The 115343-nt window shown below is 54.6% G+C and carries 98 protein-coding genes, 2 tRNA genes and 1 pseudogene (2 of these 101 only partly in view); 45 read left to right on the forward strand and 56 right to left on the reverse strand.

The features are described from left to right. The 7 genes from SHEW_RS16730 to SHEW_RS16765 form a co-directional block, all read right to left on the reverse strand. Nucleotides 1-805, reverse strand: the 5' portion of a protein-coding gene (locus tag SHEW_RS16730; protein WP_011867030.1) for a LamG domain-containing protein. The gene continues 47 nt to the left of window position 1, outside the view; the window shows 805 of its 852 coding nt (coding positions 1-805); it begins with the start codon at nt 803-805; its stop codon lies beyond the left edge, outside the window. Beyond that, complete coding sequence (locus tag SHEW_RS20165) at nt 802-2220, reverse strand: sensor histidine kinase (RefSeq protein ID WP_049766544.1); 1419 nt, start codon at nt 2218-2220, stop codon at nt 802-804. Before SHEW_RS20165 ends, SHEW_RS16730 begins: the two co-directional genes overlap by 4 nt. Before the next feature lie 235 nt (nt 2221-2455). Beyond that, nucleotides 2456-2881, reverse strand: a complete 426-nt coding sequence (locus SHEW_RS16740; RefSeq protein ID WP_011867032.1) for a hypothetical protein — start codon at nt 2879-2881, stop codon at nt 2456-2458. Between the two features lie 53 nt (nt 2882-2934). Continuing rightward, complete coding sequence (locus tag SHEW_RS20170; protein ID WP_011867033.1) at nt 2935-7473, reverse strand: Calx-beta domain-containing protein; 4539 nt, start codon at nt 7471-7473, stop codon at nt 2935-2937. A gap of 182 nt (nt 7474-7655) precedes the next feature. Further along, nucleotides 7656-8306, reverse strand: a complete 651-nt coding sequence (locus SHEW_RS16755; RefSeq protein ID WP_011867034.1) for a hypothetical protein — start codon at nt 8304-8306, stop codon at nt 7656-7658. Nucleotides 8307-8375: 69 nt separating this feature from the next. Then, complete coding sequence (locus tag SHEW_RS20175; protein ID WP_011867035.1) at nt 8376-12983, reverse strand: Calx-beta domain-containing protein; 4608 nt, start codon at nt 12981-12983, stop codon at nt 8376-8378. A gap of 401 nt (nt 12984-13384) precedes the next feature. Beyond that, nucleotides 13385-14008 carry a response regulator transcription factor gene (locus tag SHEW_RS16765; protein ID WP_011867036.1) on the reverse strand — a complete coding sequence of 208 codons (624 nt, stop codon included), beginning with the start codon at nt 14006-14008 and terminating at the stop codon, nt 13385-13387. Between the two features lie 206 nt (nt 14009-14214). Here SHEW_RS16765 and SHEW_RS16775 point away from each other — a divergent pair, with 206 nt between their 5' ends. Further along, on the forward strand, nt 14215-16107 hold the full coding sequence (locus tag SHEW_RS16775; RefSeq protein WP_011867037.1) for a TonB-dependent receptor plug domain-containing protein: 1893 nt from the start codon (nt 14215-14217) through the stop codon (nt 16105-16107). 377 nt (nt 16108-16484) lie between these two features. Next, complete coding sequence (locus tag SHEW_RS16780) at nt 16485-17447, forward strand: LysR family transcriptional regulator (RefSeq protein WP_011867038.1); 963 nt, start codon at nt 16485-16487, stop codon at nt 17445-17447. A gap of 177 nt (nt 17448-17624) precedes the next feature. On the opposite strand, the gene SHEW_RS16785 is transcribed toward SHEW_RS16780, so the two are convergent. Genes SHEW_RS16785 through nrfD form a run of 3 tightly spaced genes read right to left on the reverse strand, consistent with a single transcriptional unit; the run spans nt 17625 to nt 22326 of the window. Further along, complete coding sequence (locus SHEW_RS16785; RefSeq protein ID WP_011867039.1) at nt 17625-20699, reverse strand: molybdopterin dinucleotide binding domain-containing protein; 3075 nt, start codon at nt 20697-20699, stop codon at nt 17625-17627. A 4-nt stretch (nt 20700-20703) separates the two neighbouring features. Next, nucleotides 20704-21420, reverse strand: a complete 717-nt coding sequence (locus SHEW_RS16790; protein ID WP_011867040.1) for a 4Fe-4S dicluster domain-containing protein — start codon at nt 21418-21420, stop codon at nt 20704-20706. Between the two features lie 9 nt (nt 21421-21429). Further along, nucleotides 21430-22326 carry an NrfD/PsrC family molybdoenzyme membrane anchor subunit gene (nrfD, locus tag SHEW_RS16795; protein WP_011867041.1) on the reverse strand — a complete coding sequence of 299 codons (897 nt, stop codon included), beginning with the start codon at nt 22324-22326 and terminating at the stop codon, nt 21430-21432. Between the two features lie 556 nt (nt 22327-22882). Between nrfD and SHEW_RS16800 the strand changes: the two genes are divergently transcribed. Next, on the forward strand, nt 22883-23560 hold the full coding sequence (locus SHEW_RS16800) for a TorF family putative porin (RefSeq protein WP_011867042.1): 678 nt from the start codon (nt 22883-22885) through the stop codon (nt 23558-23560). 237 nt (nt 23561-23797) lie between these two features. On the opposite strand, the gene SHEW_RS16805 is transcribed toward SHEW_RS16800, so the two are convergent. Together SHEW_RS16805 and SHEW_RS16810 are read right to left on the reverse strand one after the other, a co-directional pair. Continuing rightward, nucleotides 23798-23884, reverse strand: a tRNA-Leu gene (locus SHEW_RS16805). 51 nt (nt 23885-23935) lie between these two features. After that, nucleotides 23936-24020 (reverse strand) — tRNA-Leu (locus SHEW_RS16810). 312 nt (nt 24021-24332) lie between these two features. On the opposite strand from SHEW_RS16810, the gene SHEW_RS20450 reads away from it, so the two are divergent. Beyond that, nucleotides 24333-24461 (forward strand): DUF3149 domain-containing protein, encoded by a 129-nt coding sequence (locus SHEW_RS20450; RefSeq protein WP_011867043.1) that lies wholly within the window; start codon nt 24333-24335, stop codon nt 24459-24461. 132 nt (nt 24462-24593) lie between these two features. Here the strand turns inward: SHEW_RS20450 and SHEW_RS16815 are convergent, their stop codons facing one another. Beyond that, nucleotides 24594-25205: a superinfection exclusion B family protein gene (locus SHEW_RS16815; protein WP_011867044.1), complete on the reverse strand. Its 612-nt coding sequence runs from the start codon at nt 25203-25205 to the stop codon at nt 24594-24596. 229 nt (nt 25206-25434) lie between these two features. Here SHEW_RS16815 and SHEW_RS16820 point away from each other — a divergent pair, with 229 nt between their 5' ends. After that, nucleotides 25435-27075: a sensor histidine kinase gene (locus SHEW_RS16820; RefSeq protein ID WP_011867045.1), complete on the forward strand. Its 1641-nt coding sequence runs from the start codon at nt 25435-25437 to the stop codon at nt 27073-27075. 7 nt (nt 27076-27082) lie between these two features. Here the strand turns inward: SHEW_RS16820 and pepT are convergent, their stop codons facing one another. Further along, entirely contained in the window at nt 27083-28312 is a 1230-nt protein-coding gene (pepT, locus tag SHEW_RS16825; RefSeq protein ID WP_011867046.1) for a peptidase T, read from the reverse strand. Nucleotides 28313-28424: 112 nt separating this feature from the next. Continuing rightward, complete coding sequence (tcdA, locus tag SHEW_RS16830; RefSeq protein ID WP_011867047.1) at nt 28425-29237, reverse strand: tRNA cyclic N6-threonylcarbamoyladenosine(37) synthase TcdA; 813 nt, start codon at nt 29235-29237, stop codon at nt 28425-28427. A gap of 367 nt (nt 29238-29604) precedes the next feature. Between tcdA and SHEW_RS16835 the strand changes: the two genes are divergently transcribed. Further along, on the forward strand, nt 29605-30663 hold the full coding sequence (locus SHEW_RS16835; protein ID WP_011867048.1) for a porin: 1059 nt from the start codon (nt 29605-29607) through the stop codon (nt 30661-30663). A gap of 113 nt (nt 30664-30776) precedes the next feature. Here the strand turns inward: SHEW_RS16835 and SHEW_RS16840 are convergent, their stop codons facing one another. The 5 genes from SHEW_RS16840 to SHEW_RS16860 form a co-directional block, all read right to left on the reverse strand. Continuing rightward, nucleotides 30777-31040, reverse strand: a complete 264-nt coding sequence (locus tag SHEW_RS16840) for a DUF5676 family membrane protein (RefSeq protein ID WP_011867049.1) — start codon at nt 31038-31040, stop codon at nt 30777-30779. A gap of 162 nt (nt 31041-31202) precedes the next feature. Continuing rightward, on the reverse strand, nt 31203-31763 hold the full coding sequence (locus tag SHEW_RS16845; RefSeq protein WP_011867050.1) for a c-type cytochrome: 561 nt from the start codon (nt 31761-31763) through the stop codon (nt 31203-31205). Nucleotides 31764-31814: 51 nt separating this feature from the next. Next, nucleotides 31815-32288 (reverse strand): hypothetical protein, encoded by a 474-nt coding sequence (locus SHEW_RS16850; protein ID WP_011867051.1) that lies wholly within the window; start codon nt 32286-32288, stop codon nt 31815-31817. A gap of 32 nt (nt 32289-32320) precedes the next feature. After that, nucleotides 32321-33112: a copper resistance protein B gene (locus SHEW_RS16855; RefSeq protein ID WP_223294736.1), complete on the reverse strand. Its 792-nt coding sequence runs from the start codon at nt 33110-33112 to the stop codon at nt 32321-32323. Between the two features lie 161 nt (nt 33113-33273). Next, complete coding sequence (locus tag SHEW_RS16860; protein WP_041407462.1) at nt 33274-35124, reverse strand: copper resistance system multicopper oxidase; 1851 nt, start codon at nt 35122-35124, stop codon at nt 33274-33276. 185 nt (nt 35125-35309) lie between these two features. Here SHEW_RS16860 and SHEW_RS16865 point away from each other — a divergent pair, with 185 nt between their 5' ends. The 3 genes from SHEW_RS16865 to SHEW_RS16875 all read left to right on the forward strand — a co-directional run bounded on the left by SHEW_RS16865 (nt 35310) and on the right by SHEW_RS16875 (nt 38943). Further along, nucleotides 35310-35987, forward strand: coding sequence for a heavy metal response regulator transcription factor (locus SHEW_RS16865; RefSeq protein ID WP_041406738.1), 678 nt, complete (start codon nt 35310-35312; stop codon nt 35985-35987). 1 nt (nt 35988) lies between these two features. Further along, complete coding sequence (locus SHEW_RS16870; RefSeq protein WP_011867055.1) at nt 35989-37377, forward strand: heavy metal sensor histidine kinase; 1389 nt, start codon at nt 35989-35991, stop codon at nt 37375-37377. A 537-nt stretch (nt 37378-37914) separates the two neighbouring features. Then, on the forward strand, nt 37915-38943 hold the full coding sequence (locus tag SHEW_RS16875) for a porin (RefSeq protein WP_011867056.1): 1029 nt from the start codon (nt 37915-37917) through the stop codon (nt 38941-38943). 108 nt (nt 38944-39051) lie between these two features. On the opposite strand, the gene SHEW_RS16880 is transcribed toward SHEW_RS16875, so the two are convergent. Both SHEW_RS16880 and SHEW_RS16885 read right to left on the reverse strand, forming a co-directional pair. Continuing rightward, nucleotides 39052-39708 (reverse strand): thiopurine S-methyltransferase, encoded by a 657-nt coding sequence (locus tag SHEW_RS16880; RefSeq protein ID WP_011867057.1) that lies wholly within the window; start codon nt 39706-39708, stop codon nt 39052-39054. A 105-nt stretch (nt 39709-39813) separates the two neighbouring features. Next, complete coding sequence (locus SHEW_RS16885) at nt 39814-40158, reverse strand: hypothetical protein (RefSeq protein WP_011867058.1); 345 nt, start codon at nt 40156-40158, stop codon at nt 39814-39816. Between the two features lie 211 nt (nt 40159-40369). Between SHEW_RS16885 and SHEW_RS16890 the strand changes: the two genes are divergently transcribed. Next, on the forward strand, nt 40370-42205 hold the full coding sequence (locus SHEW_RS16890; protein WP_011867059.1) for a protein kinase domain-containing protein: 1836 nt from the start codon (nt 40370-40372) through the stop codon (nt 42203-42205). A gap of 33 nt (nt 42206-42238) precedes the next feature. On the opposite strand, the gene SHEW_RS16895 is transcribed toward SHEW_RS16890, so the two are convergent. Then, complete coding sequence (locus SHEW_RS16895; protein ID WP_011867060.1) at nt 42239-42832, reverse strand: FxsA family protein; 594 nt, start codon at nt 42830-42832, stop codon at nt 42239-42241. 525 nt (nt 42833-43357) lie between these two features. Here SHEW_RS16895 and cutA point away from each other — a divergent pair. From cutA to SHEW_RS16935, 8 genes are all read left to right on the forward strand, one after another. Continuing rightward, on the forward strand, nt 43358-43681 hold the full coding sequence (gene cutA / locus SHEW_RS16900) for a divalent-cation tolerance protein CutA (protein WP_011867061.1): 324 nt from the start codon (nt 43358-43360) through the stop codon (nt 43679-43681). Then, a complete protein-coding gene (locus SHEW_RS16905; protein ID WP_011867062.1) occupies nt 43678-45486 on the forward strand; it encodes a protein-disulfide reductase DsbD in 1809 nt (602 codons plus the stop codon). The genes cutA and SHEW_RS16905 overlap by 4 nt, the downstream gene beginning before the upstream one ends. 152 nt (nt 45487-45638) lie before the next feature. Further along, nucleotides 45639-47267, forward strand: a complete 1629-nt coding sequence (locus tag SHEW_RS16910) for a cation:proton antiporter domain-containing protein (RefSeq protein ID WP_011867063.1) — start codon at nt 45639-45641, stop codon at nt 47265-47267. 93 nt (nt 47268-47360) lie between these two features. Then, on the forward strand, nt 47361-48362 hold the full coding sequence (locus tag SHEW_RS16915; protein ID WP_011867064.1) for a TolB family protein: 1002 nt from the start codon (nt 47361-47363) through the stop codon (nt 48360-48362). Then, nucleotides 48359-51589, forward strand: coding sequence for a glycoside hydrolase family 2 TIM barrel-domain containing protein (locus SHEW_RS16920; protein ID WP_011867065.1), 3231 nt, complete (start codon nt 48359-48361; stop codon nt 51587-51589). Before SHEW_RS16915 ends, SHEW_RS16920 begins: the two co-directional genes overlap by 4 nt. Before the next feature lie 18 nt (nt 51590-51607). Further along, nucleotides 51608-53032 (forward strand): solute:sodium symporter family transporter, encoded by a 1425-nt coding sequence (locus SHEW_RS16925; protein WP_011867066.1) that lies wholly within the window; start codon nt 51608-51610, stop codon nt 53030-53032. 263 nt (nt 53033-53295) lie between these two features. Next, nucleotides 53296-54462, forward strand: a complete 1167-nt coding sequence (gene galK / locus SHEW_RS16930; protein ID WP_011867067.1) for a galactokinase — start codon at nt 53296-53298, stop codon at nt 54460-54462. A gap of 111 nt (nt 54463-54573) precedes the next feature. Continuing rightward, a complete protein-coding gene (locus SHEW_RS16935; protein WP_011867068.1) occupies nt 54574-55614 on the forward strand; it encodes an aldose epimerase family protein in 1041 nt (346 codons plus the stop codon). Nucleotides 55615-55730: 116 nt separating this feature from the next. Here the strand turns inward: SHEW_RS16935 and SHEW_RS16940 are convergent, their stop codons facing one another. Continuing rightward, nucleotides 55731-56165 carry a hypothetical protein gene (locus tag SHEW_RS16940; protein ID WP_011867069.1) on the reverse strand — a complete coding sequence of 145 codons (435 nt, stop codon included), beginning with the start codon at nt 56163-56165 and terminating at the stop codon, nt 55731-55733. A gap of 310 nt (nt 56166-56475) precedes the next feature. Further along, nucleotides 56476-57489 carry an NAD(P)H-quinone oxidoreductase gene (locus SHEW_RS16945; RefSeq protein WP_011867070.1) on the reverse strand — a complete coding sequence of 338 codons (1014 nt, stop codon included), beginning with the start codon at nt 57487-57489 and terminating at the stop codon, nt 56476-56478. A 282-nt stretch (nt 57490-57771) separates the two neighbouring features. Here SHEW_RS16945 and SHEW_RS16950 point away from each other — a divergent pair, with 282 nt between their 5' ends. Continuing rightward, complete coding sequence (locus SHEW_RS16950) at nt 57772-58236, forward strand: chemotaxis protein CheX (RefSeq protein WP_011867071.1); 465 nt, start codon at nt 57772-57774, stop codon at nt 58234-58236. A gap of 26 nt (nt 58237-58262) precedes the next feature. Here SHEW_RS16950 and SHEW_RS16955 read toward each other — a convergent pair whose 3' ends face one another. From SHEW_RS16955 to dnaB, 3 genes are all read right to left on the reverse strand, one after another. Next, nucleotides 58263-59537: a BamA/TamA family outer membrane protein gene (locus SHEW_RS16955; RefSeq protein WP_223294737.1), complete on the reverse strand. Its 1275-nt coding sequence runs from the start codon at nt 59535-59537 to the stop codon at nt 58263-58265. Nucleotides 59538-59556: 19 nt separating this feature from the next. Next, complete coding sequence (gene alr, locus SHEW_RS16960; protein ID WP_011867073.1) at nt 59557-60633, reverse strand: alanine racemase; 1077 nt, start codon at nt 60631-60633, stop codon at nt 59557-59559. Nucleotides 60634-60742: 109 nt separating this feature from the next. Next, nucleotides 60743-62149: a replicative DNA helicase gene (gene dnaB, locus SHEW_RS16965; protein ID WP_011867074.1), complete on the reverse strand. Its 1407-nt coding sequence runs from the start codon at nt 62147-62149 to the stop codon at nt 60743-60745. 116 nt (nt 62150-62265) lie between these two features. Here dnaB and SHEW_RS16970 point away from each other — a divergent pair, with 116 nt between their 5' ends. Together SHEW_RS16970 and SHEW_RS16975 are read left to right on the forward strand one after the other, a co-directional pair. Continuing rightward, the gene (locus SHEW_RS16970; RefSeq protein ID WP_011867075.1) at nt 62266-64470 is read left to right on the forward strand and encodes a S46 family peptidase; all 2205 of its coding nucleotides are present in this window, start codon (nt 62266-62268) and stop codon (nt 64468-64470) included. A 130-nt stretch (nt 64471-64600) separates the two neighbouring features. Beyond that, a complete protein-coding gene (locus tag SHEW_RS16975; RefSeq protein WP_150099982.1) occupies nt 64601-65014 on the forward strand; it encodes a hypothetical protein in 414 nt (137 codons plus the stop codon). Between the two features lie 77 nt (nt 65015-65091). Here the strand turns inward: SHEW_RS16975 and rplI are convergent, their stop codons facing one another. Genes rplI through rpsF form a run of 4 tightly spaced genes read right to left on the reverse strand, consistent with a single transcriptional unit; the run spans nt 65092 to nt 66533 of the window. Next, complete coding sequence (rplI, locus tag SHEW_RS16980) at nt 65092-65544, reverse strand: 50S ribosomal protein L9 (protein ID WP_011867077.1); 453 nt, start codon at nt 65542-65544, stop codon at nt 65092-65094. A 27-nt stretch (nt 65545-65571) separates the two neighbouring features. Continuing rightward, complete coding sequence (rpsR, locus tag SHEW_RS16985; RefSeq protein WP_011867078.1) at nt 65572-65799, reverse strand: 30S ribosomal protein S18; 228 nt, start codon at nt 65797-65799, stop codon at nt 65572-65574. Nucleotides 65800-65811: 12 nt separating this feature from the next. Next, nucleotides 65812-66117, reverse strand: coding sequence for a primosomal replication protein N (gene priB, locus SHEW_RS16990; RefSeq protein WP_041406739.1), 306 nt, complete (start codon nt 66115-66117; stop codon nt 65812-65814). An 8-nt stretch (nt 66118-66125) separates the two neighbouring features. Next, on the reverse strand, nt 66126-66533 hold the full coding sequence (gene rpsF, locus SHEW_RS16995; RefSeq protein ID WP_011867080.1) for a 30S ribosomal protein S6: 408 nt from the start codon (nt 66531-66533) through the stop codon (nt 66126-66128). Nucleotides 66534-66755: 222 nt separating this feature from the next. On the opposite strand from rpsF, the gene SHEW_RS17000 reads away from it, so the two are divergent. After that, the gene (locus SHEW_RS17000) at nt 66756-67499 is read left to right on the forward strand and encodes a DUF481 domain-containing protein (protein ID WP_011867081.1); all 744 of its coding nucleotides are present in this window, start codon (nt 66756-66758) and stop codon (nt 67497-67499) included. 805 nt (nt 67500-68304) lie between these two features. On the opposite strand, the gene SHEW_RS17005 is transcribed toward SHEW_RS17000, so the two are convergent. From SHEW_RS17005 to zapE, 10 genes and pseudogenes are all read right to left on the reverse strand, one after another. After that, a complete protein-coding gene (locus SHEW_RS17005; protein ID WP_011867082.1) occupies nt 68305-68862 on the reverse strand; it encodes a hypothetical protein in 558 nt (185 codons plus the stop codon). Between the two features lie 131 nt (nt 68863-68993). Beyond that, nucleotides 68994-69344 carry a hypothetical protein gene (locus tag SHEW_RS17010; RefSeq protein WP_223294738.1) on the reverse strand — a complete coding sequence of 117 codons (351 nt, stop codon included), beginning with the start codon at nt 69342-69344 and terminating at the stop codon, nt 68994-68996. Nucleotides 69345-70367: 1023 nt separating this feature from the next. Beyond that, nucleotides 70368-71108, reverse strand: coding sequence for a 23S rRNA (guanosine(2251)-2'-O)-methyltransferase RlmB (gene rlmB / locus SHEW_RS17015; RefSeq protein ID WP_011867084.1), 741 nt, complete (start codon nt 71106-71108; stop codon nt 70368-70370). A 14-nt stretch (nt 71109-71122) separates the two neighbouring features. Continuing rightward, a complete protein-coding gene (gene rnr, locus SHEW_RS17020) occupies nt 71123-73597 on the reverse strand; it encodes a ribonuclease R (RefSeq protein ID WP_011867085.1) in 2475 nt (824 codons plus the stop codon). A gap of 57 nt (nt 73598-73654) precedes the next feature. Next, nucleotides 73655-74221: pseudogene (locus SHEW_RS17025) on the reverse strand (tetratricopeptide repeat protein); the annotation flags it as partial. A gap of 380 nt (nt 74222-74601) precedes the next feature. Then, a complete protein-coding gene (locus SHEW_RS17030; RefSeq protein ID WP_011867087.1) occupies nt 74602-75897 on the reverse strand; it encodes an adenylosuccinate synthase in 1296 nt (431 codons plus the stop codon). 66 nt (nt 75898-75963) lie between these two features. Next, complete coding sequence (locus tag SHEW_RS17035; protein WP_011867088.1) at nt 75964-76152, reverse strand: DUF2065 domain-containing protein; 189 nt, start codon at nt 76150-76152, stop codon at nt 75964-75966. Nucleotides 76153-76258: 106 nt separating this feature from the next. Next, a complete protein-coding gene (gene rpsI / locus SHEW_RS17040; protein WP_011867089.1) occupies nt 76259-76651 on the reverse strand; it encodes a 30S ribosomal protein S9 in 393 nt (130 codons plus the stop codon). A gap of 15 nt (nt 76652-76666) precedes the next feature. After that, on the reverse strand, nt 76667-77098 hold the full coding sequence (gene rplM / locus SHEW_RS17045) for a 50S ribosomal protein L13 (RefSeq protein ID WP_011867090.1): 432 nt from the start codon (nt 77096-77098) through the stop codon (nt 76667-76669). A 273-nt stretch (nt 77099-77371) separates the two neighbouring features. Beyond that, the gene (gene zapE / locus SHEW_RS17050) at nt 77372-78478 is read right to left on the reverse strand and encodes a cell division protein ZapE (protein ID WP_011867091.1); all 1107 of its coding nucleotides are present in this window, start codon (nt 78476-78478) and stop codon (nt 77372-77374) included. 310 nt (nt 78479-78788) lie between these two features. On the opposite strand from zapE, the gene degQ reads away from it, so the two are divergent. Both degQ and degS read left to right on the forward strand, forming a co-directional pair. Beyond that, on the forward strand, nt 78789-80141 hold the full coding sequence (degQ, locus tag SHEW_RS17055) for a Do family serine endopeptidase DegQ (protein WP_011867092.1): 1353 nt from the start codon (nt 78789-78791) through the stop codon (nt 80139-80141). Nucleotides 80142-80278: 137 nt separating this feature from the next. Next, nucleotides 80279-81358 carry an outer membrane-stress sensor serine endopeptidase DegS gene (degS, locus tag SHEW_RS17060; protein ID WP_011867093.1) on the forward strand — a complete coding sequence of 360 codons (1080 nt, stop codon included), beginning with the start codon at nt 80279-80281 and terminating at the stop codon, nt 81356-81358. 119 nt (nt 81359-81477) lie between these two features. Here degS and SHEW_RS20860 read toward each other — a convergent pair whose 3' ends face one another. The 8 genes from SHEW_RS20860 to SHEW_RS17095 form a co-directional block, all read right to left on the reverse strand. Beyond that, nucleotides 81478-81636, reverse strand: a complete 159-nt coding sequence (locus SHEW_RS20860; RefSeq protein ID WP_190272399.1) for a hypothetical protein — start codon at nt 81634-81636, stop codon at nt 81478-81480. 151 nt (nt 81637-81787) lie between these two features. Beyond that, the gene (gene murA, locus SHEW_RS17065; protein WP_011867094.1) at nt 81788-83047 is read right to left on the reverse strand and encodes a UDP-N-acetylglucosamine 1-carboxyvinyltransferase; all 1260 of its coding nucleotides are present in this window, start codon (nt 83045-83047) and stop codon (nt 81788-81790) included. A 15-nt stretch (nt 83048-83062) separates the two neighbouring features. Further along, on the reverse strand, nt 83063-83314 hold the full coding sequence (locus tag SHEW_RS17070) for a BolA family protein (protein WP_011867095.1): 252 nt from the start codon (nt 83312-83314) through the stop codon (nt 83063-83065). A gap of 15 nt (nt 83315-83329) precedes the next feature. Further along, nucleotides 83330-83623: an STAS domain-containing protein gene (locus tag SHEW_RS17075; RefSeq protein WP_011867096.1), complete on the reverse strand. Its 294-nt coding sequence runs from the start codon at nt 83621-83623 to the stop codon at nt 83330-83332. Beyond that, a complete protein-coding gene (locus tag SHEW_RS17080; protein ID WP_011867097.1) occupies nt 83623-84276 on the reverse strand; it encodes an MlaC/ttg2D family ABC transporter substrate-binding protein in 654 nt (217 codons plus the stop codon). The genes SHEW_RS17075 and SHEW_RS17080 overlap by 1 nt, the downstream gene beginning before the upstream one ends. An 11-nt stretch (nt 84277-84287) precedes the next feature. Then, nucleotides 84288-84761: an outer membrane lipid asymmetry maintenance protein MlaD gene (mlaD, locus tag SHEW_RS17085; RefSeq protein WP_011867098.1), complete on the reverse strand. Its 474-nt coding sequence runs from the start codon at nt 84759-84761 to the stop codon at nt 84288-84290. A gap of 71 nt (nt 84762-84832) precedes the next feature. Next, nucleotides 84833-85618 (reverse strand): lipid asymmetry maintenance ABC transporter permease subunit MlaE, encoded by a 786-nt coding sequence (mlaE, locus tag SHEW_RS17090; protein ID WP_011867099.1) that lies wholly within the window; start codon nt 85616-85618, stop codon nt 84833-84835. Then, complete coding sequence (locus SHEW_RS17095; RefSeq protein WP_086023639.1) at nt 85605-86414, reverse strand: ATP-binding cassette domain-containing protein; 810 nt, start codon at nt 86412-86414, stop codon at nt 85605-85607. The genes mlaE and SHEW_RS17095 overlap by 14 nt, the downstream gene beginning before the upstream one ends. Before the next feature lie 234 nt (nt 86415-86648). Between SHEW_RS17095 and SHEW_RS17100 the strand changes: the two genes are divergently transcribed. The 15 genes from SHEW_RS17100 to SHEW_RS17170 all read left to right on the forward strand — a co-directional run bounded on the left by SHEW_RS17100 (nt 86649) and on the right by SHEW_RS17170 (nt 98383). Further along, the gene (locus SHEW_RS17100; protein ID WP_011867101.1) at nt 86649-87608 is read left to right on the forward strand and encodes a calcium/sodium antiporter; all 960 of its coding nucleotides are present in this window, start codon (nt 86649-86651) and stop codon (nt 87606-87608) included. A 33-nt stretch (nt 87609-87641) separates the two neighbouring features. Next, nucleotides 87642-88619, forward strand: coding sequence for a KpsF/GutQ family sugar-phosphate isomerase (locus SHEW_RS17105; RefSeq protein WP_011867102.1), 978 nt, complete (start codon nt 87642-87644; stop codon nt 88617-88619). A 1-nt stretch (nt 88620) separates the two neighbouring features. Next, nucleotides 88621-89172: a 3-deoxy-manno-octulosonate-8-phosphatase KdsC gene (gene kdsC / locus SHEW_RS17110; protein ID WP_011867103.1), complete on the forward strand. Its 552-nt coding sequence runs from the start codon at nt 88621-88623 to the stop codon at nt 89170-89172. Continuing rightward, complete coding sequence (gene lptC / locus SHEW_RS17115; protein WP_011867104.1) at nt 89169-89726, forward strand: LPS export ABC transporter periplasmic protein LptC; 558 nt, start codon at nt 89169-89171, stop codon at nt 89724-89726. The genes kdsC and lptC overlap by 4 nt, the downstream gene beginning before the upstream one ends. Next, the gene (gene lptA / locus SHEW_RS17120) at nt 89713-90258 is read left to right on the forward strand and encodes a lipopolysaccharide transport periplasmic protein LptA (protein WP_011867105.1); all 546 of its coding nucleotides are present in this window, start codon (nt 89713-89715) and stop codon (nt 90256-90258) included. Before lptC ends, lptA begins: the two co-directional genes overlap by 14 nt. Beyond that, on the forward strand, nt 90255-90986 hold the full coding sequence (gene lptB, locus SHEW_RS17125; RefSeq protein ID WP_011867106.1) for an LPS export ABC transporter ATP-binding protein: 732 nt from the start codon (nt 90255-90257) through the stop codon (nt 90984-90986). Before lptA ends, lptB begins: the two co-directional genes overlap by 4 nt. 134 nt (nt 90987-91120) lie before the next feature. Further along, nucleotides 91121-92608 carry an RNA polymerase factor sigma-54 gene (locus tag SHEW_RS17130; protein WP_011867107.1) on the forward strand — a complete coding sequence of 496 codons (1488 nt, stop codon included), beginning with the start codon at nt 91121-91123 and terminating at the stop codon, nt 92606-92608. 30 nt (nt 92609-92638) lie between these two features. After that, on the forward strand, nt 92639-92926 hold the full coding sequence (gene hpf, locus SHEW_RS17135) for a ribosome hibernation promoting factor (protein WP_011867108.1): 288 nt from the start codon (nt 92639-92641) through the stop codon (nt 92924-92926). A gap of 2 nt (nt 92927-92928) precedes the next feature. Further along, complete coding sequence (gene ptsN, locus SHEW_RS17140; protein ID WP_011867109.1) at nt 92929-93372, forward strand: PTS IIA-like nitrogen regulatory protein PtsN; 444 nt, start codon at nt 92929-92931, stop codon at nt 93370-93372. Further along, on the forward strand, nt 93369-94217 hold the full coding sequence (gene rapZ / locus SHEW_RS17145; RefSeq protein WP_011867110.1) for an RNase adapter RapZ: 849 nt from the start codon (nt 93369-93371) through the stop codon (nt 94215-94217). The genes ptsN and rapZ overlap by 4 nt, the downstream gene beginning before the upstream one ends. Beyond that, a complete protein-coding gene (locus SHEW_RS17150) occupies nt 94210-94485 on the forward strand; it encodes an HPr family phosphocarrier protein (protein WP_011867111.1) in 276 nt (91 codons plus the stop codon). Before rapZ ends, SHEW_RS17150 begins: the two co-directional genes overlap by 8 nt. A gap of 100 nt (nt 94486-94585) precedes the next feature. Further along, the gene (gene mgtE, locus SHEW_RS17155; protein WP_011867112.1) at nt 94586-95953 is read left to right on the forward strand and encodes a magnesium transporter; all 1368 of its coding nucleotides are present in this window, start codon (nt 94586-94588) and stop codon (nt 95951-95953) included. A 104-nt stretch (nt 95954-96057) separates the two neighbouring features. Continuing rightward, nucleotides 96058-96741: a response regulator transcription factor gene (locus SHEW_RS17160; protein ID WP_011867113.1), complete on the forward strand. Its 684-nt coding sequence runs from the start codon at nt 96058-96060 to the stop codon at nt 96739-96741. Nucleotides 96742-96752: 11 nt separating this feature from the next. Further along, nucleotides 96753-98015 (forward strand): sensor histidine kinase, encoded by a 1263-nt coding sequence (locus SHEW_RS17165; protein ID WP_011867114.1) that lies wholly within the window; start codon nt 96753-96755, stop codon nt 98013-98015. A gap of 119 nt (nt 98016-98134) precedes the next feature. Beyond that, on the forward strand, nt 98135-98383 hold the full coding sequence (locus tag SHEW_RS17170; RefSeq protein WP_011867115.1) for a hypothetical protein: 249 nt from the start codon (nt 98135-98137) through the stop codon (nt 98381-98383). Nucleotides 98384-98464: 81 nt separating this feature from the next. Here the strand turns inward: SHEW_RS17170 and SHEW_RS17175 are convergent, their stop codons facing one another. From SHEW_RS17175 to mnmC2, 3 genes are all read right to left on the reverse strand, one after another. Next, nucleotides 98465-98677: a hypothetical protein gene (locus tag SHEW_RS17175; RefSeq protein WP_041406740.1), complete on the reverse strand. Its 213-nt coding sequence runs from the start codon at nt 98675-98677 to the stop codon at nt 98465-98467. Between the two features lie 246 nt (nt 98678-98923). Then, the gene (locus SHEW_RS17180) at nt 98924-100513 is read right to left on the reverse strand and encodes an FG-GAP repeat domain-containing protein (protein WP_011867116.1); all 1590 of its coding nucleotides are present in this window, start codon (nt 100511-100513) and stop codon (nt 98924-98926) included. 163 nt (nt 100514-100676) lie between these two features. Next, entirely contained in the window at nt 100677-101387 is a 711-nt protein-coding gene (gene mnmC2 / locus SHEW_RS17185) for a tRNA (5-methylaminomethyl-2-thiouridine)(34)-methyltransferase MnmC2 (RefSeq protein ID WP_041406741.1), read from the reverse strand. A 374-nt stretch (nt 101388-101761) separates the two neighbouring features. Between mnmC2 and rarD the strand changes: the two genes are divergently transcribed. Next, nucleotides 101762-102688, forward strand: coding sequence for an EamA family transporter RarD (rarD, locus tag SHEW_RS17190; protein WP_011867118.1), 927 nt, complete (start codon nt 101762-101764; stop codon nt 102686-102688). On the opposite strand, the gene SHEW_RS17195 is transcribed toward rarD, so the two are convergent. Further along, nucleotides 102608-103243 carry an esterase/lipase family protein gene (locus SHEW_RS17195; protein WP_011867119.1) on the reverse strand — a complete coding sequence of 212 codons (636 nt, stop codon included), beginning with the start codon at nt 103241-103243 and terminating at the stop codon, nt 102608-102610. The genes rarD and SHEW_RS17195 overlap by 81 nt on opposite strands. A gap of 105 nt (nt 103244-103348) precedes the next feature. On the opposite strand from SHEW_RS17195, the gene SHEW_RS17200 reads away from it, so the two are divergent. Together SHEW_RS17200 and SHEW_RS17205 are read left to right on the forward strand one after the other, a co-directional pair. Next, entirely contained in the window at nt 103349-104362 is a 1014-nt protein-coding gene (locus SHEW_RS17200; protein WP_041406742.1) for a class I SAM-dependent rRNA methyltransferase, read from the forward strand. Nucleotides 104363-104807: 445 nt separating this feature from the next. Next, the gene (locus SHEW_RS17205; protein WP_011867121.1) at nt 104808-105977 is read left to right on the forward strand and encodes an MFS transporter; all 1170 of its coding nucleotides are present in this window, start codon (nt 104808-104810) and stop codon (nt 105975-105977) included. On the opposite strand, the gene SHEW_RS17210 is transcribed toward SHEW_RS17205, so the two are convergent. Both SHEW_RS17210 and SHEW_RS17215 read right to left on the reverse strand, forming a co-directional pair. Then, entirely contained in the window at nt 105974-107215 is a 1242-nt protein-coding gene (locus tag SHEW_RS17210; RefSeq protein ID WP_011867122.1) for a cation:proton antiporter, read from the reverse strand. The two genes, SHEW_RS17205 and SHEW_RS17210, sit on opposite strands and share 4 nt — an antisense overlap. A 78-nt stretch (nt 107216-107293) precedes the next feature. Then, complete coding sequence (locus SHEW_RS17215; protein ID WP_011867123.1) at nt 107294-108739, reverse strand: MBL fold metallo-hydrolase RNA specificity domain-containing protein; 1446 nt, start codon at nt 108737-108739, stop codon at nt 107294-107296. A gap of 461 nt (nt 108740-109200) precedes the next feature. Here SHEW_RS17215 and SHEW_RS17220 point away from each other — a divergent pair, with 461 nt between their 5' ends. The 3 genes from SHEW_RS17220 to SHEW_RS17230 form a co-directional block, all read left to right on the forward strand. Continuing rightward, nucleotides 109201-111852: a DUF6242 domain-containing protein gene (locus tag SHEW_RS17220; RefSeq protein ID WP_150099984.1), complete on the forward strand. Its 2652-nt coding sequence runs from the start codon at nt 109201-109203 to the stop codon at nt 111850-111852. A 250-nt stretch (nt 111853-112102) separates the two neighbouring features. Further along, nucleotides 112103-114034 carry a bifunctional diguanylate cyclase/phosphodiesterase gene (locus SHEW_RS17225; protein WP_011867125.1) on the forward strand — a complete coding sequence of 644 codons (1932 nt, stop codon included), beginning with the start codon at nt 112103-112105 and terminating at the stop codon, nt 114032-114034. Between the two features lie 176 nt (nt 114035-114210). Continuing rightward, a protein-coding gene (locus tag SHEW_RS17230) for a GGDEF domain-containing protein (protein WP_011867126.1) crosses the window boundary here: on the forward strand, nt 114211-115343 show its 5' portion. It continues 73 nt past the right edge of the window; only the first 1133 of its 1206 coding nucleotides appear in the window; it begins with the start codon at nt 114211-114213; its stop codon lies off the right edge, out of view.

Below are 115343 nucleotides of genomic sequence, written 5' to 3' on the forward strand. Positions count from 1 at the left end.
CCTTGGCGGAGAAGATCCGCTCAGACATCACAAATTCATCGATGATCCCCGGGAAACGCGCCTGGCCGAAGTTGGGATAGCCGCTGGGGATCCCGCCGATAAAGAAGTCATTCATGATAGAACCTACCTTGCGATCCAGGGTATCGCTGGCATCCAGCTCACCGTCGATATAGAGGTTGGCCTGATGACCATCGTGTACCAGGGCGATGTGGTACCAGCGATCGTTACTGAGCACTGTGCGGGAGCGCACCGCCACCTCGGGGGAGAAGCCTGAGGCGTCATAGATCAGCAGCTCAAGATGCCCCTGATTGATCCTTAACTTGTTGCTCTGCACATCGCCATACCAGCCGCCGAGCAGAGGATAGATATCCTGTTCGTTGATAGCTAAAGGTTTAATCCACATCCCCATGCTGATACCGCCAAAGTCGAAGGTGATCTCCCGCCCTCTGGCCCGCTTCATCTCATCGCTCTTACAACAGATGTCGAACGCCACATAAGCCTGCTCATTGGCCTGCTCATTGGCAGAGAAGTCTATCCCCTGCCCCTTGATGCCAGGTACCCGCTTGCCACCCACCAGAGTACCTGTCCACACGGATCTGAAGGTATCGATAACTTCTTGATTTTGTTCCTCGAAAGACATCAAGGATGAGTGGCCATAGATGTTGACCTCCACCACCTTGAGCAGAGGATCGCCCTTACCGGCCCCCGAATCCAGCGGCTCATGCTGCCACAGGGTGATGCCAATGAAGCCGATAAGGATCAGAGACAGGGCGCCGGCGAGTTTGAGCAGAGGCGCATGCTTCATGATACCGGCCCCTGTTCGCTCTGCGGCTTGTTTTCCGATTGTGATTCAGGCTCAGCGACCAACTTCTCCCCCTGGGGCAGCAGCATGGTGAAGTCACAACCGCCAAACTCGTTGATACTAAAGAGCAGTTCGCCGTTGTGGGCATCGATGATGGTCTTACAGATGGCCAGGCCCATGCCCATCCCCTCCTGCTTAGTGGTAAAGAAGGGGGCAAAGATCTCCTTAGCCGCCTCGGCGTCTATGCCGCAGCCTCTATCGCGAATGCGTAAGCTTACCTTATCGCCACACACCTCGACCCAGATCTCGATAATGCTGTCGGGCGGGCTGGCCTCCATGGCGTTGCGCAGCAGGTTAAACAGCACCTGCTGTAGCTGCACCAGATCGCCGATAACCGTGAGCCGCTCGTCGGCGAGCCCTTGCACCAGGCTGACCTTATATTGTGACTCAAGTGTCTCCAGCAGATGGCTGGTGCTGGTCAGCAGCGCCTTGACCCCAATCTCGCTGCGACTGCTGGCCTGCTTGCTGATGAACTGACGTATGGTGCGGATCACCTCGCCGGCCCGCAGCGCCTGTTCGGTGATCTTCTCCAGCGCGTTAATCAGCGCCTCAGGCACACGCTCATCGCCCTTGTTAGTGCGCAGCGCGGCCTGGGCATAGGTGGCGATGGCCGTCAGCGGCTGGTTGATCTCGTGGGCGATGCTGCTGGCGATCTCCTCCATGCTGGTGACCCTGTCCATGTGGGCCAGCTGCTCGCGGCTGCTGCGGCTGTCAAATTCCGCCTCCTCCCTAAGCCTTAGCTCCTGCGCCAGCCTGGTCTGCATCTCGTTGAGCGCCGTCACCACAGTATCTAACTCATCCACCTCACCTCGGCGCGCAGGCATTCTGTCCAGAGTCAGGGCCGGCGCGTGGCCGTTAAGGGTTAAGGTGTGGGCGTACTGGCTGATCTTATTCAGATGGCGGGTCACCAGGTACTGGAACAGCAGCAGGATAAAGGCGGCGATCAGAAAGGTCTTCACCGCGGTGGCGATCAGGATAAACCAGATCTTCTGTTTGAGGCGCTCATAGAGGGGATCTAGCCCTGCCACCAGATGCAGTGTGCCCAGCGGCTCCTTGGCGTCTACACTTTTCGTGGGATAGAGCAGGAACTTGGTATCTATCACCCTATCGGACATCACCTCGCCGGTGCGCTGTAACACGCGATCCCGCGCTATGATGCTGATGCGCTCGATATCCGGCAACTTGACCAGGCCGTCGATCAACAGCTGTAGCTGAGCGGGATTATTCTGCTCCAGGTAGTGGGCGATGCCGTCGAGGTGGGAATTTTGCACCTGCTCGATCTGCTGCTCAATCTGGACCACCTCGTCTTGATATTCCACATAGAGCTGCAGCGCCGACGACAGGATAGTGATCAGCACACTGAATAAAATAATGTATAAGATTAACCGCTTAGCGGTTCTACCGGTAAATGCGCCCAAATTGAATTTGCTTATCATAATCTGTGATCACTTCCCATAGTGTCATATTGGGGCACACTTCTCCAGCATCGCCGCCAGCGCCCATTGCCCATAGGCACAGGGCCTCGCTCTTGCCACAAGGCTTAATCAAACTGCCCTAACTACCTCTTATCAGGCATCCTCTTTTTGCATGAGCTTATTCTTGTCGCGGGTTATCGCACTCGGGCTTAGATTCACCCGGTTTTAGCTTTTCATTCTTTGCCTGAGGTGTACTCTGATTTGTCTGCCCTGTGGGTTCCGCCTGGCAGGGAACGCTTTCTTGTCCTGGCTGGGCTTGTGCTTCTTTTCCGCTCTTGCTCTTATCGGCCTGCTCGTCGAGCTGCTGCTCGAACGGCAGCCTGTGGTTAGGCACGGTGCGATCCCCTTTTGACTTGTCGGCGGGCTTATTGTCATTATTGGCGGGCACCATGTCGCTGACCGCTTGCGAGCTGCTCTGGGCCGCACTCTGCTGCACCTTAGGCTTGTTCTTGGCCTTCTCGGCATCGCTATTGGATTCGCAGGCCATCGCGCCTCCTAGCAGGGGGAGTGTCAGTAAGATGATTGCCAGATTGTGATTACTCATTGTCTGTTACCTCTCTACAGGTAAAAAAGGTGCCCGAAGGCACCTTTTATCGTTTAACGATTCACTCTTCTGCGCCATCCGAAGGCGAGCAAGGCACCCAGCAGTAGCTGTAGACCCGCGCCCCCTTTCGACGAGCTGGTGTTATCGACAATGTTGACGTTGGCAATGCTGTTGTCAGAGACGGCAACTTGCTCATCATCGCTCGACAGGACCAGGCTGAAGGACTCGGTCGCCTCCTCCTTGTCGTCCGCGCTGATGGCAACCACTATCTCCTTGGCCGCAGCGTCTTGGTCGGCCCAGATCAGCGTACCTTCCGCCAGGGTGAAGTCTTCACCGGCAGTGGCTGTACCATCGACGGCGCGGTAGTTAACGCTCACCTCACCATCGACACCACCGAGACGCTCAACCATCAGGGTCACGCTGCCATCGGCCTCGTTCACCTCATAGCTTGTGGCCTTAAAGCCCACGGCGCCCGGCACCTTGGCTTCTACCGTCAGTGACAGCGGAATCGCCTGAGTACCATATGGAGTATCGCTTTGCAGCAGTAGCTGTACCTGATGCACGCCAGGCGCCAGGTCGCTGGTATCGACATCGAAGGTCACCTCTTGCTCACCGGCCACACTCAGCTGACCGCTGGTGTGAGACACGTCAAGCCAGGTCACATCCTTATGGTCGCACACGCCGGTCTCACCAGAGGAGACGGTGAACATCTTGCTGCCTTCGATATCGACCAGACGCAGGTTGCCGTCACAGTCGATATCCAGACCCGTCTGACCATAGTTGCTCATGCCAGGGACATCGAGCGCGCCGATCATGCGGAAGTCGTCATGGCTATCCACAGTGTAGATATCCAGCGCCTGATCCACCTTCTCTGAACCGGGATCTGCAGGACCATTGGTACTGATAAACAGGTGTCCCGTAGCCGAGTTGTAGGCCAGACCCGCAGGCGCAATGCCGACGTCCTTGGTCAGATGCACTTCGCCATCTTCGTTGAAGTAACTAATGCTCATCTTGTTAGAAACACCAGCGATGAAGTCACCCGATACAGGATCATAGGCCAGACCCGAGATGCCACCCACGCCTGGGCAGATTCGCTTACCTGTCACCATCAGCTTATTAGGATCGATCTCATGGATACAGTTGTCGGCAAACAGCGCCGCCTGCCACAACATGCCGGTGCGGCTGTTGAAGGCCAGATCGGTCACCAGAGCGTTTTCTGGTAGCATGGCGCTGAAGTCGATCACTTCACCTATTAGCTTACCCTCGGCGCTATAGCGATACAGCTTATTGTCGCCACCAAACAACTTAACGTTGTTAACCCAGAGGTCTCCGGTGTTACGGTCGATAGTCGCGCTGTAGGGTACCGCCAGTCCCAGGCTAGACTTCTCGATAGACTCGCCAAAGCCAAGCTCTGCTTCCAACACAGGATTTTCCAGCTCGCCCTCGACGGTCGCCGCCAGTTCACCCAGTCGGTAGTTCACTCCTCGGCTACCTACGTTCTTCACCGTCAGGCTCAGCTCGCTCTGCTTACCGCTACGCACGGTTGCTGCAAGCTCTGGCTTGTCCACTTCCAGCATACCCGCCTTAAGGCTAAGGTGCTGTACGGCAATCTTATTGTCGGTAACCGTCAACTGACTGTTGCTCACGCCATAGCCACTCTGGGTTGCCGAGATCACCTGATTACCAGCACTTTCAAACAGTCGATATTGCCCTTCGGTGTTGGTCGCTACCTGAGTATCGCCTAGCCATACCTTGGCCTGTGCGATCGCCTCTTGGGTGTTGGCGTCTGTGATGTTACCCACGGCCAGACCACCCTGCTCCATGGAGCAGCCCAGACCAAACTCGACATCGTCGATCTGCGCCCACCAATCCCAGGCGAATTCGTTGGCATTATGGTAGCGCCAACGCAGACGGAAGTTGCTACCGCCCACCAAGGCTTCGCCGATATCGACGTTAACCACAGTGCCTTGTTCGCTGGCATTGGCCGAGTGCAGGGTCTGCCACTCGCCGCCATCGACGCTGATATCCATGTCCAGGGCCGAGTCGCCGGATGGGCGGAAGCCCTCCTTGAAACGCACCGTGGTGAAGCCGCCCAGCTCGGCGACCGACATGATAGGCGTTAACAGTGATGAGTCGTATGCCTTACGGCCGCCCTTATCACTGTCGATCGAGGCCGCAAGCCCCTCACCCGTGGTGTTGTTAGGACGTTCCCACTGCTCGTTGGTCTTCCAGACAATGCCAGTACCCGCGGCATCGACCACTGTCCAGCCCTGAGGCGGGAAGTCTGGCGATTCAAAGTTCACCAGTGATGCGGTATTGGTATCTATCTTGCGATAACCCAGGGCGCTACAGACCTGCTTGTCTACCGCCAGGTTAAAGGCGAGACCACTCACGCCATCGCTACCAGGCACCAGATCCATGGTCTCTGGCTGATAGCCAGGTGCACGGGCGGTGATCGCCACGGGCCAGCCTTCGTAGCCTACGACGCTGAAGCTGCCATCGATCGCATCGGTAGCAATAGGCATAGTAGGGATCAGCTCACCGTTTTGGCTGATCGCACCGGGTACGCCCCAGCCGTGGCCTGAACCATCGCTGATCTTGCCCGAAATCGTTACCTGAGGCATCTCGGTCAAGACCACGTTGCGCTCAAGATCGGCATCCTTGGCCACAGAGACACTGCCCTGACTCGCCTTGGTATGACCGTAGGCACGGGCCGACACCTGATAATCACCCACAGGCAGTTGCAGCTGATACTTACCTTCCTCATCGGCCACAGTGCTGTAAGGTCCGGCAACCACTTCGGCGTTCGCCAGTGGCAGGCCAGTGACGCTGTCGGTCACCACACCGTGAAGCATACCGGTAGGATCGGCCACACAGTTAGGGAAGCTGAACTTGCCGATACGGGTAGCCCACATAGACTCGAAGTCATGGTCGGCGCCATATTCCTGGGTATACCAGAAGCTACAATCGTCCGTCGGATCGATTGTCATCATGCTGCGCTTACCATAGTGACCATCGAAGGAGTTCACCTGGGCCGCCTCGGCGTCCACCAGCACCTGCTCAGCCAATGAGATCTGACCCAGTGGATCGCCATTCAGGCGACCGGTATAGCGTACAGAAGGCAGCATCTCTTCACCCGAGATGGCAAAACCCATGCCTATGTTGCCCGAGGCATCCATCGCCATACTCGCCAGCCAGCGGTGGTTAACATCAGGGGCATAGCTGCCCTGCTGGAAGATCTCGGCACCTGCACCCAGGTTGCGGATCTCATACCAACGTACGCCGAAGTGTTGCTCGCCCACGTCAACCGTATGGTTAACCACCAGGCTCTGGTGATCGCCAAATTGTCTGAAGGCGGCGCGGTACATCAGCTTATCCTGGTAGGCTTTCAGGGCGTTGTAAGAATCGCCGCCCCAGGAATCCTGCTCGATACAGGTATTGCCACAGGCCTCATTGATATCGAATGGCTCGGTCGCCAGCGCGGCAACCTGGCTGAACTGACTGTTTTGCGGGTTGTTCCAGTCGGCCTTGAAGGCCCACACCTGGATCTCATCCTGGGCGCTGCCATGGACCTTGTCGTCCTGCAGGCTGAGGAAGTAGTTAGGGGTACCGGCGGCAGGGGCGCGCTTACCGTCGAGATCCACCGGCAGCAGGTTAGCTGTCAGCGGCGCATCGAAATAGATAGAACGTGCGGGTACGCCGTAGAGCATCTTGTCACGCTCAAACACCACGGCGGCGGTGCCGGCTTTGCTGTTGTCGCTCTTGTTGTGTTGATTGGCCGACAGATAGTAACCGTCGCTCCATACGCCGAGCTGGGCGCCGTTGTGCCACTTGTCGCCGTTTAATTCAAATTCATACAGATGCCAGTCGCCGGTAGGATCGCTGGTCTTTGAGACGGCGAAACACTGACGGCTCTCTTTACCCGAGACATAGGCGTTTTGGGTCACGACCCAGCGGTCGGCGAGCTGATCGTAAAGCACGATAGGCTCACGCTCAGTGGTCGGGCTCTCCCAGGGTTTAGCGGGAGCCGGGTTGGCATTAGGGTCGCCACAGACACCGCCCAGACGCTTCCAGAACTCTGTCATCGGGGTGCGGTCAACCAGCAGGTTACCCTCTTTGTCCCACACGGCAAACGCCATGTTAACCACCTGAACATAGTGGTCACGGCCGACATCGCCCGCCGCATCAGGCATTGGTGCCTCATCGAAACCGCTACGGGTCAGGCCATCGAAGTTCAGCTCGGGGGCCGGCATGGCGCCCGAGCCTGGCTCGGCTTGCACCGCGGTGTCGCTGTACTGTTCCAGTGCCACGGCCGAGGCCATCTGCTCCTGGTATTGGGCTTCCATCAGCGCCTGGTTCGACGCCGAGATGCTAGGTTTGGCCAGTTTGGTCTGAGCTGTCGGTTGGAATTTTAGTTTATTACTCACCAGCATCTTGTTGGCGAGTTTCACCAAAGGTGTCGACGACGCTTGGTTCAATGACTCCCCGACGACCGGAGAGCTGGCTGCACAAGAAAAGGCGCTGACCGTCGCCAATAATCCCGCTAGCCCCACAGAGCTGCAGCCTTGCCATGTTGACTTTTTGATACCCATCAAAAGTCTCCTTATTATAGGTTTACCTTGGCTCACGTCGTCATTGGGCGCCCTAAGACACACTCTTATCTAAAGTCGCCGCTAAAGTTGACGTGATTTGCCGTTATTCGATGCTTGTGTGTATACCAGTGATACAAACTACCCGTTATTGCGCGCGGCCAACTGACAAAGATCAGTTGGGCTCAAAGATTGTGCGCTAACTGCGCCTTAAGCTTTTTGGCCTTGGCCAGTAACGCCTGTTGCTGGGCCTGATAGGCAGGCACGGCATCTACCAGCGTGTTGCCCACGGTGAAGGCGGCGGCATACTTGGGCTGCTTGATACGCTCTTTCTTATCCAGATACTTGTCGCTGCCATGCTTGAACTGCTCGAGACGCGGTGACAGCGCCGCAATGGCGTCCAGTGACTTATTGGTCGCCTGAATCACCTGGGCCAGCTTGGCCGGGTCTTGCTCGGCTTCGATGGCCACATCCAGCTTGGCGTTGACCTCGCTCGCCTGCGCCAGATAGGCGTTCAGTTGCTCGGCGTAGGGATAGCTGCCCTGACTGAAATCCACCGAACTGAGCGGCGATAGGGTGTTAAGCGCCGGCAGGTAGTTGTCGCGCTGATCCTTGGCGAAATGGGCCGAGATGGCCATAAAATCCAGCATCAGCTGTGATTGATCTTGATTGAGTTGATGATAGGGATCGTTGGCCACCTCGCGGGCATGGGCCAGATCGCGCCAGCCTACCGTTTGGGTTTCGGCTTGGGCGTGTGTTTCGGTTTGAGTTTCGGCCTGAGCGCCGCTCGCCAGCAGGGCGATAGAGATGGTAAAAGCAGAGAGGAAACGTGACATATCGAATTCTCCAATGTGAATGCTAAAGGTAAAAAGCCAGCGCGAGGCTTCGCGCTGGCTTAATCACACTTATGAACGACGCGCTTGGCGACGGTTAAACAGTGAACCGACACCCAGTAGCAGAAGCAGGACTGGGCCTAAGCTACCGCCGCTGGACTTTTTGTCTTCCAGCTCAACCGTGGCAATGGTTGCCGAGTTCAGGGTCGCACCACCCGTAGGTTGTGACAGGGCGACGCTGAAGGACTCCATCGACTCCTCGACATCATCGCTTAGCAGCTTGACGCTGATGGTCTTGTCGGCCATGTCCATGTCGTCCCACTTGATGACGCCCCAGGCGGCTTCGAAGTCTTCACCCGCCTTGGCCGTTGCATCCAGAGTGCGGTACTCCAGGGTCAGGGCGTTGTCGCTACCACCTTGACGTGAAACCGTCAGGGTCACAGTGCCATCGGCCTCGTTAGCCTCATAGTGAGTCACGGCAAAGCCAAGTACGCCAGGGACACGTTCATTCACGGTCAGTTTCACCGGAATAGACTGCATCTTGTATGGGCTGTTGCTGTTGAGCAGCACCTGAACCTCATACTCGCCCGGCGCCATGTTGGCGGCGTCCACATCCAGGGTCACCTGCTGGTTACCCGCGACGCTCAGGTCACCGACGTTAGGCTGTAGCGACAACCAGTTCACATCCTGGAAGTCACACACGCCAGTCTCGCCAGACTCGATCTCGAACAGCTGCTGCGCCTCGATATCCAGTGCCCAAAGATGGCCCTGACAGTCAATCGTCAGACCCGAGCCACCGCCGTCGGCACGACCGTCGATAGCGTAACCGCCGATCACCTGGTAATCGTTAGCCACATCCAGGATGTAGATATCGATATCCATAGGCTTAAAGCTGTTGGTCGCCACAAACAGGTGCTGTGATGTTGGGTTGAAGGCTAAGCCTGCGATAGGCAGACCCACATCGGTCGACTCAAGCAGAGTGCCGTCGCTGCCAAAGCGATGGATCAGGCCGTCGATGAATGAACCCGAGAAGAACTGGTCGTTCACCGCGTCATAGGCCAGGCCGCGCTGCGAGGTAGTCACATCTGGACAAAGACGCTTGCCAGTGGCCTGCTTCTCAACCGGATCCAACTCGTAGATACAACGCTCACCGCCCACCATGATCTGCCACAACTTGCCGGTGCGGCTGTTGTAGGTCATACCGGCGTGGGCACCACGGGTAGTCATCAGCGGATGCAGGTCGATCTTGTCTTCTGTCTTGGTACCATCTTGCTTGAAGCGATAGACCTTATCGTCACCACCAAACACACCCAGGTTGTTGATCCAGAGATCGCCCGTTGACTGGTCGAACACCACGCCGTTAGAGGCAACCAGATCGACTGCCCAGCTCTGTACCACCTGGCTCTCTTCGAGATCCGCCTGTGGCAGAATGTAAGGCACGCGGATCTTACGTGTCGTCAGATCCCACAGGTTCTTAGGTCCAAACTTACGACCACCGATAGCCAGCTTAGGCCCTTCGACAGGTGCGGCTAACGGCGCGTTGATCTCGCCTAGCTTAAAGGTCAGATCGTTGCTGCCCGAGTTTTGGATCTCAAAGGTTTCGCTCAGATTACGACCACTGGTCACCGCCAGCTCGATGGTTTCAGTTTCAGAGCTGAGACGACCCGCCTTGACACTGAAGTCCTTGGCAGTGACGTCATCGGCAGTCACGCTGACATTTTCATTGACGTCGGCGTAGCCTGCCTGATGCAGGTTAATCTGCTGCTCACCCTCGGCCGAGAAGATCACATACTGACCCTGATGATCGCTCACCGCCTTGTTGCCCAGACCGTCGACGATCTCGACGTTAGCCACAGGCAGCTGAGTGTTGAAGTCGGTAATGGTACCGGCCACCAGGCCACCCTCTACCGAGCTACAACCGCGGGCGATTGAGATATCGTCCACCTGAGCCCAGTTATCCCACTGCTTGGTATCGCCATAGATGTGGTGATAGTGCCAACGCAGGCGGAACTCGGTCGCACCGGCCACTTCACCGGCCAGGTCGTAGTCCACCAGACGCTCACGAGTCGTATCTGGATAGCTCAGTAGCGTCTTCCAGGCACCACCATCGACACTGATATCCAGGTCAACCATAGAGCCGCCGAAGATGCCGCCGACGAAGTCCAACTTGAACTGCAGCGCGGTGCTATCTTCCAGGGCACTGACCTGAATGCTTGGCGAGACCAGACTGGTGTCATACTTACCCCAGCCGTAACGGTCGTTATCTACTGCCGCCGACTTGCCGCTACCACCGGTAAAGTTAGGGCGATCCCAAGCGGTATTAGTACGCCACTCGATATCATCACCAGTTGCATCATTAACCACTGTCCAGCCCGCAGGTGGAAAGGTTTCGCCGTCGAAGTCTTCGACGATACCGTAGGCCTTGTAACCCGGGGCACTACAGACGCTGTTGTTTACATCCAGCGCTAAGGTGACACCGTTGGCGATCTGAGTATCGCTCGCCACGAAGTCCAGCGACTTCTCGTTGTAGCCGTTCAGCGCCGTAGAAGCGGTTATCTTATAGCCCCAGCCCTGGTACACCTCGACGCTAAACTCACCGGTTGCCGGGTCGTTCATCAGCTCAAAGTTTGGTGCCAATTCGCCAGCAAGGGCCAGCTTGGCCGCCAATGGCCAGCCGTGACCACTGTTATCCACTACCTTACCGGTTAGGGTAACCAGAGGTAGCGGCGACAGTGAATCGCTCAGCGTCTGCTCACTATCTTCGGCGATCGCCAGATCCGCGTGCTTGGCTTCTTGGTAGCCGTAGGCGCGAACGCTCACGTCATAGCTGCCCACAGGCATGGTCACTTCATAGTGGCCGTTCTCGTCGGTAAAGGCGGTTACTGCGCCGGCTTTCACCATGGCGTTAGCCAGTGGCTTGCCTTCGACGCCGGTCACTGTGCCGACCAGGGTACCCTGAGGACCCGTAGTACAGTTAGGGAACTTGAAGGAGCCGATGCGAGTCATCCAGTCGATGTCGCCGGCGTTCAAGTCGCCATAGTATTCCTGGGTATACCAGAAGGTACAATCATCCACAGGATCCACGCTCATGGTGCTGTAGTCACCCCAGCGACCGTTGGCGCCGCGTTGTGAACTACCACCGGCTACCAGCTCGTTTTCACCCTGTGGCATGGTATTTAGGGGATCCGATGCCAGACGGCCGGTATAACGTACCGACGGATAGGTGTTAGGGCCAGAGACTGTGTAACCCAGGGCGATGTTGCCCACGGCGTCCATGGCGACACTGCCCATCCAGCGGGTATCGCCATCAGGCGCGTAGCTGCTCTGCTGGTGAACCGTCGGCGTGGTGCTTGGGTTGCGGATCTCGTACCAACGTGGGCTCCAGCGGTTGGTATCGGCGTCACCGGTAAACACTGTGTGGTTGAGCACCATGGCCTCGTGATCGCCAAAGTTACGATAGGCGAGACGGAACATGAGACGATAAGGAATACGGTCCAGATAGTCTTCGCTGCTCACGTCAGGCTGAGGAATACAGCCGCCCTTACAGCCACTGAACTCCATGCCGGTCACCGGCAACATGGCGATCTGCTCGAAGGTAGACTGCTCTGGATTTTGCCAATCTGTCTTGAAGGCCCAGATATGCAGCTCATCGGTGGCAGGCCCCTGGCTGTCATCGATAGGTTGCACGAAGTAGTTTGGTGCGCCTTCGGGTGGCGGCGTCAGACCATCGAGGTCGGCCGGTAGCATACCGCCCAGCTCTGGTGCAGGATCGTCGAAGTAGACCATGCGGGCTGGTTCGCCGCGCAGCATCTTCTCACGCTCGAACACCACGGCGCCGGCGCCGCCCCACTGATCTTCACGACCATCGAGGTAGAATTGGTTCACCGACATATAGTAACCGTCTGGCCACACACCGAAGTGCGGGTAGTCGTTCATCTTGATGTCGCTGATCTTAAAGTCATACAGGTGCCATTCACCGGTAGGATCCGGCGTCTTAGACACGGCGACACACTCGTGGTAGTCAGACTGGTTGATGGCGAACTGGCTCATCATCCAGCGATCCGCCAGGGAATCGTAGAGCACGATAGGGTCACCATCGTTGTTCTGGGCACAGATGCCCCCCAGGCTCTTCCAAATCGCATTGGTGGGCGTTGGCGGGATCAGTTGATTGCCCTGCTTGTCCCAGATGGCGAAAGAGACGTTAACCATCTGCACATAGTGATTCGGGCCGACATCGCCTGTGGTATCGGGCGGGGCAACACGGTTGATATTGTCGATGCCGTCGAAGCTCATCAGCGGCGATGGCATGTTGTCGCCGAGGAAGTCACGCTGCACGGGATCGGCTGCGCCCAGGGCTAGGACGCCCATCGTCTTATTGGATTTGCTCAGGCCAGAGGCGCTCTTACCCATGCCACCAACGAAGGGGAGTTCGAAGTTTTGGATGATTTCGCTGGTCTTACGGGTGGTTTCACCGGACGCCGAATCCATCTTACCGCGCACAAGACGTGCCTTGGTATCTTTGCTCAAGTTGAGCGCAATATCGCGCAGCGCAGGGATAGTGACGTTATTAACAGACTTACTAACCACAGGTGCTGACGCAGCAGCCTGGGCGTGATTCACCGCCATCAGGCTGACAAAGCCGAGACACAGGCTGTTGTATAATGTTGACTTTTTGAACATAGTCAAAAGCCTCCTAGTTATTTTATTACTACCAAAATTGCACCTTAAGTCCGTGTTACCCACTTAGCATCGATGCGAATTTTTGTCGTTTGAGTGTGGTTGGTTCGTATACACAAGCTGTTTCACACTACAGGCAGAAATAAATAACCAACTGACAAAGATCAGTTTGGCGAAAAAAAGCGCCGGCTCACTCGGCTCGGCACGCAGGAACGCCGTCGCCAGAGCCGATTGGCTTGAACTCGCGGCTGACCGAGCAGGCAAAAAATTGAGCAAGAAGTTCGAGACAGAAGATTGAGATAGAAGATTAAAATGGAGAATTCGATGTAACGAAAACTATCTTAGCTTAGAAAGCCAAGACGGTTAGCGAATGAATGAGTAGGTGGTGAGGCGGACGCCCTAGGTCAGGCGTCTGAAGACTTGATCAACGTGATGTCGTGTACCAGTTCGGCCAGGGAGTCGCAGGTCATCTTCTCCATCACCCGGGCGCGGTGGATCTCCACGGTGCGTTGACTCAGCTCAAGCTCGATGGCGATAAGCTTGTTGGATTTCCCCATGACGATATTGTCGAGGATCTCCCGCTCACGTCCGGTAAGAGTCGCCAGGCGTTCTTTTATCTGACTCAGCTGCTGATGCACCAGACGCAGCTGCGCCTCCTGCTCCAGCGCCAGATTGATGCGATCCAGCAGCTCCTGATCGCGAAACGGCTTGGGGATGAAGTCGAAGGCGCCTTGGCGCATCGCCTTGACCGCCATGGGCACATCGCCATGACCGCTGATGAAGATGATAGGTAGGGATACCTGACGCTCGTTTAGCTTCTGCTGCAGCTCCATGCCGCTCATCTTGGGCATGCGCACGTCCAGCACCAGACAGCCTCTCATCTGCGGCGAATAGTCGTCGAGAAACTCCTGCGCCGAGCAGTACAGCTTGCAGGGTAGGCCGACGGACTCCATCAGGAAGGCCATCGCCTCGCGGATCGCCTCGTCGTTATCGACAATGTATACGGTTTGCTCTATTTGTTGCGCCATCGGCTCATAGGGTCTCGTTTTGTTATCTATCTAGGGTATTGCATCGAACTGGGTGAATTCAATCTAATTTTCCCGCACATCTGTCGCCCCGCCCCTCAGGCCCATTTACTTGCCTAGGAAAAATAGTTTTGCCCAACTGATCTTTGTCAGTTGGCCGGGCCAGCGCCTTGCTAAGGTATGCCCCTAAGCACACTGGAGTAAGCCGCATGTCTTTATCTTTGAACAGAATCACTTCATCGATACTCACATCGCTCCTCGTGTTGACCTCTTCATCGGGGTTGGCCGCGCAGTCGATTGAACGTATCACCATCAATGGCAACAGGAATGCCACTCAGAGTCCTGTTGCCACGACGGCGAACGTCAATACCCTTAATCCGGACGACAGCGATTCGACCCCGACTAACCTAGCACGTTTGTTGCATTCCGTTCCCGGAATTAGTTTTGTCGGCCAGGGAGGGCTTTTTCAAACCGTCGGACTCAGGGGGATGTCCCGTTGGCGAGTGCCAACCTTTATCGGTGACATTCCGCTCTACACAGAACGCCGGGCCGGAACGACAGCTTCATTCATACCGCCGCAATTTCTCGAATCGGTCAATGTGATCAAGGGGCCCTCCTCCACCTACTATGGCTCAGGAGCCCTGGGTGGTCTGGTGCAGCTCAACCCCAAGCACGCCCACAATGTGGCGGCCAGCCTGACCCTGACCGATGCCAAGTATGATCAGCAGACCCTGGAAGCCGGTAACGAGCAGTGGTCCGTGGCGTTGTCGAGACAACACGCCGGCAATAGCGAAGATGTGCAGGGCAACACCCTATATGATCATTTCGACCAGCAATCTGCGCTGATCGATCACCACTGGGCATTCGACAATGGCCTGGAGAGCGACACCTTTTACCTCTACAGCAATGGCGACGACATAGGTAAGTCCAGCAAGGACTATCCCAACAAGAAGATCGTCTCCTACCCGGACGAGCAGCACCACCTGCTGCAATGGCGCCTGACACGGCCTCACGACTGGAGCCTGAGCCTGTTCGCCCACGACCAGAGCCTGGAGACTGAGACCATACGCCCGGCAAAACGGGTCAACACTGTCAGTAACGAGTCGCTGGATCTTGGTGGTCACTGGGTCAAGGAGTGGCAAGGCGGCGACTTCAATGGCCGCTGGGGCGCCGATTATATCGCACGTCGTGGCGTCAAGGCTTCGGAGTTCGAGCGGTCGCTGAAAAATGACAGCACCAGCCAGCAGCAGAATATCGATGCCAGCCAGGATGAATACGCCCTATTTGCCGACGCCAGCACTCAACTGGATAGCTGGCAACTGGTGGCGGGGATGCGCGCCGCGCGCTATCAACAGTCCGGCGAGGGGGCAGAGGATCACTCAGACACCGCCGTCACCGGATTTATCGGCGCCGTCTATACCCGCGGCGAGCAGCAGGAGTGGAAGATTAACCTGGGCAACGCCTACCGCTTCCCTTCGCTGACCGAACACTACTACAGCGGCAGCACGGGACGTGGCACCATAGTGGCCAATAGCGACCTAGTGCCAGAAAAATCCACCACGGCCGAGCTGACCCTCACCGATGTCTATGGCGACTTCGCCTGGCAGCTGGCGGCCTACTACTCACGCGTCAGCGACTATATCGAGCGCGTCAGCATCGCCGAGGAGACGCTCAGCTATCGCAACGTCGACAGCGGCAGCATCAAGGGGCTGGAATATCGCATCGACTGGCGCCCCAGCGAGCAGTTTACCCTGGGTAGCACGGGCCAGTGGATAGACGCCGTCAGCGACGAGGGCGATCGCCTGGCCGATGCCGGTCGCAACGAGCTTGGCGTCAACATGGAATACAGATGGTCTGACTTTAGTTTCAGCACAGGCTATCGCTACCTGGCACCGGTCAAGGAGCCCGCCTCGGGCGAGCTGACCCGCGATGCCGCCAACCTGGTCGAGGCCGCCATGCGCTATCAGATCACCCCGAACCTGTCGGCAAAGGTGTGGAGCGAGAACCTCACCAACGAGAGCTACTTCTATAGCAGCGACGAGTTAGCGACCCTGGCTCGGGGCAGGCAGTTTGGCATCACCCTGAGCTATCAATTTCAGTAAGCAGAGTTAACCCCTGAGGTCGGCGTCAAGAGACGGGCACCCACCTCTTTTAACCTTAGCTATACTCCCAAAGCATGGATGCTTCTTTTTTTTAAGGCTTGCTAGTCAAGCCCATTAGCTCGCCCTTATCTCCGGCGTTTCCAGCGACTATTTTGGAGACCTTTTTAATTGAATACTCGTCTATTAAATATTCACCTATTAAAAATGTTTATGACTTGGATTTGAGCGCCATTATCGCCTTTAAAAAATAATTGTCCGGGCCATTAGGCTTTAGTCGATAAAAGCCAACCTGACACACAGAATTGCCAGGCCAATTTGTTTGATGCCTAGGTAAAATGGTAAAAATTAACCAATAAAAACCGTTAATTCCTCTCCCCATGAATATTGATAAACTCGATTATCATTCGCTGATCATTTTCGAATCCATCAGTCGTCACTTGAATGCAGGCCTGGTCGCCAATGAGCTGGGGATGAGCATCTCTTCGGTCAGCCGTCACCTTGGCATACTGCGCGATATCTTTAAGGACGTACTCTTCATCCGCCGGGCACAAGGGTTTGTCTTATCAGACAAAGCCATACAACTCCTGCCTTACATCAAGCAGTTGCTCCATGACTATCAGGTGATCAAACACAACCATATTCATTTCAATCCGCTCACCGCCCGGGGCCACTTTAAGATCTACGCCTATAACGAATTCACCTATGTGATCAACAAGGTGATTCATCAATATATATTGCCTCAGGCGCCTAATTTAACCTTCGAGGTGCGCACCCTCTCCAGCGACTGTAGCCGCGCCATAGAACATGGCGAGATTGACTTTGCCGTCGTCTACGAAAGGTTTAAAGATCACAAGATCATCTGTGAGATGTTTTCCCCCACCGAGGAGCTGTTTTTAATCGCCAAGGAGGGACATGCGGTATTTGAAGATGAATTTACCTTGGCCAACTTATGCCAATATGATTATTTCGCCCTGGATAATTATAACGATCTGCCCATGCCGCTACTGGAACAACTGGGTAAGACGGAAGGCAAGGCGGTTAACGTGCTCGGTGCCACAGACAATATCGCCGCCCTGAGCCGTCATATTCTCGATGGACGCGCCATCTCCATGAGCTGTAACGTCTTCACCCGCGAGTTTTATTCGCTGATCAAGGGAATACGAACCGCCACACTACCAAGCGCTCTCACCGAACGCCTACTCAAGCAGATCACCGTTGGTCGCACGGTCGGCAATTACCTCATCTACTCGGAGATCAACCAGTCTCCCACCCACCACTGGCTCAAGCAGCAGCTATTTAACGGCATACGTGATGAGTGGTATCTGGCCATGGGCCGCTAAAAAGAAAAAACTCTATCTATCAAAGCTAAGGATAAATAGAGTATCTAGGTAAAACCTTGGTCGCTAAGACAGGAGATGGGGGCAAGAGTGTCCTATCCGAGTGATTGACGACAAAGGCGGCCTAACAACAGCGTAATAAGATGCGCCGCCTCGAAATGACGCGGCGCTTTCTTTGGGTCAGACCTTACGGATCGCCACAGGCACACCATGTCTGGCGGTCGAACCAAAGGTTCGGTCCCGGTAGAGGCTGGCGCCCTTACGGCTAGGATCCACTATGTTGAAGGGGTTAGGACAGACACCCGTTCCTCTCGATGGAATGCCGGGAATCACCTGGCCATCCACCTCCAGATCGCTGGCGCCGAAGCACCAGTGGCCATAACCCATGCCCACCACTATGGTGTTGCGAGCCACCGTCTTATCGGCCTGCACTATCCCCTCGATATGTTTCCCCTTAGGAGACAGCACCTGCGCCCTATCGCCATCCTTGATGTCGAACTTGGCGGCATCATCCTCGTGCAGATGGATATAGTTGGTCTCACCCAGGGCCGTGATGCGTGGCAGCGCCACAGAATAAGGGCTACGAAGATGCAGCTTGAAGGTCGACAGGTTAAAGGGATACTCATTCACCTTCCACAGCGCACGCACCGCCGAGCCGTCCCAGAAGCGATCCACATCATAGACGGGTTGGCCGTCGTTATACTCGCCACTGTAGGAGTCTTTCACCCGGGCCAGGGACTCGTTGTACACCTGGAACTGAGTGTCCATGCGCATCATGGGGTTGAAAAACTCCCCTTCGTAACGCTCATCCACCCGCTCGTAACGTCCCCCACGGGTCAGCATGTAGGCGGTCGGCCCCACCTCCTCGGGCTTGAGTCTGGCCTTGAACAGCGGCAGCACACGATCCACGCTGGTAAAGGCGATATCTTCCTCCGTGGGCGATGGCAGCACAGATCCTGTGTGAGCGATATTGGCAAACAGCGGCACATAGAAGTCGGCCGGCTCATGAATCGGTAAGTCGCGTCCCTCGATGTCCTTAAACGCCTTGTCACCAAAGCCTGGCAAGCCTATCGCCTTGCTGATATCGATCAAGAACTGCTCCATGTTGACCTCTTGGCCATGGGCTGTCTTGACGTTACGCGAAGCCACCACGGGCACACAGGCCACGTCGCCGACAAACTCGCTGCCCCACATGCGTGAGTTGGCCCACTGCTCATACTGCAATGAGTCAGGCACTATATAGTCGGCGAACACATTGGTCTCGTTGATATAGGGATCCAGGGCGATGATTAGCCCCAGCTGCTTAGGATCTCTGATGGAGTCCTCCACCTGATCCTGCAGGCCTGAGCAGCCATAGATGGGGTTGGTTGCCCAGGTGATCCAGGCCTTGAACTGGAACGGGTTCTTGTTGGCATGGGCCACCAGCAGCTCGCCGCTGTTATCCTGCACAAAGGTGTTGTTCCAGGGCTGCTCCGCCGGGTAAGGGTTTATCCCCTTGGCCAGCTTCTGTTGATACTCATGGCTCAGCTCATAATCGCCGGAGCGCTCGGCGTTATAGCCGGTCAACGAGGTGTGCTCAAAATCCATCAGGTTATAGAGAGGGCCATCGTAGATGTCGTACATGGCGGCGTAGCCCACGCCCCCCATGTGCATCATGCCGCCCTTAGCGTTATGGGCGCCAACCAGAGTGCCCAGCATGATCATGGCGAAGGTAAACTGACCGCCGTCTGAGGCATTACAGCCGGTACAGGTCTCAATAGCCACGCTACGCCCGTGGGAGGTGAACTCCTTAGCCAACTCCTCTATTTTGGCCACAGGGATGCCGCAGCGCTCGGAGAGCAGGCGCATCGGATAGCCGTTCACCCTCTGCTTAAGCAGTGAGAAGGCTGTCTCCACCTGCAGCTCGACGCCATTACCGATCGCCAGTTTGCCCTTATAGAAGAGCTCGGCCGGTTGTTCGCTCTCGCCTGTCACCAGCTGACCCGTAGCCTTGTCGATCACCATCTTGATCTCGGCCTCGCCCACGCCACAAGCTTCGGCGGTCAGGAACTGGTTATACAGGGGATGACCAGGCTCTTTCACCACCAGATAGGTGGCGTTGGTGTAGTTGATCTCGCCGATGGCATCGGCGCAGGCCTGGCTGGGCGCCTCAAGATAGGCACGGCGATAGCGATCATGATTGATGATGTATTGCATCATAGCGAACATCAGCGCGGTATCGCCGCCCGAGACGATGGGCAGCCACTCGCCCTGGCCGTTATCCACCTCTGAGGTTAAGGAGCGCAAGATGGGATCGACCACCACATACTTAAAATCGGGGCGATCGCTACGGGCCTTGGCCAGGCGGCGCGAGCCCACGTTGAGACCGTTGCCACTGAGCCCAGGGTTGGTGCCTATGAAGATGGCAAACTTGGTCTCTTCATAGTCCACCTGAGGCAAGGCCATCTCGTCGACAGCATCGAAACAACCCAGGGCGCAACCCGCCACCTGTTGGTGACCACAGTAGGAGTCTTTATTGCCTATGTTGGGTGTGCCCCAGGACTCCTTGACGAAGCGGTGTAAAAAATCGGCCCGAGCCCCCTGCTCAGAGGAGGTAGAGACCAGCAGTTGATTCTTCACCGGACCGAAATCTGGATAACGCGGATTGGCCAGCGCAGGATTATCATGAATCGCCCTCAGCCCCTCGACCTTGCCCTCGCCAAACAGATCGCCGCCCTCAATCACCTCCTTGAGCAGCTGCTCATAGGAGATGCTCTGCCAGCGATTCTCACCTCGCTTGCCCACCCGCTTGAGGCACTGGGTGATACGGTGCTTATCCTCGAACGCATCGGGCACCGCATTACCGCGGCCACACAGAGTAGCGCGATTGCTTTGGCTCAGGCCGCTGACGGCGGAGAGTTGTAACATCGCCTCCTTAGGCGGCGTCTCCATGGTAAAGGGCTGGCCTGCGTTATTGGTCAGGGTATAGGGATTACCCACGGCGCGTAGCACCTTGTCTGTCTTGTTGTCTATGCTGACCCGAGCACCGCAGACGTTAAAGCAACCGAAACACTTGGAGAAGGCGAAACGCTGCTCAGGGTTTTCCACCAGTTGCTTGTCCTGATCAAAATAGTACTCAGGGGTCAGCGAGGTTGGGGCATAGCGGCTGATCTCGGCGTCGCTCGTGCTCGCCTTTGTTGCGGCCTTGGCGCCCAGCGCGCCAGTTGTCATCACGGCGGCAACCGAACCCGCCTTTAAAAAATCTCTACGATCCATGCTGCTACCTCTGCCAGGTTTGGGGAGAATTGATACTGTATGCCCTGTCGCTCTCGTCTTGGGTCAAGCCGATATAGAACACATTGGGGGAGGTTTGCTTACCGGCCTGCAACACCAGCGGCCTGTGCTGACGTATCAGCCTGGAGACCTCGCTCTCGGGGTCGTTAATGTCACCAAAGACACGGGCACCACCGGTACAGGTCTCGACACAGGCAGGCAGCAAGCCGCGGCTGGTTCGCTGAATACAGAAGTTACATTTATCCACGGTGCCCGTGGCTGAATGGGTGAAACGCACCCCATCGTAGGGGCAAGCCTGGATGCAGTAGTTACAACCGATACACAGCTCTGAGTCCACCACCACTATGCCGTCCTGCTCGCGCTTGAAGGTGGCGCCCGTCGGGCAGACAGACACGCAGGAGGGCCTGTCGCAGTTGTTGCAGAGGATCGGCATGTTAAACACATACTGCTTGCCATTCAGATCCACGCTGTGTTGCGGCACCTGGGTTCTATGCTCGTCAGGCAGGTTGCCGTTCTCTATACCACAGGAGACCACACAGGCCTTGCAACCGTTGCAGCGACCGAGATCGATCACCATGGCCAGACGCTTCTTACCCTGACGACGAATATCGGCGATCACAGGATCGGCGGGGATAAACATCATGCCTGTGGTTGCGATGGCGCCGCCAGCCAGGAGTTTGAGTGTTCTTCTTCTATCTAACATCTTTAGCTCCTAATAAGACTGACCGGCCAGTAACACCGAATAACGTAAGCAGAAGGCGCCGACTAAGGTGAGTGCGGCGATACCATACTCCTTAGCGTGAGACACGCCGACTCTGCCCATGATAGAGGTAAGGTTGAGTAGCAGTGGCAGCAACAGGCCAACCACTACGGCGCCGAGCCACCAGATCTTACCGGCCGATGTCGCCATCCCCAGCAGGTTATCCAGGCCATAGAACTTGCTCACATTGGCGATGGCGTAGACGAAGATACCCAGTACAAACAGCTCGATGAGCATCACCATGGAATCTGCCTTGGCGAAGTGATGATGTGGGTCGCTCTGCTTTAGCCAGGTCTTGACGATCAGCACCACGGCGGCGCCTGACGAGATGGCAGACACTAGGAAGATCACCACCAAGATGCTGTTAGACCAAACTATGTTGTGCTTGATGTCACCGATCAGCAGTGCCGTATAGGAGGCGACGCAGATCGCGAGGATCAGATTGATCAGCGCATAGCCACGGCTGGTAAAGGTCTCCTGATTACGCCGCTTGAAGGAGAAGCAAAACAGCAGCGCGAAGATGATCGCCAGGGTCAGCAGCCAGGTACCTATGCTCATCATGGAGCTGGGCTCGAAGGTCATAAACAGGCGATAGAAGCGCAGCAGCTTACTCATGTCGCCATTGAAGATGCCGTACTGGAACGAGGTCAGATCGAAGACGATCATCCCAGTGCCCAACATCAAGAGTAACAGGCCCGCGATGGCGCTAAACTTCGCGGTCGACCAGTGGTGGGCGTGAACCACCTTTTCGGACAGAACCAGGGCGCCACTGATAAACAAGGCCCCCGCTCCCGCACCGGCCAAGAACAGATAGGCTGCCACCAACAGCCCCCAATGCACTTCGCTCATAGACATTCCTTATTATTCTATTTACCTCTTTATTCCAGCCGATTAATTGATTGGCGTAGACATAAAGAAATTTAAGATGATATATAACAGACCAAACGGGAGAAATAGACTTATTCACCCTTATTAAAATCATACAAATCAAACCAAAATAAATAAGGAGCCAGATCACACTAACTATTAAGCGTATTCCCTCAATGGTGAGAATTTGAAGAAAGTGGTTATTTTCACTTTTCGAGAAATCATTTTGCGACTAACCCACAAAGTACCCAAGCATCACGAACAATACTTTAAGCAATTAAAATCAACAAGATAACAGTAACCCATTGAACATTTATTATCCTCATTATTCTCCTGCAAGATGCAAATTGCATTTTTACCAAAACAGAAAAAAGTCATTCAATCACAAATAAACAATATTTTAATAAAGGGTGATTATTTTATTTAAATCTATTTATTACAATCTAAGAACCACAATAAAAGTGGCAATCAAATAAATTAAAACAAGTTTAATACCAAGGTTTATTAGAACAGACTAAAAATAGTTTAAGGGTTGATAATGAATAAGATAATACTCTCCTCTTGCGCCTTAGCCATCGCCTGCACCATGAGCCAACCACTAGCGGCCGAAGAAAGTCAATTCGCCGCCTCAGGCGTACTCATGGGCCTCAGCAACTACCTATGGCGCGGCCAAACCATCAGCGACAACAAGCCCACCCTGCAGGGCGACCTCATGGTGGAACATGAAAGCGGCTTCTATCTGGGGACCTCATTCGAGACCTATCGATATGAAGACGAAGGCAGTATCTACAACGATTATGAGATAGATTACTACGGCGGCTACTACCAGATGGTCACCGAGGATCTGGGCCTGGGTTTCAATGCCATGAAATACACCTATGGGGCCGGTGGCTACAGCGTCGAGTATGCAGTAAGCATCGACTACAAGGCCCTCAATCTGACGGTGAACTACGATCAGGATGTGGAAGCTTGGTATACCGAGGTTAACTATGGCTTAGATCTGTTTAACGAGAGTCAACTGGTCGCGCACGTGGGCCTGTTTACCGATGCGGAAAACTATGGCTATCTCGACAATGGCAAGGTGGCCGATAGCATCTACGATGTTGGATTGCGCTATCGCTACCCACTGCTATCTCAGTTGGATCTCATGCTAGAGGCCAGCTACCAGGAGTTCGAACACGACCACTATATGATAGGTCTCGCCTACAACTTCTAGTTGCAGTCATACACAGAGTTAAAATAAGCAAGAGATGGGGCGCCGAAGGCGCTCCAGCTGTTTAGGCTAGAGGCTTGCGACTACTTGCTATTACTAGCAACTCAGCAGAGGCTGTTAAGAGCTGTCAATTAAGGGGAGATGCAGGCGAGATTATTAAACAGACACAAATTTCAGGCATAAAAAAACCTGCTATTAAGCAGGTTCTTATCTCTTCTAGAGAGGAGTGCATCAACAAGTTGGTACAGATGGCGAGACTTGAACTCGCACGGCCGTTAAGCCACTAGCACCTGAAGCTAGCGTGTCTACCAATTCCACCACATCTGCATCTTGTCTGTCTGATCTTACCGCTATTCTCTCGAGGAGAGCAACTGATAATGGTACCGAAGGACGGACTTGAACCGTCACTCCCGAAGGAAACGGATTTTGAATCCGTCGTGTCTACCAATTCCACCACTCCGGCTCATCAATCAGACCTTACTCTCTGTCTCGAGTAAGTGAACGGAATTATACCTTTGCTTTTACTAATGGCAAGCCTTTTGCGACACCTTTATTACCGACTGCCGATTTTTCATCCTAAGCGGTTAAAACTCGTCACAACCGCCCCGTTTGCAGGGGGGAAATTTGCCACCAGGCTCACAAAATTTAGCAAAACGATGATAGGGCGCTATCAAATTGACAGCATTCATTGATCGAGATCAGCATTTCTCATATCCATTCGCGCTAATTTAGCTTCAGACAACGATATAAACAGCTGCAAAAGAGGATTTCTCACATGGCATTTTGGTTAGATTTAATGTTCGGTAACCCCATTGGCCTGCTATCTATGATAGTGATCTTCACCACCATTGGCATAATGTCATACATCATGTGGTTGTTTATCTCGAAGTCGAAACCAGAATAGATAGGACTTAGAAGTCCAGAAAATCATATTTCTAATGCAAATGGGGGCTTATGCCCCCACTTTTTTTATCTAGCGCTCGGTGTTTCCACACCCAACTTCCTACACAGTTCTTACCAAATCCCCAAAACGAGATTAGGCGGCGTGCTTCCGGCTCGGCACCACACTGTGGATAAAGTGGGGTCTGGCCTTGATCAGCAGCTGTAGCTGCTCTTGATTAGGCTCGCCCTGTGGCAGACGCAACACCTGGCGGTTGAGATGGGATCTCGCCTCCATAGCGATCTTAAAATCTGCCGTCGGCCCGTGGATGGCGTACTGCTGCTTGTTGCCCAGATACTGCAAGATGTTGGCCTGCAGCAGGCTCTGCACCGCGGCCTCATTTTCCGGCAGGGTCAGTACCGTCTCCCCTTGCAGGAAGAACTCTCGCAGCAGGGCGCGCTCTGTGGGATCCAGCAACCTCACCTTCTTCTCGATCGTCTCCTTGGTGCGCTTGCCCTTTAGGTGCTTAATCGCCTCGTCGAGAAAATAGTTGGTCACCTGAGTCAGCAGATAGGCGGCGCCGACAATCAGCCCTAGGCCGATGAAGTGGGCATACTGGTTAACCAGCAGCTCTAACCTCAGGGTCTGCATCAAGGAGGTGGGTGCAAAGAGTAAGGCGGCGCTGATCAGGGTCAGCCACAACATCAAATTAAAGATCACTTGTTTGGGACTCGTCTGTTTAAACAGCATCAGATTTACTTTTTCCATCTTGATACCTAGTGTCAAAAAACCTGCAGTAAGCAGAATAACTGCAAGTAAAATGCCAACACGCATAGCTACATAAAGACTTTACAAACATCATCTTGGCGACATTTTTATCCCTTAACCCGAGCAGAAGATAATAATCAGGCTATGCTTAAAGCTATGTGATCTGGACACTGCACCTAGCGTCAATCGTCGGCCGTTCTTATGGTGCTTAGGATAAGCGAACCCATAAATGGCAAACCACACAGCGCAGCTACTCAAGAGTCCCATCGGCAGAAAACTCACCCTGTCGATCATCCTCTTTAGTTCCTTGATCACCCTGCTCACCACGGGCTTTCAGCTGATCAACGACTATCGTAGCGACGTCAACCGCATCACCCGCCAATTCGACAGCATAGAGAAGGTCAATCTCGACGTGCTGGCGGCCAGCATCTGGGTGATCGACGAGCGGCTGATCAACACCCAGATAGATGGCCTCATCCAACTGCCGGACATCACCTATATTGAGATAGACGACGACAGTGGCCAGCATTGGCAGGCGGGCACGGCCACGCCGGAGAACACCATAGAGCGCAGCTTCAAGTTGGTCTACAGCTCGGGCAACGAGAATATCGATGTGGGTACCCTGCTGGTGCAGGCAGATCTTAGGGTGGTGTATGAGAAACTGCTGGATCGCGCCATCGTCATACTGCTCTCCAACGCCATCAAGACCTTCATCGTGGCCGGCTTCATCCTCTTCCTGGTCTGGTATCTGGTGACTCGCCACCTGCATAAGCTCAGCGACTATAGCCAAAACATCAACCTGGAAGGCGAGTTCGAGCCCCTGGTATTCGTCAAGGACAGCCATAAGAATGACGAGTTCTGGTTGGTTGCCGAGGCGATAAATAAGATGCAGCAGCAACTCAGACGCTCCTTCGACGACATCAAGGCCTCCAAACTGGAGCTACAGGAAGCCCTGGCGGATCGCGAGCGCTTACTGGAGCTGGAACGTAGCTACAAGGATGAGCTGGCCCGCCAGGTGAAGGAACGCACCCAGGAGCTGGAACAGTCCCTCTTAGTGCTCAAGCGTGCCCAGCAGGTGTTGGTCGAGCAGGAGAAGATGGCGGCCCTCGGCGGCCTGGTCTCTGGCGTGGCCCACGAGATCAACACCCCCATAGGCATCTGTCTCACCGCCGCCAGCACTCAGCTGATCCATATCGAGGAGTTGATCAAACTGATCCACAGCGAGAACGCGACCCTGGAGGAGATCAACGCCATCCTGGAAGAGTACCAGCAGAGCTGTGAGCTGATCATCAGCAACATCACCCGTGCCAGCAGCCTGATCCAGAAGTTCAAGACCATAGCGGCCGAGCAGAGCCTGGAAGATAAGCGCAGCATCAACCTCAAACAGGGGCTAGAGGAGCACCACGAGTCGATGCGATTTATCTACGGCGATAAGCTTGCCGAGGTGGAGTATCGGGTCGATCCCGACCTCAACATACTCACCAACCTGAGCCTATTTAAGCAGATAGTCACTAACCTCTTCTCCAACGCCTATGCCCATGGCTTCAAGGGCCGCAGTCAGGGGAAAATCAGGATAGATGCCGAGGTGGACGCGGGAATGCTCAAGATCTGTATTCAGGACGATGGACCGGGGATCGACAGCGAGGCTACCGGCCATATCTTCGAGCCCTTCTATACCACCACGCGATCTGAAGGCGGCACGGGCCTAGGCCTCTCCGCCGCCTTCAACGCCGTCACCCTGCTCCAAGGCAATATTCGCTATCGCGACGACGGCGAGCTGGGCGGGGCCTGTTTCGAGGTGAGCTTCCCGGTGGAGGTACTGGACAATCAGGCCGTCGAGCTCAACCTCTCCAACCCATCGGGCTTTTAAGCACTAATCAGGCTTTCAGCTGCTTGGCCGTCAGCTGACAGATCGCCATGATCACCTCGGTCGCCTTCACCATAGATTCCAGGCAGATAAACTCATGCTTGCCATGGAAGTTATGGCCACCGGTAAACAGATTAGGACAAGGCAGCCCCATGTAGGAGAGACGACTGCCATCGGTGCCGCCGCGGATAGGTTTGATCTTGGGAGTAATACCAAGGTCAGTCATCGCCTGCTTGGCGATCTCGACGATATGGGGATGGGGGATCAGCTGATCGCGCATATTGTAGTAGCTGTCTGTGATGCTGACGCTTAATGAGCCCTGCTGCAGCTGAGCATCGCAGGCCTCGACCCGCTCGACAAGCCAACGCTTGCGCTGCTCAAACTGGTCAAGGTCGAAATCGCGGATCAGATAGGTGAGCTGCGCCTCTTCGGTCACCCCCTTCATCTCAATAAGATGGAAGAATCCGGCGTAATCCAGGCTGTTCTCCGGGGTATCACCGAGGGGCATCTTGGCATGAAAACGCGCCGCCATGGTCTGGGCGTTGACCATGACGCCGTAGGCCGAACCCGGGTGACAGTTGTTGCCCTTGGCGGTCACCACGGCCGTGGCGCCGTTGAAGTTTTCGAACTCCAGCCCACCTAGCTCGCCGCCATCTACCGTGTAGGCCCACTCGGCCTTGAAGGCGTCGAAGTCAAACTTATCGGCGCCGCGCCCTATCTCCTCATCCGGCGTGAAACAGAGATAGATATCGCCATGGCGACTGTCGGGATCTTGCAGAAGGGTCGATAGCGCTGTGATGATCTCGGCGATCCCCGCCTTGTCGTCGGCGCCCAGCAGACTACTGCCATCTGTGGTGATCAACGTCTGTCCCAGGTAGTGATCTAACTCGGGAAACTCCTCGGGGGAGAGTCTATGCTGCGCGCCGAGGGAAATATCGCCGCCATCATAGTTCTCGATCAGCTGAGGACGAACATTGGCACCGCTAAAGTCGGGCGCCGTGTCTAGGTGGGCGATAAAGCCGATGGGTGGAACCCCTTCAACTGTCGCGGGCACCAGGGCCGTCAGATAGCCAGTAGCGGAAAGCGCTACCTGACTGAAGCCTAACTTGATCAGCTCCTCTCTGAGTTGATCCGCCAGCGCCATCTGCCCCTGGGTACTGGGGCAGCAGCTTTGGCTCCCGTCAGACTGAGTATCAAATTGCACATAGCGTAAGAATCGATTTAACAGGGCCTGTTTCATAATCAATCACCAGCAAAAAATGTCGACTGAGTCTAACAAGTGACCAAAGGGTGACTTTAGACTTAAATCAAGTTTTTGGTGATTTACGCCTCAGGCCAGCAGGCGATATCGGCTATGCCTTGGCGGCAAGCTTGGTCAGCACCCGGCTCACGGCGGTAAAGCCGAAGCTACCTGTCACCACTGTGACGGCGCCAAAGCCAGAGGTACAGTCCATGCGCATGCTGCCCTCGGCCGTGGCCTTGACGTTGCAGACGCTGCCATCGGACTGGGGATAGACCAGCTGCTCGGTGGAGAACACAGCCTCGATACTGAAACGGCGCTGCACATTCTTAGAGAAATTGTATTCGCGGCGCAGCAGATTACGCACCTTGGCCAGCAGAGGATCTTGATAGGTCTTGGCCAGATCCGCCACCTGGATCTGAGTGGGATCTGTCTGACCGCCGGCGCCGCCTACCGTCACTATCGGCAGTTTCTGGCGCTTACAGTGGGCGATCAATGCCGCCTTAGGTTTGACCGCATCGATACAGTCGACCACGTAGTCCAGGCTACCGCCCTGCTTACGACCGGTAAAATAGTCATTCAGGTTATCTGTGGTGATGAAATCTTCCACCTGATTGACCCGGCACTCGGGGTTGATCTGCATGATACGCTCGGCCATCACCGCCACCTTAGACTCGCCTATCGTCTCCTTGAGGGCGTGCAGCTGGCGGTTGGTGTTGGTGACACAGATATCGTCGAGATCGATCAGGGTGATCTCGCCTATGCCGCTACGGGCCAGTGCCTCGGCTACCCAGGTACCTACCCCGCCTATGCCGACCACAGCCACATGGGACTGCGCAAATCGGGTCAGTGCCTTGGCGCCATATAGGCGGCCAATGCCGGCAAAGCGATTGAGATAGGCGTCAGAGAGTTCAGGTTGGCTCAAGGTGGGCTCCGGTAAGATAACTAAAAACCCGCCGATTTTACCGCAATCCCAGGCAAAATCCCAAAAAGAAAAACGGTGACAAGTGTTAAGCCTATGGGGCGATTGCAGCAACCTGGCAAGCAGAGGGTGACACAGGGTAAAGAGCAAATTAACCCACTGTTTTTAAATGTAAAACAACATGATAAAACTCACGTAAAACCAATGATTTGCGACACGGATCACACCTCAGCATTGCACTTCTGGGCACACTGACGCCGCGACACAGCATAAGCGGCCAAGAAAGCTCCCTCTGGGCCCATGACTCTCGTTAGCTAAAAAAATCAAAGGCCCTCTTTGAGATGGCCATAATCGCTACAGGAAGATGACAATGAAAAAATCTGTTCTATCGGCAAGCATTTTCGCCACCCTCGCAGCCACCTCATTCACCGCGCTCGCCGACGGTCCTCAGTTCTATGGCCGTGCCGATCTTGCCTTCACTCACTCGGATAATGGCATCGCCACTCAAAACCAGAAAGATGGCACCATCATAGAAAACAACTTCTCTTGGTTAGGGGTGAAGGGCAGCGAAAAAGTCGCCGACGGCCTGGAAGTGATCTACCAGATGGAATTTGGTGTCAGCAACTATGACAACTCAGGCAACACCTTTGCCGCGCGTAACACCTACCTGGGGCTAAGAAGCGTCATAGGTACCGCCCTTGTGGGTCGTAACGACACCGTATTTAAGGCATCCGAAGGTGGCTTCGACCTCTTTGGTAACACCAACTCAGATATCGATCTGCTGGCCGCCGGTCAGTCGCGTACCGCAGACGGTATCACCTACTACTCGCCTAAGATCGCCGATCTCATCACATTAAATGCCACCTACCTGGTGGAAGACAACTATGTGACTTATAAAGACGAGAAACGTGTGACGCCAGATAACATGTATGCCCTCAGCGCCACCTTAGGTGATAAGGCGCTCAAGGCGCAGAACTACTATGTTGCCGCGGCCTACAACGACAACATCGATGACGTGAAAGCCTATCGCGGCGTGGCACAGGTTAAATTTGGCCAGGTGATTCTGGGCGCCCTGTATCAGAACAGTGAACATGTGGACAGCAAGTACGCCAACCTAGAAGGCGATACCTACTTTATCAACGCCGCCTATGTGATGGGTAACCTGAAGCTTAAGGCGATGTACGGTAAGGACGATTCGGGTCTGGGCAAGTATGTGAAGCGTTATGTGGGTGGTAGCGATGGCGCGGGCATGGAAACCGTGTCAGACGTAGATCTACAACAGTTCAGCATAGGTGCCGACTACCGCATCAGCAAGAGCACACTATTTTATGGTCACTACACTAAATATGATGGTGACCTGAAACTGGCTGGCATGAAGCAAGATCTGGGTGACGACATAGTCACCATAGGCATGCGCTTCGACTTCTAAGTCTATCAGCTTAAGAAAAGGCGGCCCCAAGGCCGCCTTTTACGTTACATGACATTAGCTCTGTGTAAGAACTGCTTACTGTCGAATCAGCTATCGAATCAGCTGCCCACTCGTCAGTCACTGGTGGAAAATCGATTGTAAAAGATCGCGATTAACCATCCGACTAGACCGGCAACCAGTGCCCAGACTATGCCCCCAAGCACAAATCCACTGAAGTTCATCTGCCACCCCATGGTTTGCCAGTTGGTATGTAGCATGTGCCCCGTCATGTCAGACATCATCATGGGCATAGCCACCACCAAGAGGGAACAGACTATCCAGATTAAGGCGAAGGCAAGTGCACAGGCAAAGGCAAATGCCGTTTCATTTAATTTCATTTTACCCTCCTATTTCCTCTTCGGTGGTCGAGGCTTAGATGGCGCTCGGCCTCTCCCTAACTGATGCTGGCTTAAGCCTGCTTATGACAACGTCGTGAGGTAAAAACAACGTCCTTGCGCCATACAACATCGGCGTTAAGACTTAACCTTGTTTAGGCACTGTCAGTGATGACCGCCGCTGTCTTGCTCCCCTCTTGCCGTCAGGATCTGATACTGCTCCGAAGATAGCTCGGGCAATCGCTCCAGGAAGGCCACCATGTTCCAGATCCGCTCATCATCATGGGTCGGCCCCCAGGCAGGCATTCCAGAGGCCTTGATGCCATGTTTGATGATCCAAAAGTGCTCTTTACGTCTTTGAGCAATATCCTCTTCACCCGCCTTTAGGCGACTCAGGTTGGGCGGCGAGGGATAAAGCCCCTGAGTGAAATCACTCTGAGTCCGCCCCGGCCTGAGATGACACCCAGAACACATCTCATTGTAATCGGGACCACCCGCTAACAGTCGTGAGGGCGTTCCTAAGTCGGCAGGGACTTGGATCGCTTTTGCCGCGCGCGCCACCGAGTTTTCTCTCAGGGTCTCCAATGCCCAAAAGGTCAACTTGTTGTGCGGCGTATCTGCACCAATGGGATAAAGACCCGAGTACAGGTACCCTGCCAACATCACCACGCCCAACAGCCCGACTATCAACAGACTCTTGGCAAAAATCGTTACTCTCGATGCCATTATTACTCCTCTATAAATTCGGCTCGCCTCAACGGCAAACCTGATATCCAATTATCCCTGTGAATGGCCCTTACCATGCTGGTCCATCATATGGTGATCGTCTTTATCTTGAGGCTGCTCCTTCATGCACTTTTCTCTCAACGCCTGCATCACAGGATCGTTCATATCCATCTGGCCTTGGTGCATATGCATCTGACTCTGATCCTTATGCATCTGATCTTGATTCATATGCATCTGGCTCTGATCCTTATGCATCTGGTCTTGATTCATCTGCATCTGGCTCTGGTCCTTATGCATTTGATCCTGATTCATCTGCATCTGGCTCTGGCCCTTATGCATCTGATCTTGATTCATATGCATCTGATCTTGATTCATATGCATCTGACTCTGGTCCATTTGCATTATGGCCGCACAATCAGGTTGCTCGCCGTTTGTCATATGCTCCTTGGGATCATGGGCCTGAGCCGACAATGACAATAAGAGCGCCGATACGGCGACCAGGGAAGTGTGTATGTTAGTTTTCATGGGTGACTCCTTCTGTCGTTTGACTAATAGGGTTAAAACCAAAATCGAATACCCGCCAGTACACGGGTGTCTCCAGCCGATTCTCCGGCCGCTTCAAGATAATCGGCGGTTGCGCCGAATGTTTCTCTGCGCTCGATACCCACATAAGGTGCGAATTGACGAGAAAACTCATAACGTAATCTGAGGCCAAGACTGGCATCGGATAGACCACTGCCTATGCTGTTTTGCGGATCATCCTTGCCATATAGGGTCAGCTCGACGCGGGGTTGTAAGATCAACCGCTGAGTCAGCAGCCACTCATACTCGACCTGCAGACTCAAGGCACTGCGCCCCTGCTCTCCCAGATAAGCGGTCAGATCCAACTCGAACCAGTAGGGAGCGAGCCCCTGCACGCCAACGGCCAGCCATTGACGGTTCTGACCTTCTGCGTAGTAGTCAAAGCGTGTCCCCAGCTGAAAGTCGAAGTAGCTGCTGATGGCATGTCCCCAGAGCAACTCTGCTTGAGTTTCCTCGAGTCCATCTTGGCTATAATCTCCCTCTAACTTCAGCCATATACGGTCGTAGGTTCCGCCGTACCAAGCCGATAGATCGAAGGCGATATTGTCATCGTTATCGTATTCAAGACGTTCACCCATGACCGCCCAAAAGGCAGCTTCGTCCGCCATCCGAATCCGTTGTGATTCGGGCAGGGCATAGGGACCATTACTCAGGCTGTATCCCCCTGAATAGGCATGGGGATCGCGGCTATCAGCTGGTGCATCGCCACCCTGCATCTGCATCTCTGCCATGGCAGGCATTGAAGCGGTTTTCATCCTTGCTAACATCTTATCGCCATCCATGTTGGACGTAGCACCGTTTGCCACAGCTTTGTTTGGCACTGCACTGTTTGACACAGCTTCGTTCGATATAGCAGCACCCGCCGCTACCGCCTGAGTTGAAAGCGAGATCAGGGATGCGGCAATTACATTCACTAAGTAGGCATTTTTCATGATACAAGCACCTCCCTGAACATACCGGCATCCATGTGGAACAGCAGGTGACAATGCCAGGCCCAGCGCCCGACCTCCTGTGGCGTGGCTAAGAAACTAATACGTTGGGCGGGTTGTACGGGAATGGTGTGACGCCTGACCCTTAATTGTCCTTGAGCATCTTCAAGATCGCTCCACATCCCGTGCAAGTGCATGGGATGAGTCATCATAGTATCGTTCTGTAAAATGATACGAACCCGCTCATTGTGCTTGAGGGCGACCGGCGTACTCTTGCCAAATTCCAGTCCGTCAAAAGACCAAGTGTAACGCTCCATGTTGCCGGTAAGGTGAAGCTCCAACTCCCGAACAGGCATGTTTGTGTCAGTCAGTACGCCATCGACAGAGCAAAGATCGTCTAGGGTCAACACCCGGCGACCATTGTCCCTCAGCCCAACGCCAGGGTCATCCAGGCTGGTTCTCGGCATATCGACGCGCATATCAACCGAAGGACCATATTCGCTAGCGGCATGACGCACCTTCTGAGATGGGGTCGCAAGCGAATGCATGCCTTGATGCTGACTATGATCCATCGCCATACTTTGATCCATCGACATACCTTGATTCATCGACATGCCATGCTCCATAGCCATGCTTTGCTTCATCGACTGCTCATGCCCTTGGTGTTGCATGCCGCCATGCTGCATAGAAGAGTGGTCCATGCCGCCCATAGCCCCCATCATATCGGCCATGGTCAGCCATTGGATCTTATCGAGTGTGGGGACGGGAGCCGATAAACCATCGCGCACCGCAAGCGTTCCCTTGGCATAGCCGCTTCGATCCATCGACTGGGCAAAAATGGTATAGACATCATCCTTAGGAGTAACCAACACATCGTAGGTTTCGCCAGGGCCGAAGCGGAATTCATCCACCGACACTGGCTCGATATTTTGCCCATCTGCCTGAATAACCGTCATGGTAAGGTTGGGAATACGAACGTCGAAAAACGTGTTACTCGCCCCATTCACAAATCGCAGACGTACGGTTTCACCTGGCTTAAAGATGCCCGTCCAATTGCCGTTAGGCGGCTGCCCGTTAAATAGGTAGGTGAGCGTGGACGCCGACAGGTCGGCGAGATCGGTGGGATTCATCCGCATCTCATTCCACATCTCACGTTTCGCCAACGCGGTGCGAAGATCGTAACGGGATAGATCCTCGAAGAAGTCGCCCATAGTTGGCTGGGCATAGTTGTAGTAATCGCTCTGCTGCTTGAGCTTAGCGAACACTTCCATCGGATTTTCGTCAGTCCAGTCAGATAGCTGCACCACAAAATCCCTATCAACCTTCACCCCGTCGCCTTCTCTAGGCAGGATAATGAGGCTTCCGTACATACCTGACATCTCCTGGAAACCAGTATGGGAGTGGTACCAGTAGGTGCCCGATTGCTGTACCCGAAATCTATAGGTAAAGGTCTTTCCTGGTGCAATCCCCGAATAACTCAACCCGGGAACCCCATCCATCTGATAGGGCAGGATAATGCCGTGCCAATGCACGGATGTGGGCACCGACAATCGGTTGGTCACCCGCAGCGTAATGATGTCACCCTCTCGCCAGATCAGGGTCGGCGCGGGAATAGAACCATTTATCATGATCCCAGTGTTGGCTTGACCGGTAAAATTAACCGGCCCTTGGTCGATCACTAAATCGAACTCGGTCCCTTTCAACACATCGGGGCTTCTTGTGCCATAGGCGGTAGGTTTTCCCATGGCAAAGCTGGGCATACTGGTGCCCAAAACACTTGTTCCAGCGATCAACCCTTGCACAAAACGGCGGCGGCTGAGGCTAAACGTCGCACTATTTTTCATGTCCATACTCATTTCGCAATTTAGGTATTTTACTTGGATGCCTAATATTTAGGTGTCTAAATTAAAGATAGTGGCCGGTACCTGACTGAGAAATGACGTAATGATTACAAAGTTGTAATCTTGATCTTATGTGAGCAATTGCATGGTTAAATATGCAAATCGGCTTAAACAAGTTAAAGGCTTGCAGGCAAATGCGAATATTAGTGATCGAAGACGAGATCAAGATAGGCGACTATCTCAAGAAGGGATTGGAAGAAGCCGGATATACCATCAGCCTGTGTCGCAATGGCTTGGATGGCTATCACTGCGCCATCTCTGAACATTTTGATCTTATTATTCTCGATGTGATGCTACCCGACATGAACGGGTGGCAAATCCTCGAAAAAATCCGCCTCAACAATTCAGATATCCCGGTCATGTTCCTGACCGCGAAGGACAGCCTGGAAGACAAGATCAACGGGCTCGAATCCGGCGCCGATGACTACCTGGTAAAGCCCTTTGCCTTTGCCGAACTGCTGGCACGTGTAAAAACCCTATTACGCAGAGGCACGAAACAGCTCCAGTCTGACACCCTAACCCTTCATGGGTTAAAACTGGATATAACAAAACGCCGGGCCAGCCGGGAACAAACGAAACTGCATCTCACCAATAAGGAGTTTTCCCTACTCGAGTTATTGGTACGCCATCAGGGTGAAGTGCTCACCCGCTCTTTCATCGCATCTCAGGTATGGGACATGAATTTCGATAGCGACACCAATGTGATCGATGTCGCCATCAGGCGCCTAAGGGCCAAGGTTGACGATCCCTTCTCGGTAAAGCTTATCCATACCGTACGCGGCATGGGATATAAACTGGACACGGAAGCCTGACATGTTTACCCGTCATCCTCAGATCTCACTCAAAACCCGTACTCTCTATTTAGTGGGCGGCACACTGCTCGCCTGCTTCCTGCTGCTTGGGGTCATGATCGATTCTCAGGTCAAAGGGCATTTCCTACATCAGGATGAGGATGAGCTGAACGTAGTGGCAGACTCGGTGAAGGGAATGCTGAGCTCACTGTCTAAGCCTCAAGATCGCCATCAGATTGATAACTCCCTCTCCCAGGCGGTTGTCGGCCATCACGGCATCTTTTATGCGCTTTACAATAATGACAATCAGTTGATTTATAGCAATAAAGACTCTGATCTTTCCCATTTTCTCCTGCTAGATGCCAAAGAACGCGTCAAAGCCTCAGCCTTAGTTGTCGTTGAAGTACAAGAGCAACACTTACGAGGCGCCCTGCTCGGGGTGACGCTTCCCGATGGGCGGAGCGGCAAGTTAGTCGTTGCCAACGACATCGACTTTCACCTGGCATTTCTAAGCGAATTTCACCGGACACTCTGGTCGACACTGTTTCTGGTTTGGCTCTTAACCATATTGGCAGCTTGGCTGGCCATAAGGTTCGGACTGCGGCCACTGCAACGATTGAGTAAAGAGATCAGTGGCATAACTACCGAACGCCTAGATCTGAGATTGAAACCCGAATTAGCCCCCATTGAATTATCGGAATTGATCGCCGCCTTCAATCACATGATTGGTGAAGTTGAACTCGGTTTCAAACGCCTTAGCCACTTCTCGGCGGATATCGCCCATGAGCTTAGGACACCACTCACGGCATTGGCGATGCAGAATGAAGTCCTATTGAGTCAGTCTCGCAGCACTGAGGAATATCAAGAATTAATTTATTCCAACCTGGAAGAATTGGAGCGACTCACCGTCATGGTCAATGATATGTTGTGGCTGGCGAAATCGGACAATGGATTAATTGAGCCCAAGAAACAAAAAATTGCACTGGATAAAGAGGCCGACAAGGTGATCGACTATCTAAGTGTACTCGCCGATGAAAAAAATGTATCCATCGTCAGAGATGGCAGTGGCGAGATCTATGCCGACAACGGAATGATGCAGCGGGCGCTGAGTAACCTCATAGGTAACGCCGTTCGCCATGCCGAGCCCGGATCTGAAATAACCGTCGGCATAGCACAAACCCCTGAGGCGACATACGTGAAGGTCAATAATCTGGGAACGCCCATCCCTGAGCAGCATGTCAACCACCTGTTTGACCGCTTCTATAAAGTCGAAGCGGCCAGACAAAGAGAAGGTAGCAGCACAGGCCTGGGCCTGGCTATCGTCAAGTCTATTGCGGATATACACGGCGGAAAGGTTAGCGCTAGGAGTCGCGACGGCAACACCTGTTTCACTCTGACGCTGCCAAAATGATTAGGTTCGGCCTAGAGAGATTAAGGGACTTCAAGATGTTTGGGTTTCAGCCTATCAGCAACTGTCCCGACGAAAATTGAGCCCAACCAGCTTATGACTTGAAGCTCATAGCTGCTAACCCCGCATTAAAACCATCCCTAAGGACTATTCAGCGCGCCAATATTTGTGCGTAAGCGCACACTTTTTAAACATATTTATGCTTTCTCAAGCAAAACGCCTACAATTTTAGCAACTTCTTAATAAGTTACAGTTTGTTTACATCAACAGCAGAGTGCATACCCCTTTGGGAGTAGTCGTAATACGTTAAATTTACAAGGATTGGCTGTTTTTTAAACGGATGAGACAGATCTGTCACAAATTCCTCGTAAAGCTAACCTTGATAAGCAGAAATTTGATCTGCGCCACACTCTTACTGCCATAAAACTGTAAACTTCTGGCCAACTTTGTTACGAGAACGGACCCTCGGAGCAAATTATGGAAACTATGTTAATAACCATTAAAAAATGGAAAAGAACTCAGTTCTTGGGAGCACAATACATGAAAAAATCTCTAATCTCTGCATCAGTAGCATCTGTTATTGCACTGACCTCATTCGGCGCGCTAGCCGATGGCCCTAACTTCTACGGTCGTTTAGACCTTTCTGTGACTAACTCTGACAAGGGTTACACCACTCAAAACAGTAAAGAAGGTACTGTTCTAGAGAACAACTTCTCTAACCTAGGTGTGAAAGGTTCTGAAAAGATTTCTGACGGTATCGATGTTATCTACCAAATGGAATTCCAGGTTGAAAACACTACCCAAACTAAAGACAAGAGCGGCGACGACGTTGTCTTTAAAGCACGTAACACATTCCTAGGTCTTAAGAGCGCAGCTGGTACTGTTCTTGTTGGTCGTAACGACACAGTATTCAAGCAATCTGAAGGTGGCATCGACCTATTCGGTAACACCAACGCCGATATCGACCGTCTGGTAGGCGCGCAAACTCGTAGCGCCGACGGTATCTGGTACTACTCTCCAAAGATCGCCGACCTGATCACTGTAAACGCAACCTATCTTGTAGAAGATAACCAGAGTTCAGATGATAGCCAATATGCATTAAGCGCGACTCTGGGTGACAAGAAGTTCAAGGCACAAAACTACTATGTAGCAGTAGCTTACAACAAAGGCATCTCTGGTATCGACGCATACCGTGGTGTTGCTCAAGTTAAGCTAGGCGACTTCAAAGTTGGCGGTCTATTCCAAAACTCTGAAAGCATCGTTGACGGTTCAGAAGACAACAACACTTACATCGTGAACGTTGCCTACAACCTGAACGGCGTTAACCTGAAGGCTGAGTACGGTAAAGACGAAGCTGGCTTCGGTAGATACTACAGCAAAGCTAAAGGTGTAGCAGGTACTGACATCAACGTGACTAACATCACTGTGGGTGCTGACTACCGCGTAGCTAAATCAACTCTGATCTACGGTCACTATGCAATGTACGAAGGCGACCACAAAGTTGCTGGCATGAAAGTTGACCTAGAAGACGACAACATCTTCACCGTTGGTGTTCGTTACGACTTCTAATTCGACGAGCCTCAGGCTCTGATGAAAAAGGCGACCTCTGGTCGCCTTTTTGCTTTCTAACGCTTAATTTTTTATAGCTTAAGTTTCTTTAGCTTAAGTTGCTGTAGTTTAACGCCTCACCAGACGATAGACAGACTCGGTCAGCCAGGGCACCTGCTTCTTCACGAACCTAGGGTTTTCGGCCAGCACATCCTGGGTGCTGAGGCACTCGATCTCGAAATAGGGGCTCATATGCTCCTGGATCCAGGCATCGGATACCGCAAATGGCGGGCCGTTTAGCGCTTCCTGGGGATAGTCTAAGGTGATCAGCAAGCCTATGCTCTTAGGCGGCAATAACCCGGCCAGGCACTCCACATACTGCTGGCGCATCTCTGGGGGCCAGGCGATCAGCGCCGCCCTGTCATAGAAGCCGCTCACCGCCTCCAGGGGTTCCTTTGGCAGACGGAACAGATCCCCCTGGTAGATGCTCACCTGCTCGGTGCGGTAACACTCATGCTCGCCGCTCGATTGGCGCTCGACCGGCAGCTCATTGTCGCTGAAGAACTGCTCCACCGCGCTCTGGTTCAGCTCACAGCCGATCACCTCCAGCCCCTGCTCGGCCAGATAACAGAGATCTAAGGTTTTACCACACAGGGGAACGAAGACCTGGCTGCCGGCAGCCAACTCGAGCTGCGGCCAATAGTCGATAAGAAGGGCGTTGACCTCGTCGAGATGAAAACCTATCTGCTGTGAGGCCCATTTGTCGTGCCAAAAACTGGGTTGCATCGTTAGCTCCGCATAAGCAAGTGTCTCATTATGCAGGCTACTCTAATCTCTCGTCGGCCAAGATGCCAGCTTACCGATTATTTCGGCAAGCTTTTCTCTTGGTCGTTATTGAATATCCAGGACTTTCTGTACCCGTCTGAGCCAGACACAGTTTTCACATTCGCAGTTACGGCGCGACAGGTGATGGGGGGTGAGGCTGGAATCGATAAAATCGACCGCGATCAGCAGCTGTTGCTTCAGCTCGGCAACCGACTTGCGTTCGACGGCCACCAGCTCGTCGTTATGATTCATCCAGACGCACTCCATCCCTTGATAGCAATGGATGCACTGGGGGTCTGTGCTATTGAAAAAACCCGCGTGAGGACAAAACTTTAGCTCCATCGACTGCACGATGCGCTTCCTCGGATATTCTAATAATTCAATTAATAGGGCTTTGTTTAGTTCCGTCATTTCGCCCTCCTCACTCATCAAAGTCGCTCAAAAATGAAGCTTAGTTTTATATTAGCTTCAGGTTACCTGTATGTGTATGTAACAGAATTGATATAGGTCAACATCTCATCCGAAAATATCGGTTAGGCATCGCACTGCTGAAAAATCTAGCTATTGTGCCTAGCCGCCGCTTCTTGCTATAAAAACATATCGATATTCAGTGAAATGACCCATGCCCAACAGCCAAGCCCCCAGCCCTGAGCTACAACACTTTTATATCTCCGAAGAGCAGTCTATCTACCTGCTCAAGGCCGATGACGCCCGCAAACACAGGGCGTGGATCAGGCTCTGTAAACAGCAGCTAAGTAAGCTGGGCTACTCAGATATCGAACTGGTGGGCAAGGGCGCCTACGGCTTCGTGTTCGCCGGCATCAATAGCCATGGCCAGGCGCACGTGTTCAAGTTCTCCCGTATCACCCTGCCCCAACAGATCCAGGACAGGCTGGAGGAGGAGGCCTATATGCTCTCCCAGGTGATCCACCCTAATGTGCCGCCGGTGATCAAGTTTGAGCATGTGGGCAAGCAGGGGATATTGGTAATGGCCAGGGCGCCGGGGGAAGATCTCGACAAACTCTGCCTCAGGCATGGCGCCCTGCCGGCGCGCATCATAGTCAGTATCGCCCGCCAGCTGGCGCAGATCCTCAACTATCTGCACAACGGCCGCCCCCTGGTACATGGCGACATCAAGCCCTCTAACCTGGTGTACGACATGGAGCGGGATCATCTCTCGCTGATCGACTGGGGCTCGGCGGTATTTGCCCAGCGCGATGGCGAGGGCAATCCGGTCAACGGCAACGTGATGGATCTGCTCTCCAGTGATCAGCAACACACCAACGCCCGCATGGGGGATGTCTATTTCATCGGCGAGGAGCAGCTCAGCGGCGCCCTCTCCAGCCCCAGGTTCGACGAGCAAGGGGTGGCGGCGACCCTCTACGCCCTGGCCTCGGGTCAGGCCAGCCGTTTCGGCAGCAAGGTGATCCCCGCCAGCAGCATAGGCCTGCCCATAGAACTGGCCCGCACCCTTGATGGCATGCTCAGCGAGGATCCCGCCACCCGTAACCGGGCCGGGGATTACTTTCTCAAGAGCATGGCCCATAGCCATCGTCTGCATCTGCCGGATCTGCCCACGGCGCCGCTGCAGCCTGAGATCCCAGTATGGACCCTCAAGCAGGCCAAAGATGTTGAGACTGTCACCTACAGCTCGCGTAAATCCTTCCTGCGGGAGCACAACGAAGATGAGCCGATAGAGAAGATGGACGATCTCCAGCTGGAGAAGTACTACCGCAACTTCATGGCGGGCATGGGAGACACAGAGAAGGGCTTTATCGCCGCAGTCAGCCGGGTGGGCCAATATTCCCTGGTAGGCGGCCTGGCGATCCACTGGCAGGAGTCCGGGGTGTTTATCGACTCTAACCTGGCCACCTATAACGCCGAGGAGAAGGCGGCGCTCATCTTGGCGGTGAACAACATGGTGACCCTGGCGCGGGGCATCCGCCGTATCGGGGTGTTTAAGGCCTGCTTCTTCAACGCCCGCGACACCCTGCATCTGGAGCGTGACGACACCAGCCAACCCTTCAGGCCGAGCCCAGACCAGCAGCTACCCTTTGAAGTGGGCGATGTGCCTTCGCTGGAGGATAAATCCCGGCTGCACTCCTACTTCGAGGATGGCCGCGACCCGGATGAAAATCTGGAGCTGCCCAAGGAGATCATGACTGAGCTTGGCTGGATCAACCAGATCCATCACACCGGCTGCATCATCTTCGAGGTGTTACCTAACCATATGAAGATCCACAGTTATCTGCGTCTGTTGAATCCCCGTAAGCAGGCGGCCTTCAGGGCCAGCCTGGACAGGATCCTCAGCCATGTGGATAAGATTCAGGGGAAAGGGGTGTCGGGCTTCATGAAACTCCCCTACAAGAACACCCGCCGTTTTCAACATATCGACAGGAAGACGGACCACTTCTACCCCAGAAACCCCAAGGAAGTGATGGCCCAGCTAGATGAGTAATGGCTCAACTGGAAGCCTAATGGCTAAGCCGATTTACTTTGGCTCGCGCTTGTCCTCGTCGCTCGCCTTATCGCCATCAGGCTTGTCGCCTAACTGACGATCTTCATCGAGCTTATCGGAAGGATCTGGCTTGCGCTCATAGTCGCCGTCGAAGGTGTTGCCCTGCTCATCGAAGGGAGAGTGGTCGAAAGGCGAGCGGCCACCGGCCGAACCATTTGACCCAAATGGCCCCTGCCCAAACTGGCCGTGAAAGCCTCCCTGCTGACTCACCTTGACCTGCATCCGCTTATAGAGGAAGGCGGCGATGGGCGCGCGGGTGAGCGGGGTTAATAGCAATAAACCGATAAAATCGGTCACGAAGCCAGGGATCAGCAGCAATAGACCAGCCATGGCCAGCATCATGCCCTCGACGATCTCCTGACCCGGCGCCTCGCCGCGCGCCAGCTTCTGCTGCACCTGCATCAAGGTGTGTATTCCCTGACTACGCACCAGAGAGACCCCCACCACGGCGGTGAAGATCACCAGCCCCACGGTTGTCCAGCTGCCTAAGGTTTCGCCAACGCGGATCAGCACATTGAGCTCAATAACGGGAATGAGAACAAAGATAATCAATAGGATGAAAAACACGCTGACCTCACAAACTGACGAAATTTCTAATTGATTGAAAACTAAATGGGGGCGAACGGGTCTACTTTCAAGTCGGACGGCTTTTTTAGCGAATTTATCCCAGTGACAAACTTGGGATAAGCTCACTATTTTAGCAATAGCTTAATGCAAGTCGCCGACAAAACACGTAAAGTAGCTAGGGTCTGTTGACCTTTCCTGTTTGTTTTTGCAGCATTTTGTAGGGGATTTATACAAGGCAGAGCCTGTGTAGTGTAGTTAATCTACATGAACAGGAGATAACGCCGTAGAAATGGCCTACAAAAGCTGCCCGAAGGGTTCATTTAAACGCGCCTTGCCCTGTGTTGCGTGCTTTTTACATAGAATAACTATGCGACACAGCACGCGCCTTGAGCAAAACGCGTTTAGATTGAACAAAAATTAAACCTGAAAGATAAACAGACCCTGATGCTCACGATACCCTTGTGAGCCAGTATAACCCGGTTACCTTAACACCCAATTAATGACCATACAGGGTAATAGCAACAGATGCAGGAAAAATGTCTACTCGTCACCACCAGCTGCCCGGACAATGAGACGGCCAGCATCCTGGCCCGCGCCTTAGTGGAAGCCAAGCTGGCGGCCTGTATTCAGATCTCCGCCCCCGTCACCTCACTCTACACCTGGGAGGGTGAAGTGTGCCAGGAGACAGAGGTGTGCCTGCAGATAAAATGTCTCGCCCGTCATTACGACAAGCTGGAGCAACTCCTCTTGTCGCTGCACCCCTACCAAGTTCCCGAGCTGATCGCCACAGAGATCCACACAGGTTCGGCGGCTTACTTAGCATGGATAAAAGAAACCTCACTATCATGAAGAAAATACTGTTCCTCTTCCTCTCGACCCTGCTGTTGATCGCCCCCGGGGCGCAAAGTGAAAGCCTGTTCAGCAACAGTAAGTTTGATTTTCTTAAAGATGAACCTCAGCTGATGCCTGTGGATCAGGCCTTCGTCTTCGATGCCCAACAAGAGGGCAACCTGGTCAAGATCAGCTGGGTGATCGCCGACGGTTACTACCTGTATCGCGACAAGCTCAAGTTCACCGCCGACGGCGCGACCCTGGGTGAGATCCAGCTGCCTAAGGGCAAGGCTCACAGCGATGAGTATTTCGGCGAGCAGCAGGTCTACTACTCTTACGTCGAGGTGCCTGTGGCTCTCAAGGAAGCCACGGCCGAGGCCAACATCAGCGTGACCTTCATGGGCTGCGCCGAGGGTAAGCTCTGCTTCCCGCCCACGACGCGTAGCGCGCCCCTTACTCAGGTTGCCGCCAACGCGGGCTTGCTACCCGAGGCGATGAAGGCGACACCAGTTGCGAGTGAAACCGCTAGCAATCAGGCACCTATCACCCAACAGGATTCTCTCAGCCAGATGCTTTCTGGCGACAACCTGCTGTGGACCCTGGTGATCTTCTTCGGCCTGGGTATAGGCCTGGCGCTGACCCCCTGCGTCTTCCCCATGTACCCGATCCTGTCTGGCATCATTGTCGGCCAAGGCGAGAAGCTCTCTACCGGCAAGGCCTTCAGCCTCTCCATGGTCTATGTACAGGGAATGGCGATCACCTATTCGCTGCTGGGGCTTATCGTCGCCTCGGCGGGCATGAAATATCAGGCCGCATTACAACACCCTGCCGTGTTAGTGGGGCTGGCGATCCTCTTCTTAGTGCTCAGCCTCTCAATGTTCGGCCTGTACGAGCTACGCCTGCCGTCTAGCTGGCAGGAGAAGATGAATCGCTTCTCTAACAACCAAAAAGGCGGCAACGTCTTGGGCGTGTTTGTCATGGGGATCATCTCGGGTCTGGTGGCATCCCCTTGCACCACGGCGCCGCTGTCGGGCGCCCTGGTCTATGTGGCGCAAACCGGCGACCTGATGCAAGGCTTCCTGGCCCTCTATGTGCTCAGCATGGGCATGGGTCTGCCGCTGCTGATCATCGGTTCATCGGGCGGTAAGCTGCTGCCACGTGCCGGCGCCTGGATGGATGTGATCAAGACGGTGTTCGGCTTCCTGCTGATCGCAGTCTCTATCCTGATGATAGGCCGTATTTGGACCGGACTGGTGTCGGATCTGCTCTGGGCCCTGTGGGGCGTCAGTCTGACCGCCTATCTGATGCATCAGAACAAACTCACCGAGTTTAACTGGAAGCAGACGGTACGTTCTGTTCTCTTGTTACTGGCACTGCTGGGTAGCTTCTCCTATGGCTTCCAGGCCGTCATGACCAGCCTGGGCTATCAGGCCCATACGGGTGCGGTCAGCCATAAGGTGAGCCACAAGACCATCAAGAGCCTTGAAGATCTACAGGCCGAGGTGGCCGCCGCCAGCGCCCAGGGTAAGCCTGTGATGCTGGATCTCTACGCCGACTGGTGTGTCGCCTGTAAGGAGTTTGAGAAGATCACCTTCGTCGACCCTGAGGTGCAGGCCCGTCTGTCGCAGATGGTGTTCCTCCAGGCCGACGTGACCAAAAACGACGCCATCGATATCGAGCTGCTGGAGCACTACGAGGTGTTGGGCCTACCTACCCTCTTGATGTTCGACGCCAAGGGCGAGATCCGCGACGAGCTGCGCGTCACTGGCTTCATGAAGCCTGCCGAATTTGCCGCCCATCTGGATCACCTGCTAGCCAAATAAGCTCAGGCGGCCTCGCATAAGCTACCTAAAAACCTCCTGCGGGAGGTTTTTTATTAAGGGCTAAAAGATAGCTCGCTCATCAAAGTTTTCATTTATAGTTAACCCAATTCCTATACAATCAGGGGTATACCTCACGGACCTCTAGGAGCAACATGGAACCCGCCATCCTCATCATCACCTTAGCCTGTGGCATGCTTGTCAGTCGTATCGGTTTACCACCACTCATAGGTTATCTGGTCGCGGGCTTCGTATTGTTCCTCTTCGGTATCGACGAGAGCAGCCTGCCCCTATTGGAACAGCTGGCCGAGCTGGGTGTGACCCTGCTGCTGTTTGCCATCGGCCTCAAGCTGGATATTCGTAGCCTGTTTAAGGCCGAGGTGTGGGCGGGATCCAGCCTGCATCTGATGGGATCTATCATCTTCCTGGTGCCCCTGCTTAAGCTGCTCGGCCTGCTGGGGCTGGAGCAGCTGAGTGGCCTGGCCTTCAATCAGCTTACCCTGCTGGCCTTCGCGCTGAGCTTCTCCAGCACCATCTTCGCCGTCAAGGTGCTCGAAGATAAGGGCGACATGCAGTCCCTCTATGGCCGCGTCGCTATCGGTATTCTGATCATGCAGGATATCTTCGCCGTCGCCTTCCTCACCATATCCAAGGGGGATATCCCCTCCATCTGGGCCCTGGGGCTCCTGCTGCTGCCCTTCGCTAAGCCGCTCATCTACAAGGCGTTCGACAAGGTCGGTCACGGCGAGCTCTTGGTGCTCTTCGGTCTGGTGATGGCCCTGGTGGTGGGTGCTGGCCTATTCGAACTGGTCGGCCTCAAGCCGGATCTTGGCGCGCTTATCATAGGCATACTGCTGGCGGGTCACGCCAAGTCGTCTGAGCTGGCCAAGTCGCTCTTCTACTTCAAAGAACTGTTTCTGGTGGCCTTCTTCCTCACGGTCGGTCTCAACGGCCTGCCGAGCTTCGCCGACATCGGTCTGGCGGCCCTCTTGGTGCTTATCGTCCCAGTGAAGATAGTGCTCTTCCTCTATCTGCTGACCCACTTCAGGTTGCGTTCGCGCACCTCCTTGATGACCTCGTTCAACCTGGGCAACTACAGCGAATTTGGCCTGATCGTCGCCGCCGTGGCCACCAGCAAGGGCTGGCTACCCGGGCAATGGTTGGTGATCCTAGCAGTAGCCCTCAGCCTCAGCTTTTTGTTTGCCGCGCCGCTTAACGCCGCCTCGGCTCGCCTGTATCAGAAGTTTCAAAGTCGCTTGCAGAAGCTGGAAAGACACCCGCTACACCCCGAAGACAGACAGATCCCCGTGGGCAACCCCCGCTTCCTCATCCTGGGGATGGGACGTATCGGTAGCGGTGCCTACGACGAGCTGGCCAACCAGTTTGACGGTGAGATCCTGGGGATAGAACACAAGCAAGATCTGGTGGACTTCCATCGCCAACAGGGCCGCAACGTGGTTCAAGGCGATGCCTCGGATACCGACTTCTGGGAGAAGCTGGACAGGGCGCCGAATCTCGAGCTGGTGCTGCTGGCCATGCCCCACCACGCGGGTAACCAGTTTGCGGTGGAGCAACTAAAACGCTTGGATTATCAGGGCAAGCTCAGCGCGATCGTGCAATACAGCGAGGATGCCCAGTCCCTCAAGGCCGCCGGGGTACACAGCGTGTTCAACCTCTACGAGGCCGCCGGCGCCGGTTTTGTCGAGCATGTGGTTTGCGAGCTCAAGTCCGGCAAGCAGCACGAGGCCGATATCGCCGTCGAGACTCAGGAGATCACAGGCTAGCCCTAACTGCGCTCAAATCATAGATTGTATACATTATCCCAAATATCTTGTATTGTACTTGCCATCCTGCGATAAGATGGGAAGTACAATACTGTGCCGACAAAAAAACAAAAAACTAATCAATACAATACTTTCGGAAACATACTCAAGACCAGTCTCTGCCTATTAGCTGGCGCGACCGCTCAGGTCAGCGCCGCGGGCTATGACATCTGGCTCTATCCCTTAGCCAAACAGGCCGAGGCCCCCCACTGGCGACTCGGCGAGCCCATCAGGGTCAGCGACCGCCCGGGTTACGACAATCAGGCGGCATTTGGCCCCAAGGGCAAGCAGCTGGTGTTCGCCTCCGATCGCGCCGGTGATCATAACGACATCTATCGATTCGACATCGACACGGGCGAGATAACCGCTCTGACCCACACGCCTGAGATCAGCGAATACTCGCCTCGGCTAACCTCACAGGGTCTTACCTCTCAGATCCTCACCTATGTGGCCGAGCAGGGGGTGCCCCACCAGAGCATATGGCGGCAGTCACTGCATGATGAAACCGCTCCCGAGCGCGCGGTAAACAGCCTGATCCCAGCAGGTTACTATGCCAGGCTAGAGGGTATCGGCACCCTGATCTGGGCCAGATATGGCTATAACCTCTACTATGAGCCGGTTGGCGAAAGCGCCGACGAGCGCCACTTCGTGGTGAGCGATGTCGGGCGCAGCCTGCACGCCCTGCCGAGTATCAAGCAATTCAGCTACCTTAAGAAACGCATGGACGGCGAGCGCGTAGTCACCCTGTTCGACCCAGAATCTGGCAGCCACACGCCACTTATCGATCTAGGCCAGGGTAGTGAAGACTATGCCTGGAGCGCCGATGGCTGGCTGTTTAACTTTGAGGGCACTGTGCTTCGCAGCTGGCCCTACCCGCCGTTGGCAGGCACACATGAAAGAATGACCAAGACGCCGCAGCAAGAGCTGCCCGGTTGGCAGGCGGTAACTAAGCTTATCCCGCCGACGCCGCACCATCACAGCCCTTCTCGGATCGCCATCAGCCCCACTTTGGATTTTATTGCCATCACCTGGCAACGTAAGGACACGCCACAATGATCAACCGCTTCTCTCTGCTACAGAGACTCTCCTATACACTTGCATTCTCTCTAGTCTTTGGGCTGGTAGTCTCCAACCCGGCGCTGGCAAGGGATCGCTGGCAGGATCACACCCTATTCGAGGTCAACAAACTGGCGCCCCATGCCAGCTTCTTCGGTTATGAATCAGAGCCTCTGGCGCTGCTCGACGAGATGGACCGTAGCCAGCTTTATCTGGATCTCAACGGCCGCTGGCGCTTTCATCTAGCCAAGAATCCCGATGCCACCCCCAAAGAGTTCGCCGCTCCCGAGTTTGATGCCAGCCACTGGGGTAGCATACAGGTGCCGGGCAATTTCGAGACCCAGGGCTACGGCCACGCCATCTACCTCGACGAGCGCTATCCCTTCGACACGAAGTGGCCCGATGCGCCGAGCGATCACAACCCCACAGGCCTCTACCGCAAGACCTTTACCCTGCCCGCCCATTGGCAGCAAAAACAGGTGTTTATCCACATAGGCGCGGCGCGCTCGGCCCTCACCCTGTTCGTCAATGGCCGTGAGGTCGGCTATAGCCAGGGCGCCAAGACCCCGGCTGAGTTCGACATTACCCCCTACCTGCAAGCGGGCGACAATCTAGTCGCCATGCAGTTGATCCGCTGGAGCGACGCCAGTTACCTGGAAAGCCAGGATATGCTGCGCATGACAGGGATAGAGCGCGAGGTCTACCTCTATGCCACCCCCAAGCAGCGCATAGAAGATATTCAGGTTGTCACTCATCTAAACGAGGATCTCACCCGCGCCAAGCTCGCCATCAGGGTCGATATCGCCAGCCACCAGCCAGGGGTAAGAGCCCTTGAATTGGAGGCGCGCCTGCTGGATCCCCAGGGCAAGCCGGTCGCGAAAGCTAACCAACGCCTGAGCCTGAAAGGCGATGCCAAGCCCGTCTTTAGCCAGACCCTAATATCCCCCAAGCTGTGGAACGCCGAGATGCCGAATCTGTACCGGCTCATCCTGACCCTCAAGACAGAAAAAGGAGAGACGCTTCAGGTCGCCAGTCAGCAGATAGGCGTGCGCAAGATCGCCATCGAAAACGGCCAGCTTAAGGTCAACAACAAGGCGATCACCATACGCGGCGTGGATCGTCACGAGACAGATCCCCAAACCGGCCATGTGGTCAGCCGAGAAACCATGGAGCTGGATATCCGCTTGATGAAGCAAAACAATATCAATGCGGTGCGCTCCAGCCACTACCCCAATCATCCCTACTGGCTCAGCCTCGCCGACCGCTATGGCCTGTATGTGATCGATGAGGCCAATATAGAGTCCCACCCGCTGGCGATAGACGACAAGACCCAGCTGGGCAACGAGATGAGCTGGCTGCCCGCCCATCAGGCGCGCATCGAGCGTATGGTCGAGCGCGACAAGAACCACCCCTCGGTGATCATCTGGTCTCTGGGTAACGAGGCCGGTGAAGGCAAGCTGTTTGAGCGCCTCTATCAGTGGATAAAACGGCGGGATCCCAATCGACCTGTGCAGTATGAACCGGCGGGCGAGGCGCCTTACACGGATATCGTCGCCCCCATGTATCCCTCCATCGAGCGGATACGCGAATATGCCGAGCGTGCCAGCGACCGACCGCTGATCATGATCGAATACGCCCACGCCATGGGCAACTCGGTAGGCAACCTGCAAGACTACTGGGATGTGATAGAGGCCTATCCCCAGCTGCAGGGCGGCTTCATCTGGGACTGGGTGGATCAGGCGCTGGCCTTCAGCAACGATTTAGGTCAGAGGTACTGGGCCTACGGCAAGGACTATCACCCCGATATGCCCACAGACGGCAACTTCCTCAACAACGGCCTGGTGGATCCCGACCGTAACCCCCATCCCCACCTGAGTGAGGTGAAAAAGGTCTATCAACCCATCAAGTTGAGAGACTTTAAGGTTGAGGGTGATAAGGCCTCAGTGAATCTCATCAACGGCTTCGACTTCGCCTCCACCTCAGGCCTGAGCCTGAACTGGACGCTACAAAAAGATGGCAAGATCATCGCCAGCAAGCGCCAGGCCATGCCGATACTCTCCCCCGGCGAGCAGGCCCGTGTCAGCCTCACCCTGCCGGGCAAACAGAGCCTCAGCGCCCCCTTCGAGTATCACCTGCTACTCGAGGTACTGGTCGATACCCCTAGACCCCTGCTGCCGAGCGATCTCCGCATCGCCTTCGAGCAGTTCGCCCTGCCGCGCTTCGGGACTAAAGCCGCTTATCAAGTAAAGAAAAACCAGGCCAAGATCAGCGAAGATAGCGGCAGCTATCGCCTCACCTCGGGTGAGCTGAGCTATGAGTTTGACAAACGCAGCGGCTGGCTGACCCAGATCTACCAAGAGGGAGAGCCCCAGCTTAAGGCGCCACTGATGGCCAACTTCTGGCGCGCGCCAACCGACAACGACCTGGGTAACCAGATGCCGGATTGGGCAGGGGCCTGGCAAGACGCGGCAACGGAGCTAGAAGTCACGGCAATCGACGCCGACCTAGCCCTTGGCCTGACCATCAGCCAGACCCATGCCGAGAAGGGCTTTAGCCTGCGCACCCGCTATAGCCTGGATAATGCCGGACGCCTGATGGTCGACAGCCAGTTTATCCCTGGGAATAAGCCGCTTGCCGATCTGCCCCGCTTCGGCTTCAGCACCAGGCTAGGCTTTGAGCACAGATACCTGAGTTACTTTGGCCGCGGCCCAGAGGAGACCTACGCCGATCGCCAGTCGGGCAATCCCCTGGGCTGGTACGCCCTACCGATAGAGCAAACCTATCACAGATACCCAAGACCCCAGGAGACTGGGCAGCGCACTCAGGTGCGCTACGCCGCGGTGACAGATCAAAGGGGTCAAGGTTGGCTGGCGATCGCTAACCAGGCTCACGCAGGAGAACAGGACAGAAAGGAGGCAGATGAGGTCGCCACCCTACAGACCAGCCTCTGGCCCTTCGCCCAGGCCGACATAGATTTTCGCCGCGGCGATGCCCAGGACTCGGCCTCGGGTCTGGTGGCCGTCACCCGCAACCACGGCGCCGAGATCCCGCTAAGGGAGTTCGTCACCTGGAACATCGATTACCGCCAGATGGGCGTCGGCGGTGATACCTCCTGGGGCCGTCCTGTGCACGGGCCCTACCGCATCAAGGCCGAGCCGATCCGCTTCGGCTTTACCCTGATGCCAGTGAGCAGCGATGACGATATCCGCACCCTGGCAAGACAATAACAATAAGGAAGCAAGCAGATGGAACAGACAATACAGGTGGCGATCTTCGTCGCCCTCACGACGCTGGTCGCCCTGATCACCTACCTCAAGTGTCGCAAGGTGACCCGAGACGCCAACGACAGCCGCGACTACTTTCTCGCCGGCGGCGGCCTGAGCTGGATAGTGGTCGCCGGCTCCTTGATGATGACCAACATCAGCGCCGAGCAGATCGTCGGCATGAATGGTGCCCAGACCCTGCTGGTCGCCTGGTGGGAGATAGCCGCCGCAATCGGTCTGATCATCCTGGCCAAGTGGCTGATCCCCATCTATTACCGCTACAACTGCACCACCACCACAGAGCTGCTGGAGCGTAAGTATCAGGACAAGGGGATCCGCGCCATGGTCTCACTGCTCTTCATGCTAGGCTACGCCTTCATCTTGCTGCCGGTGGTGCTCTACACGGGTTCGCTGTTTATGAAGTCCATGTTCGGCCTCTCCATCTCTGTCACCGTGCTGGCGATCATCTTCGCCGTGGTGGGCGCCATCTACGCCATCTTCGGCGGCCTGAGAGCCATCGCCATCTCAGATACCCTCAATGGCCTGGGGCTGATCTTGATGGGGCTGGCGGTCTCCTATCTGGCAATGCACGCCGTGGACTGGGATCTCTCCGGCATCCCGCTGGAACGCCTGACCCTGATCGGCGATAGCCAGTCGGATATTCCCTGGTCGACCCTGCTTACCGGGATGATCTTCATTCAGATCTTCTACTGGGGCACCAACATGGTGATCACCCAGCGCGCCCTGGCCGCCAAGTCGGTGAAGGAGGCGCAGAAGGGCCTGTACGCCGCCGTGGTGATGAAGCTGATCATCCCGGTGATCGTGGTGCTACCGGGCATAGTCGCCTTTAAGCTCTATGGCGATGTGGGCGACGTGGCCTACGGCAAACTAGTGGGCGACCTGCTGCCTAGCTGGCTCTCTGGCGCCTTCGCCGCGGTGATCGCCGGCGCCGTGCTCAGCTCCTTCAACTCCTGTCTCAACTCGGCCGCCGCCCTCTACACCTGCGACATCCACCAAAACTACATCAACGCCGATGCCGACGTGCGCAAGATAGGCTCCCGGGTCGCTCTGCTGTTCACCCTGATCTCGGTCGCCCTGGTGCCCCTGTTTGCCCGCTCGGAGAGCATCATTGCCCTGCTGCAACAGCTCAACGGCCTCTACTCGATGCCGGTACTGGCGGCCTTTATCTGTGCGCTAGTCTTCAAAAATGTCAGCGCCAAGGCGATAAAATGGGGGCTGGTCTTCGGGGTCTTGCTCTATGCCCTGTTCACCTTCATCTGGAGTCCGCTGCACTTCATTCACCTGATGGCGATCACCCTGCTGGCGACCATACTGGTTACCCTGGTCTTTAGTCGCCTGTTTGCCCAGCCTGTCATCGCCCCCGTCGCCGAGCCAACCCTGGACTAAGCTATTTGACCAGAGCAAACAGACCCGTTCCAGGTTTTCCCTGCCGAGCCCATGATGGCTCGGCAAGTGGCCAAGATAAAACATCTGGTTAACACTAGAGCCAATCGGCGATATTTTCCCGATCCCAGCTGACAAATCTCAGTTACATCAATGACTGAGACGTGATATAAAAATGACAAGGATGACTCATGGTTGTTACCACCATGAACAAGACTGCCCACAGGGGCAGAGAACGCTAACTTTTTCTGAGAAGTTCAACACCAATGTCGAATACCGCACAGCGCGCCAATAAACTTTTTGTGCAGACCTTTGGTACCACGGCCGATGACCTGTATCAGGCGCCGGGCCGGGTTAACCTGATCGGCGAACATACAGATTACAACGATGGGTTCGTCCTCCCCGCCGCCATCAACTTTAGAACCGTTATCGCAGTGAAACAGCGCGACGACGATAAGTTCCGCGCCGTATCCGACGCCTTTCCCGGCAAGATCTACACCTGGCACTTCGGCCAGGAGGGTGAGATGGACCCCAACGACAGCTGGATCAATTACCTCAAGGGCTTTACCGCGGCGGTATCGGCCAGCGGCCTGCCTGCCAAGGGGATGGATCTGGCGGTAGTAGGTAGCGTCCCCCTAGGGGCGGGGCTCTCCTCGTCTGCGGCACTGGAGATCGCCTTCGGCACCGCGCTCAACGATTGCAGCCAGCTCAGACTATCGCCTCTGGCGGTGGCCCAGATGGCCCAGCGCGGCGAAAACCAATATGTCGGCTGCGCCTGCGGCATCATGGATCAGATGATCAGCGCCATGGCTCAAGAGGAGCATGCCCTACTGATCGACTGTGAAGATCTCGACTGCGAGCCAGTGCCCATACCCGAAAGCCTGAGCCTGATCATAGTCAACTCCAACGTCCCCCGCGGCCTGGTGGACAGCGAATATAACCTGCGCCGTGAACAATGCGAGCAGGTCGCCGAGCATTTCGGCATCGAGAGCCTACGTCATCTTGAGCTGCGTACCCTGGAAGGGGCCAAGGATGAGCTGCCGGAGGTCTGTTACCGCCGGGCGCGCCATGTGCTGAGCGAAAACCGCCGCACCCAGAATGCCGCCCACGCCCTAGAGGCGGGTAACATCGCCAAGCTGAGCGAGCTCATGGCCCAGTCGCACCAATCGATGCGTGACGACTTTGAGATCACCGTGCCCGAGATCGACAAGCTGGTCGAGATCATCGACGCAGTGGTCGGCGATCGCGGCGGCGTGCGCATGACGGGTGGCGGCTTCGGCGGCTGCGTCGTGGCTCTGGTGGATCACGACCTTACCGACGCCGTGGTCGAGGCGGTCGAGCGCCAATATCAGGCGGCGACAGGCCTGGAAGCCAGCGTCTACCTCTGCTCGGCGAGCCAAGGCGCCTCAAGGTTGGACGAGGAGCTCTACTAATCGCGGGTCATAGAGTGTAAATCGCTGTTTAGAATACGTATTCATACCCTCGTCCAGGGGCGAGATAATACAATAGGATCCCAACTTTAATCGCTTAAGGAAAAGATTATCATGGTACGTTTTCGCCCGCTCGATGCCTGGAACGATCCCCGTGGTGGCCAGATTGAACGCATCATCATAGACAACGGCACCCTGGCCATCGAGGTGCTCAGCCTCGGCGGCATTATCCGCTCCCTCTGGGCGCCGGATAACAAGGGCGAGCGTGGCAATATCGTACTGGGCTGCGACAGCGCCCAGGATTATCTGACCCAAGACGCCCACCTGGGCGCCATCGCCGGACGCTACGCCAACCGCATCGCAGGCGCCCGCCTGAGCCGGGACGGTCAAGCATTCAGTCTGGACAACAACCATCAGGACAACTGCCTGCACGGTGGCCGAGAGGGCTTCAACCGTAAGCAGTGGCATATCGGCCAACTCAGCGATGGCGTGCGCCTCAGCCTGTTCAGCCCGGATGGCGACATGGGCTTTCCCGGTAACGCCAATGTCCAGCTCGACTACCGCCTGGTGGGCAACAACCTCTATGTGGAGATCCTCGCCAGCACAGATAAACCCTGCCCCATCAGCCTGACCCAGCACAGCTACTTCAACCTGGAAGGTTCAAGCGAGCGCAGCAGCCTGGGACATATCATCCAGAGCGACAGCCAGCACTACCTCACCACTGATGAGCAGGGGATCCCGACAGATGTGACTCAGGTAGCCGGCACGCCGCTGGATCTCAGCCAGGGACAGTCCCTCGCGAGCCTCAAAACGGCGCTGGAAGCCGAGCCGACAAGGGGCATAGATCACTGCTACCTGACGCCCAACCATGACGGCAAGGCCCTGAGCCGCTTCGGCACTGTCAGCGCCCCGGCCTCAGGCAGACGAATGACCCTCTACACCAATCAGCCAGGTGTACAGATCTACGGCAGTAACTTCCTCGAGGGCACCCTTGGCAAGCAAGGGCAGAAACTGGCCTCATATCAGGCGGTATGCGTCGAGCCACAGCAACTGCCCGACGCGCCCAATCAGGCACACCTAGCGGGCACGCCTTGGCTGATGCCGGGCGAGGTGTATCACCACATGAGTCGCTATCAGTTCGATCTCATCAAATGAGATGCTAACGGGAAAAGAGATTAGAGAAGTAAAATGATTTAGGTAGGGGTTCCAGAGGGACCGGAACCTCTTACCTAAGAATGGCGGCGAACTAAGCAGGAGTCCTGGCAGGTTGCCTAGTTGCGATCGTCATCATCAGACCAATCATCATAGCCGTCGTCCAGGCTATCGACTTCGAGTTCGACATCATCATCGTCGTCATCGCTGGCGCCTTCTTCGGCATCCACCTTCACCTTCTTAGGCGCTGGTGCAGGTTTAGCATGAATCGCCTCAACCCAACCGGCATGCTGCTGCATGAAGGCGGCTCGGGTAGCTAACCAGTTCGCGTCATATTCAGCTTTAGCGGCCTTAAGTTCCTCTTCCGTAAGGTCATGCAGGTTCACCTTAACGATGTCCTCGGCATATTCAATCACGGCATCTCTTACCGTGTTATAAAGATAAACTCGTCCCGCCGTGGCTTCGGGAAACTCTTTGTCGTGAATGAGGATAGTATTACCTCGAGCCGTACGAAGTTCACCATACCAAACAGGTTCTTTAGACGTGTCATACATATATGCTAATACCCTTAAATCAACACATACCAATATAAAATTATAAAGCTGACAACAGTTAGCTTAGTCACTGCCATCGCCACAAACGCCTCTGGACAATAGCCCACACATTTTTAATAAATACCGCCAGAAATCAATAGCCAAATGGATCTATTTTATTTAATTGCTATCAAAATGTTCACTCGGTAGATACTAGTAACGAATTTAGCCGATCAAATCAGTTATTCAAGTTTTTTCTAACCTACTTTATACCAAAGTTAACGGACCGCTCAGCCCCCATGAACGCGCGGCTTGTCACACCCGTTGACGACTAGTCATTCGCCACCTTGAGCACCAGCTTTCCTCTGTGTTGCCCCGACTCCATCAGGGCGTGGGCCTTGGCCGCATCACCCAGTGCAAACTCGGCATACAGGTGAGGTACCAGGCTGCAGCCCTCCTGGGTGTCAAACTTAGGCCACACCTGCTCACGCAGGCCATCGGCGATCGCCTGCTTAGCCGCCACCGATTGCGGCCTCAGGGTCGCCCCCGTCCAGCAGATACGCTTGGCCATCAAGAGCGCCACATCCACCTCGGCGCGCCTACCCCGCTGCAGGGCTATGGTGACCAGGCGCCCCTCGATTGCCAGCGCCTTGAGGTTAAGATCGATAAGGTCACCCGAGGCCATATCCAGCACCAGATCTACCCCTTGAGGCGCCACCGCCTTTATCTGAGCCAGCAGATCCTCGTCGTGGTAGTTAAAGCCGTGGTCGGCCCCCAGGGCGAGGCAGTAGTCAATCTTCTCCTGACAGCCGCAGGTGACCAGCACCTTAACAGCGAATTGTTTCGCTAAGGTGACCGCCGCCGAGCCGATACCGCCCGAGCCACCATGAATAAGCACAGTCTCACCCGCCTTAAGGCCGCCGCGCATGAACATGTGTCCCCACACGGTGAAGAAGGTCTCTGGCAGGGCCGCCGCCTGGGCCATGGTCACTCCTGTGGGAATAGGCAGGCAGTGCACGCCCCAGGTCGTCACATACTCGCCATAGCCACCGCCGGGTACCAGGGCGCACACCCTGTCCCCCAACTGCCAGCCGGTCACCGCATCGCCCACGGCTACTACTGTCCCCGATACCTCCAACCCCAAGATCTCGCTGGCACCGGGCGGCGGTGGATAGAGGCCGCGGCGCTGGGCGATATCCGGGCCATTCACCCCGGCGTATTCCACCTTGATCAGCAGCTGATCCGGCGCGAATTCGGGCAAGGGACTCTGCGCCAACTCCAGCACCTCGGGCCCACCAGGGGCGTTAAATTGCACATGGGTATAGTGTGTGGGAAGCATTGACATGGCGGCTCCTAACATTAGCGGGCGTTAATGCTGTCGAGGCTAGCGCGAAATGGGTGAATTGGGCAAGCCTTAGCCGTCATCCTTATACGCCTTGGGCGACAAAAACAAACAGCAGCTCACAAATATCTTTACCATTAGTAAGTTAGATATAAAAGATTTGTCGCCCCGTCAGAGCTTTATGTTATGGTGTTAAAGTGCCAGCAGGCTTTACGCCCATTTATCACCTAAGCTTAAAGTCCGATATGCTGCAATCTGTTATCACCAGAAGGGGCTGCACCTGCGATGAATGTAGACTTTATCAATCCTTTTCTCGATTCCCTGCTCAATGTGCTCAAGACCATGGCCAACATGGAGCTCAAACCCGGCAAACCTAACCTTAAAAAAGATAACCTGGCCAAGGGCGATGTATCTGGCCTGATCGGCATGGTCGGCCCTCAGACCAAGGGCTCGCTGTCGATCACCTTCGAAGAAACCTTGATCTTGGAGATCATGAACAAGATGCTAGGGGAGAAGCCGGAGAGCATAGACGAAGAGGTGACGGATCTGGTGGGCGAGCTGACCAACATGGTGACCGGCGGCGCCAAGAATCTGCTGAGCGATAAGGGCTACGAGTTCGATATGGCGACCCCAATAGTGGTGTCGGGTAAGAACCACACCATAGCCCACAAGTCGGACGGGCAGAAGATCATCATGCCCTTCAGCAGCATCTACGGCACCGCCTACATAGAGATCTGCTTCGAAGGCTAACCAGCGCAGCATTACTCAAGTAATGATTAGAAAGGCTGGTTCACCATGACCCAGAACTGGCTTTCCTCCTCGCCGATGGCGAGATCGGTACGCACCACCACACCTTCCACCTCAAAACGAATACCGGCGCCGAAGCTGGTTTTCATCTGGCTGTGCAGGCTATCTAAGGCAAACTCATCGCTCACCTTGCCCGCCTCGACAAATGCCGTCCATTGCCACCAGGGAATATCGAACCAGCGAAACACCGGCAGGCTCTGCAATGGCTGCCACTTGGGCTCTAGCCGATATTCGGCCGCATATAACAAGGCGCTGCGGCCGGTGAACTGATCGCCGCTGTAACCACGCAGGCGCTTAAAGCCCCCCAGGCCCACCCCGGCAAATCCAGGCGGACGCCCGTTGGTGTGACTGTTCGGGTCATAGTCGTTCCAGGTAGGGGTGTCGGCGAGATAAAAGTTAAAGGCCAATACCCGACTGTCGAACCAGCCAGATTGCCCAAGGGACAGGTAGAGGCTCTGCTCAAACTCCCAGGTGGTCCAGCTCTGACGCTGGCTACTGCCCCAGTCGCGGGTCAGGGTCAGGCTGGTGCGCCCGCCCTGCTTGCTGTTCTCACGATCGTCGCGGTTGTCCCAGGCAAGCTCTAGCTCCAGGCCGCGGGCCGATTGAGGCAGCGACTCATATCCCTCCAGGCGTTGCTCGGTATAAAAAGGGGTCAGCTCTATGCTGCTCACCCCAGAGGTGAGTGGGTTCCATTCCTGGCTGCCTAAGGGTGCGCTGCGCAAACTAGCGGCCGCTCCCTTGGCGCCTCGCCCCCAGGGCAGCACATATTTAAGGTGCAGCCTGGCAAAGGATTCATCCCCCTGAGTCACCACTCGCTCGGGGGCATCGGCGGCGCGTCCCACCTCTTGCCCGGGAATGTAGAAGATCCCTTCTGTGTAGCGGGCGCGGTAATACTCACCGGAAAACAACCAGCTATCGACACCCGGCAGCTGATAGTCGTTGGCGCCAAGATAGGTGACCCAGGAGTCGTTGGCCGTGCCCAGCCCCAAGGCAAACAGGGAGGCCTGACGCTGCCCCGCATGCTTGACCACAGCGGCGGCGCCTACAGAGGTACTCAGGCTCTCGGTGGCGAAGATGAAGGGCACGGCCACATACTCGGCCTCGGTGCCATCATCGCTGCTTACCTGAACCTGAGGTGCCAGGTCATCGCTGGCCAGTGCCTGCTGGGTGGCTAAGGCGAGCAAGCCTGTAAAAAACAGACGGCTAGCCCGAGAAGCTAGCCGCGTGAGAGATATTTTCGCCATCAACAAATTAGTCATCTGATCATTCGAGGCAGACGGCGACGCGGGGAGTCAGCTTAGTCACCAGCTCATAGGCGATAGTGCCGATATGCTCGGCCACCTCTTCGACCGGCAGCGCCTTGCCCCAGAGCACGGCGGTATCGCCCACCTTGTCTGTGGCATCCAGGCCGAGATCCACCGTCAGCATATCCATGGAGACACGTCCCACCACGGGTACCAGGCGGCCATTGACCCAGACAGGGGTGCCTTCTGGGGCGTTGCGGGGATAACCGTCGCCATAACCTATGGCCACCACACCTAGCTTGGTATCTTGCTTGGCGCGCCAGTAGCTGCCATAGCCGACGGGATCGCCGGCCTTATGATCCCGTACCGCAATCAGCTGAGACACCAGCTCCATGGCGGGCTCCAGGCCATGATTGCGACCGAGATCGCCAACCACAGGCGAAACGCCATAAAGCGCGATCCCCGGACGGATCCAGTCGGCCTGAGTCGCCTGCCAGTAGAGGGTCGCGGCCGAGTTGGCCAGGGTGCGATCACCCGGCAAGTTCGCCGTCATCTGCTCGAAGCGGCGCGCCTGCTCGGCGGTCGCCGGATTATCCGGCTCGTCGGCGCAGGCAAAATGTGTCATCAGATTAATGGGCTTGGCCACGTTGGCACAGGCCTGCAGACGCTGATAGATAGCCTCAAACTGATCCAGGTTAAAGCCCAGACGATGCATGCCGGTATCTATCTTCATCCACACTGTCACCGGCTTGGCTAGGCTGGCGGCCTCCAGCATCTCGAGCTGGGATTCGTGGTGCACCACGGTATCGATATCATGCTCGACTAGGGTCGCCACGTCGCTTGGGCGAAAGAAGCCTTCCAGCAGAAGCAGCTTGGCGCTCACACCACCGGCCCTGAGCTCCAGTGCCTCTTCGAGGCGCGCCAGGCCGAAACCGTCGGCGCTGGCCAGACAATGGGCCACATTCAACAGGCCGTGACCATAGCCGTTGGCCTTCACCACGGCCATCACCTTACTCTGGGGTGCCAGCTGGCGTAATCGCTTTAGGTTAGCTTTCAGCGCATCGCCGCTGATCTCTGCTCGGGGAAAGGGTTTCAAACAATAACCTTAATGTTAATGGCGTCGAGACTCGATGAGGGTAACGCAAAATAGCGACCCATAGGGCTAATTAAACCAAGTTTAATCTCACCCTATGAGCTTAGTCGGATTAATCTTCTTCGAACTGCGGACCGGCGTAGTTATCGAAACGGGAGAACTGGCCCTGGAAGGTCAAACGTACCCGGCCGATGGGGCCGTTACGCTGCTTACCTATGATGATCTCCGCGGTGCCCTTATCTTCGGAGTCGTCGTTATACACCTCATCACGATAAATAAACATGATCAAATCCGCATCCTGCTCAATAGAGCCAGATTCACGCAAGTCGGAGTTTACCGGGCGCTTGTCGGCGCGTTGCTCCAGAGAGCGGTTGAGCTGCGACAGGGCGATCACCGGGATCTCGAGTTCTTTCGCCAGCGCCTTGAGCGAGCGGGAGATCTCGGCGATCTCCAGGGTACGGTTATCGGACAGAGCGGGTACCTGCATCAGCTGAAGGTAATCGATCATGATCATCGACAGACCGCCATATTCGCGGGCGATACGTCTGGCGCGGCTGCGCACCTCGGTCGGTGTCAGGCCCGAGCCATCGTCGATATACATCTTGCCCTGCTCCAGCATGATCCCCATGGTGGAGGAGACACGCGCCCAATCGTCATCGTCGAGCTGACCCGTACGTATCTTGGTCTGATCCACCCGGCCCAGAGAAGCCAGCATACGCATCATGATCTGCTCCGAGGGCATCTCCAAGCTGAAGATGAGCACTGGCTTGTCTTCGTGCAGCGCCGCCTGTTCACACAGGTTCATGGCGAAGGTGGTCTTACCCATAGAGGGACGCGCCGCGACGATAATCAAGTCGCCCGACTGGAAACCCGCGGTCATGCGGTCGAGATCGTTGAAGCCGCTGGACACCCCGGTCACACCGTTGTGAGGGTTATTGTACAGCTCCTCGATCTTATCCACCGTCTTCTCGAGGATGGTCTTGATCCCCTCGGGGCCCTCGTTGGCGTTAGCGCGCTGCTCGGCGATCTTAAATACCTTGCTCTCGGCCAGATCCAGCAGTTCGCTGGAGTTACGCCCCTCGGGGTTAAAGCCGGCATCGGCGATCTCGTTGGCTACCTTGATCATCTCACGCACCACGGCGCGCTCGCGCACGATGGCGGCGTAGGAGAGAATGTTGCCCGCGCTCGGGGTGTTCTTGGCGATCTCGCCCAAATAGGCGAAACCACCGGCATCTTCTAAGTTGTCTTCCAGCTCAAGCTGTTCGGAGACGGTGATCAGATCGATCGGCTGACCCGCGGCCACCAGGGCCTCCATGGCGGTAAAGATCATCTTGTGGGAGCGGGAGTAGAAGTCATCCTTCACCACGGCCTCGGCCACCTTATCCCAGGCATCTGAATCCAACATCAAGCCACCGAGCACAGACTGCTCGGCCTCAATCGAATGGGGCGGCATCTTCAATGCATCGATCTGTATATCTCTAGGCTTTTTCTTAGCCTGAAATCCACCTTGCTGTGACATTAACTCTCCAAATTTCCAACGATTAGGCAAAATATGATATAAAACCCGGGTCAAGCAGAAACAGGCCTCTTACCTGTTCGTCCTACAAACTTACACATAATAATTAAGGAATAAACATGCGCAAAGCATTGGTTGCAGCCTTAATGCTGTCATCTGGCGTAGTGATTGCCGATGAAGGGCAATGGCAACCGTATCAAATGCCTTCGATCGCCGACAAGCTGAGCGAACGCGGTATCCAAATTCCAGCAAAACAACTCGCCGATCTGACCCAATATCCGATGAATGCAGTTGTCGGACTAGGGTATTGTACCGCCAGTTTCGTGTCCCCCCAAGGGTTAGTTGTAACGAATCACCACTGTGCCTACCGCGCAATTCAATACAACAGCAAGAAAGAGCACAACTACATCGCCGATGGCTTCCTGGCGCGCAAACAAGCGGACGAACCTTCTGCCGGCCCTAACGAACGTCTCTACATCACAGAGGCGGTCACCAACGTGAGTGAACAGGTCACCAAAGAGCTCAGCGACGACCCGTTGAAACGCTATGAAGAGATCCAGGCCAACCGTAAGGCACTGATCAAAGAGTGTGAGAGCGACGACAACTATCGCTGCTCGGTGCGCAGCTTCCATAACGGTCTGGAATACTACCTGATCAAGCAGCTGATCATTCGCGACGTGCGCTTGGTGTACGCGCCACCTAAGAGCGTCGGCTCCTTCGGCGGCGATATCGACAACTACGAATACCCACGCCACTCGGGCGACTTCACCTTCCTGCGCGCCTATGTGGGCAAGGATGGCAAGCCAGCGGCCTACTCGCCTGACAACGTGCCCTTCAAGCCTAAGAGCTACCTGAAGATCAACGCCGATGGCGTCAAGGCTGGCGACGGTGTGTTCGTGGCCGGTTACCCGGGCTCGACCAGCCGCTACCGCCTCACCAGCGAGCTGAAGTTCGCCAGCGACTGGCTCTACCCTACCCTGGCCAAGCGTTATCAGCAGCGCATCGACACCATAGAAGCCATGGGTGCACAGGACGCAGGCGTTAAGATCAAGTACGCAGGCACGCTGGCCTCTATGGCCAACCGCATGAAGAAATATAACGGTCTGCTCGACGGCTTCAAGGCCACCGATATCGCCGGCATCAAGCAGGGTCGTGAGGATGACTTCCGCAAGTGGCTAAGCACTGACAGCCAATACCAGAGCTATCAGGCCAAGTTTGACCAGCTGGAGACTCTGCTAGTGGAGCAGCGCCAGGCGCAGCAGACGCGCTACTTCTTCGAGAACGCCCAATCGAGCGACCTGCTCTCTGCAGCCAACCGCCTCTACCGTCTGGCCAAAGAGAAGACCAAGCCAGATGCCGAGCGTGAAGAGGGCTACCAGGAGCGCGACATGAAGATGTTCAAGGCGCGCCTCAAGCGTATCGACTCAAGCTTCGCCATCAGCGTCGACAAGACCCTATGGATGCAAGATCTCGACGCCTATCTGGCCCAGGACAACCGCGTGCCTGAGCTAGACGCCATGCTGAAATCGGACGATGCAGAGGTGAGCCTGAGTGACAAGCTGGATGGCCTCTACTCGCTGACCGGCCTCACCAACCAGGATGAGCGTCTGGCCTGGATGGACGCCGATGTGAAGGCGTTTGAAACCAGCGCCGATCCTTTCATCCGCATCGCCGTGGCCCTGTACGACACCAACCTAGCCCAGGAAAAAGCCAAGAAGACCCTGGCCGGAAAGCTGTCTAAGGCACGTCCTGGCTACATGGAAGCCGTGATCGCCTACTACAAGGCCAACAACTGGCCGGTATACCCAGATGCCAACGGCACCCTGCGTATCACCTACGGCATGGTGGATGGTTACCAGTCGAAAGATGCCCTCTACAAGCAGCCATTCACCCGTCTGGAAGGCATAGTCGCCAAGCACACGGGCGTCGAGCCGTTCGATGCACCTCAAAAGGTACTGGATGCCATCAAGGCCAAGCGTTACGGCAGCCACAAGGTCGAGTCTGTCTATCAAGACCCAGCCTCTTGGCTGTGCCGCCTCTTCTCTTGCCTGGATAAGCCGGAAAGCTTCGGCTCTGTGCCGGTGAACTTCCTCTCAAGTGTCGACACTACAGGTGGTAACTCGGGCTCTCCTGTGTTTAACGGCAAGGGCGAACTGGTGGGGCTAAACTTCGACTCTACCTATGAGGCCATCACCAAAGACTGGTTCTTCAACCCGACCATCACCCGCGCGGTGCATGTGGATTTCCGCTACATTCTGTGGATGATGGATGAGGTGGATCACGCCGACAACCTGATGGGCGAGCTGGAACTAGTCAGAAACTAGTCAGAAACTACTCCTACGTCAGAGCGTTTACCCAATCGACAAATACCCGGCCTCGCCGGGTATTTTTTTACTTGTCGCTAACTCGGCAGTGGCATAGGTTAATAAGATGGACATCAAGATGAGGCATAGGATGAGCAGCCCATTAGGCGGATTTTATCTCGCGGCCCAACAACGAAGAATACAAGCCCTGCAGCGCCAGCGCAGCACACCTAAGTGCCGCCTCAACGTCACCCTCACAGGCGACGACCGACCGCTTATTGCCCACTGCCTCGCCCTCAAGCCAGGCGTGAGTGAACTTGGCAATCAAACAGTGAATATCCGGCTTTGCGCAAGCTTCACCCCGACGGGCCTGCTTAAGGTGGTGAGTGACATCTACCTATGCGCAGCGGATGAACCTCGCCATATCGGCACGCAAGAACTCTATCTAAGCCCGAATGACCCCGTGACTAGCCTGGTAGCAGGCAACCCTCACTATCGGCTAACGCTGATGGCCACTCAGATAGCACAGGATCATACCAAGCCGAATAGCGGCGAGAGCAGCTAGCGGTTATTTCAGGCATAAAAAAACACCGCACTAATCAGATTAGCGCGGTGTTTCTTTTAATCGTTTAAAACTGTGTATTAGTCTTCTGCAACAACAGAAAGCTTAACAACAGCCTTAACTTCAGCGTGAAGCTGAACGTCGATTTCGAATTCACCAGTAGCGCGGATAGCACCTAGTGGAAGACGAACTTCGCTCTTAGCCAGTTCAACGCCAGCAGCAGTTACTGCATCAGCGATGTCACGGTTACCGATTGAACCGAACAGCTTGCCTTCGTCGCCCGCTTTAGAAGCGATAACAACAGCTTCAAGAGCAGCCAGCTTCTCAGCGCGCTCAGTAGCAGTTGCTAGTTCAGCAGCTAGCTTAGCTTCTAGTTCAGCACGACGTGCTTCGAATACTTCAGTGTTAGCAGCGTTAGCAACTACCGCTTTACCTTGAGGTAAAAGGAAGTTACGAGCATAACCAGCTTTAACTGACACTTGGTCACCCAGGTTGCCTAGGTTAGCGATTTTATCAAGTAGAATAACGTTCATTATTAATTCCTCTAAATTGATGCGCTATTACTGATGTAGATCAGTGTAAGGCAGTAGAGAAAGATAACGAGCACGCTTGATAGCGCGAGCCAGTTGACGTTGGTATTTAGCGTTTGTACCAGTGATACGGCTAGGAACAATTTTACCACTTTCAGTGATGTAGTTCTTTAGAGTAGCGATATCTTTGTAATCGATCTCAGTAACGCCTTCTGCAGTGAAACGGCAGAACTTGCGACGACGGAAATAACGTGCCATTTTGACAGTCTCCTAAGTTTTCAATTCGACATTTTCAGCGTGTAATACCAGGCGGTTTTGACCATTGCGTCCTCTCTGGAGGGCGATGAAACCTTTGACCTCAATATCCACACCGGTTTTCAGTTTGTCTGTGATGCTGTTAAAGCGTTCGCCACTTAATATCACTTGCATCTGGCAGTATACGTTTCTCAGCATCTCTGCTTCATAAACCTGCGATTTGTGTTCCAGCATGACCACACAATGTGGGATGCCTGCCGGGCTACTAAAGCTTCTGGACCGAGTTATGGTTCCAGATAACACCAAGTGATTGGTGGCCACAAATAAACTTACTCTGCTGCGTTTTCAGCGGCTTCTTCAGATACTTCAGCTTCTACAGCTGAACGCTCTTCGCTAGAACGACGTGCTTCACGCTCGTCTTTCGCTTTAGCCATTGGAGAAGCTTCGGTGATGGCACCCTTGGTACGCATAACCATGCTACGAAGAACAGCGTCGTTGAAACGGAAAGCTGTTTCTAGCTCTTCAACCGATTCTGCAGTCGCTTCTACGTTCATCAGAACATAGTGAGCTTTATGCAGTTCGATGATTGGGTAAGCCAGTTGACGACGGCCCCAGTCTTCTAAACGGTGGATTTGACCGCCAGCTTGGGTAAGGATACCCGTGTAACGTTCGATCATACCTGGCACTTGTTCACTCTGATCAGGGTGAACTAAAAATACGATTTCATAATGACGCATTTTTTGCTCCTTACGGTTATCTAGCCTCGTTGTTGGCTCAGTCAGACCAAATGGAGGCAAGGAACTAAATAAAGTGACTGAATTAAGCCGCGGAATAGTACATGGTCACACCTCAAAACTCAAGCAATATCTTTCGTGATTCACTTTGCCCATCGCCCGGTGAAACGGTATGATAGTCCGCTGTCATTTTTGTGTTCTAGACGCGTGCAAAAAATAAAAATAATGTTAAGAGCAACAAGTTTATTTATCACACTCGGCCTCAGCCACAGCGCCTGGGCATTGGTGCCCCCGGACTATCAGGAACCCCCCAGCGACTTCTCTGCCGAGATAGAGGCCGGCCTGCAGATCAACACGGGTAACACAGAATCCAGCAGCTTCAACGGCCGCACCAAACTCGTCTACGACACAGACAAGTTTCGTCAGGAAGGGGTCTTCAAGGCCTACTTCGCCTCCGACTCGGAAAAAACCACCTCGGAGAAGTACGATGTCCAGCTCCAATCGAGCTACAAGATCTACTCAGGCTATATCTTCGCCCGCGGTGATTTCACCGAAGACAGATTTGGTAGTTATACCCGCATCTCCACAGTGTCGACCGGTTATGGTTTCGACGCCATCAGCGGCGACAGCACTAAGCTGAGTCTCGAAGTCGGTCCAGGTTATCGATACAACCTGCCCCAGGTGAGTGAGTCAGTGCCCGACCCCGAGGCCGACCGCGAGATCATTCTGCGTACCGCCGCCAAGTTCGAGCAGAAAATCCACGAATACACCAGCTTCAACGCCGACCTCACCGCCGAGACCGGCGAGGCCAACAATACCGTCACCCTGGATATGAGTTACAAGAACACACTATTCCAGGACTGGGCGTTTAAAATCGGCATGAACATCAAGTACACGGAAGTGGTACCAGAAGGGTCGAAGCAAACAGATACAGTCACTACCTTTAATCTGCTGTACACCTTTAAGTAAGGTTTGCGAACCTTGATGGGCGCAAGGTTTCAATGCTGCCTATATTAGGTGAAGCGCCGCTTCAATGGTCTTTGCTTTTAGCCGAATTGAAATTTGAAAGGGTGCTTTGAACCATGGCTTCTTGGTGTACTTATCACCTGCGGTGGGCTCATGTGCAGGTACTGCTGAGGCTCGCTGTAAACCCGTCCCTGGGCGCTCTACGATTTCATCCCTGAAATCGAAGGCCTCAGCCGCACCTACACAGAGTTATTCATCTCTTCGATTTGACGTTACTGATATCCGTCGGTTTTCAATTCTTAAGGTCAAACAAACTTCGCTATTCGAGAGGGGGCTTTGAACCATGGCTTCTTGGTATACTTATCACCTGCGGTGGGCTCATGTGCAGATACGCCTGTGAGACGGTGAGTGAAGCGTAGCTTCGTGCTCACGAACGAGAGGCATGGATGCCGAACTGGCCTTCAAACACGTACGTTGTTTGAATATATCCCTTTAGGCTCTGCCGAAACATCTGAAGTGAATGGATTCACAAATGCCGCGGTGACATGGATGTCAAAGAGCGGCCCTGTTTCGGAAGCTCACCGGCGTATCTGCACTAGTTATCCAACGCCTCTTCGATTTGACGTTATTGTCATGACCCTAACAATCAAAAGCTAAGTTATTATTGGACAGAAACGCGTAAGAGTATTTGATCAGTAACTTCCGCATTACGGGCAAAAATACGTAGGCAATAATAACGAGCGAAGCGAGGGATCCTACGTGTTTTGCTCCTTAGCGAGCGCAGCGAATGTTTATGCGCTTGTTAGGCTCATTTGAATCTTTTTTCGATATTTACAATTGCTGCTTCCGCTGTAGCTGGTAAAAGCAAAAGCCATTTGTGTTCATATTTTTTAAGCTTTTGAACCACCTCTTGAGAAAGGTATTGACCATTGATATTTAAACCTAATTTGTAAATGACGTATGCGGTTTCGCCTTTTAAAGTCGTAGAAATAATTTCAAAGTCCGCATCTTTCATCATTGCGATCAACTCTGGAGCTTGAGCGGCGACTCCGTCATTTAGTCTTTTAAATGCTTCCTTATTTGTTAAAGCCAAATAGTCAGAAAAGTCCTTGAGTGATAGCAATGGCATCAATTCTTTCTTGGCTTGTTCAGCTTTTGCTCCCTGAAGAGCACTATCAAATGATGCTCTAAATCTTTCTAATGCGAGTGGATGCATTAGAGAAGCCATTTGCAGAGTGTCGTAGTCGCGAACTGCATCAATATAAGTTGCCATGACACTTTCTATATCAGCCTCGACATCTGCAACTGAGTTCGCAGAGAATAACAGGATAAAAGCAAGGAAATACCGTTTATAAAATTTGTCCATTCAATCCTCAATGTGTCTGAGCCAAACGCCCGCATAAGGGGCTGATAGTGCTTGGCTATACTTGTGCAGCGAAGCGGAACCGAGCCAAGCGTTAGCAGTCCCATCACTTAATGCGCTTGTTAGCTGAATATTTATACCAAACCCGAATCTTGGTTAATTACTAAACCACCAACAATTAATAACATAAAACCAGGTATAGCATGACAAAACAATGCAGGCACTTGTTTTACATGTTGTAATTTAGGAATGAAAAAGTAAGGATCTAGCTTTTGAGTTTTTTTATAGATAGGCAGCAAAATTGGTTTAAACCAAGAATTAAAGTAAAAACCAAATACAGCAATTAATTGGACTTCTAAAAGCATTAAAAACAGATCAAGACCTATTGCATCAATAAACATTGCAAGTCCAACTAGTTCTGAATTAACGAGTAAAAAGCCAATAAAAACCAAAGTGAATAATTTCCACATCCATTTTTTTAACACTAGACTCTCCTTGTTCAGCTAACGCTTATTAGCGAGAATGCCGCCCATGTAAATCACTTCCTACTAATGTACATCGCGGCAATTTTTTTAAACATCTGAAATTTATATCAATAACAGCATTACATAACAAGGAGAAAATAAGCTGCGGAAAACAAAGCGAGACTTGGCTTATTTGAGAGAAAGGGCGAGACCTCCACCACTCCCTATTAAATGGCTGATGCTCAGTTTTTTACTAAATTTAATCAATTAGTTACGAATTTTAAAAAAACAAAGCGAGAATCGCAAGATACATAGTAGGAAGCGAAAGGGGCGCTTTTTTGCAAAACCCCATTATACCTGTATAGATGCGCAGTCTAGCGAGTAGAGATTGGCAAACTGCCGAACACTCATTTAGTCCTCCTACTCACATCAAATGAAGCCAAATCGAAGAGACGTTGGATACAGCGTGCAGATACGGCTGTGACCTTCGGTTTCAGGGATGAAACCGTAGAGCGGCCAGGGATGGCGCACAGCGAGTCACAGACGTATCTGCACATCCCCCCGCCGGGCAGGCGATAAAGGTAAGACCTTCAACCCATTTAATTAATGATCATGTCGCCAAATGAAAACCAAGCAAACTATAGAAATGCCAAATCTTCATTCCAAGGCCAACACGCAATGGGGCATAAATAAGCTAGCTAATTAACTCCTAGAGCGCACCCATTCGGTCAAATCGAAGAGACGATTAGATACGGGTGTAAGCACGCTTTTGGCTCTCGGCGGCATGGACGCCGCCGTGAAGCGTATAGGGATATATTCACAGCGTGCCAAAAGAGTGCTTGCACATCCCTCGCCGGGCAGGCGATTGGTAACAGCGAAGGTATGAACTTTAATACTTTCAATAAGCAAACATACAGCCAGACGTTACACACAAAGGAAAACTATCTGATTCCGCATCGGATACAAAAATGCCGATGAAGTCTCCCTCATCGGCATTCATCAACCTTGAGTCAGCAACTCAAAATTCAACGATCGAATTCCCGATCACCCCAACCTTTGGCGAACCGCCTCGAACAAACAGATCCCTGTGGCCACAGAGACGTTGAGGCTAGAGACGCTCCCCGCCATCGGGATAGAGGCCAGCGAGTCGCAGCTCTCGCGAGTCAGGCGACGCAGGCCCTTGTCTTCGGCGCCCATGGCGATGGCGATAGGGCCTTTCAGGTCGGCCTTGTAGAGGTCGTGCTCAGCTTCGCCGGCGGCGCCAACGATCCACACGCCCTTCTCTTGCAGGGCCTTCATGGTACGCGCCAGGTTAGTCACCTGAAACAGGGGCACCACTTCGGCGGCGCCACAGGCAACCTTGCTAACGGTTGGCGTGAGGCCAACCGAATTGTCGCGCGGCACGATAACCCCATGTACCCCGGCGGCGTCGGCGTTACGCAGACAGGCGCCCAGGTTGTGAGGGTCGGTTACGCCATCGAGGATCAACAGAAACGGCGTCTCTGTCTTATCCAGTAGCGCCAGCAGATCGTTATCATTGAGTTGCTTGGCAGGCTTAGCGCGTACCAGCACGCCTTGGTGCTGACTGCTACCGGCCTTGTCGTCCAGCGCCTTGCGTGAGGCCTGCTGTACCGAGACGCCATATTCGGCGGCCATAGCGATCAGCGGCATCAGACGCTGATCGTCGCGCCCCTGCAACACCCACATCTCGATCACCCGCTCAGGGCTGTTTTTTAGCAAGGCCTCAACGGCGTGGATGCCGAAGGTGAAATCTTGTTTCTTCATCTAATTTGAGTCTCTTATTTCTTACTGCTGCGCTTCTTCACGCTCTTACGTTTCTTGGCGCCTGGCTTGGCCGATGACTTCTTCGCCCCGGCCTTCGACTTGCTCGCGCCCGCCTTACCGGCTCCCGACTTACCTGCTCCGGGCTTACTTGTCCCAGGTTTAGCATCGCTGCGTCTGGCGGAGCGGCGCTTACCGCTCGGCTTGTCATCTTCTTTACCCTTGCGCGCCATCTTGGCACCCTCGAGGTTGACCCGCTCGCGGGCGGTCAGTGGCTTCTTGGCGCGGCGGGGGCGCGACGTCTTACCATCGTCGCCCACCATCATGAGATCGATCTGGCGATCGTCCAGGTTGACCGCGGCCACCTTGACGGTAACTGGGTCGCCTATCTGATACACCTGGCCCGAGGCCTCGCCCACCAGGCGCTGACGCATATTATCATAGTGATAATAGTCGCCACCCAGGGTGGAGATATGCACCAGACCATCGATGAAAAGATCGCTCAGACGGACAAACATGCCAAAGTGAGTCACAGAGGCGATCACCGCCTCGAAAGTATCGCCCACATGGTCACGCATAAACTCACACTTTAGCCAGTCGCTGACATCGCGGGTCGCCTCGTCGGCGCGCCGCTCTGTGTTGGAACACTCCTCGCCCAGCAGATCCAGCTCTTCGATCTGGTAGTGATAGCCGCCATCTGGCGTCCACTTGTCGCTGGCCTCACCACGTTCCTTCGCCAACAGGTAACGGATCACCCTATGGAGGATGAGGTCCGGGTAGCGGCGAATCGGCGAGGTAAAGTGAGAGTACTCCTCCAGTGCCAGGCCGAAGTGGCCCTCGTTATCCGGGGTGTAGGTTGCCTGACGCATGGAGCGCAGCAACATCACCTGGATCAGCTCGGCATCGGGTCTGTCGACCACCTGTTCCATCAAGGCCTGATAGTCGGCCGGCTCAGGCTCTAGGCCACCGCCCATCGACAGGCCGCGCTCCTTGAGGAAGTCCTTGAAGTTGGTCAGCTTCTGCTCAGACGGCGCCTCATGCACCCGGTAGAGCACCTCGCCCTTATGCTTCTTCACAAACTTGGCCGCCGCCACGTTGGCCAGGATCATGCACTCTTCGATGATCTTATGGGCCTGGTTACGGGTGCGCGGCTCGATGCGCTCGATCTTACGATCGGCGTTGAAGATAAACTGGGTTTCCGTGGTCTCAAAGGCGATGGCACCGCGCTGGGCACGGGTATCGTCCAAGGTCAGGTAGAGCGACTGCAGGGTCTGCAAATGCGGGAAGAGTGGCTTGAGCTCATCGCTCACCTCGCCGCCCTCGAGCATCTCCGCCACCTGGGTATAGGTGAGGCGCGCGTGGGAGTGCATCACCGCCGGGTAAAACTTGTAACCCGACAGCTTGCCCGCCGCCGAGATGGTCATCTCGGCCACCATACAGAGGCGGTCGACCCCAGGGTTGAGGGAGCAGAGGCCGTTAGACAGCTTCTCCGGCAACATGGGGATAACCTGAGACGGGAAGTAGACGGAGTTACCGCGGGCGCGGGCCTCTTTGTCCAGCGCCGACTCGGTGCGCACATAATGACTCACGTCGGCGATGGCGACCCACAGGCGCCAGCCGCCGCTCTTCTTGGTCTCGGCGTACACGGCATCGTCGAAGTCGCGCGCATCTTCACCGTCTATGGTAACCAAAGGTAGCTTGCGCAGATCGACTCTGCCCAGCTTATCCTCTTCGGTCACCTCATCGGGGATCTTACGCAGCTTCTTCTCGATCAGGCTCGACCAGGTATGGGGCAGATCATAGTTGCGCAGGGCAATCTCTATCTCCATGCCAGGCGCCATCTCTTTACCCAGTACCTCGGTGACCTTACCCGCCGCCTTCATGTAGCGGCCTGGGCGGCGTGTCAGCTCGATCACCACCACATCGCCCTGACGAGCGCCATTGCGATCGTCGTCGGGGATCAGGATCTCCTGGGTGATGCGCTTGTCGTCGGTGATGACAAAGGCCATGCCGGAATCCAGATGGAAACGCCCCACCAGAGGCGCGGTGCGCTCATGGGTCAGACGGACGATGCGGGCCTCGCGGCGCCCCTTGCGATCGACGCCTGCCTTCTGCGCCAATACCTTGTCGCCGTGAAAATACATCAGCATGTCACGGTTGTTGATGAAGAGGTCGTCGCCGCCCTCATCGAGCTTGAGGAAGCCGAAGCCATCCTTGTGCCCCAGAACGGTGCCGCTGAGCAGATCCATACGCTCGGGCAGACCATAGGCCTGACCACGGGTAAAGACCAGCTCGCCGTCTCGCTCCATGGCTCTGAGGCGTCGGCGCAAGGCTTCGAGCTGCTCTTCGTCGCTTATGTTCAGCGCCTGGGCGATTTTCTCGCGATTGAGGGGTGATTGCTGTGAGCGTAAGTAATCTAAAATATACTCACGACTAGGAATGGGGTTGTCGTACTTCTCTTGTTCACGCTTTAAATGCGGATCTTTGATCATTCATTATCCATAAATTTTGCCCAGGCTCTCCTGCTGTTGCTAAGGGGCTTAGGGCGTTTACCGGGATCTCAGGTGCGCCTGCTTAGCCCTCTCAACTGCACTTGCGGGCATCTTTGCTTCCAGCACCATCAATAATTTCAGGGCTTCCTGTTTGGTCGCCTCATCACTAAATACATCGTTGTATAGCCAGTGGTAACCCATCTCATAGTCTCTGGGGCTACCATAGCCTTCGCCAAACAATCTGACCAGCATCATGCGCGCAGGCAGATCGCCACTGGCGGCAGCGGGCAGTGTATATTGCACCGCACGCTCCTTATCTTGGATCACGAACTTACCATCATGGTAATATTCGGCGATCCTGACCATGGCCTCGGCGCTCCCCTGCTCTGCGGCGTCGCGTAGCATGGAGATCCCCCGTGGCGGATTGGCCTTGACGCAGATGCCATAGTTCAGCATCTCCGCCCATAAATATTGGTACAGCGGCTGCTTCAATACCTCGGCGCGGGCCTCGATATCTTGCACCAGCTGACAGTCGTCTCCCTTCACGCGGGTCAGGTAAGACTTGTCGCGGATCATCTCGACAAGCTGCTCTTGGCTGTAGATGTTGACCGCCTTGAGCTCCGCCTTCTTATCGGCAGACTTGTTATCGCTAGCCTTAACGGCTTGTGCCTCGGCTTGTACTTGGGTTTGGGCCAGCGTCGATAGACAGGCCAGCAAAATAACGCATACTAATCTCGTCATCACTCTTGCCTTAACTCCTACCTTAACTCTTACATTAACTGTTACGTTAGTTAAGGTCTCTAGATTGATCTCACGCCTTATCTCTATGACAGACTTAGGCAGTATACCTTATCTTATCGGCCGCTGCGGCGTTAGCTTAAAAAGCGATTACACGCTTATCGCTAATCTAGCCTATTTGGCTGAGCTTATGCTAACCAGGCTCGCTTTCGCTACTCTAGGCTAGACCCTAAAAATAAAAAGGCCGCTTAACGCGGCCCTTATGATTAACTGAACGGATTCACTAGAATCATGGTCTCGTTTCTGTCGGGACCCGTTGAGATAATGTCGACTGGCGTTTCCAGTAGCTCTTCGATTCGCTTGATATAGTCGAGCGCTGCCTGTGGCAGTTGATCGATAGAGGTCGCACCGAAGGTGCTTTCGCTCCAACCAGGCATAGTCTCGAGCACAGGTGTTACCTGCTCGTAGCCTTCGGCTGCCAGCGGAGTTACGGTAGAGATGCTGCCATCTGGGTACTGATAACCCACACATAGCTTCACTTCTTTCAAGCCGTCGAGTACGTCGAGCTTAGTCAAGCAGAAACCGCTGATGCTGTTGATCTGAACCGCGCGCTTCATGGCAACGATATCTAACCAACCTGGACGACGCTTACGACCTGTGGTCGCACCAAACTCTTGACCCTTAGTACCTAAGTGATCACCGATCTCGTCACGCAGTTCAGTTGGGAAAGGACCCGCACCCACACGTGTGGTGTATGCCTTGATGATACCGCAGACATAATCCAGATGACGTGGACCGAAACCTGAACCTGTTGCTACACCACCGGCAGTCGTGTTTGAAGAGGTTACGAATGGATAAGTACCGTGGTCGATATCCAGTAACGTGCCCTGAGCGCCTTCGAACAAAATGTTGTCGCCATTCTTACGAGCCTGATCCAGCAGCTCAGTAACATCGGTACACATGCTCTTCAGATAGTCGGCGATAGCCAACGCATCTTTTAGCGTGGTCTCGTAATCAACCGCTTCGCAACCATAGTATTCGGTCAACATGAAGTTGTGATATGCCATCACTTCCTTCAGTTTCTCGGCGAACAGTTCTGCATTAAACAGATCGCCAACGCGAAGACCGCGACGAGAGATCTTATCTTCATAAGCAGGACCGATACCACGACCCGTTGTACCAATAGCTTTGTTACCGCGTGCTTTTTCACGTGCGATATCTAAGGCACAATGGAAAGGAAGGATTAACGGACACGCTTCGGAGATAAGCAGACGCTCCTCTACAGGGACGCCACGCTCTTTAAGCATGTTGATCTCTTTCATCAGTGCGTCGGGCGCAAGCACAACACCATTACCGATAATGCATTTTACATTATCGCGTAAAATCCCTGATGGAATAAGATGAAGAACGGTTTTGTCACCATCGATAACAAGTGTATGACCAGCATTGTGGCCACCTTGATAACGAACGACATATTTGGCCTGTTCGGTAAGTAGATCGACTATCTTACCCTTTCCTTCGTCACCCCATTGGGTGCCGAGAACTACAACGTTTTTGCCCATTATTTGCTGCAAGGTAGTGGTTAAAACGGGATTTTAGCAGATCTTGGGGGGGAAGTGGCAAGTAATTTATGAAAAAATAATCAATATGACCACGCCTGCGGTCACTAAAGCACCACCCAACCTTTGTAAAACCCGTTGATTTTGGCTGGAAATTTCTTGCAAATATGCCCGCCAACGATTCGGAAATAAAAGCGGACCTATCCCTTCGATAATCAGCACTATGGCCAAAACCAGCATCAGGAGTTGGAATGTCATCTGGGTGTGTTTCCTGTAGCGAACAATTAGGGTTTAAAAATAGCAGAAAACAGCCATAAAAAAACCCAGCACAAGGCTGGGTTTTTCCAATCTTCGCAGCGTAATATTAACGCTTTGAGAATTGTGGCTTACGACGTGCTTTACGTAGACCGACTTTCTTACGCTCAACTTTACGAGCATCACGGGTAACGAAACCAGCGGCACGTAGAGATGGACGTAGAGCTTCATCAAGCTCCATCAGGGCACGAGTGATACCGTGACGGATTGCACCTGCTTGGCCAGTGATACCACCGCCCTTAACAGTTACATAGATGTCTAGCTTTTCAGTCATTTCAACTAGCTCTAGAGGTTGACGAACAACCATACGAGCAGTCTCACGACCAAAATATTCGTCAAGTGGACGTTGGTTCACGACGATGTTACCACTACCTACTTTAGCGAATACGCGAGCAGTAGATGTTTTGCGACGGCCAGTGCCGTAGTACTGAGTTGCAGACATTAGCTTACTCCCGGATTAGATATCAAGAACTTGTGGTTGTTGTGCAGCGTGGTTGTGCTCTGCGCCAGCGTAAACTTTCAGTTTACGGTACATGGCACGTCCTAGAGGACCTTTTGGCAACATACCTTTTACTGCTTTCTCGATAATCATTTCTGGCTTATGATCTTGCAGCTTATCGAAAGTAATCTGCTTGATACCACCTGGGAAACCAGAATGAGAGTAGTAAGTCTTAGCTGCTGCTTTGTTACCAGTTACAGTTACTTTCTCAGCATTGATAACGATGATGTAATCGCCAGTATCAACGTGAGGAGTGTATTCTGCCTTATGCTTGCCACGTAGACGACGAGCGATTTCAGTCGCGATACGACCTAAAGTTTTACCTTCAGCGTCAACAACGAACCATTCGCGCGTCACTGTTTCTGGTGTAGCAGTATATGTAGTCTTCATTTACAAAAACCCAATGTTTAAATTCTGTCTCAAATGCCATTATTTTTTAATAAATAACAACACAAAAAATGCCATTCTCCGCCCCTTCGAGCAAAGAATAAGGCTTTACAACTTCCGCCGTTTTAGCGGAGTAACGAGGGCAGGTCGCGAATTATAGACAAAGCTGAGTTAAAAATCACCTAATTTTTTCAGCTAATTTAAATGATTTACTCAGCTTAGGATCGATTTGGCGGCGAAAGGGCAAAAAGCGCCCTTTATCGGTTGAAACTCGCCCTATGGCAGGTGTTCTAGCGCCAGATAATCGTGAGACTGCATCTCGGTCAGGCGCGAGCGGCAGCGTCTGAATTCGAAACTCAGCAGCCCCTGGGTGTAGATCTCCTCCAGCGCCACCTCGGCCGAGATGATCAGCTTCACATGACGCTCGTAGAACTCATCCACCATGGCCAAGAAACGGCGGGCGATGTCATCTCCCGTGCTCTGGCTACCCATCTGCTCGACGCCGCTGAGTAATACGGTGTGATAGAGACATGCTAGCTCCATATAGTCGCGCTGGCTGCGGGGGCCGTCGCACAGGTCACGAAAATCGATCAGCAACACGCCCTGTGCCTGCTGACGTATGCCTATCTCGCGGCCATCGATATCTATGGCCTCGCGGGAGACCTCCGATTCGGGCGCCAGCTGCTGGAAGTAACTCAGCAGGTTTTTATCGGCCTGAGGATCCAGCGGATAATGGTAGATCTCCGCCTGCTCCAGGGTGCGCAGACGATAATCTATACCGCTGTCGACATTCAGCACCTGGCAGTGTTTGTTGATCAGCGCAATCGCCGGCAGGAAGCGCGCCCGCTGCAGGCCGTTACGATAGAGCTCATCGGGAATGATATTTGAGGTGGCGACCAGAGCTACCCCTTCGGCAAATAGCGCCTGAAACAGGGTGCCCAGCAACATGGCGTCTGTGATGTCGGAGACGAAGAACTCGTCGAAACAGATCACCTGATAACGCTCGGCCATCCGCTTGGCGATCACTAACAGGGGGTCTCGTTGCCCCTTGAGACCGTCGAGATCCAGATGGATCTGATGCATGAAACGGTGAAAGTGCGCCCTGAGCTTACGCTCGCCCGGCAGGGCATCATAGAAGGTGTCCATCAGATAGGTCTTGCCGCGCCCTACCCCGCCCCAGAGATACAAGCCTTGCACCTGAGGAGCTGGCTTAGCCAGGAAACCCAATAGTTTCGCCATCCCCGAGGGCTTTTGCTGCGCCGCCAGCAACTCATCATAGACACGTTGCAGGGCCTTGACCGCCTGCTCCTGAGCAGGGTCATAGGAAAAGTCATCACGTTGTAGATCGGCTTGATAATGCTGCCAGGGGGTGAGATGCGACACTGAAATTATTCTCTTCTATCCTTAATTCAACCGCCAGATGGTATCACGACAATCGATCCCAGGGTATATGTGGGCCAAGCTAAAACCTTGGCAGGTACAGACAAGCCTTAATGGGACGACCAGGGCTTTATCGCTCGCTAGTCGATGAAGACTAACGAAAAATTAACCTTTGTTAATCACCTGAACTTTATCGAGAAGGCGATAGTCGGATTGAGTAACACAGCATTATTTAATCACTTGATTTACGTCCGAGTAGCCTTATATCTACAGAGTCATAAGTTCATAATTGCAACATTGGAGTCATGAATAGATGAAAACGAAATTATCACTACTTTCCGCCGCACTGCTCGGCGCGAGCCTGATGGTTATGCCTGCCGTTTCTCAAGCCGCCATTCCACTGGCCGTCGAGGGGCAAGCGCTGCCCAGCTTGGCCCCCATGCTGGAGAAAACCACCCCAGCCGTGGTTGCCGTCGCCGTCTCTGGCACCCATGTCTCTAAGCAGCGTCTGCCCGATGCGTTCCGCTACTTCTTCGGCCCTAATGCTCCCAGAGAACAGGTGCAAGAGCGTCCCTTCAAGGGTCTGGGTTCGGGCGTCATCATAGATGCTAAGAAAGGCTATATCGTCACCAACAACCATGTGATCGAAGGCGCCGACGAGATCTTGATTGGCCTGCATGACGGCCGTGAGATCGAGGCCAAGCTTATCGGTACCGATGCCGAGTCAGACGTGGCCCTGCTACAGATAGAAGCCAAGAACCTGGTGGCCCTCAAGCGCGCCGACTCGGATGAACTCAAGGTGGGCGACTTTGCCGTGGCTATCGGTAACCCCTTCGGTTTAGGCCAAACGGTCACCTCGGGTATCGTCAGCGCCATGGGCCGCAGCGGCCTAGGTATCGAGATGCTGGAGAACTTCATTCAGACAGACGCCGCCATCAACAGCGGTAACTCGGGCGGCGCCCTGGTGAATCTCAACGGTGAGCTGATCGGCATCAACACCGCCATCGTCGCTCCGGGCGGCGGCAACGTGGGTATCGGCTTCGCGATTCCCGCCAACATGGTCAACAACCTAGTGGATCAACTGATCGAACACGGCGAGGTGCGCCGCGGCGTACTAGGTGTCAGTGGTCGTGACTTAGACAGCGAGCTGGCCCAGGGCTTCGGCTTGGATTCGCAGCACGGCGGCTTCGTCAATGAAGTCATGCCTGACAGCGCCGCCGACAAGGCGGGCATCAAGGCTGGGGATATCATAGTCAGCGTCAACGATAAGCCGATCAAATCCTTCCAGGAGCTGAGAGCCAAGATAGGCACCATGGGCGCCGGCGCCAAGGTGAAACTCGGTCTTATCCGCGACGGCGATGAGAAGACGGTCACCGCAGTATTAGGCGAGGCGAGCCAGCAGACAGAAACCGCGGCGGGCGCCGTACATCCAATGCTGGCGGGTGCCACCCTGGAGAACAATAAGAAGGGGGTCGAGATCACCGAGATCGCCCAAGGTTCTCCGGCAGCGGCCAGTGGCCTGCTTAAGGGCGATATCATAGTCGGGGTCAACCGTACCCGTATCGAAGATCTTAAGGAGCTCAAGGCGGAGCTGAAGGAGCAACACGGCGCCGTGGCCCTGAAACTGCTGCGCGGTGACAACAGCCTCTATCTGGTTCTGAGATAAGCCGCACTAGAGGCCATGACAGGGTTTACACACCCGTGTTGTGGCCTCTTTTATTTCTAGCTTATGCAGTTAGGCCAATAGTGCCCTATAAATAAACATGTTAATCTAACGCTACTTATCCCATAACACCTTAAATCATGACGCTTAAAGACACGGTAATTTACATCGCGAAAGCAGTTTTTTTCGGCCTCATCATGGCCGCCGTCTTTCTGGTCATCACCCCATGGATAACAGGCACTGCCAATCACGGTAACTTCTTCCAGAGCCGGGGACAAAACGGGATAGAACTCTCCTTCTCTCAGGCGGTGCGCCGCGCGGCACCCGCTGTGGTCAACATCTATAGTCTGAGCATAGATCAGAGCCGCCCGCTCAACTCGGGCTCCCTGCAAGGGCTGGGTTCAGGCGTGATCATGAGCAAAGAGGGCTACATACTCACCAACTATCACGTGGTTAAGAAGGCGGACGAGATAGTGGTCGCCCTGCAAGATGGCCGCAAGTTTACCTCAGAGGTGGTGGGGTCAGACTCTGTCACCGACCTGGCGGTGCTTAAGATAGAGGGCGATACCCTGCCCGTGGTGCCCATCAACTTAGACGTGCCGGCACAGGTGGGCGACGTGGTGCTAGCCATAGGCAACCCCTATAACCTGGGGCAGACCATCACCCAAGGGATCATCAGCGCCACCGGCCGTAACGGCCTGAGTTCTGGTTATCTGGACTTCCTGCAGACAGATGCCGCCATCAACGCGGGCAACTCGGGGGGCGCGCTTATCGACACCAGCGGCCGCCTGATCGGCATCAACACCGCCGCCTTCCAGATTGGTGGCGAAGGTGGTGGCCATGGCATTAACTTCGCCATCCCCATCAAGCTGGCCCACAGCATCATGGGTAAGCTGATCAAAGATGGCCGGGTGATCCGTGGTGCACTGGGGATCACAGGCGAGGCGATCAACCCAGTGATGGCGCAGATCCTTAACCTGCCGGATCTGACCGGTGTCATGGTCACAGGTGTAGATCATCAGGGACCGGCCGCCCAGGCTAAGCTGAGACCCAGAGACGTTATCACTAAGTTTAACGACGAAACCGTTCCCGGCGTCGAGATGCTGATGGATAGGATTGCCGAGACGCCACCCGGCACTCAGGTGACCATGACCATTATCCGCAGCGGCAAGTATTATGAGGTACCTGTCACCATAGGGGAAAACCTTGGCTCTGAGTAATTGCCTCTGAGTAACGGGCTCTGAATAATAGCGACCAAAGTCCGCAGACAAAAAAGCCAGCATTCGCTGGCTTTTCTTTTATCTATTCTCTCGTGATTGCGAAGTACTTGTTCCTCGCATTAGCTTGGGCTCTTAAATAGCCGCAACCAGAAACCACACTCGAGCAGCGCGCCGACGACCAGCAGGCTCAAGGCCCCCATGTGCATGCCCACGCCGTAACAGATCAGGGCGCCGATCAGCAGCCCCACTAACAACGCCATCCTTTTGCCATGTGCCATATACTCTCCTTAGCATATTCAAATTGGCCTACCCACCAATCATAAGCTTAGCCTATGTAAATTACCTGCATTATTTTGTGAGCAGTTGCGTCATCCATGCTTCAGGCACAAAAAAGCCACCCTAAGGTGGCTTTGTAAGATAAAGCTAGGCTTAGCTGACCCGTACGACTTCGCCGCCCAGGCCCTTAAACTTATCTTCGATATGCTCGTAGCCTCTATCGAGGTGATAGATACGATCTACCGTGGTCACCCCGTCGGCCACCAGGCCGGCAATCACCAGGCTCGCCGAGGCGCGCAGATCCGTCGCCATCACCTGAGCGCCGTTAAGCAGCTCACAACCCTTGATAATACAGGTATTGCCTTCCAGCTCCATGTTGGCGCCCATACGGATAAGCTCGGGCACATGCATGAAACGGTTCTCGAAGATGGTCTCGGTAATGGTCGCCGTACCTTCCGCCAGGGCATTAAGTACACAGAACTGCGCCTGCATGTCCGTCGGGAAACCTGGGTAAGGCATGGTCTTGATGTTGACCGCCTTGGGACGTTGGCCCTGCATGTCCAGCTCGATCCAATCTTCCCCCGTGGTGATGCTGGCGCCAGCATCTTCCAGCTTGGCGAGCACGGCCTCCAGGGTCTTAGGATCGGCATCGACACAACGTATCTTGCCCTTGGTTACCGCCGCGGCCACCAGGAAGCTACCTGTCTCGATACGGTCTGGCATCACGCGATATTCGCAGCCGCTAAGGGATTCGACACCCTGGATGCGAATGGTATCGCTACCTGCACCGCTAATCTTAGCGCCCATGGCGTTAAGGCAGTTGGCCAGATCGATAACTTCTGGCTCACGGGCCGCGTTCTCGATCACCGTCTCGCCATCGGCCAGGGCCGCCGCCATCAGCAGGTTCTCTGTGGCACCGACGCTGATCATGTCCATGAAGATATGGGCGCCCTTGAGACGACCATCGACGCGGGCCTTGATATAGCCCTCTTTCACTTCGATCTTCGCGCCCATCTGCTCCAGACCATGCAGGTGCAGGTTAACCGGGCGGGCGCCGATGGCGCAGCCACCGGGTAGAGAGACGTCGGCGGTGCCGTAGCGAGCCAGCAAGGGCCCCAAGATCAAGATAGAGGCGCGCATGGTCTTCACTAGCTCATAGGGCGCGCAGAACTCGTTGAGATGGGTGGTAGAGATGGTGATCTTACCCTCGTCGCTACGGCTCACCTCGGCACCAAGACAGCGCAGCAGCTCACAGCTGGTGTTGACGTCCCTCAGGTTAGGCACGTTGCTGACCACGAAGTCTGTCTCGGCCAGCACGCCGGCCATCAGGATCGGCAGGGCGGCGTTCTTGGCGCCAGAAATCACCACGTCACCGGCCAGTGCACCACTGGCCTGAATTGTTAATTTATCCACTATGAGTCTCTAGCCTTACATGTTGAAGATTTTTTCACGCTTCCACTGCGTAGGGGTAAAGGCGTTGATAGTGATGGCATGCAGCGCCCCACTGGTCACATGTTCCATCAAAGGGCCGTAGATCATCTGCTGTTGCTTCACGCGGCTCACACCGTCGAAACACTCACCGACGGCAACAATCTTATAGTGTGTCCCATCCTGGCTCACGTGTACTTCATCCAGTGTCAGCGCTTGGCTAAGCAGCTGTTCAATCTCATTACATTCCATAAACGGATAACCCTTTTATTTGGCTTCTTCGGTGAAGAAGTCTTGTAAATCATATAAATCTATTAACTTTTGCAGTTGCGCCGGCGGATTACAGAGCACCAGCGACTGACCCTTTTTCTGCTGCTCTGCCACCAGATGCAGCAGCAGGGCGACACCGGCGCTGTCGCTATAGGAGACGCCGGCAAGATCCAGTCGGTCACAGGCACCATCGAGTAGCGTCTCCAGCTTAGGCCAGAGCTCCACCACAGCCGCCTGAGACAGCTCGCCGCTGACTTGGCACTGCCCCGCCGCCTGGTTAAAGCTCAGCATTATAGCTTAGTCCCCTTGTTAACCAAGCTGATATGGTTATCTGTGTGGGTCTCCAGCTCTTTTATTACCGCATCTATGCCGTTTTGGCGGATCAGGTTAGTGATCTCCGCGCTCTTAGAGGAGAGCAGACTCACCCCTTCGGCCACCAAGTCGAACGCCTTCCAGGTATCGTCCTTCAAACGACGCACCCTGAAGATCAGCTTGATAGGCGGACGGCCCTGCTCGATGATCTGTACGTTGACATCTACCATCTTCTCACCGTCGAACCCCTTAGCCGGGGCAAACTCCACCTGCTGATCGGTATACTCGGTAAATGCCTGGGCATAAGTCGCGATCAGATAAGTCTTAAAGGCCTCGGCGAAACGCTCGCGCTGATCCGGCGTACTCTGACGCAGGTAGGGCCCCATCACCTTATAAGAGGCATACTTATAATCGATATAAGGCATCAACTCGTCAGAGACTATCACCTTAAGATGGTCTGGATTGGCCTGAATTGTGGCAATATCCTGATGAAAACGGGCAAAAGTCTTGTTGGCCACAGATTCCACCATGGCATAGGGGTCCTTGGTATTGACCGAGATCTCCTCGGCGCTAACGGCACCGCCGATCAGCAATAACATGGAGGAGAAGAGTATTTGCAACAACTGTTTCATATTCGTCCCTATTAATTTTCTTTAGACTTCATACTGTATAAGAACTGGCCGATGAGATCTTCGAGCACTAAGGCCGAGTGGGTATCGTCGATACGATCGCCATCTTTGAGCATGCCGATATCATCCATCACAAATCCTGGCGTCAGTCCCAAGAACTGCTCACCCAACAAACCCGAGGTGAGGATCGACAGGCTACTGGTCTCGGGGAACTGATCGTATTGATTGTCCATGGCCAGCTCGACCACGGCCACCAGTTCCTCAGGATCTAGGCTGATGTTCGTCACCCTGCCGACCACCACGCCACCCACCTTGACCGGTGAGCGCACCTTGAGGCCACCTATGTTGGTGAACTTGGCATACAGTGTGTAGTGGCTCTGGCCAGGCTTCACCTCGACATTGGCCACGTTGAACACCAACACCAGAAAGGCCATCAGGCCCGACAGAATAAACAAGCCAACTAATAGTTCAATTTTTCGAGTCAACATACTCAATTACCACTCAGTTCTATACATACCACGATGGCAAATATATAGGTTTATCCATAAACAAAATTTAATCAGCGGCCAAACATCATGGCCGTCAACAGGAAGTCCAGCGCCAATACCGCCAAGCTGGACTGCACCACGGTTTGGGTGGTCGCCCGGCTGATCCCCTCGGGATTGGGGATCACATGATAGCCGCGATACAGGGCTATCCAAGTCACCACTACGGCAAATACCAGGCTCTTGATCAGACAGTTCACTATGTCCTGACGCCACTCTACCGAGGCCTGCAGGATAGACCAGAAGCTACCGCTGTCGATCCCCTTCCATTCCACCCCGACCAGATGGCCGCCATAGATGCCCACGGCGGTAAACATCAGAGCCAGTAACGGCAGGCTGATCACCCCGGCCCAGAAGCGCGGCGCGATCACCTGACGCAGGGGATCGATAGCCATCATCTCCAGGCTGGAGAGCTGCTCGGTGCTCTTCATCAAACCTATCTCGGCGGTGAGCGCCGAGCCGGCGCGTCCGGCAAACAGCAGCGCGGTCACCACGGGCCCCAGCTCACGCAGCAGACTGAGCGCCACCATGGGCCCCAGGCTGTCTTCAGTGCCGAAACCCACCAAAATATTATAGCCCTGCAACGCCAGCACCATACCGATGAAGAGGCCGGAGACCAGGATGATCACCATGGACTGCACGCCAATCACGTACAGCTGCTTGATCAGCAGAGGCGTGCCCTTGCGCACCCTGGGTATCTTGGCGATGGCGCCCCACAACATGAGTCCGGCACGTCCCAGGCCGGTGACACTATCGATCGCACCACGACCTAAGCGGGCGATTTGATCAATCACGCTCACCTAACATCTCCTTCTGGTAATCCTGGGCGGGAAAATGAAATGGCACGGGCCCGTCGGGCTCGCCGCCGATAAACTGTTTCAACTTAGGGTTGTCTGCCGCCTTCAGTTCGGCAGGCGTGCCGTGGGCGATCACCTTCTTGTCGGCCAGCACATAGACATAGTCGGCGATCCCCAGCACCTCTTGCACGTCATGGGACACCACCACAGAGGTGAGGCTCAGCGCATCACTCAGCTCACGGATCAGCTTCACCAGCACCCCCATGGAGATGGGGTCCTGTCCGGCGAAGGGCTCATCATAGAGCACCAACTCTGGCTCCAGGGCGATGGCGCGGGCCAGGGCCGCACGTCTCTGCATACCGCCGGAGAGCTCGCTCGGCATCATCTGCGCCGCGCCTCTGAGCCCCACGGCTTCGAGCTTCATCAGTACGATGCGGCGAATGATCGCCTCGGGCAGGTCCGAGTGTTCCCGCAGGGCGAAGGCGACGTTGTCGAACACATTCATGTCGGTAAACAGGGCGCCGCTCTGAAACAGCATACTCATGCGTTTGCGCAGGGCAAACAGCTCGCTGCGATTGCATTTATGCACGTCAACGCCATCGACCTTGATGACCCCTGAGTCCGGCCGCAGCTGACCACCGATCAGCTTGAGTAGGGTGGTCTTGCCTATGCCACTGGGTCCCATGATGGCGGTCACCTTCCCCCTGGGGATGGTGAGACTGACGTCGTCATAGATAACATGGGTGCCACGACTGAAGCCCAGATGGCTAATCTCCACCAATGGCTGCACGTGTTCCATCGGCGCTTGTTCCATCGGCTTAGTCTCACCCTTGGCTTGGCTGTCATGACTTAACGATTGATGACTCATAACGGGACCTAATGCGTTCCATGGTTAGGCGGCAGGAAAAGAGGCAAATTGTACGAAATTGACGGATTGTGCACAACTGAATCGACACTATCTTTGCGCAATACTTTCAATTTTGTTCAAATCCAGCGAAAATGCGCGGCAGACTCTTAAACAAAAAGATTTTCGATGCTATTTAATATTTTCTTACTGATTGCTGGTTTGGGTGCCCTTGTCTGGAGTGCCGACAAATTTGTCTTCGGCGCCGCGGCATTCGCCCGTAATCTCGGCCTGCCGCCCATGTTAATTGGCCTCACCATAGTCGCCATGGGCAGCTCGGCCCCGGAAATGTTTGTGGCAGCCACCGCCTCCCTCGAAGGCATGACAGACACCGCCATAGGGAATGTCCTGGGCTCCAACGTCGCCAATATCACGCTGATCCTGGGGATCACCGCCCTGTTAGGCGCAATCTCGGTAAGCTCACAGACACTCAAGCGAGAAATCCCTATGATGCTAGGCGCCACGGCGCTGGCGGGCTATTTCCTTCACGATGGCCAGCTGACCCGCGTCGAGGGACTGGTGCTGATGGCACTCTTCTTCGCCCTCATGGGGTATCTGATCTGGCATGCGATCGTCAACAAGGAGAAAGATCCCCTGATCGACGAGGCCGAGAGCGAGGTGCCTAAAGATGTGCCTACGCCTAAGGCGATCCTCTGGCTGGTGATTGGCTTAGTGTTGCTGCCCCTGTCTGCCGACTGGATGGTGCAGGGCGCCGTGGGTATCGCCAAGGCCTTCCATATGTCAGACTTAGTCATAGGCCTGACCATTATCGCCGTCGGCACCAGCCTGCCTGAGTTGGCGGCCTGTGTGGCCGGCGTGCTGAAGAAAGAGGACGACCTTGCCATAGGCAACGTGGTCGGCTCGAACCTGTTTAACATTCTTGCGGTACTGGCGCTACCCGCCCTTATCGCCCCAGGCGCAGTAGATGCCGCCGCCAGCAGTCGCGACTTTTACATGGTGATGGCAACCAGCGTTGCCCTGGCCATACTGATTTTATTAACCGGCAAGGCCCGCCAACTACGCCCCTGGCATGGCGGTGTGTTATTAGCGACTTTTATCGCGTACCAAGTCACACTTTTCCTATCCTAATAACGTTTAGGCCGACAAAATAGAGAGAACAAGATGGTAGATGCAGATCAATTACGTCAATGGGGACGCAAGGTTATCGATACCGAGCGCAACGCGCTGGACAACCTGTATCAATATGTCGACTCGAGTGAATTTGCCAAGGCCTGCCAACTGATCCTCGCCTGCACCGGCAAGGTGATCGTGATGGGCATGGGCAAATCCGGCCACATAGGTAACAAGATCTCGGCCACCCTGGCCAGCACAGGCACCCCAGCCTTCTTCGTCCACCCCGGCGAGGCCAGCCATGGCGACCTGGGCGTACTGAGCGAGAACGATATCGTACTCGCCATCTCCAACTCGGGCGAGGCCAGCGAAATTTTAACCCTGATGCCTGTGATCAAGCGTATGGGGCTGCCCGTCATCGCGGTGACGGGCAAGCCTGAGTCCAACATGGCCAAGCATTCGGTCGTTCATCTGTGTATCGAGGTACCGGAAGAAGCCTGCCCGCTCGGACTGGCGCCCACTTCGAGCACCACGGCGACACTCGTCATGGGCGATGCCCTGGCGGTGGCCCTGCTGCAGGCCAGAGGCTTCACCAAAGATGATTTCGCCCTCTCCCACCCCGGTGGCAGCCTGGGACGCAAGCTGCTGCTCAAGGTGAGCGACGTGATGCACAAGGGTGACGACTTGCCTCTGGTGGCAGAAGATATCTGCATCACTGAGGCCCTATATGAGATCTCCAAGAAGGGGCTCGGCATGACAGGCGTAGTCAACAGCCAGGGCATGCTGGTGGGTATCTTCACCGACGGCGACCTGCGCCGGGTGATCGACGCCGAGATCAACCTGCGCAAGACCTCCATCTCAGAGGTAATGACCCATGGCTGCGTCACCGTTAGCGAAGGCATCTTAGCCGCCCAGGCCCTCAAGGTGATGGACGAGAAGGAGATCAACGGCCTGATTGTCACCGACGAGCAGCAGAAGCCGATTGGTGCGCTCAATATGCTGGACATGGTCAAGGCGGGGGTGATCTAACATGGCACATCAAGGTTTTTACGGCCCGATAACCGACGCAGTCTGGCAGAAGGCTAAACAGATCAAACTCTTGATCTGCGACGTCGACGGCGTCTTCTCCGATGGCTTAGTCTATATGAGCAATTCGGGCGACGAACTCAAGACCTTCCATACCCGCGACGGCTATGGCGTCCGCTCGCTGCTGACCAGCGATATTCCGGTGGCCATCATCACGGGGCGTAAGTCGCAGATAGTGGAAGATCGCATGACGGCCCTGGGTATCACCCACATCTACCAGGGCGTCGACAACAAGCTCGAGCCTTATCAGGAGCTGCTTAACCTCTATAAGGTGAGGCCTGAGGAAGTTGCCTATATTGGCGATGACATGGTGGATCTGCCCGTGATGGAGCAGGTTGGCCTGTCTGTCTGCGTGGCCGACGGTCATCCCTATGTACGCCAACACGCCGACATGGTTACCCATATCAAGGGCGGCCACGGCGCATTGCGTGAATTGACGGATCTCATCCTGCTCAGCCAGGATAAGTTTGCCTCGGCCCACGGAATGAGCATATGAACAGAGTCACGCTGGCGATCATCGCCTTCTTCGGCACAGCACTGATCCTTTATTGGCAGGTTCAGTCGAAAAAGGGCAGCGAAGAGCTGGCCCTGGATAATGTCGATCGTCCCGACTACATAGTCCGGGATCTCAAGAGCGTGCAATACAATGATGAGGGTGGCATCAACAGCCGGGTATCGGCCAGTCACATGGAGCATTACGCCGAGCGCAACCAGACCTACTTTACCCAGCCCATCTATCTGGTCTACCCCGACAACGGCGATGCCCAGTGGCGCCTGAGATCCACCAAGGGCACACTGGACAAAAATAGCGGACGGGTCACCCTGGAAAATAATGTTATCATTGACGCCATTAGCCCAGAGGAACCGATTCAGACCATAGAGACCACCTATCTGGAGCTGGATCTCAATACTATGATTATGACATCCGACAGAAGCATTCGGATCACAGGGCGTGATTTCCTCATCACGGGGGAAGGCTTATATGCCGATCTCAACGCCCAAAATATCAAACTGACGAGTCAGGTAGAAGGAACATATGAAACTAAATAGCCTTATTCTTGCGGGCCTGCTGCCCCTGGTCAGTGTTGGCGCCTATGCCAAGGTGAACGACCTGCTGCAAGAGGTTAAGATCTCTGCCGCCAGCCAGGAAGCCGACATTAAGAACAACCAGATCATCTTCCACGGTCCGGTCGAGGTCACCCAAGGCTCAATCAAGATATTGGCCAGTGAACTACGCGCCTTCAGCAAAGAGAAGAACAGCGGCAAGATACTGATCGCCACCGGCAACCCGGCCACCTACTCGCAGGTGATGGAAGATGGCCGTCCCGCCTCGGCCAGCGCCAAGGAGATCCGCTACGAGCTTTCCAGCCGCACCCTGACGCTCATTGGCGACGCCACCCTGGAACAGGAAGGCAGCCAGGTCACGGGGTCGCAGATCCGCTACAACATAGAACAGCAACAGCTGATCGCCGAGAGCACAGGCAAAGACAGAGTGATCACTATCATTCAGCCTGAGAACTATCAGGAACAGATCCAGCCAGAGCAGAAGCCCGAGAAGAAACCAGAACAGGAAAAACAATGACAGACCTGATCTTGAAGGCGGAGAACCTCGCCAAGAGCTATAAGAGTCGTGCCGTTGTCCAAGACGTGAGCCTCACGGTCAAGACCGGGCAAATCGTCGGCCTGCTGGGGCCAAACGGCGCCGGCAAGACCACCACCTTTTACATGGTCGTCGGCCTGGTACAGAGCGACAAGGGCCGCATCTTTATCGACGATGACGACCTGACGCTAGACCCAATGCACCTACGCGCCCGCAAAGGCATAGGCTACCTGCCTCAGGAAGCCAGCATCTTCCGTAAGCTCTCGGTGCGGGACAACATCATGGCCGTGCTCCAGACCCGCAGCGATCTTAATAACGATGGCCGCGAAGAGGAGCTGGAACACCTGCTGGAAGAGTTTCACATCACCCATATCCGTGACAGCCACGGCATGGCGCTCTCGGGCGGTGAACGTCGCCGGGTGGAGATCGCCAGGGCCCTAGCCGCCAACCCTAAGTTTATTCTTCTCGACGAGCCGTTCGCCGGGGTCGATCCCATCTCGGTAATCGACATCAAGAAGATCATCGAACAGCTCAAGAATCGCGGCCTGGGGGTGTTGATCACCGACCATAACGTGCGCGAGACATTAGACGTCTGCGAGAAAGCCTATATCGTCAGCCATGGTAATCTGATCGCCGAGGGCACACCCGCCGAAATCTTAGACAACCAGCAAGTACGAGCAGTGTACTTAGGTGAACAATTCAAGCTATAGTTAATCTTATAATGGGGCCACAGAGGAAAAACCACGCGTTAATTGTGGCCTTAGGAACTATCCGATATATTTGTCCGGCACATATAGCCAGAGCTTTCTCATTTTATAATTAGAAACAAGGGAATAGCAGTACGATGAAAGCGTCACTTCAGCTCAAAATGGGTCAGCATCTCACCATGACGCCCCAGCTACAACAGGCCATACGTCTGTTGCAGTTGTCGTCATTAGAGTTGCAGCAGGAGATCCAGCAGGCATTAGAATCCAACCCGCTACTGGAGTTGGATGAAGAGCAGGAGAGCGCCAGCATCGAGCTGCAAGACGATGGCGTCACCGACAGCTTCGACAACAAGTACGACGACAAGATAGAGCTGGATTCGAGCCAGGATAACTCAGGGGTCGAGACCTCTGATGCCCTGACTCAAGACTCTATGCCAGACGAGCTGCCGGTGGATACCACCTGGGATGAGGTCTACACCGCCTCACCAAACTCAAGCTCGGGCGCCATGCGCGACGACGACATGCCTTTTCAGGGCGAGACCAGCGAAGGTCTGTATGAACACCTGGAATGGCAGAAGAACCTGACCCCTTTTTCCGATAACGACCTGGCCATCGCTACCGCCATCATCGACGCTATCGACGAGCGCGGTTACCTGACCCAGACCTGCGAAGATATTCTCGAGGCCATGGGCGACCCAGAGATCGAACTCGACGAGGTCGAAGCGGTGCTCAAGCGAGTACAACACTTCGACCCTATTGGCGTGGCGGCCCGTGATCTCAGCGAATGTCTGACCATTCAGCTGGCCCAATACAGCGACGATACCCCGCACATCGCCAACGCCCGCATGCTGATCAAGGAGCACCTGGATCTCATCGCCGGACGCGACTTCCGTCTGCTGATGCGCAAAACCAAGCTCAAGGAAGATGAGCTGAGGGATGCCATCGCCCTTATTCAGACCCTGAATCCCCGTCCCGGTCTCGCCATCACCGCCAGCCGCGACGAGTACGTGATCCCGGATGTGACCGTCACCAAGAAGAAGGGACGCTGGGTAGTCGAGCTCAACCCAGACAGCATGCCTAAGATCAACGTCAACCAGCAGTATGCCGCCATGGCCCGCAGCACTAAGAGTCAGGCGGATGGCCAGTTTATTCGCGGCCACCTGCAGGAAGCCAAATGGTTCCTCAAGAGCCTGGAGAGTCGCAACGAGACCCTGCTCAAGGTGACCAACTGTATCGTCGACTTCCAGCAAGGCTTCTTCGAATTTGGCGAAGAGGCGATGAAGCCCATGGTACTGAACGACATCGCCGAGGCGGTGGAGATGCATGAATCCACCATCTCACGTGTGACCACGCAAAAATATATGCATACCCCGAGAGGGATCTTCGAGCTTAAATACTTCTTCTCCAGTCACGTCGGTACCGACGATGGCGGAGAGTGCTCTTCAACAGCAATACGTGCCTTCATTAAGAAGCTGGTTGCTGCGGAAAACCAGAAAAAGCCATTGAGCGACAGCAAGATGGCTCAACTCTTGGCCGAACAGGGGATTAAGGTGGCTAGACGCACCATTGCCAAGTATCGCGAGGCAATGCTTATACCGCCCTCGAATCAGCGCAAGAGCTTATAAAACAAACCTGGAAACTGGAGGACTATCTTTATGCAAATAAACCTGACTGGGCACCATATCGAGATCACCCAATCTCTACGAAGCTACATCGAAGAGAAATTCACAAAGCTTGAACGTCATTTCGATCAGATCAATAATGTGCACGTTGTATTAAATGTCGAAAAGTTGCAACAGAAGGTTGAGGCAAAGTTACATCTCCGTGGCGGAGAAGTGTTCGCAACATCCGAACATGCGGACATGTATGCCGCGATAGACTCCCTGATTGACAAACTCGATCGTCAGGTCATTAAACACAAAGAGAAGCTTACTAAACATTAACGATGGAACTGAGTACCATCCTGCGGCCGGAGTGCACCACCTGCGCCACTCCGGGCAGTAAGAAAAAGGTACTGGAGCTTATCAGCGACTTAGCCGCTGTCCAGTACCCCACCCTCTCCTCTCAAGAAATATTTGAAAGCCTTCTGGCTCGAGAGAAAATGGGCAGCACAGGTATAGGCAATGGTATCGCGATTCCTCACGGACGGCTGACTAACATAGATCAACCCGTGGCCGTACTGGTGAAATGTGCTGAACCAATCGCATTCGATGCCATTGACAATCAGCCCGTCGATATCCTTTTTGCGTTATTGGTGCCCGCAGATCAATGCGAGCAACATCTTAGCACCCTGGCCGCTATGGCCGAGAAGCTCAATGATAAGGCGATCATGAAGCAGCTAAGAAAGACCCAAGATGAATCCGAACTCTATCAGGTGATCACCCAATGAAATTGGTTTTGGTATCCGGACGCTCAGGATCGGGAAAATCCGTCGCACTCAGGGTCCTAGAAGATCTAGGCTACTACTGTGTCGACAATCTGCCCTTGCAGATGATGGAGTCCCTGCTGGAGCAGCTCAAGGGGCGCAGCGATCTCGTGGCCATCAGCGTCGATGTGCGCAACATGCCCAGCGAAGAGATCCAGCTGGAAAAGCAGCTGGCCAAGCTCCCCAAAGATACCGAAATCTTAAGTTTCTTCCTGAACTCAAGCGACAATGTACTGCTCAAGCGCTACAGCGAGACCCGCAGGCTACATCCGCTGTCGCGCTCTAAGGTCTCCCTCAAGGAGGCAATTCAGCTCGAGGGCAAGCTGCTCGACCCCATAGCTAAACTGGTGGATCACTATATCGACACCTCTAACCTCAACATCTATGAGTTGAGCGACAAGGTGCGCGAGATCCTGCTGGGCACGGTCGACAAGGAGCTGGTGATCAACTTCGAGTCCTTCGGCTTTAAATATGGCATGCCGACCGAAGCCGACTTCATGTTTGACGTGCGCTTCCTACCCAATCCCCATTGGGAAACTGAGCTGAGGCCACTGACTGGCCTGGATGAGCCAGTGCAGCAGTTTCTGAGTCAGCAGCCACTGGTCAACAAGTTCATCTGGCAGATCGAAAACCTGCTGGAGACCTGGTTACCACACCTGGAGCGCAACAACCGCAGCTACCTCACCATCGCCATCGGCTGCACCGGCGGCCAACACAGATCTGTCTATGTGACCGACCAGCTCGCCAAGCTGTTCAACAAGGGCAAGCATAAGGTTCAGGCGCGCCATAGAGAGCTAAAGCATGACTAAGTTGGCTCGCGAGCTGACCATCTGCAACAAGTTGGGCCTGCACGCCAGAGCGGCGACCAAACTGGCTGTGCTCGCTGCCAAGTTCGACGCCGAGGTCACCCTGATCCAGGGCGATAAACAGGCCTCAGCCGCCAGTGTACTCGGCCTCCTGATGCTCGAAACCGGCATGGGTAAAACCATCACCATCACCAGCGAAGGCAAAGATGCCCAGGCGGCCCTGGATGCCATCAGCGCCCTTATTGACGCCAAATTCGATGAGGCCGTATAATCGGCTCGCTTTGCGGTGCCCGCTTAATTTCGTCCTATACTTATCATAGACTTACAAGCCTACCACCCAAGCCGTTCAATCAACTGCCAAAGGAGGAGCTATGCCGATCGAAGTGTTAGATAGTGAAACCACAGATCAACGCCTTAATCAGCTCACTCAAGCCTTAGGCAGCGGCATGTTTGTCCATGTGCGCAGCATGCTGCACGACATGGCCGCCTCAGATATCGCCTTCATCCTGGAATCCTCTCCGCCGCGCACCCGTCAGGTGCTCTGGCAACTGATCGATCAGCAGCACACGGGGGAGATCCTCGACGAGCTGGGCGAAGAACTCAAAGATACCCTGATCACCCAGATGAGCCCCGAGCGCGTCGCCAAGGCAGCCGAAGGCATGGACACGGACGATCTGGCCTACATACTGCGTAGTCTGCCCGACAGCGTCTTCAATCAGGTGTTGCAGTCGATGACGGCGCAAGACAGAGCCAGGGTGGAGCAAGCCCTTTCCTACCCGGAAGACACCGCCGGCAGTATCATGAACACGGATACGGTCACCGTGCGCCCCGATGTCACCATAGACGTGATCCTGCGTTACCTGAGGATCCGCGGCGAGCTGCCCGATGCCACCGATACCCTCTATGTGGTGGATAAGCGCGACAGCCTGCTGGGCGGTGTGCGCATTACCGACCTGCTGACCTGCGACCCCAATGCCTCGGTGCGGGAGATCATGAACGACGATCTCGAAGGGATCCCCGTGGGCATGGATGACGGCGAGGTCGCCCAGCTGTTCGAGCGTCACGACTGGGTCTCGGCCCCCGTGGTCGAAGAGGAGACCAACCGTCTGCTGGGGCGTATCACCATCGATGATATCGTCGACGTGATCCGTGAAGACGCCGAACACTCCATGATGGGGATGGCGGGGATGGACGACGACACAGATACCTTCGGCCCTGTGGTCAAGAGTACCCTGAGACGCTCCCTCTGGCTGACCATCAACTTGTTTGCGGCCCTGCTGGCCGCCTCGGTCAGCAACATGTTCGAGAACACCCTGGAGCAGTTTGCCACCATCGCCATCTTGATGACCATAGTCCCCAGTATGGGTGGCGTCGCCGGCAACCAGACCCTGGCGCTGGTGATCCGCGGTATCGCCCTGGGGCAGATAGGCCAGAGTAACTCCCGCTGGCTGATCGGCAAGGAGCTGGCCATCGGCTTTCTCAACGGCCTGCTCTGGTCCATGCTGGTGTTTGCCGCCGTCTGGCTGTGGAAGGGCGACATCGCCCTGGGCGGACTGATCGGCGGCGCCATGCTGATCAACATGACGGTGGCCGGTCTGGCCGGCGCCTGTATCCCACTGCTGCTGAAGAAGTTTAACGTCGATCCCGCACTGGCCGGTGGCATGGTGCTGACCACAGTCACTGATGTGATCGGCCTGTTCGCCTTCCTCGGCCTGGCGACCCTGTTCCTGCTAAATTGATCAGTAAGCGCATCCCAAAGCCCAATCGGATGCGCTTGAATTTCAATGTTATCGACATCTTTTTCACGCTAGGATAGGTAGAGTCATCCGGCCAGAGAACTGTCATGCAAAATACTCAAATACTCATCATAGAAGATAATGCCGATGTCGCCGGTGTCCTGGGAGACTATCTCGAATCCCAAGGAGCTCAGGTGGATTATGCCAGCAATGGCGAGCTCGGCCTGCGCCTCGCCACCGAAGGGCACTTCGACGCCATAGTGCTGGATCTCATGCTGCCCAAGATGGACGGCTACGCCGTGGCCAAGGCCCTACGTCAGCAGGGCTCCAGCGTGCCCATATTGATGCTGACGGCGCTGGACGACAAACAAGATCTGCTGCAAGGCTTTCATAGTGGCGCCGACGACTATCTGACTAAGCCGTTCGATCTCGATGAGCTGCACGTGCGACTGCTGGCGTTGATCAAGCGTCAGCTCGGGCGCGTCGCCCAGGGCTGTCAGCAGTGCGGGCCGCTCACCCTCAACATCGCCGAGCACACCGCCTACCGCGATGGCAAGAAGCTGCAGCTGACCCCAAGCTGCTATCAGATCCTGCACCTGCTGATCTCCCGCGCCCCCAACGTGGTGAAGAGAGAGGAGATAGTACAGCACCTGTGGGGAGAAGAACCGCCCAACAGCGACATCTTGCGCAGCCACATGTACCAGCTGAGAAATCAGGTGGATAAACCCTTCGACACCCCCATCATACTCACCGTGCCTAAGATAGGCTTCCGGTTAGACGTGAACCAATAGAGGCCCAACAGGTGCAAAAAACCGCCAAGAGTCTGACTCGCAAGCTAAGTTTCTACTTCGGGGGGATCGCCCTTTTGGTGGCCGCCATCCTCTACCTGCTCAGTATATTTATCCTCTACTGGGTCGAAGATGAGCTCAACCGCCGCAGTCTGGAGCAGATAGCGCCTAGCGCTATGGCGGCATTCGAGCAGGGCGCCGAGTCGCCGCTGGTGTTGAGCACCACTATAGTGGCCTATAACGATGCCGCCAGCTTACCCGATGAATATCAGGGCATTATCGATCTGCCCGTCGGTTTTCTCGATGAGCTGCACGACACCTTCAAGGAAGATATCTTCATCTTTCGCGGCCAATATGGCGAAGGCGAGGCGACACATCCCCTGATTCTGGTGATGAATGCCGAGCAGGTAGAGCTGAGCCGCAACGAGTGGAATAACATCAGCCTGGTGATCCTGGCCGTCACCCTGATGCTGTTTGCCCTGTTCGGCTTTGCCATCACATTGCTCACCCGCAGGCTGATCGCGCCCATTCGCGCCATCAGCGAGCAGCTCGAGGATTCGGAGGGCGACCAGAGCTTTAGAGTCTCCAAGGATGCCACCCAGGAATTTCATGCCCTCACCGCCAGCCTCAACCATTATCAGCAGCAGATCGCCCTGCTGATCCGCCGGGAACAGGCCTTCTCCCGCTACGCCAGCCATGAACTGAGAACTCCGCTGACCATTATTCAGGGGGCCAGCCGTCTGCTGGAACAGGAGGGCAAACCCGAGTTTATGCAGCGACAACGAGGCCGTATCGCCAAGGCCGCCAGCAATATGCAGCACATCATAGACGCGCTACTTAGCCTGGTGAAACAGGAGAAGGGGCTGAGTTCACCCGACCTCAGGCCGCTACAGGAGAAAGAGCTAAAGCAGATCCTTGCCGAGGTCGAACCGCTGGCGAGCCAGAAACAGATCCAATTAGGCCTCACCCTAGATGCCACGCCGCAGATAGCCCCCAGCGAGGCGGTACTGCGCATGTTACTGATCAACTTGCTCAATAACGCCATCAACGCCAGCGACAGCGGCTGTATCGCCATCAGCGTCGACGATGAGGGGATCTCGGTGAAAGATCAGGGCCGCGGCATGAGCAGCAGCGACACTCGCCCTCAGGGCCATGGCTTAGGGCTGGAGATAGTCGAGGCCCTGTGTCAGCGTTATCAGTGGCGTTTTAGCCTCAGCAATTGCGACAAGGGCTGCATCGCCAGATTGCACTTTCCTGCATCAACCCATGCCTCCTGATGGTGCAAGATAGGTGCTGAGCCGAGTAATCACTCACTCAAGACCCAGTTTTCCGCCTGTCATCTAATTGGCATAAGTTTCGCTTATCCTAGCGCGGTCACGCACTAGGAGGCTTTCCCTTGTTTTCACTCAAGACACAATGGCACACCAATGACACAGACGCCTTTTGGCAACCTCAATTTGACGGGGAACCAAGCCATGAAGAAGCGCCTTACCCGCACCCTCTAGGCGGTCATCCACAACGGGGCGCGATAGATGCGCGGCTAAATGCGCTAGGTAGGGAAGAGATAGGCCAGAGCCAGCAGCTCAGCCTGAATCGGGAAATCATGACTCTGGTCGCCGAGCAGGCCAGGTTATCGCTCAACTAGGCTTTCAAGCTCAACAAAATGGTTAAGCTCGGCCACCGGCGAATCAATAGCGCGGCGAAAAGGCGCTAGGATAGTACGCCGCTAACGGGAACGCGGCGTAATATTGGAGAGGCTATCGAAGAATCTCTGCCTCTGCTTCTCGGCATCGAAGCGGCGCACCATCTGCCACTCCTGATACAGGGCAATTGCAAACCCTATGACCACCACCAACAAGCATCCGGCTCCCAGGTAGGTGATGATATTTACTGCGACATCTGCTCCTGCAGAACTGCTGGCGCTGCCAAAACCTATCATACACAACCCTTACACTTAGTCTCTGGGTGACCAGGAGTCACCTTCGACCTCAGAGTAGCGATGAAAAATTAAACAAAACTTAAGCCAGTCAGCCCCCTCGAGAGGGGGTTACGTTAGTGAGAGCTAACTCACTGAAGCAGAGCGGGTTATTACCAACCAATCGAGCGCGGCTTAATTGCGACAAAGTGTATCACCAGGTCCTAGCCACCTTGCCGTCACCGACACAACTGGCAAAACAGCCAAGGGCTATTGGGTCATGATCACCAAAAACTGGCTCTGCAGCTCGGCCTTATCCTGCCTGCCATACTTGATAAGCAGATCCGCCTTACCGTCTAAATTAAGATCTTCGCTGCTGAGCATGTCGCCATCGATAGGCAGGGTGAGCTTGAGGCTTTCTTTGCGATCGAAGGGCGCGCCCTTGGCACTACCCAGAAACAGATCCAGCTCTGTGTCGCCGTCTGAAAGCAGCAGATCCTGACGCTTGTCGCCATCGATATCCGCCAGCTTTACCACGGGCGCACCGCTCTGGCCCGAGGTCAGGCTGAAACTCAGCTCCACCGACTTGCTCATGTTTGGCTTGGCGGCGAAACGCCGCTTATCGTCCATGGTAAACAGGTGCACGTCCTGATCGATACTGCCCGACACCAGGGCGCCGATGATCTGCGACAGGCCAATATCGAACCCAGAGACCAGCACCTCGCTGCGACCATCTAGGTCGATATCCACCAGCTCGAAGCCCGTCAGGGTGCCATCGCCGCGGATCACGCTCTGGGGCTGCTTGCCAAAGCTCACTCCCTTGTCGCCCTTCACCCCCAGATAGATCTCATAATCGTTGACCCTATCCAGCACCCCAGAGCTCTTGGTGTAGCGCACCACCATGTCCACAAGGCCGTCGCCATCGATATCCTGCAGAGCCTCGACCTTACGATAGACGAGATCGCTCTGATCCAGCGCCTCGCCATAGGCATCGCGTCTGTCCCACCAGTCCAGGCCACTGATCGCCTGACTCACGGGCTGGAATCTGGGGTAGCTCTCGAACTTGCCATCCTGATGCTGGGGATAGATCTCAAGCTCCCCCTCGCCCACCTTGATGATGTCGTCGTGACCATCGAAATCCATGTCGGCAAAATAAAGCTTGGTCTCGCTGTAGCGGGCGCCATCGCGATAGAGCAGCACCTTGGGCTGTATCGCCAGGGTCTGCGCCTGCCAGCTATCGTTCTGACTGAGGAAGAGCTGGGTCTGCTCAAACTGGCCCACGATAAAATCATCACGGCCATCGCCGTTGAGATCACGCACAAACTCGCCGCGGGCGATGAACTCGATGCGCGGCTTCACCACCAGCGGCGCCACATTGAGCAGCTCGCGAAGTGCCAGCCCTTGGTCGCCGACCGTCAACACAGAGAGATGAGCGCGCGACATGAAGTAGACAGACTGAAGTGAATCGGCCTGCTGTGGCTTGCCCTGCTTTAAATTGCCTTGCTGTAAACTGCTCTGCTTTAGCATGGCCTGCTTTGGCTTAGCACTCATGTCGTATCGATAGAGATCGCCAGGCAGAGGCATCTTATGCAGCAGCCGATACTGGCTGCTTTCGCCATCTAAGCCATAGACGGCGAGCCATTTGGTCTGGCGATCATCGACACCGATTGCCAGCAGCTCCTTGTTAGCATCGCCGACCAGGTTGAGGCTCTCCAGCGGATGGGTGAGCTTAAATCCGGTATCTATGGTTTGAGAGACGAAGGCCAACGGCGCCTTATCGGCGAAGACCTGCATGGAGCAGAGCAGAGTCAGGCTGGCGGTGAGACAGGGGGCGAGGGCACGAATTGCCGGTATTTTCACAGATCATTTCCCTATGTGAAGCGAGTTGGGTTCTAATCTATCGATTCCCGGCGAAAAAGAAAGTTCAGTTAATGACTTGTTACAAACAAAAAAGTGCTCGAGGTAGCCGGCAAGTTTAATCGGATCTCACCTAACGATTCCGACTTACTCTTCCTGTCCCGGCTTACTCTTCATTTCCCGGCTGAGGCTTCCAGGCGCGGGTCATCTCCCGGCGACCCAGGGCCCCCGGATGGGGCTTCACCTTAAAACCTGCGGCCTTCAGATTACGCTTGAACTGGCCGTTGGCACAGTAGCTGACCAGCATGCCGCCCGGCATCATCATTGGAAAGAGACGATCGAAGTTATCCTGGGTCCAGAGCTCGGGCTGCTTACTGGGCGCAAAGCCGTCGTAGAACACCAGGTTGATGGAATTTTCCGGCAAAGCCAGGCTGTCCCAGGTGGCGTGGATCTTATGCAGCACGAAGCCGGGAAACAGGGTGACATCTTCGCCCCAGGGCGCGCTATGCAGGCGATCGAACAGCTCCTGCAGCGCAGGCGGCAGATGCTCCTTGTAGTTCAGCTGAGCGATCACCTCGCTAGGCACTGGGTAGGCCTCTACCGTCACGAAACGTATCGGCCTCTTGAGCTTCCCCGGCTTACCATCGCTGCCCAGCACCCGCTTTAGCGTCAGCATGGCATTCATGCCCGAACCAAACCCCAACTCGAGAATATTCACCCGCTCGAAGCTGGGATCCAGATCGGCAAGGCCCGACTGGATATAGACATGTTCAGACTCACTGATGGCGCCGTTATGGGCGTGATAACTGTCGTCAAACAGGCTGCTCATCAGGGTGTGGGAACCATCCTTGGTCATCTGTACATGGATCTTGTTCATTCTCGGCTCGTCAACAATATTTGCTGGGCCAGATTGTACCTTAGACCGAGCCCCGACATGCAAGTCTTTCCCCTAAGCCCCCTACGCTAAAAACAAAAAGCACCGCCAGTGATCAAGCTCACAGCCAAGAAGCCATAGGAATGGGAAAATCCACTCCACTTTCAGTCATCTAGATGAAGCCGGGTATTTTACCCACGTGACTTGGCATCTCACTTGCTAATGCGTCGACAGCTAGTGCCTCACCAGCTAGTGCTTTTCGAGATCAGGCCAAGGGGCAAGCCCAAGAGCCTGAGTATCGGACGAGAGAGCGATGACAAGACAATGCCAGCACGCGACCTAATATCAACATAAGCAAATAATACTTACGAGCCCCTATGCCCAGCCACACCCAAGTTAGCGCCAAAGGCAATGCCCTGGCGATCGTCTCCTTTCTGCTGTGGGGGCTACTGCCCCTCTACTATCAGTTTCTGCCGGGCGCGGATATCACTGAGATGCTGGCGATTCGCCTGCTCTGCTCTGTGCCTTTCATGCTGCTGGTCTTTCTGCTGCTTGGCAAACCTCTGCCCAGCCTGGCACTGCTTAGGACTAATCTTCCCTCGGTCGCCCTGTGCGCCCTAGCCTCACTCATCATGTGCGTCTCCTGGTACAGCTTCACCTGGGCACTGACCCATGGACAGGTGCTAGCGGCGAGCCTGGGCTTCTTCATCAACCCGCTATTTGCCATCGGATTAGGGGTGCTGTTTCTAAAAGACAGGCTGACTGTCGCCCAGAAATGGGCTGTACTGCTCGGCACTCTGGGCATAGGCTACATGGTGATGGCCTATGCCCAGCTCCCCTGGCTGGCATTGCTGATGGGCAGCTTCTTCGCCCTCTATGGTCTGTGCAAAAAGTTTATCCGTTTCGACTCGCTCACCTCTGTCACCATAGAGGCGGCGCTGCTCACCCCCATCGCCGCTGGCTATCTGTTCTGGCTAAGCGCCACGGGCCAGAGCGAGGCACTTTCGAGTGGCACGGGTACAATGCTACTTTACATGGGCTCGGCGCCCGTAACCCTGCTGCCACTTATCTTCTTCGCCCTGGCGATTCGTCACACCAGCCTCTCCATGGTCGGCCTGCTGCAGTACATAGAACCCACCATGCACTTCCTGCTGGCGATCTTCCTGTTTAACGAGACGTTCGATAGCGTCAAGGCAGTGAGCTTCGCCCTCATCTGGGTGGGGCTACTCCTCTGCTCGCTGGAGGCCCTTCACGGTCTGTGGCGCAGTCTCACCACCCGGCGACAGCTGCACCACCCCAGCTAGGATCTCTGCCACTACGCGGCGACTGAAGATCATCGACAGATGTAGCGGTCGCCAGATCACCTTATTCTCGGCCCCCGGCCAATGGGAGCTGCGACTCGGCACTATGGTGAAATCGATGGGCGTGCGAAACGAGTAGAGGGCGATCCCCTCCAGGCGCTCCTGGCAAGCGGCCAGCTGAGACAACAACTGACTCTTTGGCCTCAGCTCACGCATCGCCCGCGACGGATAGGGCAGCCAGGCGAGATAGCTGCCATGATGGGGAGAAGAAATAGAAAACAGCGCCTTGGTGCGTTTCTCGCCCCCCAAATGCTGTAGGTAGTAACGGGCAACTATGCCGCCCATGCTAAAACCGATGAGGCAGATGGTCTCATCCTCGGCCAGGGCTGCCTCGATATGGCTTTGCAGCTGTTTGGCCGCAAAGGCGATACCATGCCTGCCATCGAAGGGGGCCAGGGTAGGCGTTAAGCACTCATAGCCCTGACGCTCAAACTGACGCCGCATCCACCCCATCACCTGGCCGGTATTAAAGATCCCATGGACTAACACGAGTTTCATCCCTTCACCCTCTTGCTAACGCCTGAGTTAATCGCCCCCAAGGGGCAAATATTTGCTATGATCCGCGCTCACTCCAGCATACCACCGATTAGGGATCATAAGATCATGTCGAACGCCGACCTGCTGCGCCAGGCGATCAGCCAAAGAACCGAGCTACTCGCCGCGGCACAAGCCGCCAACACAAACTGTTTTCGCGTGTTTCACGGCACGGTCGAGGGGATAGACGGACTCACCATAGATCGCTATGGCGACGCCTGGCTGATCCAATCGTTTCACCAGAGCCTGACCCAAGAGGAGCTTGAAAGCCTCGGCCAAGAGCTCAAGCAAACTCAAGATCTTCCCATTATCTACAATGATAGATCCAATAAAAACTCGCGTATTCTCAACCCGCTGACGCCTGAACTCGACGCCTTCGCCAGCGCCGAGCAGGAGATGACGGAAAATGGCATCCGCTTCATTAGTAAGTTACGCCACGAAGGGCAAGATCCCCTGCTGTTTCTCGACATGCGAATCGGCCGGGAATATGTGAAGGCCAACAGCCAAGGCAAATCTGTGCTGAACCTGTTTTCCTACACCTGCGGCATAGGCACAGCCGCTGCTGTCGGCGGTGCAGAATCGGTCACCAACGTCGACTTCTCCTCCTTTGCCCTGGCCGCCGGACGTCGCAACGCCGAACTCAATGGGGTAAGCGACAGGTGCGAGTTTATTCAGAGCGATGCCTTTCCCGCCATGCGCCAACTGGCGGGCATGAAGGTAGGCGGACGTCGCAACCAGAAACTCCCCAGCTATCCTAAGCTGGCGCCGCGTCAGTTCGACCTGGTGTTTCTAGACCCGCCGCGTTTCGCCAAGAGCCCCTTCGGCACTGTGGATCTGATCAACGACTACCAGAGCCTGTTCAAACCCGCCATGCTGGCCACCAAGGCAGGCGGCACCATAGTCTGCTGCAACAACGTCGCCAAGGTAGAGCGTCAGGCATGGCTCGATGCCTTGATTCGCTGCGTCGAGAAGCAAGGGCGGCAGGTCGCCAGCTTCGAGTGGATCCACTGCCACCAGGACTTCCCCTCCTTCGACGGCAATCATCCGCTTAAGATAGTGGCGCTCACCTTGGCAGATCAGTAACTGAATCCCTGCAAACTGTTCTTGGTTAACCTAGCCAGTTTAGAAAAGACAGGATAAAAGTGGTAAAAATTTGGCCGTTAACTTAAAAATTCACGGCCTTTATCTACATAACGGCAACAAACAACAATTTGGCAACATAAAAACTATCAATTAACGCCGGATATCAGCCACAAAAAGTTTAAAACAAGCCTCATACCAGGCTTAACCGCTAGAGTTCCTCAACAAGAACAGCTGTGAATTAATTATTCACAGAATGACTTTTTAGGGCAAAATTAGCGCTATTACTGCGACTTTTATATCAAAAAATCATCAAGCGTTAAAATTCACTTTACTTAGCGCCTCACTGGCACTACATTTCGCTTCCCGCTAAACAGTGAATAAATGGCAGTCCAATACACACTCCCTTCCAAGGCGCCATTTACCCGACTTAATTTGGAGATTATTGGTGTTAGACGTCGCCGATAACTGTAAATCGAACAATCCTACGGCACCCGTAATAGGTCTCTCTTTCTTTGCCGTCGCCTCTGGTTTTCTGATGAGCCTGATCCCCCTTTCATTGGGCAACTTCGGCCTGTCGCCAGATCTAGCCCCTTGGCTTGCCAGCATCTTCTATCTGGGGTTGCTGCTCGGCGCATTAAGGGTAGAGCGCCTGATCGCCAAAATGGGCCACAGACGTGGCTTTGTGCTATTTCTCTCCCTGCTGATCGCCAGCATAGTGGCCATGTTGCTCTTGCCTGGTGCCAGCGTCTGGCTCGCGGCGCGCCTGCTCGCGGGTTTCACCGTCGCAGGCGTCTTCGTGGTGGTCGAATCCTGGTTACTGATGGCCGATAGCGTCAAGGCGCGCGCCAGACGACTGGGGATCTACATGGCTGCGCTTTATGGTGGCAGCGCCCTCGGCCAACTGGCCATTGGTGAACTGGGCACTCAAGGTGTCTTACCCTATCTGTTTGTCATCGTCCTGCTCCTGCTGGCCATTATGGCCCCAGTGCTGATCCGCTCTGGAGAGCCGGCCCACCAGGCTCAGCAGAGACTCTCACTCAAGGAGAGCGCTAACCTGAGTCGCCCGGCGATCATAGGCTGCCTGGTCTCGGGCCTGCTGCTCGGGCCCATCTATGGCCTGATGCCCGTCTATATCGACAATCAGGTAGACGAGCCGGCCCAGACCGGGCTCTTAATGGCGGCTATTATCTTGGGCGGCATGGCGGTGCAGCCGTTGATCAGCTATCTCTCGCCGCGGATGGACAAGCGCCTGCTGATGGCCATGTGCACTCTGGTGGGCTTGGTCGGTGTGATCGGCGCCATAGAAAGCAACGCCTTTATGTTTAAGGGATTGAGCTACTTCATCCTGGGGGCGGCCAGTTTCGCCCTCTACCCTATCGCCATCTCACTGGCCTGCGACAAGCTGCCGAGCACCAAGATAGTGTCGGCGACCGAGGTGATGTTGCTCTGCTATAGCCTGGGCTCTGTGGCCGGGCCCCTGCTGGCCTTGAGCCTGAGCGACAAAGGCCACGGCATGATGATCTACCTGGCCATCTGTCTGCTGAGCACCTGCCTCTACATGCTACTCAAGAGCCTGCAGAAACTTGACGGTCAGACAGATCGCCTGCAAAGCTAAGCAGTACTGTCCTCGCCATCGGTATCAGGCTCAGCAGGCCGATGGCGTTTGGCATACCAGTTAGCTAGCGGCTGAGCCGATAGACCATGGGCCAATATGCTCATCAAGACGGTCACAGTTACCACGGCATAGAGGGTCTCGAACCCCTTGATGCTGCCCATTTCGTGTGCGACGATCAGCACATAGAGGATAGAGGCGATCCCCCTGGGGCCGAACCAGGCGATAAAGGCACGGGTCGCCAGATCTAACTTGGTGCCTATCAGAGAGATCATCACGGGTAACATACGCAGCAAGGTCAGGCTAAGCAGGGCGTAGATAATCACCTCCATAGTGACATAGGGCAGCGTGGTTGGCACAAACGCCAGGCCGAAGATGAAGAAGCTTATCAACACCAAGAGTTCCCCCTCGCTCTCGGCAAAATCTTCGATATGCCCCCTGGCCATCTCGCTGGTATTACCGGCATAGAGACCGGCGAAGAAGGCGGCGATAAACCCATTACCCGAGAACTCCTCCGCCAGATAAAAGGCCAATATCGCCAAGGCGATGGGGATAAGATTGAGGTAGGTCTCCACCATGCCATCACGTTTGAAACAGAAGATCTGCAACTTGGTACCCAGATAGCCGACGGCGCCGCCCACCAAGGCGCCGAACAGGATCTGCTGCATCACATAGACCAGCCAGTGTTGGTCCTGGGCGTGATCCAGACCGCTCATGATCAAGGCCACTACGGTAATTAACACGGGGAAGATAATGCCGTCGTTCAGCCCGCTCTCCACATTGATGGTGGAGCGTATCGTCTTGGGCACCTTAGGGTCCGAGACCACCGCCTTACCCAGGGCAGCATCCGTCGGGGTCAGCAGCAGGGCTAACATCAGCAGATAGAGAAAGGGTTGGTCGGGAAATATGAGCCCGGCCACCAGGGTGCCAGCCGCAACCGTGATCGGCAGGCCAATAAACAGCAGGCGCGCCGGTAGCTGCCATGACTGCTTAAGCAGCCTGAGATCAAGCAGGGCGGCGTCGCTAAACAGCACCAACACCAAGGCGATTTCCACCATGATAGTGACAAATTCGGCATCCACCTTCACCTGAGTCACATCCAGGCCGAAGGGGGACAACAGCAGGCCGAAGGCGGTAAATACCATAGGGCCTGAGATGTCGAAACGCGCCAACCACTTAGAGATATAGCCGTAGAGCAATACGACTAAGGCAATGATAAGTATGACGATATGCTCATCCATTGGGGCTTTCCTTGGCTAGCTGATGGCTTGTAGCTTAAGCTAGCAGAAATTATTCCCCATGGCTCTAGCTGAAACGGACTAATCTCGGTCTAGCAGCCAAACCAGCTCCGGCAAGGCGGTAAGGTCTAAGGTATCGCCCCGCTCGGCGATCACCACATGGGGTGACTGGCTTCCCTCGGGCACCAACTCGGCCTTGAGCCGCTGCTGCGCCTCGCGCTCACCATGGATCAGAATCAGCGGCGGCGTGTGTTTAAAGTGTCGATACCAATGGATAAGCTCGGCCTGATCCGCGTGAGCCGACAACCCACCGACCGTATGTATCTTGGCCTTCACCGGAATATCACGGCCATGTATGGTGAGCGACTCGGCGCCATCCACCAGCAGGCGTCCCGGCGTCCCCAAGGCCTGGAAACCACAGATGATCACATCCGACTGGGGATTGGCCAGGTTATGCTCCAGATGGCTGCGGATCCGGCCGCCATTGCACATGCCGCTACCGGCGATGATGATCAAGCCCTGATGGATCTCGTTAAGCTCCATCGACTCTTGGGTGCTGTCGATGAAATCCACGTTCGAGAGCAGCGGATGCTTGCCCGGCGACAGACGGGTGAAGCGCTTAAAGTCCTCATCCATCAGCTGATAGTTGGCCACATAAATCTGGGTCGCCTTGATCGCCATGGGGCTGTCGAGACAGATACGCCAGTTGGACAGCGCCCACTCCTTGGCATAGAGGTGAAACAGATAGAGCAGCTCCTGAGCCCGCCCGACGGAGAATGCCGGCAGAAGAATATTGCCGCGGCTCTCCTTAATCGTCTTGGCGAAGATAGCCTTAAGCTCCGCCAGGGTGTCGTCCCAGCTTCGGTGTAGCCTGTCACCATAGGTGCTCTCCATCAACACCAGATCGGCGTCATCGATCAGCGTAGGATCATCCAGAATCGGCATGCCCGCCCGCCCCAGATCGCCGCTAAACACCAGCTTCTTGCGCTCGCTTCCCTCCCCCAGCCACAACTCGACCACGGCCGAGCCTAGAATATGCCCGGCATCGCTTAGACAAGCCGTCAACTGAGGCACCACCTTCACCGACTGACCATAATCCAGGGCGACAAACTGCTTGATCACCAGCGCCACATCTTCCTCGTCGAACAGGGGCTCCAGCGGCGGCAGATCCATCTTCACCCGCTTCTTGTTGAGGCGCTCCACATCGCGTACCTGCAGCATGGCGGCATCCCTGAGCATCACCTCACACAGCTCAACCGTCGCCTTATGGGTGTAGATGGGGCCGGTAAAGCCAGACTTGACCAGCAGAGGGAGACGCCCCGAGTGATCGATATGGGCATGGCTCAGCACTACGGCATGGATTTCTGTAGGTTCGAAGAGGAAGGGCTCGTGATTGCGCAGGGCATCGAGCTTACCCCCCTGGATTAGGCCGCAATCGAGCAGCACCTGACGACCCGAAATATCGAGAAGATGACAGGAGCCCGTCACCTCCTGAGCCGCACCGAGAAAAGAGAGCGTCATCTGCATAACAATGTCCTTTGAATAACAATGCCATTTGAATACCAAGATCCTTTGAGTAACAAGGCCTTAGAGTGCCCGTAAGCGGCAAGGCAAAGAGAATACCTGGCCCAAACGAGCCTGAAAGAAATGATTCAGCTTATGGTTAAAAGATAGTCTTTTTAGTAGCTTCCAACCAGTTGTCTCAAAGAGAATCACAAACCCAGAAGCGATAAATCTGGTTCTGCCCACACCAAAAAGGCTAATGAGCCTGACTAGGAGTAGACGCGAATATTCTCATTCCTTAGTCTTATTTTCTTGTGTCTTTATCATTGACCAATACACAACAAGCAAATAACATATCGACAACAAATCTTATTGATGTACAAAGACTTAATTAAGTAAAAACGAATCTAATACGAGATAAGATAGGGGGATGCACTCAGGCATTTCCCAAAATAACAACAAACAGAAAGTTAGGGACATTCGCTATGCTTAAGGGATTAATGCGTATAGGCTGCTTGCTTATACTCGCCTCGCAACTCAGCGCCTGTGGCGGTGGAAGCGGCTCATCAGAAACAGATAAAACCGCGGTCAAACTCAACCAAACACTCAGCTTTAGTCAAGGTGGCACCATAGAGAAAACCTTCGGTGATGAGGCTTTTAGCAACTCGCTTCAAGGTTTTTTAGGAACTGGAGCCATAAGTTATACCAGCTCTAACCCAGAAGTCGTCACCGTCTCCAATGATGGTTTGGTCGCGATATTAACCGCGGGTTCCAGCACTATTACCGCTCATATCGCCGAAGATGCCAAGTACCTGGCAGCCTCCGCCGCCTATCAAGTCAATGTCGCCAAGGCGGAGAGAGCAATCGCCTTTGAGAACACAGGCACAGTGGCGCTCTTTATCGATCAAACTTATCTCAATCCCGTCAATGTCGATGTTGCTAACGTCACCTTTAGCAGCCAAGATCCTGCCGTGGCCTCGGTGGATACCAGTGGACAGGTGACGGCGCATACGCCAGGCGAGGCGCAGATCTTTGCCGAGATCGCCGAAACCGCTAACTACCTAAAAGCCAGCAGCAGCTTCTTTGCTTCTGTCGCGCCAAAGTCGCTAACACTCAAGTTGCTGATAGGAACCGATGACACAAAAGTATTTACTGATGTAGATACTCCTCTGCAACTAGCCAGAACCACTCAGGCCGACTGTGATTTTAACAATCTCAGCAACTGCGATAACGGGCTGGTCGACAAGCTATCCACACAGCCGCTAAAAGACAGCAGCTTAACAACGACGAGTGATGCCTACTATAACCTCTTCCACGGCCAACATACTGGTCAGGCAACCTATGTCGCCAACAATACCCCTTCTGGCCGCTCTTCAGGCAAGGTCGTTTCTTTCGATGGCTATCTCTGGCTCATCGGTGGCAATGACTATACCGGCAATGATGCCAGTATCTGGCGATCGAGCGATGGCAACATCTGGCAAAAAGTGGTTGATGAGGCTCCTTTTGGCGTGCGTCCTCCTGTGGCTGTCATTACATTTGCAGACCATATCTGGCTCATAGGAAACCGACGTGACACTACGCTTAACGACGTATGGCGCTCAGCAGATGGCATCAATTGGACACAGGTAAATGCCGATATTGGCTTTGGCGAACGCAACAACTATTCGGTGACGACTTTCAAAAACAAGATGTGGATATATGGCGGCTTTGATTTGCAGACTCGCGAGCATGTCAAAGAGATCTACTCCTCTACCGATGGCATCACCTGGAACCTGGAATCGTCAGACTCGACAGCAACCCAGAGAGTAAGCACCGCCTTTGCTGAATTTAATGGCAAGCTGTGGCAATTTAGCGGCAGAAACGATACCGGGAGAGTCGCCGACATATGGAACTCAGATGACGGCATTCATTGGACATTGGTGACAGACACACCAGAATTCTCGGCTAGAGAAAAGCATGAAGTTAGGCAAGTCGGTAATCAACTAATTTTGCTGGGCGGTTATATTGATCAGCTCGATCCGAATCGCTCTCAGAATCCAAACGATGTATGGACCTCCACCGACGGCGCCTCTTGGACGTTAGCAACAGATGACGCTAACTTCGGTGTACAATCGCCATACATGGTCGATAGGATACGCTTGTACTTCACCACCGCGGTACATAATGATGTCCTGGTCGTTATCGGCGGCAAAAGTGATAATGGCGTCTTACTCAACGACAACTGGCAAACGACAGACGGCAAGCATTGGCTGCCGCTCAACAATCAGTTGCCATCCATGAAGGATATTCAGGCAGTCAGTCACCTGGGAGAGATACAACTGCTTTCTGGCACCAACGAAGATTTCGAGAAAGTAAATACTCGTTGGCACTCTGCTGACGGTTTCAGCTGGAAATTAGATGATTCCACTACGCTTCCCTTTCCGACGGACAGCAAACTACTTACTTTTTCTGGTAAAATTTGGGCCTTGCACGCAAGTGGTAGCTACTCATCACTCGATGGTAAATCCTGGACTCAAGAGGCGCTCACCGGGCCAAATGTTGGCACGCAAAACGGTCAATACTCAGTCTATCCATTCGACAATAAATTATGGGCTATCGACACACAAAACGGCGTCGTATATCGCTCAGAAGATGGCATCAACTGGACAGATGTAGGCAATAATAATTTCCCCGCACGCGCCGTAACCCAAATCAGCAGCTTTGGCGGAAAACTATGGGTGGTAGCGGGTCATGAAACCCTATCTCGAACGACTCAACTCAGTGATATCTGGTCAACCACAGATGGTATCACCTGGACAAAACAGGCAGATACCACTGAGTTCGGCGCGAGACATATACACCAGCTCGTCGAGTTTGACGGTAAATTGTGGGCCTTTGGCGGATATGGCGCTAACCAAACCTTAACCGATCTCTGGTATTCCCAAGATGGCACCAACTGGACCAAGGCCATGGATAATTTCTCCTTCGATGCTAAGCGTGGTTATCGCGCCATGGTTCACGGCGGTCAACTCTTCGTTTTGGGTGGGATAATGCCCTATCCCTTAGATGCCACCAATCAAACCACCGCCAACCAAGTCTGGATGACGACTAACGGCACTGAATGGCGCCGAGCGTTACAGCAAACGCTGAGTTTCTAAGCCCGAGCGGCTAACGGCAAGAACGAAAAGGCTCGATGAGATAACCACTCATCGGGTCTTTTTTGTTTTCAGCCTATGCCATCGCGCCAATCAAGTAAGCTTTTGCGTTAAAGCAAACCGAAAAGAAAAGCAAAAAATAGCCCTAAACCTGCCGCTGATTAAAAAAACAACAAACCAGCGAAAGACAGGGATGAAATCTTTAGGTTATAGTTAGTTAAACGGATGGCACACGCGCTTTTCAGGATCCCCTATGAAGCCCTATCAAGACGCTCTCTCATTGCTGGAGCAAGACCCACTCTTCAGCCAGACTCAGGTCAACACGGCCCAGCTTGCGGTGCCGGATGAGATGTTTAACGGCTGGCAGCAAACCTTAGATCTCCTATCGGAAATCGTCGACACCCCGGCCATCCTGATCATGCGGGTGACGGAAAGAGATATCTCTGTCTTCACCACCAGCCATCATCCAGACAATCCCTATAAACGCCATGACACAGAGAGTCTGGGCCATGGTCTCTACTGCGAGACGGTTATCAAGCGCCAAGCCGAGCTGGTCGTGCCCAACGCCTTAAAAGATAAGGAGTGGGATCGCAATCCCGATATCAAATTGGGGATGATCGCCTACTGCGGCCTGCCGCTCACCTGGCCCAACGGCCAGCCCTTCGGCACCCTGTGTATGCTGGATAACAAGGAGAGGGACTACGGCCGCACCTTTCGCCATCTGCTGGCGCGGTTTCAAAACGCCATCAATGCCAATCTCGCCAGCCTGTATCAAAGCGCCAAACTCTTCCATCTCAACCAAGTTTTAGAGACCAAGGTGCAGCAACGTACCCTGGAACTCACCAGTCTCAACAAGAAGCTATTGAGCGAGATCGAACAACGTACCGTTATCGAGAATTCACTGCAATTTCATAAGGATCACGACCCATTGACCGGCCTTGCCAATCGGCTGGGTTTCGTAAATCAGCTCTCCCAGCAACTCAGCCAACCCGATGAGCTGTCTACCTATGTGATCTATTTTGGCCTGCGTAACTTCAAGTCGATCAACGAGAGCTATGGTTACGTGGTCGGCGACAAGGTGCTGCAGCTCTTTAGCCAGCGCATCAAGCGCATCCTGGATAAGGATACTCTGTTTGCCCGCATCGCCGGCGCCGAGTTTGTCATCGCCCACAGGGGCAAGAATCCCCTGGAGCTTCCCCTGATCGACAGCATAATACAGACCGCCAATATTCCCTTCGCCCTGGCAGAGTTCAGCATCAATATTCCCTGCTGCATAGGGGTTGCTGTCGCACCGACGGACGCCCAGGAGGCCTCTGAGTTGATGCAGAAAGCCGGCGCCGCCATGAGCATCAGTAAGGCCGAGGCCACACCCTACAGCTTCTTCAACAAGCACACTCAGACCAATATCGAGCGCCGCTGCCTATTGGAGTCACACCTGGTGGACGCCCTCAAACATCAGGAACTGAGCCTACATTATCAGCCGCTGTTTAGCCTGCAACACAAGCGGGTTATCGGTGCCGAGGCCCTGCTCCGCTGGCACAGCCCGCAGCTCGGCGATGTACCCCCGGATCAATTTATTAGCCTAGCCGAGCACAATGGTCAGATCATCGCCATAGGTAACTTCGTGCTGCATACCGCTATAGAACAGGCCGCCAAGTGGCGTAGCCAAGATCCCAGCAGGCCGTTTAGGGTGGCAATCAACATCTCGCCGCTACAGTTTCGCGATACCGATTTTGCCGACTATATTGCCAACCTCTTGAGTCTCTACCGCCTGCCGGCCTCCTCCCTGGAACTGGAGATCACCGAAGGCGTACTGCTGCAAGATGAGCAGCTGGCGCAGCATATCATTGGCCAGTTGCAGGCCCTGGGGGTAAGGATCTCCCTCGACGATTTCGGCACCGGCTACTCCTCCCTTAGTTACCTGCAAAAATACTCCTTCGACACCCTGAAGATAGATCGCTGCTTCATCACGAATCTGGAGAAGAACGAGCAGGACAGGGAGCTGACCCGGGCCATCATCGCCATGGGCAAGAAGCTGACACTCAATGTGATCGCCGAAGGAGTGGAGACCCAGGCGCAGGATGCCTTTATCCGCCAGGAGGAGTGCGACTTCGGACAGGGTTATCTGTATGGCAGGCCTGTGGATGCGCAGACCTTCGAACGCGACTATCTGAGCTCAGACTAAACTCAAGTTAAGCACGGCTGAGACCCACAATTAAGGCCAGACCGAGTCACCCAGCGCCACGAAGCCTGATAAGCGCGAGCCCGCCGACCGACAAGACAAACATAACAATTTAGCAACAAACAGTTTCACTCGACGCCACGGCTGCTTTATAGTGTAAAAAAATAAAAAGATCGCTTATGAATATTGACCCCATTGCCGAGCTCTTGGTGCTATTTATCTGCCTGCTCGCCAGTACCTCTACCCTTGCCTGGGGCCTGATGGCCTACCCGCTGCGCATCGCTCCCCGCGCCAGCACCTATTTCTCTCTTGCCAACCTATTGATCTTAACGGGAGTGCTCCTCACCACGCTCAGGGACCAGACGCCGAGCTATCTCTACTGGTTGGGGGCAGACATGTTGCTATTACTCGGTTTCGTGCTGCTTCGTAGCGGCACCCAACGCCTGTTTCGCCTGTCAAGCAGCATCAAAATAGATCTCGCTTTACTGCTCCTGACGGGGCTCTCGATGTTAACTCAGCCACCCAGCATAGCAGCCAGCGATACCCTGGGCATCTTCTTCTCCTTCATGGCCGCCAGCACCTTCTTGCTGATGGCCAAGGACAATCTGGTCGCCCTGGAACACACGGTCAAACGCCCCATCGCCGTGATCCTCTTGAGCCCCATCGCTCTGATGGGGGTCATTTTTGGCCTCAGGGCGCTGTTGCTGCTCATCGAGCCTGCTCTAAAATCCCACCTGGCCAGCATTCAGAGTGCCGACGCCATCCCCATGTTGTGGCTGTATGTGGTCATGACTCTGTGGATCAACGTGATCATGATGGGCAACGCCCTCACCCGTCTGGTGCAGAAGATGCGCCAACAGGCAGACAGGGACTATCTCACTGGGCTATGGAACCGGCGCGCCATGCAGCAGCAACTGGAGCAGCTGCATCAGCGTTGGCTCAGGGATGGACAGGCCTATAGCCTGATCCTGTTCGATCTGGATTTCTTCAAACAGATCAATGACAAGTTTGGTCACTCTGCCGGGGACGCCGTGCTCGTTAAGACGGCGCAGCAGATAGGTAAGGTCACCCGCGCCATGGATATCTTCTGCCGCCTCGGCGGCGAGGAGTTTCTGCTGGTGTTACCCGGCACTGATGGCGAGGTGGCGGAGATCATCGCCCAGAAATTGCAGCAGGCCCTGAGACAATCCAGCCTCAACTGGCAGGGCAGCCTGATCCCCATCAGCGCCAGCTTCGGCATAGTCACTACAGCAACAGGCGATACACCGGACAGCCTATTGGCGCTTGCCGACAAGGCGATGTACCGCGCCAA

The organism is Shewanella loihica PV-4 (assembly GCF_000016065.1).
Classification (GTDB): domain Bacteria; phylum Pseudomonadota; class Gammaproteobacteria; order Enterobacterales; family Shewanellaceae; genus Shewanella; species Shewanella loihica.

Bases quoted from the DNA above. Each gene is read 5' to 3' on its own strand.
- SHEW_RS17030 (WP_011867087.1), bottom strand. From the start codon at position 75,897: ATGGGCAAAAACGTTGTAGTTCTCGGCACCCAATGGGGTGACGAAGGA.
- SHEW_RS16945 (WP_011867070.1), bottom strand. From the start codon at position 57,489: ATGTCAATGCTTCCCACACACTATACCCATGTGCAATTTAACGCCCCT.
- rpsI (WP_011867089.1), bottom strand. From the start codon at position 76,651: ATGTCTGCAACTCAGTACTACGGCACTGGCCGTCGCAAAACATCTACT.
- SHEW_RS16940 (WP_011867069.1), bottom strand. From the start codon at position 56,165: ATGTATGACACGTCTAAAGAACCTGTTTGGTATGGTGAACTTCGTACG.
- SHEW_RS16780 (WP_011867038.1), top strand. From the start codon at position 16,485: ATGAATATTGATAAACTCGATTATCATTCGCTGATCATTTTCGAATCC.
- mlaD (WP_011867098.1), bottom strand. From the start codon at position 84,761: ATGTTGACTCGAAAAATTGAACTATTAGTTGGCTTGTTTATTCTGTCG.
- SHEW_RS17225 (WP_011867125.1), top strand. From the start codon at position 112,103: ATGAAGCCCTATCAAGACGCTCTCTCATTGCTGGAGCAAGACCCACTC.
- SHEW_RS17150 (WP_011867111.1), top strand. From the start codon at position 94,210: ATGACTAAGTTGGCTCGCGAGCTGACCATCTGCAACAAGTTGGGCCTG.
- rnr (WP_011867085.1), bottom strand. From the start codon at position 73,597: ATGATCAAAGATCCGCATTTAAAGCGTGAACAAGAGAAGTACGACAAC.
- SHEW_RS17215 (WP_011867123.1), bottom strand. From the start codon at position 108,739: ATGCAGATGACGCTCTCTTTTCTCGGTGCGGCTCAGGAGGTGACGGGC.
- rapZ (WP_011867110.1), top strand. From the start codon at position 93,369: ATGAAATTGGTTTTGGTATCCGGACGCTCAGGATCGGGAAAATCCGTC.
- SHEW_RS16820 (WP_011867045.1), top strand. From the start codon at position 25,435: ATGGCAAACCACACAGCGCAGCTACTCAAGAGTCCCATCGGCAGAAAA.
- kdsC (WP_011867103.1), top strand. From the start codon at position 88,621: ATGGCACATCAAGGTTTTTACGGCCCGATAACCGACGCAGTCTGGCAG.
- dnaB (WP_011867074.1), bottom strand. From the start codon at position 62,149: ATGTCACAGCAAGGTGGATTTCAGGCTAAGAAAAAGCCTAGAGATATA.
- SHEW_RS16860 (WP_041407462.1), bottom strand. From the start codon at position 35,124: ATGGACATGAAAAATAGTGCGACGTTTAGCCTCAGCCGCCGCCGTTTT.
- lptB (WP_011867106.1), top strand. From the start codon at position 90,255: ATGACAGACCTGATCTTGAAGGCGGAGAACCTCGCCAAGAGCTATAAG.
- rplM (WP_011867090.1), bottom strand. From the start codon at position 77,098: ATGAAGACTACATATACTGCTACACCAGAAACAGTGACGCGCGAATGG.
- SHEW_RS17175 (WP_041406740.1), bottom strand. From the start codon at position 98,677: ATGATAGGTTTTGGCAGCGCCAGCAGTTCTGCAGGAGCAGATGTCGCA.
- SHEW_RS16765 (WP_011867036.1), bottom strand. From the start codon at position 14,008: ATGGCGCAACAAATAGAGCAAACCGTATACATTGTCGATAACGACGAG.
- SHEW_RS17095 (WP_086023639.1), bottom strand. From the start codon at position 86,414: ATGGAACACGTGCAGCCATTGGTGGAGATTAGCCATCTGGGCTTCAGT.
- galK (WP_011867067.1), top strand. From the start codon at position 53,296: ATGTCGAATACCGCACAGCGCGCCAATAAACTTTTTGTGCAGACCTTT.
- SHEW_RS17000 (WP_011867081.1), top strand. From the start codon at position 66,756: ATGTTAAGAGCAACAAGTTTATTTATCACACTCGGCCTCAGCCACAGC.
- SHEW_RS16910 (WP_011867063.1), top strand. From the start codon at position 45,639: ATGGAACCCGCCATCCTCATCATCACCTTAGCCTGTGGCATGCTTGTC.
- degQ (WP_011867092.1), top strand. From the start codon at position 78,789: ATGAAAACGAAATTATCACTACTTTCCGCCGCACTGCTCGGCGCGAGC.
- SHEW_RS20450 (WP_011867043.1), top strand. From the start codon at position 24,333: ATGGCATTTTGGTTAGATTTAATGTTCGGTAACCCCATTGGCCTGCTA.
- SHEW_RS17075 (WP_011867096.1), bottom strand. From the start codon at position 83,623: ATGCTGAGCTTTAACCAGGCGGCGGGGCAGTGCCAAGTCAGCGGCGAG.
- nrfD (WP_011867041.1), bottom strand. From the start codon at position 22,326: ATGAGCGAAGTGCATTGGGGGCTGTTGGTGGCAGCCTATCTGTTCTTG.
- SHEW_RS16800 (WP_011867042.1), top strand. From the start codon at position 22,883: ATGAATAAGATAATACTCTCCTCTTGCGCCTTAGCCATCGCCTGCACC.
- SHEW_RS16755 (WP_011867034.1), bottom strand. From the start codon at position 8,306: ATGTCACGTTTCCTCTCTGCTTTTACCATCTCTATCGCCCTGCTGGCG.
- rplI (WP_011867077.1), bottom strand. From the start codon at position 65,544: ATGAACGTTATTCTACTTGATAAAATCGCTAACCTAGGCAACCTGGGT.
- SHEW_RS17005 (WP_011867082.1), bottom strand. From the start codon at position 68,862: ATGGACAAATTTTATAAACGGTATTTCCTTGCTTTTATCCTGTTATTC.
- SHEW_RS17130 (WP_011867107.1), top strand. From the start codon at position 91,121: ATGAAAGCGTCACTTCAGCTCAAAATGGGTCAGCATCTCACCATGACG.
- SHEW_RS20175 (WP_011867035.1), bottom strand. From the start codon at position 12,983: ATGTTCAAAAAGTCAACATTATACAACAGCCTGTGTCTCGGCTTTGTC.
- rarD (WP_011867118.1), top strand. From the start codon at position 101,762: ATGCCCAGCCACACCCAAGTTAGCGCCAAAGGCAATGCCCTGGCGATC.
- SHEW_RS17195 (WP_011867119.1), bottom strand. From the start codon at position 103,243: ATGAAACTCGTGTTAGTCCATGGGATCTTTAATACCGGCCAGGTGATG.
- SHEW_RS20860 (WP_190272399.1), bottom strand. From the start codon at position 81,636: ATGGCACATGGCAAAAGGATGGCGTTGTTAGTGGGGCTGCTGATCGGC.
- SHEW_RS16785 (WP_011867039.1), bottom strand. From the start codon at position 20,699: ATGGATCGTAGAGATTTTTTAAAGGCGGGTTCGGTTGCCGCCGTGATG.
- SHEW_RS17220 (WP_150099984.1), top strand. From the start codon at position 109,201: ATGCTTAAGGGATTAATGCGTATAGGCTGCTTGCTTATACTCGCCTCG.
- lptA (WP_011867105.1), top strand. From the start codon at position 89,713: ATGAAACTAAATAGCCTTATTCTTGCGGGCCTGCTGCCCCTGGTCAGT.
- SHEW_RS16905 (WP_011867062.1), top strand. From the start codon at position 43,678: ATGAAGAAAATACTGTTCCTCTTCCTCTCGACCCTGCTGTTGATCGCC.
- SHEW_RS16845 (WP_011867050.1), bottom strand. From the start codon at position 31,763: ATGGCATCGAGAGTAACGATTTTTGCCAAGAGTCTGTTGATAGTCGGG.
- SHEW_RS17070 (WP_011867095.1), bottom strand. From the start codon at position 83,314: ATGGAATGTAATGAGATTGAACAGCTGCTTAGCCAAGCGCTGACACTG.
- SHEW_RS16870 (WP_011867055.1), top strand. From the start codon at position 35,989: ATGTTTACCCGTCATCCTCAGATCTCACTCAAAACCCGTACTCTCTAT.
- SHEW_RS17210 (WP_011867122.1), bottom strand. From the start codon at position 107,215: ATGGATGAGCATATCGTCATACTTATCATTGCCTTAGTCGTATTGCTC.
- rpsR (WP_011867078.1), bottom strand. From the start codon at position 65,799: ATGGCACGTTATTTCCGTCGTCGCAAGTTCTGCCGTTTCACTGCAGAA.
- rpsF (WP_011867080.1), bottom strand. From the start codon at position 66,533: ATGCGTCATTATGAAATCGTATTTTTAGTTCACCCTGATCAGAGTGAA.
- SHEW_RS17100 (WP_011867101.1), top strand. From the start codon at position 86,649: ATGCTATTTAATATTTTCTTACTGATTGCTGGTTTGGGTGCCCTTGTC.
- SHEW_RS16865 (WP_041406738.1), top strand. From the start codon at position 35,310: ATGCGAATATTAGTGATCGAAGACGAGATCAAGATAGGCGACTATCTC.
- SHEW_RS17200 (WP_041406742.1), top strand. From the start codon at position 103,349: ATGTCGAACGCCGACCTGCTGCGCCAGGCGATCAGCCAAAGAACCGAG.
- SHEW_RS16920 (WP_011867065.1), top strand. From the start codon at position 48,359: ATGATCAACCGCTTCTCTCTGCTACAGAGACTCTCCTATACACTTGCA.
- mgtE (WP_011867112.1), top strand. From the start codon at position 94,586: ATGCCGATCGAAGTGTTAGATAGTGAAACCACAGATCAACGCCTTAAT.
- hpf (WP_011867108.1), top strand. From the start codon at position 92,639: ATGCAAATAAACCTGACTGGGCACCATATCGAGATCACCCAATCTCTA.
- SHEW_RS16740 (WP_011867032.1), bottom strand. From the start codon at position 2,881: ATGAGTAATCACAATCTGGCAATCATCTTACTGACACTCCCCCTGCTA.
- SHEW_RS17035 (WP_011867088.1), bottom strand. From the start codon at position 76,152: ATGACATTCCAACTCCTGATGCTGGTTTTGGCCATAGTGCTGATTATC.
- SHEW_RS16790 (WP_011867040.1), bottom strand. From the start codon at position 21,420: ATGTTAGATAGAAGAAGAACACTCAAACTCCTGGCTGGCGGCGCCATC.
- cutA (WP_011867061.1), top strand. From the start codon at position 43,358: ATGCAGGAAAAATGTCTACTCGTCACCACCAGCTGCCCGGACAATGAG.
- SHEW_RS17160 (WP_011867113.1), top strand. From the start codon at position 96,058: ATGCAAAATACTCAAATACTCATCATAGAAGATAATGCCGATGTCGCC.
- SHEW_RS17080 (WP_011867097.1), bottom strand. From the start codon at position 84,276: ATGAAACAGTTGTTGCAAATACTCTTCTCCTCCATGTTATTGCTGATC.
- rlmB (WP_011867084.1), bottom strand. From the start codon at position 71,108: ATGAAGAAACAAGATTTCACCTTCGGCATCCACGCCGTTGAGGCCTTG.
- SHEW_RS16975 (WP_150099982.1), top strand. From the start codon at position 64,601: ATGAGCAGCCCATTAGGCGGATTTTATCTCGCGGCCCAACAACGAAGA.
- SHEW_RS16885 (WP_011867058.1), bottom strand. From the start codon at position 40,158: ATGACGGAACTAAACAAAGCCCTATTAATTGAATTATTAGAATATCCG.
- lptC (WP_011867104.1), top strand. From the start codon at position 89,169: ATGAACAGAGTCACGCTGGCGATCATCGCCTTCTTCGGCACAGCACTG.
- mnmC2 (WP_041406741.1), bottom strand. From the start codon at position 101,387: ATGAACAAGATCCATGTACAGATGACCAAGGATGGTTCCCACACCCTG.
- SHEW_RS16970 (WP_011867075.1), top strand. From the start codon at position 62,266: ATGCGCAAAGCATTGGTTGCAGCCTTAATGCTGTCATCTGGCGTAGTG.
- ptsN (WP_011867109.1), top strand. From the start codon at position 92,929: ATGGAACTGAGTACCATCCTGCGGCCGGAGTGCACCACCTGCGCCACT.
- SHEW_RS16840 (WP_011867049.1), bottom strand. From the start codon at position 31,040: ATGAAATTAAATGAAACGGCATTTGCCTTTGCCTGTGCACTTGCCTTC.
- SHEW_RS16935 (WP_011867068.1), top strand. From the start codon at position 54,574: ATGGTACGTTTTCGCCCGCTCGATGCCTGGAACGATCCCCGTGGTGGC.
- SHEW_RS20170 (WP_011867033.1), bottom strand. From the start codon at position 7,473: ATGGGTATCAAAAAGTCAACATGGCAAGGCTGCAGCTCTGTGGGGCTA.
- SHEW_RS16925 (WP_011867066.1), top strand. From the start codon at position 51,608: ATGGAACAGACAATACAGGTGGCGATCTTCGTCGCCCTCACGACGCTG.
- SHEW_RS16850 (WP_011867051.1), bottom strand. From the start codon at position 32,288: ATGAAAACTAACATACACACTTCCCTGGTCGCCGTATCGGCGCTCTTA.
- SHEW_RS16950 (WP_011867071.1), top strand. From the start codon at position 57,772: ATGAATGTAGACTTTATCAATCCTTTTCTCGATTCCCTGCTCAATGTG.
- SHEW_RS16955 (WP_223294737.1), bottom strand. From the start codon at position 59,537: ATGGCGAAAATATCTCTCACGCGGCTAGCTTCTCGGGCTAGCCGTCTG.
- SHEW_RS16855 (WP_223294736.1), bottom strand. From the start codon at position 33,112: ATGTTAGCAAGGATGAAAACCGCTTCAATGCCTGCCATGGCAGAGATG.
- SHEW_RS16815 (WP_011867044.1), bottom strand. From the start codon at position 25,205: ATGGAAAAAGTAAATCTGATGCTGTTTAAACAGACGAGTCCCAAACAA.
- SHEW_RS16835 (WP_011867048.1), top strand. From the start codon at position 29,605: ATGAAAAAATCTGTTCTATCGGCAAGCATTTTCGCCACCCTCGCAGCC.
- SHEW_RS17105 (WP_011867102.1), top strand. From the start codon at position 87,642: ATGGTAGATGCAGATCAATTACGTCAATGGGGACGCAAGGTTATCGAT.
- SHEW_RS16890 (WP_011867059.1), top strand. From the start codon at position 40,370: ATGCCCAACAGCCAAGCCCCCAGCCCTGAGCTACAACACTTTTATATC.
- pepT (WP_011867046.1), bottom strand. From the start codon at position 28,312: ATGAAACAGGCCCTGTTAAATCGATTCTTACGCTATGTGCAATTTGAT.
- SHEW_RS16775 (WP_011867037.1), top strand. From the start codon at position 14,215: ATGTCTTTATCTTTGAACAGAATCACTTCATCGATACTCACATCGCTC.
- SHEW_RS16880 (WP_011867057.1), bottom strand. From the start codon at position 39,708: ATGCAACCCAGTTTTTGGCACGACAAATGGGCCTCACAGCAGATAGGT.
- SHEW_RS16875 (WP_011867056.1), top strand. From the start codon at position 37,915: ATGAAAAAATCTCTAATCTCTGCATCAGTAGCATCTGTTATTGCACTG.
- degS (WP_011867093.1), top strand. From the start codon at position 80,279: ATGACGCTTAAAGACACGGTAATTTACATCGCGAAAGCAGTTTTTTTC.